Source organism: Sporosarcina siberiensis (assembly GCF_042681925.1).
Taxonomy (GTDB): Bacteria; Bacillota; Bacilli; order Bacillales_A; family Planococcaceae; genus Sporosarcina; species Sporosarcina siberiensis.
In genome coordinates this window covers 1-115,343 of the sequence record NZ_JBHUGI010000006.1, presented here as the reverse complement: position 1 = coordinate 115,343, position 115,343 = coordinate 1, and the positions used below count along the sequence as shown (strand labels likewise).

The following is a 115,343-nucleotide window of genomic DNA, read 5'->3' as shown; positions in this document are numbered from 1 at the left end:
TGCATTGATTGTTGTAAGACTCTCCAACGTTTGACTTGCAACCTGTCCTAAACTTTCTCCTGTAACAATTCCTAATGCATTTATTTCAGCTCGGACTTTGTCTGCAATTTGCAACATCATTCTTCGAGTTGTTGTCATTGAAGTGTTTTCAGGTATTTTATCAGCAATTGTTTGTTGAATTTGAGTAAACGGTATTACATGCAATCGCACTGTTGATCCAAAAAAACATAATTTCTCTGCAAGGTCAATAACCTTTTGTTTTGCCAATTCGCTTGTAAATGGCGGACTTTCAAAATGGATAGCATCTATAGACACTCCACGTTTCATCATAAGATAACCTGCCACTGGACTGTCAATACCTCCAGATAACATCAGCAACGTTTTCCCATTCGATCCGACTGGCATTCCACCTGCACCATAATGTATATTAGCAGTAAGGAATGCACCTTCATTTCTAATTTCGACTAATAACATAATATCGGGTTTTTTCATTTGGACAATGAGTCCCGGAAACTTTTGCAATACATGTGATCCAATTTTTCGCTGTAACTCGCCTGTGTCCAACGGAAATGTTTTGTCTGTTCGTTTTATTTCAACTTTAAATGTTTTTCCATTCGTTTCACCTGAACCAACTACTTCAATTGCTCTTGCATAAATTGCTTCCAATGTTGACTCACATTTCGCTACAGGACTAAATGATTGAATACCAAAAACAAACGGCAACCTTTCAATCGCTTGTTCCATGTCACGAGGGTCATCCGCAAGTAAAAACATGCGATCTCGTTCCGATTTTAGTACAACTGTTGGAAGGTCACTTAAGACGGCTGTAATATTCTTTTTTAATTTTCTAACGAAATAACTTCGATTCCGTCCTTTTAATGATAATTCTCCATAACGGATTAATAATTCATTCCATATCATTTGTTTTTCCCCTTCCAAGCAATTTCATGAACTTATTAAAAACGTTATTAAATTCAAGAATCTCTTCTTCAGTATTATTTTTTCCAAAACTAATTCGAATAACTCCTTGTTTAAAGTGCTCTGGTAATTGCACCTCTTCTATAACATGACTTGCACGTCCACTTTTCGATGAACAAGCACTGGAAGTTGATAATGTGATTCCGTTTTCTTGAAAGAAATTTACTGCGATTTCACCTTTTATTTTAGGGAAAGCAATTGCCAAAATATGAGGTGCACCCGCATCCTCTGCAAGTATTAGAACATCATCGAATTTTTTTATGTGATTAATAATAAGGTTTCGCCAATTTAAATAAGAATTCGTTTTATTTTCTGATGAAATTAATCTCATTGCTTTAGCAAAGACAGCCGCATTCGGCACGGATACAGTTCCATTACGATGGCCATTTTCTTGTCCGCCTCCAAAACTAACCGCATGAATGACGAGTCCTTTTCTTAGTGCAAGTAATCCCGAACCTTTCAAACCATTTATTTTATGAGCTGAAACTGTGATTGCATCGGGACCCATTCCCGCTAAAGAAATCGGTAACCTCCCGTAACTTTGTACCGCATCAGAATGAAAGACAGCTCTTGAGTTTTCTTTAATTATTTTCGCGAATTCCACAATTGGCTGGATCGTCCCAATTTCATTATTGACATGCATAATGCTCACGAGTATTGTGTTTTTTCTGATTTTCTCTTTTAATTCTAACGGCGAAATTAATCCTTGCTTATTACACGTCAAATAGTCAATTTCAAATCCCTTTTTTTCTAGATAGACCATTGCGTTTAGTACAGAAGGATGTTCTATACGAGTCGTAATGATATGACTGCCTTTTGCATGATTTGCATAAGCCAAACCGATAACGGCTAAATTATTTGCTTCTGTACCTCCTGAAGTGAATATTATTTCACACTCAGGCGCATCTAAAAGGGATGCTATTTGTTTTCTAGATCGCTCAAGTAGGTTCTCAGCATTTTTTCCAGCTAGATGTAAAGATGCTGGATTCGCATAATATTTTCTGTTCGCTTCTACAAATGCCGCTAACACTTCTTCACTAGGTACTGTCGTTGCTGAATTGTCTAAATAAATCATCCTTACAGATCCTTCCATAGTATATCCATAATAGGCGTAACAAAGCCACCTGCATTCATTCTGCCGGTGGCCATAGTTAACTCAATTAATTAATGAACGCTCTCTTTTACAAGTTCTTCAATACGCTTCATTGCACCCGGCTCCACATGCTCTACTGCAGTTGCAGCTTCCTCCAATGCTTTAGCATACCGGAACTGTCTAAATGATTCCTCTGCTTCAAGCAATCGAACATGCATTTCCGGATTCGAGGCGCGGTAACGATTACCATATTGAATAATCCATTCGATTAGCATGACGTTATCAAGTAATTCTTCAACTTTTTCTGCCACTTCATCAACAGACTTCTCAGCATTATCTAAATAGGAGTTTGCCAAATTCATATTTAATGGAACTTCCTGTAAGCTTTGTGTCACAATATATATTTGTTCTTCAGCCTCTTCCAGCCTTGCATCCATATCGTCTGGAATTCCAGGAATATTTCCCTTATGAAGCATCCGATCTGTATTTTGCAGTTTACGAGATAATTCACCTAATTTTGTACGTACGCTATTTTCATCTATACGTAAATTTTCAATTCGATGTGCAAAGCTTTCTCGTTCATCTGCAACATTTTCCATAATGGCAGCAATCTCTTGCAACTCAACTTGAAGACTCGAAAAAGCAGAGGCTTCTTCTTCAATTCTTGATGAAAGAACTTCAAATCTCTTATGGACTGCTTCAAGTTTCTTAAGTGCTTCTTGTGGAATTTGTGCTTCAGTTTCATTAAGTCTATAACTTTGTTGAACAAATGCAGCTTCATCGGAGGTTTCTCGAGTTATACGTATTAATTGCGACAGCTCTTCTCCGTAATACTCGTAATTTGCATCTACATAACGTTTTGCATTCACTTCATTTTCAAGGGCATCATAAAAAGAATCAATTCGATCATTTATTTCATTCGTGTTTTGTTGGTAAGATTTGATTTCGAGTTCAGCCATTTTATATAGCATATCCTGAATCTCATTTTCAATTTCATCCAGTTTTTTTTCTAACTCCAGATGTTTTAAGTAGTACGATTGTTCTTCCATTTCTCGAATACCATTTCTGAGTTCACGGATTGAAGAAGGTATCTTATTTTGCAATTCGGATAGTAGTGATGGTATTTCATGAATAAGCGAAAAAACATGTTCTCCATTTTCGGTTAATGAAATCACAATTTCACGAGCTAATAAGTAATTCCCATTTTCGGTAAGTTCATCGTATTCCTTAAACTTTGGATTGAATGATTCCAATTCTCTTTCCAATGGACCCACAGTAATTCCAAAAGAATGTTGGTGAGCAAGTATAGTTTTACGCGCTGCACGATATTGTTCTTGAAGCTTTTCCATTTCTATACGATTTTTCTCTTCACTACCCACAAGCTCATCTAGTTCCGTTAATATTGATGTCATTCTCTCATCACAAAAACGGATCTTTGCTTGAATATCTTTCTCGATTTCCGATGCCTTCTTAAAACGGAAACGATCTACTGTATCTTCAGCATCAAAGAGAAGAGTATCAATTTTCGGCATATGTTCATCCATAATCTCAGTCCATTGATTTCTCCACCGCTCAAATTTCTCTTCCGTTTCCCCTGTCATATTCAACTGTTTTATTTTCGTCATTTCTTCAAGTATTGGTTTGTGTTGGATTTGCGATTTTTCTTTTTCTAATCTATTAATTTCTCTTATATGTTTACGCCTGAATAAAAAGGCAATTATCGTTAAGATTATGAGTGCAATAACTGCAAAAATTATGTATTTCATCGTGGTCCCCCTATTCAAGTGTCGAAGCATCAATATACTAACCTTTATAATACCACGTTCAGATAAATTTAGTTACGAAAAAGAAAGTTTTTTAGGGAATCCTGCGTATAATCATCAATTCATTCTCAATTCATTGATTCTCCTTCATCTGAACTGTATACTTTAGACATATATTATAGATGAAGAGGTGTTGTATTTGTTTACAAAATTAGATTACGCTAAAGATATCACAGAGCAATATAGTCAGCTTACCAGCCAGCTCGACGCACTTCTTACTGGTGAAAAGAACATGTATGCAAACTTAAGCAATACTTCAGCTTTATTAAATCAATTCTTCGACCGAATCAATTGGGTCGGATTTTACCTAATGGATAATGATGAACTTGTCCTTGGACCTTTTCAAGGTTTACCAGCTTGCATTCGAATCCCGCTCGGTAAAGGGGTTTGCGGAACTGCAGCTCAGACGAAAGAATCCATCATTGTACCTGACGTAAACGCATTTCCAGGACATATTGCATGTGATGCAGCTTCTCAATCCGAAATAGTGATTCCTATAGTTAAGAATGGAACAACTATTGGCGTTCTAGATATTGACAGTCCTGAATTGGATCGTTTTAATGAAGATGATCGTATTGGACTTGAAAAGATTATTGACGTGCTTATTAAGCACATATAATAGAAGAAGATACTAAAAAAGCTTCGACAATCTAAATTAATGATTGTCGAAGCTTTTTTTATTTTGAAGTGTTTTCTGCGAGTACTTTTTCTGTCGCTTTAAATGCAGAGTCCAAATCATCAATTAAATCCTGTGCATGTTCCAGTCCAACGGATAAACGTAACAAGGAGTCAGTAATGCCCATTGATAAACGATCCACTTCAGGAACACTTGCATGTGTCATAGTTGATGGGTGTTGAATAAGCGTTTCTGCATCGCCAAGACTAACAGCAATCTTAATCAACCCTAGATTATCCATAAACTTCTGTGCTCCTGATTTGCCGCCTTTAATCGTAAAGGAAATGAGTCCTCCCCCTGCTTTCATCTGACGTTTCGCAATTTCAAATTGAGGATTATCTGGATCAAACGGATAAAAGACTTCCTCTACGAGCTGCTGACCTTTTAAATAGCTAATTACTTTTTCTGCATTGGACGTATGGCGCTCCATACGAACAGACAATGTTTTTAAACCACGAATTAGAAGCCACGCATCGAATGGAGACATAATTCCCCCATAATCTTTATGAATGGACCCCCTAACCAGGTCCATCTCTTCTTTATCTTTCCCTACTAACAAGCCTGCGATAACGTCGCCATGGCCATTAATATACTTAGTTGCACTGTGAAGCACAAAATCTGCTCCAAAATCAAGTGGGTTTTGTAAATAAGGTGACGAGAATGTATTGTCTACTACAACTTTTATACCATGTTTTTTCGCTACATTTACGACTGCTTGTAGGTCCACAAGTTCCATCGTAGGATTAATAGGCGTTTCGACATAAATGCAAACTGTTTCAGGCTTAATGGCTTGTTCAATTTCTTCTTCAGTTCCCATCTTTACTAAATCATGTGTAATATTGTATTTTTCATTCATAATACCAAGGAGACCGAATGTACAGCCATAAATCCCTCTAGAACACAAAATATGATCTCCGGATTTTGTCAAATGTACGAGTATGGAACTAACAGCAGCCATTCCTGAACCAAAAGTTAACGTACTTGCACCATTTTCAAGTGCTGTCATCCTTTCTTCAAGCACGCGTACTGTCGGGCTGCCAATTCTTGAATAAACATAACCATCTTCCTTACCAGAAAAACGGTTTTCCCCTTGAATCGCAGACTCGAATGCATAAGTAGAAGTTTGGTATAAAGGAACCGCTAAACTTCCTTTATGTTCTTTGTCATCGTACCCCTCATGTATAACAGTCGTATCTTTGTGAAATTGTTTTTTACCCATTTGAAGCCACCCCTGTCTATTCTTAATTATTAATCTCTTCTATATTTATATTACACTCTATTCTGACAAATAAAAAGAGGCACGTCTTGCATTTTATATGCTAGACTATGCCTTATTTATTATCACTTGATTTTTACCAGTTTCCTTAGCAGTATATAATGCTTTATCCGTATATTGAAACAGGTCTTTAAATGTTGCTTCTGGATTCGACATACATCCATTTACACCACAAGATAGCGTAACAGAAGGATTTGTTCGGAGTGGAATCTCACGTACAAATTTTTCCGCAAGATAACTACCTTCATGTAAGTCAATTCCGGGTAAGTAAACGGCAAACTCTTCTCCTCCCCATCTTGCAGCAATTCCTTTACCCGCTATTTCTAAGAGAACGTAGGAAGAGATTTGTTTTAGTACTTCGTCACCAATCCCATGTCCATAGTTATCGTTCACGAGTTTAAAATCATCTATATCTATTAGGATTAAAACGCCGCCTTCTTCTAACTCAATTGATTTCTCCACGAACTTATCAAAATATCTTCTAGCATATAGTTTTGTTAAATAGTCTTTATCAGCAAGTTCCTGCAACTGTTCACGTAACATAGAATTGGCTAAAGCCAATGATGAGTGGCCAATAAGGGATTGCATTAACTTAAAGTTCTCAAAAGAAAAATAATATTCGTCTTCATGCAAGGCTAAAACAAATCCAACAACTTGTTCATGATTTGTAATTGGAATTGCAATGACTGATTCATAAAGGACTTCCTCTTTTAGAGTGCTACTAAAACTCGGATCGAATACGGATTCTTTCCCTGCTATAAGTTGCTGGGATGTATAATCAATATAGTGTTTACCGTTTGCAGTAAGTAAAAATTCCGATGTCATATTTGTAATTTTACAGATTTCCAGATCATTGTAAAAGACAAATGCGATTTCAGAAGGACGAAATGCTGTGAGTAATTGCTGTTTTAAATAAGCAATCATTTCTCCGAAATACATATTGCTATTCAATTTTCTTGATACTTCATTCACCAAACGTAAATCTTCATTAATTCTATGAGCTTGATCATAAAGACTTGCATTTTCAAGTGCACTTCCAGCCGTATTTGCAAGCATATTTATAAAGTTTCGTTGTGAACTAGAAAAAATATAATCTAAAGGAAGCATTATTTGTAAAATCCCGTATATCCCTTGTCTTCCTTTAATAGGTACATTAATAATTTTTTCAGATAAATCCACGGCATCTTCGATGGTCATTTCACCTGAGACAAATGCATCCACGGCTGATGGTCGCTCACTTTTATAATTAAACAACTTATACGTTTTTGTTAATTCTCTATAATCTTGTGATAACAATAATTCCGTATCAAACGAAGGATAGAAATCAGCTATCGTATGAATGATTCCATCAAGAATAACTTGACTGTCCATTGTTGAATTGAAAAGTTCAGTAGTATTAAATAATTGCCTGAAATTATTTTCCCTACTAATAAGAAGTCCCATTCTTCTCACCATCTGTATTAAATGACTAACTGTTTTCTCTAGGTCTATATAAGAAGAGGTTTTCGAAAAGTTACGCCATTTCTCTGTTGATTCAATAAGAAAAATACCGAGTATTTCATCTTCATCATTGACAAATATAATAATTTCATCGATTTTTTCATAACCTTTTTCTCTAAATAAATTAATGTAGAGGTCTTTATTCTTTATTGAGCCTTCCTTTATATTCTCAAATTGTTTAAGCATAATTTTTTTTGAATTCGAATTTTCCTCTCCAAGCGGCATGAATTCACCATTTTTGTAAGAAAGGTAATCTGTGTTCTCGACTCCAAAGTTTTTATGAAAGGTTACTTTTAATGCCTCAAACCAAAGAGTATTAGATTGAAAAGCTGTATCTTTAGACCATAGATCGATTAAGTCTTTTTTAATTTCATATAAAGTCGCTTGATGATTCGTCACTAAATCACCCCTAATTCGAATTTAAACTAATCTTCTTCACTATCATAATACATTAGAACTATAAAATCCATCTTTTTCAATTAGTTCTTTGAAACCATTCTTCTTCTATAGTTCTTGCTTGACACTAGGCGCACAGATTGTTATGATAAAAGTTGTGTAAAATATTTGCAGCAGTTGTGTGTTTCGTTTATCTAGTCTATTCCTTTTTATAAGGTGCACCGCGTAACTTCCTGGCTGCGGAGGCGAAGATGCAAGATAATAGAATGGCTTACGGATTGAACGCATCTGGTTCTTATTTTACAACAAAATAAAACCAAATTAGAGGAGGAGACATTCATGTCTCGTTATACAGGTCCAGCATGGAAACTATCCCGTCGTCTTGGTATTTCACTAAGCGGCACAGGTAAAGAAATTGAAAAACGTCCTTACGCACCAGGACAACACGGTCCTAACCAACGTAAAAAACTTTCCGAGTACGGAATGCAATTACAAGAAAAACAAAAACTTCGTTTCATGTTCGGAGTAAACGAACGTCAATTTAAAACAACGTTTGACCAAGCAGGTAAAATGCCTGGTAAACACGGTGTTAACTTCATGATTCTTCTTGAAACACGCCTTGATAACATTGTTTACCGTATGGGTCTTGCTCGTACACGTCGTGCATCTCGCCAACTTGTAAACCACGGTCACATTTTGGTTGATGGCAAACGCGTTGACATTCCATCATTTAAAGTTAAACCAGGTCAAGAAATTTCTCTTCGTGAGAAATCTCTAAACCTTGACATCGTAAATGAATCACTTGAAGTGAGCAACTTTGTTCCTGAATACGTAACATTCAATGTGGATACTAAAGTTGGTCAATTCGTTCGTCTACCTGAGCGTAGCGAACTTGCAGCAGAAATCAATGAAGCACTTATTGTTGAGTTCTACTCACGTTAATCGTGATATTCTGCAAAGAGTAGAGTTGAAAGCCCTAAAAAACTTGTTAAATCAAGGTTTTAGGGCTTTTTTCTATTGGGCTGACCTTTTACAGGTTCATACATTAAACAGCAGATATTCGATGCTAACCGGGACTACTAAAAATCAATGAGGGCTGTTTATAAAAATAAATGAAATGAGTATTTTGTTGAAGCTTATAAACAGATTGATTGAATATCTTGAAAGCAAGGTATATTATTAATGATGTTGATTAATAATTATAGAGGAGTTTTGGATATGTCGATTAAAGTAAAAGCAATAATCGGAAGTACAAGTTCTACATCATACAACTTGAAGTTGGTTGAACATATGAGAAAGCGTTATGCAGGGAAATTAGAAATTACACCTGTCTTTGTTAACGATCTCGAAATGTTTTCAATTGATATAGAAAGCAATCCACCAGCAAACGTTCAAGATTTTAAAGATAATGTTAAAGATTCGGATGCTGTACTATTTGCAGTTCCTGAATATAACTTCTCAATTCCAGGCGCTTTGAAAAACGCAATTGACTGGTTATCACGTGGTGGGGATTTCACACTTCAGAACAAGCCGGCATTCATTGTAGGATCTTCTATGGGGCAATTCGGAAGTATCCGTGCGCAACTTCACTTAAGAGAAATTCTTTCAAACCCAGCATTAGCACCTACTGTACTTCCAGGTAACGAAGTATATGTTGGTTCAGTTCATGAAAAATTAAATGAAGTTGGCGAACTTACGGACCAGGCCACAATCGATTTCTTAGATTTGGTTGTTCATAACTTTATCGAGTTCTACAATAATACAAAAGTTACTGTTAAGGCTTAATTGGTCAAACAATCATAAAAACCGACACTCTCGAGGAGTGTCGGTTTTTTATATGCACAAATAAAAAGAAGTAAAATTCAATTTCTGCACATTACTTAAGCCGCCATTTTTCGGCATGCTTCAGCACATTTCCTACAAGATTCAGCACAGCGTTGACAATGATCATAATCATGTTTGGCACATTCTTCCGCGCAGCGTTCACAAATCTCTGCACAAAGTTCTATAATCTGTTTAGTAAATGGACTATTGCGGGTAATTGCTTGTGCTGCATATGCACATATATCTGCACATTCACGGTCCAAGCGAATGCACTCGGCCATCATTTTCACATCTTCCTCTTTTAAACAGGCGTCAAAACAGGTATTACATGCCTCTAAACATTCTAAACACGCTTTTAAGACTTCTTCATATTTAGTATTCATGGACTTACCTCCTGTTATTTTGTAATCTGTATTATTTTTCCCTGAAAAATAATTTTAAAACTCAAAATTAATAAATCCTTAAAAAGTCCTTATTTCTCTTCATTTGTGGACTTTCTATTAAACCGATTACTTTTCTCTATGCCAATAATAATCACTCAGTACATCCGCTAATGCTTCTGTAGTCCGTTTAAGTTCTTCAAGTGTATTATCGACTCCACCAATTTCTACAATAACCGCATTTGGAGACATATCTTGGTTATAAACACCGTTTCCTTGAGTGCTGTCCTTCGTAATTATTCCTTTTGACAAACCCGGATACTGCGTAGATAACAGTTTATCTAATCCTTCAGTGAATTGAAGATTTTTCGTATAATTTTCGTGCCCAGTACCTATAACAAATAAGAGACGTGCAAAATTATCTCCATTTATTTCTTTAGTAGTAGATTTTCTTCGAAGTGAATCTCTATGTATATCCAAGAAAATTTCCAAGTCTTTATTTTCAGTGCTTGCAGATTTCACCCTTTCTCCTGATATCTTATATGAACTATTAAAACCTAGCCCTCTAAAACTAAGTTCTTGAACAATATCAGCTGAGTCTACTTCAGTACCTATGCCCCTTCTTCCCAAAGCTTTCCCAAGCATTTTTCCTACTATCGTAATATTTGCTTTTGAGTGGTAAGCATCCTCTGGCTTTTTAGTGTCTTTAAAATAGGGCAAAAAAGATTCCCTGCTATGGGAATGATATATATATACGACCTCTTTACCAAAAGTAGAGTGTAAAGGATCTCTAGGAGGTATTTGGGGAGTTTTCATATTTTCAAAAATCGCGTCAAATCTCTTTTTGTCAAAGTTTCTATTTTTCAACAGATTTTTCATCGCCGGATTAAATTCATCTCTATCTAGTTGCTCCAATTGGATTTCTTGCTTATTAGTCTCTTCAACCTCTCCCTTTGATAAGCTTTCTGTTTTATGTAAGGCCTCCGCTTTTAAATCAGCTATGCCTTCTAATTTATCCAGTACATATCTCTCTTCATTTTCATCACTTTGAATATAGAACATTAGATATAAAAGAGCTAATAACCAAATCACAAATAAAGCAGTTGCTAAGTAAAGTAAAATTTTAAGTAGTCTTTTTCCATCTTTTTTTGGGGGGGTTTCTTCTGTCTGACTCAATATGTACCACATCTCACTTCAAACAAATTTTAAAACAGCCCGCGTGACTTTATGCACTCGGGCTGTTTTAATATTAATCACTTTCTATTTTACTTCTATTTGCCCCATCATACCATTGTCCTCATGTTCAAGAATATGACAATGGAACATATACACACCTTTATGATTGAATTGGATAGCTATTTTTACTCGTTCCCCTGGATGAACGGCGATACTGTCTTTCCAACCTTGTTCATTTTCCGCTGGTTCTTCCCCATCTCTTGAGATTATTTTAAACTGTGTTCCGTGAATGTGAAATGGATGTATCATGCCGCCCATCATATCTTTTTTATTGTAAATTTCCCAAACCTCTGTGACCCCTTGCTCTTGTGTGAAATCAATTCTTTCAGGATCAAATTTCTTGCCATTTATTGTTACCATCTCCATCATTCCAAAAAGTTCTATCTCCTTAGTGACTGGTAAACTTTTCTCTTCAGATGTTAATGCAAAATCATTAAGCTCTTTTTGAATTTCTTCAGTCTCCCCATTTTGACCCGAGACATCAAACGGTAAAAGGATAGATCCATCCTCATTTATTAATGCCAGATCATTTGCAGTATTAAGCTCTGCAAAATCAACAACAATTTCCGCTCGTTCTGAAGGTGTCAGTGTAATTTCGTTAAGTGTCACCGGCGCATTCAAAAATCCGCCATCCGTTGCAATTTGAACAAAGGAGTTCCCTGTATTCAATTTAAATGTGAAATTCCTCGCATTCGAACCATTTAATAAACGGAGACGTACTTTCTCTTTATTTACAGTCAACTTGGGATTAAGTGTTCCATTGATTAATAACGTATCCCCGATTGTTCCGTCATCATTCATTGCGGCTCTGTAATTCAATTGTTTTTTATCGTCAAATGTTTTATCTTGAAAAATCAACGGTATATCGTTTTTCCCATAATCAGTTGGTAATCCAAGACTTTTCGAGTTGTCATCTTCGATATAAATCAAACCTGCAAGACCGTTATATACCTGTTCAGAGGTTTTCCCTTCTGGATGGGGATGGAACCAAAGTGTTGCGGCTTCTTGCTCCACTTTAAATTCAATAATCTTTTCTTCTCCCGGTTTAATCACATCATGGGGCCCACCATCTGCATCTGCCGCTACTTCCAGTCCATGCCAATGAAATGTTGTATTCTCATCGAGCTCATTTATCGCTTTGATTTTCACTGTGTCACCTTTATCCAAACGAAGCATCGGTCCTAAAAATGTCCCATTGTAGCCATACGTATTTGTTTCAATACCATCAAATATTTCAGTCTTGCCTATTTGCGCTCTAACAGTGTATGCGACTTCTTCCTCGTTATCACGTTCAAGCATAGAAGGGATTTTCAATTCATTCTCCCCTGTTGAGTCATTTAAACTTACAACCTCATTATGACTCATATGTCCATTTCCCATCATATTTCCACCCATATTCCTCATTGAATCATCCATTTCTTCATTATCCATCATGGGATGATTTGGTTGTGAATTCGCATTACTACAACCACTAATAACCAATATACTAATCGCTAACAAAGTAATTTTCATTTTTATTCCCATTACTTATTTCCCCTTTTCTTTCGATTATTTCATTTGTAGTGTAACAAAATAATATGAAAAAATTATGCAGGTGAAAGATGTGTATGAAAACCGTCATAATAAATGCATACATTCTGCATATTTTATTGGAACTCTAAAAGGTAGATTAATCCTTTAGATGCTTCTATTCGTTGTATTTAAGGTCCTTTTCTTCATCTATGCACTATTGATTAAAGAAAAGTTTACTCCTCAGTAATACTCGTTCATAATTTCGTCTTATCCTCTCCATAGAAATTGGATATATGACGGCTATCATTATGTATAAGAGGGATACAAAGAAATCAATCCCCAAACATATAGGAGGTATTCATTTTGAGAAAATGGTTATTATCAGCGATTTTTTTAAGTACTTTGTTCGTTCTTGCCGCTTGTGGCGGGAAGGATACGAGTAATGATACTGGGCAGGTAGAAGACACTGGTTCATCGGATGAAGCAAGCGTTAGCAATGAATTCAATATTTCAGCAATCAACTTTGAATTTGATCAGGCAGAATACACTGTAAATGCTGGTGAAGAGGTGAAAATCTCTTTTGCAAACGAAGAAGGGATGCACGGGATTGCTATCGATGGTCTTGATGTAGACATTAAAGGCGATGGAGAGGCAACTTTCACACCTACAGAGCCAGGCGAGTATACAATCTATTGTAATATTCCTTGCGGGACAGGACATGACGATATGAAGTCAACACTGATTGTCAAATAGCCTGAAAACTCCCAAGTAATCTAAGAAGGGGTTCTATGATTGTCGTTAAACAATTTTAAAATGAAAAAGAGTAGGATTAGGAATAAATTCCCAATCCCACTCTTTTTTTAAATTTCCCTTGGACACAATCCGATAAATCATTACTTCAAATTAACTTTTTGCAAACGCAAAGCATTCAATACAACCGACACCGAACTAAATGCCATTGCTGCTCCTGCAACCCAAGGGGCTAATAAACCAATTGCAGCGATGGGAATTCCAACCGTATTGTAGAAGAAAGCGAAAAACAAGTTTTGTTTAATATTTCGCATTGTTTTTCTACTCATAATAATCGCATCTGCCACACTGTTTAAGTCACCGCGCATAAGCGTGATATCTGCCGCCTCTATCGCAATGTCTGTACCGGTTCCCACTGCCATACCAATGTCCGCCATTGCAAGTGCTGGCGCATCATTGATTCCGTCCCCGACCATTGCAACTTTCTTGCCCTGATCTTGCAGCTTTTTAATTTCATCACTTTTTTGTGCCGGCAATACTTCCGCAATGACGTGGGTTAGACCAACTTGGCTAGCAATTGCCTCTGCTGTACGTTGGTTGTCACCAGTGAGCATAATAACATCCAGACCCAATTCGCGCATTCTAGCAATCGCTTCTTTGGACGTATCTTTCACCGTGTCCGCTACTGCTACGACACCTGCAAGTTTGTTATCAATAGCAATCAACATGGCTGTTTTTCCGTCACTCTCAAGTTTTTCCATTGAAACTTCCGAATCTAATATCTCTATTTCACGTTCGTTCATTAACCTTCTTGTACCGACTAAAACGGCTTTACCACTGACATTCGCCTGAATCCCATAACCCGGTAATGCTTCGAAATCAGTTATTTCTAGTAAGGATAAGCCCTTTTCTGTTGCACCTTTAACAATTGCTTGTGCTAAAGGATGTTCCGATTGATTTTCGGCTGTAGCAACCAATTGCAGAACTTCATCTTCCGTAAAGCCTGCCGACACTGTAATATCTGTTAAAGCAGGTTGACCTTTAGTTACTGTTCCTGTTTTGTCCAAGACAACTGTGTCGATAGAGCGCGTGTTTTCCAGGTGTTCCCCACCTTTAAACAGTAAACCCATTTCAGCAGCTCTACCTGAGCCAGCCATTATTGACGTCGGCGTTGCTAATCCTAAAGCACATGGACAAGCAATAACCAAAATCGAAATCGTCGGAATCAAAGCCGAACGAAAATCGCCCGGTGTTACTAAGAAAAACCAGACTAAGAATGTCACAACCGCAATCCCAACGACAACCGGCACAAAGACTCCTGAAATTCTGTCTGCTAAACGCTGAATATCTGCTTTCGAGCCTTGCGCTTCTTCAACTACTTTTACAATTTGTGCTAATGCCGTATCTTTCCCTACGTTTGTCGCCATAATTTGTAAGGAACCATTTCGATTGATCGTCGCACCAATGACTGCATCTCCCGCAACTTTATCAATCGGAAGGCTTTCACCCGTAATCATTGACTCATCAATTGCGGAACGTCCTTCAATAATCTTTCCGTCCACTGGAATCTTTTCACCAGGTTTCACAACAATCGTATCCCCTGTGATAACTTGTTCGATCGGTAGTTCTACTTCAACACCATCTCTTAACACTCTTGCTGTTTTAGCCTGTAAATCAAGTAATTTATGAATTGCTTGGCTTGTTTTTCCTGTTGCACGTGCTTCAAATAATTTACCAAGAACAATTAACGTAATAATGACAGCTGCCGCTTCATAATACAGTTCGGGGCTTCCAATACTCCCCGCATTCATCCATTCAAATGATAAATAGAGACTGTAGAAATATGCTGCACTCGTACCCAATGCGACCAATACATCCATGTTCGCACTTTTATTTCGAAGCGAATTAAATGCCCCTTTGTAAAATTGAGCACCAACGATAAATTGAACAGGTGTTGCAAATGCAAGTTGGAGCCAAGGATTCATAAGTATTTCGGGCATATAGATAAATGATAAAAACTCAAAATGCGCAACCATCGTCCAAAACAACGGAATCGTTAATATTAATGAAAAGATGAATTTTCTTGTTTGACTTTTAATTTCTTGTTCTTTATGATCCATCTTATCTTTATTATCTTGTTTGGGAATCAATTCAAAACCCATCTTTTTGGTTGCAGTAATCATGTCAGTAGCTTGAATTTGTTTACTGTCATATTCTACGGCAAGTGTTTCCATTGCAAAGTTTACGTTCGCTTTCGAAACACCATCCATTTTATTAATGCGTTTTTCAATTCTCGCCGCGCACGCTGAGCATGTCATACCCGTAATATCGAACGTTTCCTTCTCTTGTATGATATGATAACCAAGTTTTTCGACCCGTTCAGTGAATTCATTTATATTTGTTTTCGTTGGATCAAAAGTGATTGTGGTACTTTCCATGGCAAAGTTGACATTCGCTTTCTCTACACCATCTATTTTCGATAATCCTTTTTCAATGGTGTTTGCACATGCTGAACAAGTCATGCCCTGAATTTGCAAGGTCTTTTCTGTTGTTGCCATTTGCCTCTCCTCCAATACTTGCCGGGGGTATATTATTATTAAAAAGAAGGATTATACCCAAAAGTATAATCACATACACCGCTTTATACCCAATACGGTGTAAATTAAAATGAAGTTAAACTAAATCAAAGCCTTGATCTTCAATTGTTTCCTTAATTTGAGCCAATGTAGATTCGTTGTCGAACTCTACCGCAACTTCGTTATCTCCCAAATTTACTTTAACCGCAGAAACACCGCTAAGTTTCCCTACACTCGTTTCGATTGAATTCACACAGTGATTACAAGACATGCCTTCTACTTTTAACGTTTCTTTCATAATAAATTCCTCCTCTTTTAATGTTATTAACTTCAAGCTAAGATATCTTTTAGAAATAAATAAAAATTATTTCGTCATTGTCTTCATAACGTCCATTAATTCCTTAATCGCAGCATCACCATCTTGGCCTTTAATTGCCTTCACTACACAGTGATGTGTATGATCTTCCAGTAAAGCTAAGGATACTTTGTTCATGGCTGATTGAATCGCACTGATCTGATGTAGAATATCCACACAGTAACGGTCATTCTCGACCATCTGATGTATACCCCTCACTTGCCCTTCGACACGCTTTAAACGGTTGAGAAGTTGTTGTTTATTTGGTTGGATAGTTTTTTTAGTTGTTTCTGCCACGATGTTCCCTCCTCACCAATTACATATACCCCGTACCCCTATAATAGCGTATTTCCTTAGAGTAGTCAAATAATATCTTGAAGGTCAATTCATTTCATCTATCTGAATTAATGATTTATTTTACAGAATAAAATAGACACCCATTCTTTTTTTCAAAAGAGGGATGCCCATTTCACGTTAATGAATTTAGTTTTTCGAAATCGCAGTAAAAATAGCCGCTGAAAACTCTGCTCGTGATGCTTCATTTCCAGGATTAAAGTTTGTTGTTTGGAATACCTTTGTTTGGTCGAGTGTCTTTAATGCATGAATCGCTTCAGAAGCCCAATGACTTGAAGGTACGTCTTTATATGTCTGTGCGGCTTGTTGTTCATTCTTATCCATTTCTTCTTGAAGACCAAATGCGCGATCAACAACGACCGCTAGTTGTGATAGAGTAAGTTTGTCATTCACACCAAATTCCTCAGTTGCATATCCCTGAAGAATTCCCGCTTCATTCAGCGCTACAATATCATCCAAGAATGCATAATCCGGTGAAACATCTTTGAATGTCACTTTAGTCGTTGCTTCTAGTTTAAGCACTCGATTTAACATCGCAGCCGCATGTCCACGTGTAATCGGTATTTCGGGCTTAAATGTTGCGTCAGTGTACCCGTTGATAACACTCATTTCATTTAGAGTAATGATAGCGTTATATGCAGGATGTTCCAACGATAAATCTTTGAACTTATCACTCATAGATTGTGCAGCCTCCTCAGTTTCAGGATTATGAGCTACGCTGACATTTGCAACACGTTTAGCTCCCGCGTACTTAGGTGCCCAATATGGATTTGTCTTCAGGTTCGCTTTCAAGACCCCACCGCTTTTTGCCGATATAAACTCATCATTCCCTAAATAAACACCGGTATGGGAAATACCTTTTTTGTATGTGTTTGCAAAGAACACCAAATCTCCTGGTTGTAGCTTGTCCTTGCTAATCGCAGTTCCCACCCTGAACTGATCTACTGAAGTTCTTGGAAGGCTAATGTTAGCATTATTAAAGACATATCTGATATATCCCGAACAGTCAAATCCTGCAGGGGTCGTACCGCCGAACTTATAAGGTGTACCGTAAAACTTTTTCGCATAAGTTGCAATTTCATCCGAAGTCGATGCACTAACTTTATTTGACGATATAAATGGTATTATACTAAAAAGAAACACTACGACTAGTATTTGAATGAATCGATTTTTCATTTTACACCCCTATTGTTTTTTTATTGTCTCTTTTTTCCGACATCCTTATTTATCACTTCCTGTATAACTTTAGCATAATAACTATCAATATCATTTTACAAATCCAATACATTCACATTACAAAAATAAGGATTAATTAAGGAGAATCAATGCACTACTTTAGCAATTCGTCGTGTATCTTCGATATGCTAAGCAGGAAAAATCGTCTAGATTTATAATCTAGACGATTTTTTTCAGACCCATTATTTTCATTGTTGGAACTTGCCACAAAATGTATCTTCATAGTCTACTAAGCAAACGGATAAAGAATAGTACAACAGCGTAGAGTGTGGCTTCAGTTAATCAAGATTATCAACAAGTTCTTTTATTGTTTTTTCGTCCATTGGACCAATAAACTTTTGCTCGATTGTCCCATCTGTGCTAATCATATACGTCGTAGGAATTGACATAATCTTATACATCCCCATAACTTCCCCATCACTATCAAGTGGTATCGGAAATGTTAGCCCGTATGCATCAACAAATTTCTTGACGCTCTCAGGCCCTCGCTCTTCTTTCGTCATATTTACGGCAATGATTTCTACGCTCGCGGAATCTTTATGTTTTTTATAGTAATTTTGCATATGCGGCATTTCTGCCTTGCATGGGCCGCACCAAGATGCCCAAAAGTTAAGTATAACTTTTTTCCCTTTATAGTCCGACAGCTTTATTATGTCGCCTGAAAGCGTAAAAAGCTCAAAATCAGGAGGTGTATTTCCTTTTTCAAGCCCAGACTCATACTCAATCGTTGTACTATCTACCCCAGTAACAATTGTTTCGATTGGCTCCGCTGTTTCTAGGTTTGATTTAACCATCAGGACAATCAACGTACCGATAATTAAAGCTGTTATAACTATACCTACAGTCCGCTTATTCACAATTGTGCCTCCGTTTCATTTTTTGTCACTACCCTGAAATAATGGTTTTCCTAAAAAAAGTCGATGAAAAACATCTAGACGATAGCCGTCCCTTTAAGTCCCATCTCTTTAAAAAGAATGCGAGTAATTGTACAATTATTGATAGCAGTAAAGAGCTATTTAACTCCACTCAATGTAAAAATGCTCCATTTAGCTCATACAATTCCTTGTTATACTTTTAAAAATTTTCGAACGGCCACGAAACTACCACATAGCCCAATAAAGACACCCATAAAAAAGATTAGCCCATTTAGTTGATAAAGTAAGGGAGTCATATTCAGCAATTGGAAAAACTCTCCTTCTAGTCTTGGAGCCAAATAGTTATGTAGATTCACATAGAAAACTGTCATAATACTCATTGGTAGGATTGCCCCTAATATGCCAAGCCAAATACCCTCAAGAAGAAACGGAATACGAACGAAATTATTCGTTGCCCCGACAAGTTTCATAATCCCAATTTCTTCTTTTCTCGCACCAATGGTTATCCGAATTGTATTCGAAATTAGGAACACGGCCGTGAAGAGAAGTCCAAGATTTAGCGCAAGACCAACGTTACGACTCGAATTCACCACTTTAAAAAGTTTCTCGACCTTTCTTTTCCCATAAACAACTTCATAAACATACTCATATACTTTAATTTTTTCCGCGACAATGGCAATTTGTCGAGGGTCTATTGTCTTTATATAAAACGCATGACGAAGCGGATTATCTTGTTTATATAACCCTAATTCATCGCCATAGTTTTTAATCATTTTTTCCAACTCTTCTTCTTTCGATGAATATCTTACATCAAGAACGCCATCCGTGACACGAACTTTTTCTTCGAATTCGGTAATTGCTTTTTCATCTGCTTTAAAATCTACAATCACTTTTATTTCAACATCGTTTTCAATATGATCCGCCATTTTATTCAAATTCATCATGATGATCATAGAAATCCCTACTAGAAGAAGTGTAACGGTTACAGCACCAATCGAAGCAAATGTCATCCAACCATTTCGACCGATGCTTTTAAATCTTTCAAAAATATGTCTCTTTAGTGTTTTAACTTTCATAGGCTATAATTGCCTCCGTACTCGTCACGTGTAACAATACCACTGTCAATTGCAATGACGCGATGTCTGATCTTATTCACGATATCTTTGTTATGTGTTGCCATAATGATTGTCGTTCCATGTGCATTTATTTGTTCGAAAATCTGCATAATCTCCCATGCAGTATCCGGATCCAGGTTTCCTGTTGGTTCATCTGCGATGACAATCTCGGGAGCGTTTACAATAGAACGCGCGATTGAGACCCGTTGCTGTTCGCCACCTGAAAGCTCGTTTGGAAACATACGCGCCTTCTGTGTAAGTCCTACAAGTGCAAGAACATCATTCACTTTGCTCCTTATTTGAACTGGCGAATCTTCAATGACTTCTAACGCATACGCCACATTTTCATACACGGTTAATTTCGACAAAAGTTTAAAGTCTTGAAATACTACCCCAATCTTTCTTCGTAAGTATGGAATTCGCTTTCTACGTAGAGTTGCAAAATTAATGCCATTTACAATAATATCACCGCTTGTTGGAATGTCTTCACGGTACATCATTTTAATAAATGTTGATTTTCCAGCCCCGCTCGGACCAACAACATATACGAATTCACCACGGTCAATTTCTATATCAATACCGTTTACTGCAACTACGCCGTTTTTATATTTTTTGTAAACATTTTTCATTGTAATCATCATAAACCTACCTTCAATTAAAAATACTTGAATAGATTCATCCTTCAGATAATGCCCATATGCCCAAATTGAATTATTAAAGTGTAAAGGCATTAGATCAATAGTCGGATTCATCATCCCCCTGCTGCACTTGTGTACAGCCATTTACTGCTTTATTAATATTCTCCTCCTTCAAATCCGAGTATACTTATTATTTATGCATTTTTAATGAAGATGGTAAAACAAGTGGCAAAGAACCGTTCTGATGAAACTAATAAAGCCCTTAGAAACTCCATAGCGAGTTTCTAAGGGCTTTATTAGTTTTCGGGTATTTTTCCGCTCAATAATGTCTGTGAAACGGCTTTTGCAAGTACAGCCGATGTCCTGTTTAGTTCCGCTTCATTATTTCCAATCCCACCCATTTCAACCAGAACAAGACGTTTATGAAGATCCTGATTGTATTTTCCATCCACACCATGACCTGATTTGAACACGATATTCTTTGTTATATTTGGCACTATCCGTTCCATACCCGCCATCAACTCTTTTGCCAATTCTTGATTTAATTTGAAGTTTGGATGATCCCCACCGATAACAAAAACGACTTGCGCAAACTCCTCACCTTTGTAAGTGACTGTCGTTCTATCTGCTTTAAGGGAGTCGCGGTGAATGTCGAGGATGATATCATAATCCGCATCGTTCAACGCTTTCTGTACATATGGCCTAGTAACATTATACGATTTATGAAACGGAATCCCCGCTTTTTTCATTTCCGCAGTAATATCGACATCAATAATATCTGTCCCTACCCCATTGAACTCTAGTTGAGATTTAATTGTTTTACTTAGTTTCATAATATTCGCTTCCGGATGGTAAACTGCAATTTTCCCGTCATGCTTAAGCGTGATTGGTTCAAACGCTTCTTGTGAATGTGTAGCGTATAAAAGCGCACGTATTCCTGCTTGGACTTCTGGTTCTAGTTCGATGATATTTGCTGCGTAAACTAATTTCCCCATATCCGGTGAAGTTACTGTTACTTTTTCCGGTATTTCACTTGGAATCTGTTCCAAAACAATTGGAAACAAGAAAAGGAAGAAGATAAGCGCACTCCAGATTTTCAACGATTTTTTCATGGACAACCCTCCGTAAACCAATATATGCATCGTACGTATGTTAAAGTATTTAACTTACAATAAATCGTCCAATCATCCCTAATTCCTTATGTCCTGGAATCGTACAATAAAATTCATAAACACCAGATTTAGTGAGGGTAAATGTTAGCATCTCCATATTTTCAGGTGCAGCATGGAGATGTAACATATTTTTATCTGCTCCATGATTATGTTCGGACTTCTTTATCCTATTAAAGAAAGAAGTCCGAATTTCAATGTCATGATCAATCTTATCCAAATTTGTGAGAGTTAATGTAATTGGTTTATCTTTCTCAACAACAATTTTAGTTTTTGAGTACTTCATTTCAGTAGTTTCTATAGCAATAAATTGGCTGTTCTTATTAAAACCTTCTGTATTATTAATTGTCGACGAATGACCACTATGTTGTAACTCCGAATTCTTTAGTTCCCCATTCTTTTCCGCCAATGAATTTCCCGCTATTATATATACTGCTATAAAAACTGAAAGTAAAACGGGCTTTAAAAACCATCTTTTATTTTCTATTTTAGTTTCTTTCGAACTTTTTAAAATGATAATAACAAAAATTGTACTGATTGATAAAAATAAAAAGATTTGTATCAAATTAATAGACTGGTTTACAATAATCATTTCACCTAGCATTGCCCCCATCATGCCACCCATCAAGCCGGCCATTACTCCTTCTAGCACGGAGAGTATTCCGAAACAAAACCCGCATAAAGCACCTGCAAGAAAACCTATAGCCATTGATAGAATTGTTGAGAAATATAAATTCCCTTGATAGGTTACACCGAATAGGACACCAGCAGTCAAACCTACGTTCATACCAAAAAACATTGAGATCATCATTCCATGCATCGTTCGAAACTTTTTTCTCCAAACTATCGCCAATGTAACAACGATTAATGTTAACAAGCAAAGTGAACCTAATATAAATAATTCATAGTTCCCCATCAATCCCCCACCTTTTCAAACTAAAATATATTTATGCTTCCATATTTCAACGAAAGTTTATATACCTTATAAGGGTATGTAATATATGTGAACTACATGACTGGCATCTGGGGGTAATCACACCTTTCTGAATATAAAAAGAACATAAATCTCGCAAAGCCTCTGCATAGTTCCTGCATATTTGCTAGGTATACTTAAGATATACTTATAACTGGATAAATGAGGGAGGAGTAAATTCTATGTCAAATCATTCACACGACCATCATAATGAAAATGATGAACATCTTACTCACGAAATTTCGCAGTCTCATGAAGGTCACCACAATCACCATGATCATCACGCACATATGGTAGAAGATTTTAAAAAGCGATTTTTTATATCATTGATTGTGACCGTTCCTATTTTGATTCTGTCACCCATGATTCAAATGTTTCTTAGTGTTGACTGGCGTTTCACAGGAGACATGTACATTTTATTCGCACTATCAACATTTATATTCTTTTATGGGGGATGGCCGTTCCTTGTAGGTGCAAAAGATGAGCTAAAGGATAAAATCCCTGCCATGATGACACTGATTTCATTGGCTATTATCGTGGCTTATGTATACAGCACAGCTGCTGTGTTCGGTTTTGCAGAAAACGATTTCTTTTGGGAACTGGCTACACTTCTTAATATTATGCTACTCGGTCACTGGATTGAAATGCGTTCTGTAATGGGTGCGTCTAAAGCTTTGGAAGAGCTAGCAAAGTTGATGCCCTCGGAAGCACATCTGATGGATGATGACGGGAATATAACAGAAGTTGATGTAACCGAGTTGATAAAAGGAAATCGTGTACTTGTCAAGCCTGGCGAAAAAGTGCCCGTAGATGGAATGATACACGAAGGCAAATCAACAATTGATGAATCGATGCTAACAGGTGAATCGGTCCCAGTCGAAAAAGAAGCTGGATTGGAGGCTATCGGAGGGTCAATTAACGGTGAAGGTGCACTTGTTATTACTGTCATGAAGACAGGGAATGAAACCTACCTCTCGCAAGTCATTACTTTGGTGAGGGAAGCACAAGAATCGAAATCACGGGCACAAGATCTTGCCAATAGAGCCGCGAAGTGGTTATTCTACGGTGCGCTGGCTGCAGGTCTTCTTACTTTTGTTGTATGGATTTCACTTGGATATCCCGTATCATTCGCGATGGAAAGAATGGTAACCGTGCTAATTATTGCCTGTCCGCATGCTTTAGGTCTGGCAGCTCCACTAGTAGTCGCCGTCTCAACATCTATAGCAGCCAAAAATGGACTTCTTATACGAAATCGAGCAGCTTTTGAAGGCGCCCGAAATATTGAAGCCGTTGTTTTCGATAAAACAGGAACACTTACAAAAGGTGAATTTGGTGTAACAAACATCTACACATCTAATGATTTCAGTGAAGAGGATGTTATTTCCTATTCGGCTGCAGTCGAGGCTCAATCCCAACACCCTCTCGCAAAAGGAGTAACGAGGAAAGCCGAAGAAATGGGCCTCCCTCTTAAACGAGTGGAGAACTTCCAATCATTGACCGGTAAAGGTCTGGAAGGGACGGTAGATGGCAAACAAGTCTTAGTCGTCAGTCCTGGCCATGTAAAAGAGTTAAATCTTGAATTTGATAACGTTCAATTTGACAAGTGGTCATTGGAAGGAAAAACTGTCGTATTCACGTTGATTGACAACAAACTTGCCGGTATGATCGCCCTTGCAGATATTGTCCGCGAAACGGCAATAGATGCTATCAACAAACTAAAAGAAATGAATATTAAATCTATCATGCTAACAGGTGATAATTTACAAGTGGCACATTATATAGGTGAACAACTCGGAATGGAAGAAATCTTTGCTGAAGTACTTCCACACGAGAAATCCGAAAAGATTGAGCATATCCAAGAAGTTGAGGGTCTTCGAACTGCTATGACTGGGGACGGAGTAAACGATGCCCCCGCTCTTGCAAAAGCCCATCTAGGTATTGCTGTAGGTGCTGGAACTGACGTGGCCATCGAAACAGCGGATGTCGTTCTTGTCAAAAGCAATCCGCTTGATGTTGTAAATGTGATAAAGCTATCAAAGGCAACCTATCGCAAAATGAAGCAAAATTTATGGTGGGCAGCTGGATATAATATTCTTGCAATCCCGCTAGCTGCTGGCGTTCTCTATAACTACGGAATTGTTCTAAGTCCGGCAGTCGGTGCTATCTTAATGTCTCTAAGTACCGTTATCGTAGCAATTAATGCACGTTTGTTGAAAATTTGATGGTGTAATCACAATTTCCGAAACAAAAACTCCACGGGAAGGTTCTCCATGGAGTTTTTGTTTGCTATTTATTCAATTGTGTAATTACATGTAATAATATAACCTGTTCCCCATTGAAGCAAGCCTAATTTCAAAAGTTCATTTCTATTTATCGTAGTAATTCACATTCGTTTTCTGGATATAACGTCTGATAATAAAAATGGCAATCGCAACTACAATAGTCATAACGGACACAAGCTGTGCCGCCCGGAGTTCACCGGCGACATATAAGCTATCCGTCCGCATTCCTTCGATGAAGAAACGTCCGATAGAATACCAAACGAGGTAAAACAAGAACACTTCGTGTAAATATACGTCGTAATAAAAGCACCAATCAGAGCACCATGGATAGCGATACCGCCCTCCTAAATCTGGATGATTTGCCCCGGGTTTTCTTTAAAGTAATCCCAAGTGAAAATGACATAATAAATCCGCGCGCTGATAATTGAAACCGGGACTGCCCATATGAGCAAATCAGACAAGAAATCTGCATGCATACCGCGTTTCACCATTTCCTTCTGTACGACTATGAATGCAAGGACAATGCCAAGCGCAATTAGAATTCCGTACCAACGGAATTCAATCGACCCTAGAGAAAATGCAACAGGATTTACTGCTAGTAGATTAAGCATGTATCAGCCTCTTCCTCTTGATGATTTGTAGTAGGTGTTACTTCTTACGCGTATGAATGCAAGCCTGCAATAATCAAGTTCACCGCAATTAAATTGAACATAATGATGACGAACCCTATGACCGCCAGCCATGCCGATTTCTTGCCTTCCCATCCACGGGATAAACGTAGATGAAGATAGGCTGCATAGAATAGCCATGTAATAAGTGCCCACACTTCTTTCGGATCCCATCCCCAAAATCTGGACCACGCTTCATGTGCCCAAATCATTGCGAAAATTAGTGCCCCCAGTGTGAATACTGGGAACCCAATTAAGACGGATCGGTAACCGATTTCATCCATGACCTGAGAATTCGCTTTTTTCGCAAATGGTTGGAACAATGTTGCAACTGGACGACGTAAAATAAGTCTAAGCAACAAATAAAGCACAATCCCCGTTGCAACTGACCAAACAAGCGTTGTTAATGTCTTCCCGTTGATGATTGCAGGCATTTCCGCAAGTGGTGTCATTTTAGCCGGCGTAAGCGATTCGTACTCATTCATACCGAACAACGGAGGGTAATTATATACAATTTGAGCTTGTGTTTCATTTTGAGTAATATAGGTAAATTCTGCTTCATATCCCATAATGGCAAACGTAGAAGAAGACAAAATGAAACCCACAACCAGGACTAGTGTGAACATAACCGATTCCAACCAAAAACGTTGTTTCGATTTTTTCGTCAAATCGACATTTTTCAATAGAAATACCACACCAGCAACAGCACTGATTGCAAGAATTGCCTCACCAATTGCAGCTGTAATAACGTGAACTGTCAACCAGTAGCTTTGTAACGCCGGGATAAGCGGTGAAAGCTCCCTTGGAAACATGCTTGCATATCCAATAATAATGACTGCAAGTGGCAAAGCAAATAAGCCGAGTGATGGTGTTCTGTAAAGAAAAAACAATAAGATGAATGCCCCTACAATCATCATCCCAAATGCAGTTGTAAATTCAAACATATTACTTACTGGAACATGTCCAGATGCAATCCAACGTATAACAAAATACCCCAAATGCGAAACGAATCCGATGATTGTAATAACAATCGCAATATTTCCCCACCGACTATTATTATACGTAGCTTCCGATTTTGAACCTTTTACCGCCCCGCCGAAGAACATCGTCGCAACGAGATAAGCGACAAACGAGACAAGAAGTAAATTAGCACTTAAAGACGCAAGTTCCATTATGAGTTGTCCCCTTTCGCTTCATCCAAACTAGACTCAGAATCTTGCCTATCTTCGTAAAGCGGCAAGTTTGCAAATTCTTTCACTTTATCAAGATCCTTTTTTAAGCCGAACCAGTTTTTATTTGTATGCCCTGCGAGGTATAGCTCACTGCCTTCGCCTTTTTGAATCCATATCCTTCTATGATTCCAATAGGACCCCTGAGCGACACCAATCATAAAAATAATTCCCCCGAGAAGCAAGATATACAATGTCTTGTCTTTCCGAATTACAAGTCCGGTGACATTACGTGTTTCAGCACTGACAAACGTTGCTTTGTAATCATTCATTTCCGTTTCAACTGTTTCGCGTATCGCTACAAAACTCATTTCACCGTCTGGTTTGGCTGGTGTCACCATTTTGAAAATGAATGCAGGATTGTTCGGTATTGGTGACTTTGATGACGGTTTACCATCTTCAAGACCATCATAATCTGGATAAAAATCCTTCAACTCCACATATGTACTCTCTCCCAGTCGATAGATTGGCTTGGGATTGATAAGATCAACAGTGAATTCACCAAGTGATGTATCCGATGATTTTTCCGTTAATTGGAAAGTCATCGACTTCAGTTCATCAAGACGATAATCCATTTGAAACACATTAAATCCATCAAAATTAAGCGGCTTGTTGACAATAATTGAATAATCTTTGACAAATTCCAGCTGATCGGATTGACCTGGAAGTCCACCTTCCACTTCTGTATACAACGTGACGTCTGATTGGTAATTTTTCACGATTGTTCCGACACGGTCTATTGCCTGACCAAACACCTCATCTTCTTCTTTGGAATAAGTCTCAATAATGAATTCATTATTCTTTAAATAGTAGCCTGGTGCACCAGGAAGTGAACGCGTCTCCCCTTCACGTAGCCAAAGTGGTTCATCGACGTAAAAACCTGGTAGACCTCGCAGGAGAACACCAAAGAGAAAGATGATCAGCCCAATATGGTTGATATATGGACCCCACCTTGAAAACCGACCTTTTTCTGCTAAAGTTGCTCCATCTTCCGACTTCACATTGTAACGTAGCTCTTTAAGCTTCTCCTTTGCTTTAGCCATTGACCTATCCGCATCTTCAACTGTACCTAAACCATAGATTCGTTGTCTTCTCATGAATGAGACATGACGCTTCGTGCGTTGTTTTTTCAAGGATTTGTATAAAGGCACTACCCTATCAACGCTAGCAATGATGATGGAAATGCCGAGCATTCCAATTAGCGTTATAAACCACCAGCTATTGTACATATCATAAAATCCAAGCTTATAATATAGAACGCCGGCAGTGCCATAATACTTTTCATAATAGGCCGCTATATCCACTTCCCTTACAGCAGGAACAAATAATTTTTGCGGAAACAAAGTTCCAATTGCTGAAGTAGCAAGAACTGCAATAATAATACTAACACCTATTTTAACACTAGAGAAAAAGTTCCAAACTTTATCAATCATAGATCTTTTATATGTTTGCGATCTTCTAGCAGATCCTTCGTATCTCATATCGATAAGTTTACTATTTTTCGCTTCTTCAGTTTGTGGTCTTCCACACCGTTCACAAAGTACTGTACCAAATGGGTTGTCGTGACCACATTGGCATGTAATTTTGCTCATCTTGAATTAACTCCTCCATCATTTAAAATATTTATGGCTAAAAGCATATAGCACTATATCAAGACTCCATAAATTCTCCTATATTTAATTGTACTAAGTAAATATGCAGTATTAATGGAATCCATAAGACAAGTATGTGAATGATTCAATTAATGCGTTTGTCTTTAAAGTATTTTCCTTTTGCAATTCTAAATAATTCCATAGAAAAAGCCCGCACAATACTGCGGACTTGTTTTATGGAATCAGAATGATTGACCACATTCTTTTTTTGCGTTCATCTTTGGGCAATGATTCTTATGCGATTAGTGAATCAAAGAAGTCTTTGGCCCTTTTACAACACCTTTAGAATCCCATAAATCCTCCAAAAAATGGACTGATCCATATAATAATGTATGTTAAACCATCGAAGAAAAGGAGTATACCCAGTGCAATCATTAGGTAGCCTCCAACCTTCGTTATTGTTCGGTTGTATTTTTGGATCCACTTAACACGGGTAATAAACATGGAGAGTAGGAAAAATGGAATTGCAAAACCTAGGACATAAACAAGCATATACCACATTCCAGAACCCGGATTTGATGCAGCCATCATAAAAACAGCCCCCGTGATTGGTCCTGTACACGGGGTCCATCCTGCCGCAAATGCTAGTCCTATAAGGAATGTTCCTAAATAACCGGCCGGTCGATTTTTAAATTGTAGTTTCTTCTCTTTCATAAGAAACTTAGGTGTAAAGAAACCTAGAATCATCAAACCGAAGATGACAATAAATATCGCACCTATTTGACGGAGTAAATCCTGGTACTGATAAAAAAACGTACCGACAAGCGACGAGCTATATCCTAGAAAGATGAAGATAACCGAAAAACCGATTAGGAACGCTATCGTATGAAGGATTCCACTTCTTCGAAACTTCCTTTTATCCGTGTTCATTTCATCAAGCGACATTCCCGTTATATAGGATATAAAAGCTGGATATAACGGCAGTGTGCAAGGTGAAATAAAGTTTAAAAAACCAGCACCAAACGCAAGAAACAAGTTCAAATCCGCAAACATCTATATAAACTCCTTTTTTGTAAAGTTCCAAAGAGCAATTTAAACAATCTACTTTTCTTTTAAAATTCAAATTCCCCAATAAGTGATTGTATCAATGATTCCTATGAAAATTAGAATCGCTCCCGCCAAACGTTGCACAATTCTTCCTATCTTCATGCTCGTTTTCATAATGAGTCGCTTCGCATCAAAGAACCATATTAGAAAAAAAAGGATGAGAAGAGGGATAGATGTTGCTATACCAAAGACAACGGGCAATATCAAACCATATGAAGTAGTTGCAACAAGTGGCATTAACCATAGGAAGAAAAGAACGAACATCGTCGGACAAAAAGCTAACGAGAAACTAGCACCTAATAAGAAAGACCCAAGCTTTCCATTTTGTAATCGCATCGGAATATAATTTGTTAACTTTTGAAGCAAGCCGAGCTTTAGAACACCTAGTAAAACAAGTCCCGTTAAGATCACGAGCGGACCTATTATTTTACGAAATACAGGAAAGAAGTCTATCAATGCAAATTCGAATGATTCACCTAGGAACCAAACGAATAATCCAAGACCACTAAATACAACAACTTTCCCAGCTATAAAGGCAATAATTTCACCCGTATTATGCTTCTTTTGCATTGTTCGATTTCCGTATAAAGTAATTGCACTCATATTCCCTGTGAGTTGGCATGGAGCAACAGCCCCCATTAAACCCAAAAGTAGCGCAACTACAAGAGGATATTGTTCAAATGAACTGATTAGAATATTAACCGGATTCGTAATTATCTCACTCATTCTAGACATCAATCCATACATAATTGTAAGCACCTACTTTATATTAGTTCTCCAGTTCGCCATTCACTGCTAGTTCATCCCAATTAAGACCTTCATCCTTCGTTAAATAAATATCGTTATTATGCGTTGCGATAACAATCTCTTTATCATCGTCTGGATTTACTGCAATGAAAACGATCGGATTTATTTCTTCGTTCGGCAATTGAATGGAATTCTCCTGATCATTGTCGAATGTGAATGTTTTAAGTTCCGTCTTGTCATTCTCATAGCTCGCATAATATCCGCCATTTTCAGTCAGTGCAACAAATATAACCATTTTGGTATCATTTAATCGTTCGAACTTTTCACCAAAATCTTTTGAAATAAATATGCCGTCTTTACTCCCTATTACAATCGTCTCTTTCTCTGATGGATGGGCAGCTAAATTCGAGATGAATTCTGAATTGAATTCATTCATAGAAGCCTTTTCCCAGGTTGCCCCTTCATCTAACGTATAATGAAGCCCATCTGACATCTCTTTGGTCGGCATTTCATTTATCACATAAATTGCATTAGAGTCATATCCTGCCGCAAGATAATGGAAATCAATTTCACCGTAGAACGCTAACTTTTCAAAACTTGCACCGCGGTCTGTACTTTTCACTAGACCAAATGGATTCATATAATCGGAACCAGATTCAGGATGACCACTCGAGAAAAAACCATCACGTATAGCTTGAAAACCCATATAATCATGCTTTTCACTATTTGCTTCTTTCCATCCGCCATTAGCGTATTCGTAGAGTCCATCATGCGTTGAAATCACAATGTCTGGTCCTCCATTTATATATCCTAGACCATGTAAATGTTCAAATTCACTATTTTTAACTTCTTCAAATAAATAGGATTCACTTTCCTTATTACATGCCGCCATAACAACAACCATCAATAGTAATGCTACAAGTAACTTAAATTTTTTCATATTCATCTTTCTCCTTTAAATCCATTTGTACCCAATTCCCCACACCGTCTTCAAAAATTCTTCATTAGGAAATCCAGCATTTTTTAGTTTATCTCTTAAATTTCGTATATGGGAATCTACAGTTCGAATGTCTGTGTAGGTGTTATATTCCCATGCCGCATGCATTAACTGATCCCTCGTAAAAGTTCTCTTCGGCTGCGTAATTAGAGCTTCGATAATGTAAAATTCTTTTAAAGTCAGCTGTGCCTGCCTTTTTTTATAGTGCAATGAATAGGAATCTCTGTTCAATATAAAATCTCCATATACTGCATTTCCAGACTTTTCCTCTTCTAAAGGATAACGACGTAGTATTGCATTTACTCTAGCCGTCAGCTCCCCTTCATCGAATGGTTTAGTTATATAATCATCTGCACCATTATCTAAACCTTTTACTAAATCCCTTTTATCTGTCCGCGCTGTAAGCATAATTACTGGGACATCAGAAAGTTTGCGTATTTCTCGACAAACTTCCCAACCATCCATGTTTGGCATCATAACATCCAACAAAACAAGTTGAATTTGTTCTCTCTTTAATAGGTCCAATCCATCTTTTCCATTATCTGCTTTTATACATCTGAAACCATGGGGTACTAAAAACAACTCAATTAAATCAAGCATCCTCTGCTCGTCATCTATAAGTAAAATCGTCCGCATCTTCATGACTCCTTATTTGTTTAGATTTTAACTGTGAATGTACTTCCTCCACCTACTACACTTTTCACATCAATCGTTCCGTCATGCGCCTCTACAAGTTCCTTCACAATCGCAAGTCCAAGGCCTGATCCACCGAAAGTTCTAGAACGAGACTTTTCAATTCTATATAACTTCTCAAAAATCAATTCCATTTCATTAAGTGGAATGCCGATCCCTTCATCCGTGACCGATATCACTGTACATTGTTTCTCTTTAGATACTTCTAGCGTTACTGTAGTAAGCTCATCTGAGTACTTTAAAGCATTGTCTAAAAGGTTTAATGCAATCTGTTCTAACCTTAATGGATCCGCATGAATTTTAAAATCCTCTTTACATATTAGCTTGAGCTCAATTTTCTTCAGTTTAAATGATGGATAAACGAGTTGATGAATATCCTCCATAAACTGTTTGGCTGAAAAATCACTTTTAGTTACAGTAAACGTCATTTCATCCATTTTTGCTAAATCCATTAAGTTTTTCACAAGATCTTTCATACGATTGGATTCTTCTGCAATAATTTGTAAATAATGATTTCTTTCTAGTTCTGTCAGGTCTTCTCTCATTGCTACTTTCAAATAGCCTATTAAATAAGTCAAAGGGGTACCAAGTTCATGAGAGACCGATGCAAGAAACTCATTACGTTCTTTCTTTATCCTGTCTAAATCCGTTGCCAATTTCATGATTGCAATCGATAATTCTCCTAATTCATCATTTCCCATTGCTGGAAGACTTACATTGAACTTCCCCTCACTTAATTTCTCCGTTGCTTCTTTCATTCGAATCAAAGGTCGAGTTAGAAACTTAGATAGGATGGTATAGATGATAAATAGGATAACAATGCTTGCTCCACCTGCCAATCCGAAGTGTTGGTTTAGTTTACTAACTAGTCGCTCAATCGGCTGACTACTTTGAAACATTACAACATATCCAGATTGCCCTCCTTCTACTTCATATGGATGCGCACTTACAATATACGGGGAATCTTTCCATTCAGGTATAAGGATTTGATCATTTTGAATATCTGAACTTCGAATTAAGCTAAGGTAAGCGGAATAGGTTTCAACATCTTCATCTGAACTGCGGATAATCTCATTGTTCAATCCAGTAATAATAACTTCCCGATCTTTTCCAGCTTCCATTAAGACAATATGAGTAATCGTTTCATCTGAATAATGGTCTTCTAGAACATTTCTATGATTAGATCCGCTCGCCAATAGACGGGAATATTCTTCATCTACTCTTGCGTGAATGATATTTTGATGTAAATAAACCATAAGAACTATTTCCAGTACAAGGAAGGCAGTTATAAAATAAGCAGCTAACTTTGTCGAAATTTTATGCATATGAACCACCTCTTGTAATTAGTATAGAAAAAGATTGTGGAAAAGATATGCAGACACGTTTCCGATTTGGAAATCCTTATGTATTCATGACGTCTTTGTGTCTGCACACTTTTTTGATACCTCATTAGTATAATCAAAACAAAACAACATTTCGGGTATGTATTAGACGCCGAAGAATATTAATAGGGGGGTTCAATAGTTGAAAAATAAAAAGAATCGTTTAATCATGAGAGCAGTCGTACTAGCAGTTTTAGCAGCAGCTATTGTCTTTACAATATACACAAGTTGGGCAAAAGAGAAATATGAGGTTTTACAAGTTGGGGATATCGCCCCGGACTTTGCACTTATTGATTTGGATGGGGAAAGTCATCAGTTATCAAAATATAAAGGGCAAGGGGTCTTCTTAAACTTTTGGGGAACTTGGTGTGCACCTTGTAAAAAGGAAATGCCTGCGATGGGTCTACAATACCAAGTTTATAAAGATCAAGGAGTTCAAATATTAGCGGTGAACATCGCGGAATCTGACTTGAAAGTTCGAGCATTCGCTGAACAATACGGAATGGTTTTCCCTACCTTAATTGATACTTCAAAAAGTGTAATGCAAACGTATAATGTAAAACCGCTGCCTACCACTCTTCTTATTAATCCAGACGGCAAGATTGTAAAGATTATAACAGGAGAAATGTCTGAAAACGATATTAAAGGTTATATGGAACAGATTAAACCCTGAAACAAAATTTAAAGATTCTATTCGAAAAAGGATGTTGCTTAGAGATCAATACATTCTTTCGCAAACATAATTTAATCTATCGAAAATAATGAAGAGGCAGTCCAACGGTTTTTACTTGGGACTGCCTCTTCTAAAATTCATTATGCCTATCCTCATTCATCATCCGGTGAAGACTACGTTTAATAGCCTTTAGTTTTCAATATAATACAGCGAAAAAGGAATATCGATAGAACAACAAACTAGAGTCCGCTATATTTGGAATTACTCTTTCTTATTAATATACTAATAATGATAATAGATGAAATTCCTAAGATCACTTTGCCCTGCCCATTCCAATAAAGGATTTGCTGAGTAGAGTATGCCTCTATAACAAGTGCAGGTATTTTTCCAAGTGTACTGGCCATCGAAAAGTTCAACATTCCAACGCTACTTCCTGCACTTGCCAAAGTAACTAAACCAGATGGTACAAACGGGAATACCCTGGTTGCAAAAATCAGTAAGAAAGCTTCCTTTCCTCTAGTTTGCTGTAGTCTACTTAAATACTTATTGTTAATAGAAATCTTAGTTTTTACTTTGTTTATACCTTTTCGATATAGGTAAAAGCTTATCATTGCTCCCAATGCCTCTCCTAGAATTGATAGAATTAACCCTTTTCCAAATCCGAAGAAACCGATATTTGCCGCCGTTATAAATATGCTCGGTATAAAACCCAAAATACTAATACTAATATTTAAAATGATACTTATCCCAGCAGCGATTAAACTATTATTTTCAAAACATTGCAGAATCTCTTCAACCTTAAACACCACCGGATTCCATAAATTGTGATAACCGTTTACTTACTGCATTCCAATTGTTTATTGAAGTTCGGGGTCATCCTTGTTAAGGATAAACCGCTTAGTGTCCCTAATATTATATCTTTAATTTATGCAAAAGCTTTGCATAAATTATAGTGGCCATTCGATTCATTTTTTAGTTGTAAAATGGTTGCTTTTCTTATATGATAAAAAATGTTAATGATACAAACCGTAATGATTACTATTTGAGAAAGGGTGGTTTTTATTTAATGAATAAAAAACTAGTTATCATTGTTTCATTATTCACAATGGTACTGCTTGCAGCTTGTAACAATATTGGGAATGAGAAAAAGAGCGAGGATCAACTAACCGTTTACACAACCGTATACCCACTCCAATACTTTACAGAACGAATTGGCGGCAATTATGTAGATGTGAAATCTATCTATCCAACAGGGGCAGAGGAACATACTTTCGAGCCTACACAAAAAGAAATGATGACTCTTGCCGACTCGGATTTATTCTTTTATATTGGACTTGGTCTTGAAGGATTTGTAGAAAATGCTGAGAATACACTGAAAAATGAACGTGTTAAAATGGTTGCCACATCTGATGCAATTACGGAAGAAATGCTTGGTGGGGAGCATCTTGATGAAGGTCACGAACACGATAACGACGACTTCGATCCACATGTATGGATGTCCCCCATTTTGAGTGATGCACTTGCTTATTCAATTAAAGATGCACTAATTGAACTGGCTCCTGATAAAAAAGATTATTTCGAGAAAAATTTTGAAGAATTACGGGATGATCTACTTAAACTTGATCGGGATTTTATAGATATGGCATCCAATGCACCAATAAAAACTTTTTTCGTTTCACACGCTGCATTTGGCTATATAGCCACAACGTATGGCCTTGAGCAAATTGCAATTGCTGGCTTGAATTCACAAAGCGAGCCTTCTCAAAAAGAATTGACATCCCTTGTCGAGTACGCGAGAGAACAAAATGTGAAGTATGTTCTCTTCGAACAAAACGTGTCCTCAAAGCTAACTGAAGTAATACGCAAAGAAATCGGAGCCGAATCACTTATGCTTCATAATCTCGGAGTATTGACGGTTGATGACGTGGAAAATAAAGAAGACTACTTTTCGTTAATGAACTACAATATTCGAACGCTCGAGAAAGCACTAAGCGATAAATAAGTTAAAAATGGCTGTCCTACATTATGGTATTAATTATTCGTATAGGACAGACCTTAACTTTTTTTGAAATTGAGCTGTATAGTATTCTAACTACATGAATTGTGTTAGAACTATTGTACTCTTATCTGAAATGGGATGAATATAAATTAATTTTTTATAAGGTTTCTGTTACAAAAAGCATTGTATCAAGCCCTATTAAAAGTGGTCATGCAAGTGAACCAGTTGGGTAATTCCATTCCCAATTGTACCTGCTCCAACTACAGATGTTCTTAATTGATGCCCTTCCTTCGTTTTTGATGTTTCTGGTACACCAAATGATTTCATCAGAAATTTCACTTCTTTTTAATCATTCGCGATCACAATTGCGATTCCTTGCCCACCACCGATACATAAACTTGCAACTGCATATTTTGCATTACGGCGCTTCAATTCATATGCGGCAGAGAGTATTATTCTTGCACCACTTGCTCCGACCGGATGTCCAAGAGCAATTGCCCCACCATTTACATTTGTTTTAGAACGATCCAAGCCTAATTCTTTTTCAACAGATAAGTATTGAGCTGCAAATGCTTCATTTATTTCAACGATATCCATATCTTCAATTGTCAAATTCGCCCGTTCTAATGCTTGTCTAATTGCAGGTACGGGTCCAATCCCCATAACTGTAGGATCTACACCAACAATCCCCCATGAAACAATGCGCGCGATTGGTTGTAGTCCGTGTTCCTTTACTGCTTTTTCACTTGCAACGACAAGGGATGCCGCCCCATCATTAATACCTGAAGCATTTCCAGCAGTAACCGACCCATCTTTTTTAAAAGCCGGGCGAAGTTTTGCCATTACTTCCTTTTTAATATCTGCTTTAATATGCTCATCTTTTTCAACAAGTACTGTACCTTTACGCGTCTTCACTTCTACTGCTACAATCTCTTTCGCAAAAAAACCACTTTCAACCGCTTGCGACGCTCGTTGGTTCGATTCGATTGCAAAAGCATCTTGTTCTTCTCTTGAAATTGAATATTGATCTGCCAGTTTTTCAGCTGTCATACCCATTCCACTTCCGGTATACTGATCGACCAATGTCGCTTGCAACATATCTTCAAATTGAAGGTTCCCCAACTTCGATCCACTGAACCTTTGTTCGAAATTAGAATACGGTGATTGCGACATGTTTTCAGCACCACCTGCTAGAACAATATTTGCTTCATCTAGCATGATTGATTGAGCAGCAGTTACAACAGCTTGCATACCAGAACCACATAAACGATTCAATGTGAGTGCTGGAACTTCTTGCGGAACGCCTGCATTTAGACCAATATGTCGAGATAGATAGGATGCATTCTTTCCTGTATGAATGACATTCCCATAAATTACATGATCTACTTGTTCAGGTTGTACATTCGAACGCTTCAGTGCTTCGATAGCAGTTGCTGTTCCAAGAGTCGTTGCATCAACTTTTGCAAAAGATCCTCCAAATTCAGTGAAAGCTGTTCGTGCTCCATCGATAATATATACATTTCTCATAAGCCTATTTCCCCTTCCTTTACTTCTATTTCTGAATAATAACTACTCTTCTTTCACCAATACTTTCCGCTCGAAGAGATTCATATTCTTCAATCCTCTAAAATCTTTTTGGCTATAATGCCTTTCATAATTTCAGTAGTTCCTGCATAAATGGATGTGACAGCAATATCTCTATATCTACGTGCAATTTCATATTCCTCAATGTATCCATATCCTCCATGAAGCTGTAGACATTCAGATGCAACTCGCTTAGCCATTTCACTGATCCACCACTTCGCCATAGATACTTCTTTTACAATATCGTCCCCTAGAATATGTTTCCCTGTTAATGTATTCACGTACGTACGCCCAATATCAATTTCAGTTGCCATTTCTGCTATTTTAAATTGTGTGTTTTGGAAGTCTGCAATTCGACTACCAAATGCTTCCCTCTCTTTTACGTAATCAATTGTAATTCTTAGCATTTCCTCAGCTTCTACTTGAACTTGAAGTGCTACCACTAAACGCTCTTGTTGCAGTTGTTCCATCAAATAATAAAAACCTTTTCCTTCTTCCCCCAGAAGATTTTCAACAGGAACTTTTGCATCTTCAAATATGAGCTCGCATGTATCGCTAGAATGCATGCCAATTTTATCAAGTTTTTTTCCTCGTCTGAAGCCTGGTGTGCCTTCTTCAACAACAAGTAAGGAAATACCACGATATGCTGGTACCGCCTTCGTATCAGTCTTGCAAACGACAACGACATAATCTGCATTCAATCCATTTGTAATGAATGTTTTTTCACCATTTAAAATGTAGAAATCTCCTTCTTTACGTGCGGTCGTTCGAATCCCAGCTAAATCCGATCCTGCACCTGGCTCTGTCATGGCAACCGCAGAAATAAATTCTCCTGTTACACTTTTGGGCAACCATTTTAGTTTTTGCTTCTCAGTTCCAAGTGCATGGATATATGGACTTACAATATCGGAGTGAAGACAAACCCCACTTGCCAAACCTACTCCAACCTTCTCCAACTCTTCGGTTAGAATCATAGAGTAGGAAAAGTCGAGCTCCAATCCACCATATTTTTCTTCCACCCACGGCAATAAGAAACCGCTTTCACCAAGTTTCAACCAAAACTCTCTAGGGATTTCTTTTTGCTTTTCCCATGTTTCATAGTGAGGATATGCTTCCTTATCTAACATTCGCCGTAATGCTTCACGAAACATGTCATGTTCGTCTGTAAGAAACGATGCTTTCATACTAACTCCTCCTATTTGAATGCCGTTTGGTTACCTGATAATTAGTTTCTAACATTACTTTAACAATCAGTATTCTAATTTGCGAGTTTATTGGAGTTTTTTTCAAATTTGAATTGTATTAAAATCAATAAAATATATGTGCACATTAACTTAAATACACAGCCAACTTTCTTTGGAAACAAAATAATCATGAATTTCATTACGACTATAAGAAGCTTTATATTTCCGACAATACATAAAGGCGGTCAACCTTTTTAGGGTTAACCGCCTTTTATGTATATTTTTCATGAATATATTGTTTAAATAAATTTAATCATTTTATAACTTTTCTTACCTCTACGTACAATTGTAAATGCGTCTTCAAGTCGGTCAGCACTACCTACTTCATATGCCGTGTCCGTCACTCGTTCCCCATTTAATGAAATCGCACCATTTGTCACATCTTCACGAGCTTGTCGTTTCGATGATGACACACCTGATTCCACAATAAAATCAACAATATTTTTATTTTCTTTATTCATTTCAAATGTGGGTACATCCTTAAATGCATCTTTCATTTCATTCACAGATAATGCTTTCAAATCACCACTAAACAGCGCTTTTGAAATCCTAATCGCTTGATCAAGTGCGTCTTGTCCATGAATAAGTCTAGTCATTTCATCAGCAAGAGCAATCTGTCCCTTACGTAAATGAGGTTCTCCTTGAACTGTCACTTCGTAAGCCTCAATGACTTCACGATCTAAAAACGTAAATATTTTCATGTATTTAATGACGTCTGCATCGGCAGTATTAATCCAAAATTGGTAAAACTCATATGGAGATGTTTTTGCAGCATCAAGCCATATTGCTCCACCAGCACTTTTACCAAACTTCGTACCGTCTGCTTTTGTGACAAGTGGAATCGTTATTCCGAAAGCTTTCGTTTCTTCATCATGCATTTTCCGTATAACTTCTAGTCCCGTGGTAATATTTCCCCACTGATCTGAACCACCGATTTGTACACGGCAATTGTAGTTGTCGTACAGATGGTTAAAGTCAATTGCTTGAATTAGCATATAAGAAAACTCAGTAAATGAAATTCCACCCTCTAGACGTGATGCAACGTTATCCTTTGCGAGCATGTAGTTTACACTTAATAGCTTTCCGTAATCCCTTAAATATTCAATGATGCTCATAGATCCAATCCAGTCGTTATTATTGACCATCTTGGCACCATTTTCAGAATTAAAATCAAAGATTTGTTCCATTTGCTTTTTGATTCCCAAAACGTTTTGATCTATTTGTTCAGTTGTTTGAAGTTGTCTTTCTTCAGATCGGCCAGACGGATCACCAATCATTCCAGTTGCTCCTCCAACCAACAATATTGGTTGATGGCCATGTTGTTGGAATCTTCGCAATGTAAGAAGTGGAACAATATGACCGATGTGCATACTATCCGCTGTAGGATCTACTCCACAATACAAAGATATTTTCTTTTCATTTAATTGTTTTTTAAGACCTTCCTCATCTGTCTGTTGGTACAATAAACCTCTCCATTTTAAATCTTCTAATAATACGTTTTCCATTCCAATTCCTCCTCAAATAAAATCAAAAAAGTCCCTACACGATTTTTTAAAAAAATCATGCAGGGACGCTAATTAATATATTAACGCGGTACCACCCAGCTTGAGAATACAATTCTCCGCTCAAACGCTTTATCGCAGCGCATACGTCACATTCAATAGCTGTAATTCATGTTAGATATCCCGAACAGTTTCCACCAACCACTGTCTCTCTATAACGGCACTATCTACACTACTTCGACTACTTCATCATGTAAAAACTTTATGTATATGGACAATTATATACAGTAATTTGAAGTTGTCAATCAAAATGAGTAGATAAACTATTTAACATTGAACTAATCATACGAAAAGAAAGCAAATTCGGAGGTCTACAACGTTTTCTTGAAACTTCGCAACGTTTATGAAAAACTACGCAACGCAAATCACAGGTGTCGAATTCTGAAAACCACACATACCAATAGAGTCCGTTACATCCTAAGTTACAAGTAACATATACTTGATTTTAACCATCAATGTTTAATGATTCTCTATGAAAGAATATGCTATAATGGGATAGATTTAAGGAGGTCATGTGACTTGAGTGAACAGAACAAAAAACCTATTAAACTTATAGAAGAGAAAATTGATGCATTAGCACAAACGAAGTGGGCTAAAGGCTTACGTATTACATCCGGTGTTATTTGGAATTTATTTTTACTCTTTATTATTATTGGTGTTACAGTATTTATCTTCGCAGGCTCTATTGGTGCGGGGTATTTTGCATCACTAGTAGCAAAAGAACCCTTGCGTTCAGAACAAGAAATGCGCAACACGATTCTATCCTATGAAGAAACCTCAGAACTTTATTTAGCTGATGGTGTCTATCTCGGTAAAGTCAATTCAGACATAGAGCGAAAAGAAGTGAAACTGAAAGATGTTTCACAACATGTTATCGATGCAGTCTTAGCGACAGAGGACGAGTATTTCGAATCGCATACAGGAATTGTTCCTAAGGCAATATTCCGAGGTCTATTACAAGACGTCACGAACTCTGACACTCAAACTGGCGGTTCGACACTGACTCAACAACTTATTAAAATTCAGATATTGACGAACGAAGTTTCTTACGAACGAAAAGCTAAAGAAATACTTCTTGCTATGCGTCTTGAAAAGTTTATGAAAAAAGAGGAAATCTTAGAAGCTTATCTGAATATTATTCCTTATGGTAGGAACTCTGTAGGGCAAAATATAGCAGGTATCGAAACGGCCGCTGAAGGCATATTCAATGTAAAGGCAAAGGATTTAACTTTACCTCAAGCCGCCTACATTGCAGGTATCCCACAAGCTCCTTTCGCTTATACGCCTTTTTATAGTAGCAATCTCGGTCAAAAAGAACCTGAAAACTTAAAACCAGGCATCAATCGAATGATGACCGTTCTTTTTAGAATGAAAGAAACAGGTTATATTTCGGAGCAACAATATAACGAGGCCATTGCATATGACATCACACAAGATTTTCGAGAACCAACACAACGTGCAAATGAACGTTATCCATTTCTAACTCAAGAAATTCAAAATCGTACAATTGAAATACTCGCAAAGGTTCTTGCTGAAAAAGACGGTGTTGATCCAAACAGATTTGAAGAGGAAAAGAAAATCGAGGAGAAATATACTATCTTGGCTCAACGATCGATGAGAGTAGATGGCTATAGGATTCATTCTACTATCAATAAAGAAATGTATGACGAATTCCAAAAGATTAGCAATGAATTTAAAAACTACGGCCATACATTCGTTGCAATTGAAAAAGATCCTGATACTGGCGAAGACAAAGAAGTATTAAATCCAGTACAAGTTGGGAGCGTTGCAATCGAAAACAGCACTGGAAAGATTTTGGCATTTATTGGTGGACGAGACTATGAAATCGAGAACTTGAACCATTCTACACAAGCTTTTCGTCCGAATGGTTCCTCTATGAAGCCACTACTCGTCTATGCGCCAGCAATCGAGTATGGTGAAGTCAGTGCAGGTAGCCCTATTGCTGACGTTTGGTATGAAACAACTAAATATGGCGGGGTAAAATATTCTCCGAAAAATTTCATCACAAATGAACAAATGGGTCTGATTTCAGCACGTCAAGCACTTGCTTCATCTCAAAACGTTGCTGCAACACGACTTTATGAAAAAATAATTGATAGGAAGCCCGTCGATTTTTTAAAGAAGATGGGATTTTCTCAAGTAACGCCTGCTCATTATGGATCACTAGCAGTTGCTTTAGGTACAATAGATGCATCCGTTGAAGAGAATACAAATGCATTTTCCACATTGGCAAATGATGGACAGTTCATTGATTCATATATGATTGAAAAGATTGAAGACATGAATGGTAACATCATTTTTGAACATAAGGTAGAGCCTGTTGATGTTTTCAGTCCTGAAACAGCCTACATAGTAACCGACATGTTACATGATGTGCTTACAGGACCTCGTGGAACTGGACAATTAATGAAGAAAAACTTGAATTTCAATATTGACCTAGCTGCAAAAACAGGTACTACTCAAGGATTTGGTGATGTATGGCTTGTCGGATATAATCCAAATATTTCTCTTGGGGTATGGCTTGGTTATAAGTCTCGGCTAACAACCCTCGACACCGCATCAAACCGATACGGTCAGCCTAGTACCAGAGTGAATTTATTATTTGCCGAGCTGATGAACGGAATGAATAGATCGTCACCAGAAATTGTTAAGGCCGAATCCAAATTTCAAAAACCAGATGGCGTTGTAAGCCGATCATTTTGTGGAATCTCTGGTCTTGCACCATCGCTTGCATGTACAAATGCCGGCCTAATAAGAACAGATCTATTTAATTCTAAAGTGTTTTTACCAACTCAAGAAGATGATAGTCTAATATCTTCATCATATGTGTTAATGAACGGCGTAAAATACAGTGCACTTGCAGAAACACCTTCTGCATTCATCAGAGCTGGTGGAATTGGACTGAACCAAAAGTTTATTGACCGTATTTTCTCACCATTTGGTGGGGATCCAGCATATTTATTCCCCAATAATTCAGGGTTTGCTAATAATGTAGTTGCGGGAAAATCTTTTGTTCCAGACGATGCTGCTCCTGCTGCAGTTTCAGCTTCCTTAAATAATACAACGATGACATGGGGAAATTCTGCCTCCAGTGATGTTATTGGGTATTATGTGTATAGAGTAGATAATGGATCAAGCTCATTAGTTTCAACGATTACTGACAGCGATTCTAATTCATACAACATTGGTGCCGGCTCTTATTTTGTACGCGCAGTTGATATAACCGGACGACAATCTGCACCCTCTAATATTGTTCAAATCAAGATAGAAGAAGAAGTTATAGAAGTAACTCCTCCAGAAACCGAGGAACCAGTCAATCCTCCAGTTGAGGAAATAGTACCTCCACCTTCTTCTGAAGAAGAGGTAAACCCTACGCCACCTGAAGAAGAGGTCGACGAGGAGTAATTTAATAGCCTATCCAAATACTTACTAACGTTTTTGGATAGGCTATTTCTATTTCCAATAAAGGATTTGTTGTATACTGACAATATGAGCATCTACTAGTGAGGCGGTGGAAATTATGGACCATGTAAAAACATATAATGCGATGGAAATCAAACATAAGAATGGGAATATTATTGTTGAAGGCCCCATTTCACAAGACGAAATGGCAAAACTTGAATTTCATGAACATTTAACTGCATTTAGAATTCCAAACCAACAGCATAAAGCACTTGTCAAAATTGCTGGACTGCCAGAGGGCCGAATCATTATTGCAAGAAATGGAAATGAGATTGTGGGTTACGCCACATACATATATCCAGATCCACTAGAACGATGGTCTGAAGGCAACATGGAAAACCTTATTGAACTTGGAGCTATTGAAGTCATTCCCAAATTCCGTGGAGGCGGAGTCGGAAAGGCCATTTTAAAAGTATCTATGATGGACGATGCCATGGAAGACTATATTATTTTAACAACCGAATATTACTGGCATTGGGATTTAAAAGGAACACAGTTAAATGTATGGGAATATCGAAAAGTAATGGAGAAAATGATGAATGCTGGGGGACTTGAATATTTCGCTACCGACGACCCGGAAATAAGTTCTCATCCAGCCAACTGTCTCATGGCTAGAATTGGTAATAGAGTCTCACAAGATTCAGTCCAACAATTCGATCGTTTACGTTTTATGAACCGTTATATATATTGAACTAAATAATGGAGGTTTTTATAATGTTAATCGAAGAAATTATGAACAGGTCCGTTGTTACACTTTCACCTGAAAATACTATTAAAGATGCACTGAGCATTATGAGTGAAAAAAAGGTTCGCCACCTCCCCATTGTTTCTAGTGAAGGTAAAGTAGTTGGTATATTAACTGATCGCGACTTAAAGGAAGCGGTTCCATCCGTATTCTCCGAAAATAAAGAACTCGACATATTTAAACTATTATTGGGTGATATAATGACCAAAAACCCAATAATTGGACACCCTATGGATTTTGTAGAGGAATCGGCAGTGATATTTTATGAAAATAAGATCGGCGCGTTGCCAATTGTGTCTAATAACAAACTTGTTGGAATTATAACTGAAACTGATTTGCTTTATAAATATATTGAACTGACAGGCGCTCATCAGCCTGGCTCACAAATAGAAGTACGAGTCCCTGATATTCCTGGTATTCTTTTTGAAGTATCCAAAGTTTTACATGACCAGAAACTGAATGTACTAAGTGTGCTTGTTTATCCTGATAAAGAAAATCCGAAAAATAAAATTCTAGTGATACGAATTAAAACAATGAATCCTCTAAGCGTAATTGACGCACTTAGATCGGAAGGCTTTGAAGTTTTATGGCCAAATGTTCCAGGAATTGACATATGAAAAAAGATGCTGTTTTTATTTATTCAAAAGAGCAACTCGATTATTCTTTTTCGGAGTCCCACCCTTTTAATCAAAAAAGAATTACATTAACACTGGATTTATTAACTAAACTAGGTGCAATTAAAGAGAGTGATATTCTTCCTCCAAGAATGGCAACGGATGAAGAACTACTGTTAGCGCATGACTCAAAGTTCATACAAATAGTTAAACAAGCTGGAAAAGGTCATATAAATAAGGAAGTCAGTGAAATCTACGGCATTGGGACAGAGGATACACCTATCTTCCCAAATATGCATGAGGCAAGTGCAATGTTAGTCGGAGGTACATTAACGGCAGTAGATGAAGTGATGCAAGGCCATTCAAAATACGCTGTTAATCTTGGAGGCGGTCTTCACCACGGATTTAAAGGTAAGGCTTCTGGTTTTTGCGTTTACAATGATAGTTCTGTTGCCATTAAATATTTGCAAAAGAAGTACGGGGCCAGAGTACTTTATATAGACACAGACGCGCATCACGGGGACGGCGTGCAATGGAGTTTTTACGATGATCCCACAGTTTGTACATTATCGATTCATGAAACAGGTCGGTATTTATTCCCTGGAACTGGAAAAATTACCGAACGTGGTAACGGGCCAGGTTATGGTACCTCTTTTAATTTCCCAATCGATGCTTTTACTGAAGATGAATCTTTTCTCCATATTTATATAACTGCTATAGAAGAAATAGCTGAGCATTTTAAACCCGATGTAATCCTGACTCAAAATGGTGCAGATGCACATTATTTTGACCCGTTGACTCATTTATATGGAACAATGAATATTTTCGAACAAATTCCTCGAATTGCTCGTGATATCGCAGACAAATATTGCAATGGACGCTGGATTGCTGTTGGGGGTGGCGGGTATGACATTTGGCGTGTGGTCCCTCGCGCTTGGGCACATATTTGGTTAGCAATGAAAGGTCAGGAAGCCCCTTCTGGTTTACTACCGGAAGAATGGCTAACTAAGTGGCAAGAACAGTCTCCTGTACCTCTAATTCAAACGTGGGAAGATCCTAGCCCATTGTATGAGCCTATTCCGAGAAAAGCAGAAATAACTGAGAAAAATGAACAAATGCTGGGCCAAAGTCTACGCATCATACGAAACGAAACTAGTGTATAAAAACAAACGGGACTTGCCCCCATTTAAAGGGGCAAGTCCCGTTTGTTTATTCCATCATTACACCCATTTACTTTACTGAATCGCGTTTTTCAAATCTAAATGGAAGGATAACCTTATGCTCTTCAACTTCCTCATCGCTCATTAATTTAGTAAGGAGTCTCATTGCAACTGCACCCAAGTCATACAAGGGTACCGCAACGGTTGTAAGTTGAGGACGAACAATTCTTGTAATATTAGAATGCTCAAAGCAAATGATTTCGAAATCATCAGGCACTAAAAGTCCATCATCTCGTATACCATTTAACAAACCGACGGCAATATCGTCATTACCCGCAAATATTGCAGTTGGCCTGTCTGAAAACGTACGAATCTGTTTCCAGCTTTCGTAGGCACTATCGTATGTGTTGTCAATTTCAAAAACCAACTCATCATCTAATTCTATGCCTGCATCCTTTAAAGCCCGTTCATATCCTACTTTTTTACATTCTCTGTTAATATCTTTCGTAAGAGTCCCTGTAACAAATATAATTCGCTTATGACCATTTGACGCAAGAAGTTTTACAGCTTCATAAGCAGCTTCCTCATAGTCAATATTCACCGTGGCAAATTGACTTTGTTGGTCTAACGTTCCTGCTAATACTACCGGAACCGAAGCTATTGACATTTCTTTCCGAGCCTCTTCCGAAATGGAATCACTCATAAAAATCAGGCCGTCTACTTGTTTACCGAAATGATCTACAAGTAACTCAACTTCCCTGTCGGCTCTTTTATCAGAGTTTGATAGAATTATGTTGTATTCGTACATTGTTGCTACATCAGCAATACCTCGAGAAAGTTCCGCGTAAAAACTGTTCGATATATCAGGAACTATAACCCCGATTGTCGTAGTTTTTTTACTAGCCAATCCCCTCGCAACTGCGTTCGGTCTATAACCAAGTCGCTCGATACATTCAAGGACTTTTTTCCTTGTTGAAGGTTTGACATTCTGATTATCATTAACAACTCGAGATACTGTAGCCATTGAAACGTTCGCTTCTCTTGCAACATCATAGATTGTGACAGCCAAAATCTTCTCCTCCTACCCTTGTAAATAAACTCGTATTTCGAAACAAAACGCCGGAACCATTACCAGGTCCGGCGTCAGCTCAATATTATGAACCGTGAGTATTCATGAACTTTTGAATCTCAGCGTAAAATTCATCGAACTGCGGAATATCCATTTGTTGTGCCGCATCTGATAAAGCAACTGCTGGATCAGGATGCACTTCTGCCATAACACCATCTGCGCCAACTGCAATTGCAGCTTTAGCTGTTGGTAATAGTATATCTTTTCGACCTGTTGAGTGAGTTACGTCAACATAAACAGGTAAATGCGTTTCTTGTTTTAGTATTGGAACAGCAGAAATATCAAGTGTGTTTCGTGTTGCCCGCTCATATGTACGAATACCACGTTCACATAAGATAATCTGACTGTTTCCTTTAGATACAATATATTCTGCTGCATGAATGAATTCATCAAGTGTTGCTGCTAGTCCACGTTTCAGTAGCACTGGCTTATTGAATGAACCCGCTTCTTTTAATAATTCAAAGTTTTGCATATTACGTGCACCAATTTGTACTACATCTATATATTCAAGTGCTTCTTCGAGATGGGAAGGTGTAATTATTTCTGCAACTACTGACAATCCTGTTTCATCAGCTACTCTTTTCAATATTTTAAGACCCTCAAGTCCAAGGCCTTGGAAATCATAAGGTGATGTACGTGGTTTATAAGCTCCACCTCTTAACATTGTTAAACCTTTTGACTTAATTGACTCAGCTACTGCCAATACCTGCTCGTAAGATTCAACAGCACAAGGGCCGAATATAAATGATGGAGTACCGTTACCAATTTCTAATCCATTTACATTTACAATTGTATCTTCAGCTTTTCTTTTACGGGAAACGAGCAATGCGTTTTTGATATCGTCTTCTTGTATTTCAAGAGCTGACATGAAAATCCCTTTAAAAATCTGTTCTAAAACACCGTTAGGAACAGGACCATTATTAGATTCTACTAAAGCATTAAGCATTTCACGTTCACGAATCGGGTCGTATCTATTAACACCTTGCTTCTCTTTTACTTTACCAATTTCTTGTACAAGTGATGTTCTTTCATTAATTAACTCCAAAACCTTCACGTTCAATTCGTCTACACGTCCACGTAAATTATCAAGATCATGCTTTTTCATTGTTCGTCTCCTCTCTCGCCCATAACATTCTCTTTCAGAAGATTAGAATGTATGGTACATTTTTAGTTAATAGACCTATTATAGTGATAGCAATTTGAAAAGTCACGCATTATCTCGCTATTTATTTAATCGGTCAATTGGTAATGACAGAAAGGGTGATTATTATGACTACTTCTTTATTTGCACTTGATATCGGAACTCGGTCTGTCGTAGGTATTATTCTGAATGAAGATAACGGAAACTATCACGTTGAAGACTTAATTACAATTGAACACAAAGAACGTTCAATGATTGATGGTCAAATACATAATGTGCTCAGTGTTGCTAACGTAATTACCGAAATAAAAAATATGCTTGAAAAAAAGCACGGACCACTTAAACGCGTAAGTGTTGCAGCTGCAGGGCGAGCCTTAAAAACAGTTGAGGGATCCATGTTAATTGATATATCGGAGGGCTCTCTTATTTCAATTGAGGACATTAATCGACTTGAACTTGCCGCTGTCCAAAAAGCACAACAACAATTATTATCTTCAAATCCTTCTGGTAAAGAAGATCATTATTACTGTGTTGGTTATTCTGTTCTCCATCACTGGCTTGATGGCGAAGTAATAGGCAGCCTAATTGACCAAACAGGCCGCTCAGCGTCTGTTAAAGTAATCGCTACCTTCTTACCCCAAGTAGTCGTAGAATCACTCCTGGCAGCTCTAAAGCGTGCCGAGTTAGAAATGGAAGCATTGACTCTTGAACCTATTGCCGCGATAAATGTTCTGATACCACCATCTATGCGAAAACTCAATGTTGCACTTGTCGATATTGGTGCTGGAACGTCGGATATAGCAATAACAGCCGACAGCACCGTTATTGCATATGGAATGGTTCCCATTGCAGGGGATGAGATCACCGAAGCCCTTAGCAATCATTACTTACTTGACTTTCCACTTGCTGAAATTGCCAAGCGAACCCTTTCGAATAGTGAAGAAGTAGTAATTACAGATATTCTAGGTTTCGAACAAATCATTCCCTCTGCTGAAATAATAAACATTATCAAACCATCAATTGAGCGTCTTGGTAAATCCATATCCGACGAAATCATTAAACTAAATAATGGTAAACCACCACAAGCCGTTATGATGGTTGGTGGCGGTAGTCTCACACCACTGATAACAAAGGAAATTAGTAGATACTTAGAATTACCGGAAACACGAGTCGGCATTAGAGGTTTAGAGGCTTTAACAGGCGTCACAATTGCTGAAGACATCGGATCCTCACCGGATTTGGTTACTCCAATAGGTATTGCAATTGCAGCTAGACGGGCACCTATCCATTATATGTCCGTTATGGTAAACAACAAATCAATCAGACTTTTTGAATTAAAAGAAATGACTGTTGGAGATGCATTGCTCTCTGCAAACATAAAAGCACGACAACTTTATGGAAAACCAGGCCTCGGCATGACAATAACAATAAATAACAATGATATTATTATTCCTGGAGAACATGGAACACCGTCTACAATATTGTTAAATGGAACATCTGCTAGTACAAAGGATTTAGTTTCCAATGAGGATGTCATTGAATTAGTACTCGGTGAAAATGGCAAGGACGCGTCTGCAATTGTTTCTGATTTATTTGATGATTTGACCGCTCTTGAAGTAACTATTGATAACACTATAGTAAGTTTGCAACCTATCATACACATAAATGGTAAACCCAAACATTTGGAGACAATCGTTCAGGATCGTGATAAGATCACTCTTTTTCAACCGAGAACGCTTTCAGCTGCATTAGAAATAATTAAGAGCTCACATTTATTGAATACAAATAAATTCACAGTTAAAGTCAATGATAAATCGGTACTATTGAAAAACCGCTCTGTCCAATTCTCAATTCAAGGAACAACAATCAGTCACGCCCATTTGTTGAAAGATGGTGATGTGGTAGAAATACACAGGCCTCATTTACCAACTATTGAGGAAGTAGCACTTGAAACTGGAAATAGAGTAGTTGAAACAATTACCGTTACTTTTAATAACATTAATCTTACTATAAAGAAAAACAAACTAACTTTCGTCTTGAACGGCGAAACTGTCCCTGGAGATACCTTTGTAAAAAACAATGATCGACTAGAATTCACGACTATAAATGAAATGCCTATTGTGTTTGGTGATGTATTCTTATATACGGATTATACTTTGCCTGAAAATACTAATGGCAACTACAAACTACTAAGAAATGGATTGCCAATTGGATTTAATGATGAAATTTTTGGAGGCGACATCTTAGAAATAACATTTCAAAAAGACATAAAAAATCTCACCGACTAAGTTTCTAGTTGGTGAGATTTTTCATTGAACTTTATTTTTTTCCAGTGACAGCTTCTTTAAGTGCTTCTGCTGTAGCTGTTAAATCTTCTTTTGATATTTCTGCAGCTACCTCAACGTAGTCCACAGCCTCTTCACCTTCAGAAGATGCTGTTCCGTCATCCATTGGAGCTGAAACCTTAGACTTCATCGATTTCACCTTATCTACAAGATGTTCAGATTGCTCCTGAATTGTTTTAGTAACTCCCTCAGTCTTCTCTTTAGCAACAGTAGTGAATTCGTTTGCTTTTTCTTTCGCTACTGTTGAAAATTCTGAAGCCTTATCTTTTGCAACGGCAGTGTATTCTGAAGCTTTGTCTTTTGCAACGCTAGTGTATTCCGAAGCTTTGTCTTTTGCAACCGTACTAATCTCTATGCTTTTATCTTTAAGATGTGTTGCTTGCGTAGAAAAGTCCTCACGCATTTCCTTACCTGTTTTCGGAGCAAGGAATAGAGCCGCAGCTGCACCAATTACACCACCAACAATTGCTCCTACTAGGAAACTACTTGCATTGGAACTCTCATATTCATCGTAAAACGAATCTGTATATCCTCTTTGGTAATCGTAACTGTGTGGTAAATAAGTTTGTTGTCCATATGAATTTTCATACTCTCTATCACCAGTAGTATTCTTTTGATTCTGAGAATCATTGTAGTTCGTTTTCAAGTTGTTTTCTTCATTCATAATAAATTCCTCCTATTTTGTAATTACTAATTATACACGAATTCAAAAAGCACATCATTTAGGTTGTGGAAGGCTTTTTTGCCCAGGTACTGGACGATAAACTGTCCAACCCTTACTTACAGATTTACGTTCTTTTAACTTATCAAAGATTTCAAATGCAACATTCCCCCACTGAATTGCTTGAGCAACTTTTTCGCTATTTCGCTCAGCTTCAGTAGCAATTGAATTGGTAACTCTATGCACGGATGTACTTAAGCCACCCATAGAATCTCCGACATCTTTAATGGAGTCCACAACCGAATTAAGTTTCTCAGACTTTTTTTGAATATCTTCGGCTAAGCTGTTTGTCTTTTTGAGAAGCTCAGTGGTTTCAGTTGTTACACCTTCAAGCTGAATTGTTAAACCGTCCATTGTTTCCGACACCGTTTGCAATGTCTTTTTAACTGAGAATAGCGTCATAGCTAAACTAATACATAATATTAAAAAAGCAATTGCAGCGACTATTGCCGCTATGTATAGCAAGTTCTCCAATACAGATCCTCCTTTTACAACTGTCCATAATTATTGTTTACCTTTTCTACAGTAAATTAAACATCATGTCTATATATTATCTTCGACACTAACCAAGTTTATCCTTTAATAAATTTAAAAACAGCCTAAGTATTACATTAGGCTGTTTCATGTTTATTTAATAAGGACTTAAATGCATTTAAATACTTCTGTATGTCTCCAGCACCCATAAATAAATAAACTGCATTACCATGCTGTTCTAGAAGTTCAATATTATCTAATGAAAGATATTTTGCATTTTCTACTTTTTCTACAAGTTTTTCGATTGTTAAATCTCCAGTCTTCTCGCGTGCCGAGCTAAAAATATCACATAAATAGACATGATCCGCGGGAGAAAGACTTTCGGCGAACTCATTTAACAAAGCAGCTGTCCGTGTAAAAGTATGGGGCTGAAATATTACGACAATTTCACGATCCGGATACTTTTGTTTAGCAGTTTGTAATGTTGCTTTGATTTCGGTTGGATGATGTGCGTAATCATCTACAATAATACGATTATTCATTTCTATCGCTGTGAATCTTCTTTTCACACCAGTAAATGTCAATAATCTGTTCTGGATAATTGAAACCTGTAGTCCTTCATATTGACAAAGAGCAATTACACCTAATGCATTTAGTATTGCATGATCCCCTGCCAATGGAATTGTAAACGTGTTGTAAAATTCATTGCGAACAAATACGTCAAATGTCGAACCTGCTGAATTCTTGACAATGTTCTTAGCAGCAAAATCATTAGAATCGTCAAATCCATAAAATACGACCGGAACATTCGCTTGAATTTTTTGTAAGTTAGCGTCATCACCACATGCAATGATTGCCTTGTTTACCTGAAGCGACATTTCTCCAAAAGCACTTAATACATCTTCCAAATCCTTGAAATAATCAGGATGATCGAAATCTGCATTCGTAATTATTAAGTAATCTGGTTCATATGCAAGAAAATGGCGTTTGTATTCACAAGCTTCAAAAACAAAATACTTTGCATCTTCAACACCTTTTCCAGTTCCATCACCTATTAAATAAGAGATTGGAGCGTATCCCGAAAGAACGTGCGCGAGTAAACCTGTAGTAGATGTTTTTCCGTGCGTTCCGGTGACTCCAACAGAAACATAGTCTTGCATATAGCTTCCAAGAAATTCATGATATCTAATTACTTCTAATCCTAGTTCTTGTGCTTTCTCTAATTCAGGATGGCTATCGGAAAAAGCATTACCCGCAATTACCGTCATACCTGGTTTAATATTTTCCTCACCAAAAGGAACTACTTTAATTCCTCTTTCATGTAAAGGGTCCTCAGTAAAGAAATACTTCTCTACATCTGAACCTTGCACCTCGTGTGAAGAGTCATGCAATATCTGTGCAAGAGAACTCATACCAGATCCTTTAATACCCGTAAAATGAAACAACGTCATATTGAAACCTCCCGGGACCATTTTGGTTCCCAATCTACAATTCTAAATTATCTATTCCCCATTATATCATTTAATATGCATTTCCGAGTACAGTCGAAAAATACAGAATTAATGGAATGTTGGTTATTATTTCTGCAGCTCTACCATTTGACTCAGATCTTTTTCAGTTAAAAAAACATCGCGTGCTTTACTCCCTCTTTGACCTGAAATAAAACCTTTTTTCTCCATTCGATCCATTAATTTCGCAGCTCGATTATACCCAATACTGAAGTTACGCTGCAGCAATGAAGTAGATGCACTTTCATGTTCATAAATGAATAGACATGCTTCTTCAAAAAGCGGATCTGACTCCTCTTCTTCTATAGCACTCGCAAGTAAATCATCTTGACCAAATAAATAATTAGGCTCTGCTTCACATCGGACGTGTTCTATTATACGCTCTATTTCATCGTCCGTGACAAATGTTCCTTGAAGTCGAACTGCTGACGATTGCCCATTGCCTATATAAAGCATATCACCCTTACCAAGAAGTCGTTCTGCCCCTTGTGTATCAAGGATTGTTCTCGAATCTATCTGTGAAGATACAGAGAATGCAATTCTTGTTGGGATATTTGCTTTAATAGTACCTGTAATCACATCCACAGATGGTCTTTGCGTTGCTATTATTAAATGAATTCCACAAGCCCGTGCTTTCTGAGCAATTCTACTGATTGATACTTCAACATCTGCAGGAGCCACCATCATTAAATCAGCAAGTTCATCTATTACAATTAAAAGGTATGGCATTTTCAATGAAAAACGTCTGCTGTCTTGCACTACTTTGTTATATCTTTCGATGTCTCTAACACCCATATGAGCCAGTAGTTCATAACGACGCTCCATTTCCGCAACTGCCCATTTTAAGGCAGCTGTTGCAGCTTTCACATCAGTAATAACTGGACTAATCAGATGCGGAATACCGTTAAACGGAGCAAGTTCTACCATTTTCGGATCAATGAGCATCATTTTTAAATCTGTCGGATCGGCTTTGTATAAAAGGCTAATTAAAATAGAGTTAATGCATACAGATTTCCCAGACCCTGTAGCCCCTGCAATCATTCCATGTGGCATTTTCCGAAGGTCTAAAGTGACTGGTTTTCCTGTGAGACTTAGTCCAAGAACCGCTTCCAAAGGCGATGTAGAGTTTTGGAATTCGCTTGTAGAAAGAACTTCTGAAATCCGCACAGGTCTTGTTGTTCGATTTGGAATTTCAATTCCAATAGAACTTTTACCTGGAATCGGTGCTTGAATTCTAATATCCTCAGCTGCCAATGCAAGTTTTAAATCATCTGTTAAATTCCTGATTTTACTTACTTTTGTTCCTTGCCCAACGGTTAATTCAAATCGGGTAACTGTCGGGCCTTGTACCGCCTCAATGACATTTGCAATAACAGCAAAATGCGATAGTGCTTCTACAAGTTTCATCGACTGAGATTCTAACCATTCTGTATCCTCTATTTGTGTTTCAGGTGGAATTAAAAAACTAAGTGAAGGAAACGCATAGTTTGAAAGTGGTTCTTCTTCAACATCCTCATGTATTTCCTCAATAACTTCAGCTTTTATATATTCTCTTTTTTGTTTTAAGGGTTCTAATATTGGTTCTAATATCGGTTCTAATATCGGTTCTAATATCGGTTCTAATATCGGTTCTAATTCTGGCTCTACTAGTACTAGCTCTTCTTGTTTTGCTTCTTGCTCCAACTTACGTGTCAACATTTTTTCTTTATCGGATTTCAACATTAACACATTAAAGGGCACAGTTCGTTCTTTTTTCTCTATAGCCTTTTCCACATCAGCTTCAACAACAACATCAACATCAACATCAACTTCGGCTTCAACTTCAACTTCATCTTCAACTTCAACACTTTGAATAGTAGGTATCAATTCTAACTTCTCGTCATTATTGACTTCATCAACATAATCTTCCTGTGTAGTGATTTGAACAACGTCCTCCTCAAATACAAGAGGCTTTTCTGGAACTTCAATTTCTTGAATGGTCGTTGTTATTATTTCGATATCATCCGTTACTGTTTCGTCTATTGGTGGAACTATACTTTTTATACTATCAGTATTTTTTTCTGGTTTTAAGAACCCATATACAGGTGACGGAACCAGTGTTGGAGCAAATGCTCTATTTGAACGTTTTACTGAATCTGGTGTACTTTCAGGTTCAGGCTGATACACTTCTTTTTCTGTTCTTTTTTCAGTCCTAAAGTGATCAATTCGATTGCTCGAATCCATTTCGTATTTTGGTTTGTCACCGGCTCTAAAAATCTTTCCACTCGTTTGTTCTCCCGGCCATCTGTCATTTTCATATAAAGGAGTTGGCTCGTATATATCTTCTTGATTGTCTAAATCATCCAAGTATTTTTCTTTGTGTTTTTCTTCCTGTTCGCCTTTTGTTTCAATATCGTCCCAACCGTATATTTCAGCATCCGTAATGATTGGAAAACGAAAAGCCGGTTTAGTATTTAAAGGATGCTGATTTTCCGAATCCTCATTATTTTGTTTTTCATTGTCGCGATTCAATTCATCATTTGTATCATCTTTAGCATTAAACAATTTGTTCATTACTCTTTTATACCAACTCAAAGGAATCACTCTTTCTTGTGTCAATCACACCATTTTAGCATTAAAAAGTATATGAAATCAAATGATTATCCACAATAAAAAAATGTACCCTAGTAAGGATGCTGATAAGAAGAACATCATATGTCTTTTTAACTCCCATAATTGAGCTAAACGTACGTAGGATTCTTCTTTTCCAACAACCTTCTATTGGCACATATGACAACCGTAAAAAGCAGTTATATTAGTTGCTTACAATAAATGCTTCACCTATTACTGAACTCTCTTCTAAAACTAGAATACCTTGGCCTTTTTCCGCGTTTGGTATATTGAGTTCTGTCGCTGAACAGATCATTCCACTTGAAGCCACACCACGGAGTTCAGCGTCACGAATCACTGTCCCTGAAGCCATTACAGCGCCCACTTTTGCTACAACTACCTTTTGACCTTCGGCTATGTTGGAAGCGCCACAAACGATTTGTAAGGTCTCATCACCGACATCAACAGTACAAACTTTTAGTTTATCCGCATTTGGATGACTTTCCGTTTTCTCTACAAGACCAATCACGAATTTCGGCGTAAAATCTACATCTAATTGAACGTCAACGCCATTTTTAACTAAGGATTGTTTTAACTCTAGGGCAATACTTTCTGTTAACTCAACTTGCCCTTCTTCTTTTAACTCCATGTACGAGGAAGCATTAAACAGATTAAGTCCAACAAGTTCATTCTTTGAATCATCGTAAATAAGCGTTACGTCTGCCTTTGATTCAATTCTAATATCCCTAGGCCGAGACGATGTAAATTGAACAAGTAATACATTTCCTACACCATTTAAATTATAAAATAAATTCATTTTTATTTCTTTTCCCTTCTTGCTACACGATTTTTTGCCATTATGAATATAGGTTCAAGTTTATCATTTTCATAAATAAAGGATAGTGATGTTACAGGTACTACACCTTGTGTGAAGTAATGCATAGTCATTTGTGCAAGAACATCATATCCAGTATCGTTTCTAATGTCGCCAATAATCAATACATCCTGATGAGGTACAGAAACTGTCATATGACCTTCGATTTTAGATTCCATCTCTTTTAAAAAGGCCGTATTTAAGATTCTACTTGCATCGTACCCGTCATTATTATTTACAAAGTAATAAATGTTACCAGCTACTGCATCTTCTTTCATTGATGTTGGGAGTGATCTCACACGAAAAAGTGCTGACTCCATTATCTCAGTTGCAGTTAACCCAATTTCCTCAAGCATACTTTCGTCAATAAGTCGATATGTCGTATCCAAATCTAGTGCATAATAAATACGTGTTTCAACGGTGTGATCCTTCATAATAAAACGCTGTCCGCTAGACGTTTCTTCTGTAAACGATGTTGATCGAATGACTGGATAAATATTATTTTTGCCTTTGAAGCCTTCTGTTAACTCTAGCTCCATTGCTTTAAAAGTTTCATCGATTGTATATGCGACATCTTCAATTGCCGCATCCTTTTTCAATTCATATTTAGCGATTATTTCAGGAAGTGAAACATCCATTCCTTTTTTCAATAATGCATGCTCAAGTCGAAGAATATTTGTCTTGTTATCAAAATCCCAACTAAAATGCTCAGATGGGAGTCGTTTTTTTAATATTTCTATTAACTTTGTAGTGTTCATCTAATACGTCTCCTCCATTCACATAATAACTTGTTGAATATTTATTTTAACGATCTTACTACTTCCATCATCTCTCTTACTTCTTTTTCAAGTTTCTTTTTCTTTGTAATTGTAGTCATTTTTGCCCCACCGACACTTACTACAAGTTCAGCGCTTTCATCATCTTTTTTAATGATCGCTACAAATCCGAAATTACCGTCGTCCGAGAAGGTTTCTTCCGCTATTATTTCTTTACCTTTATCCGCTAACAGTAAATCGTAAAATAAACGACTGTCTTCTTTTTCATTTGGATTAATGAATAAAAGAAATGTTTCATTTCCTTTTTTAAAAATGATATTATAGGCATCTGACTTTTCACTTATGGTAAATCCTGCTGGCTTATATAGTTTTATTCCTTCGATTTCTTCAGTCTGACCTTTATTATTTGCAAAAAAAGCTTCTTTGGCTGCGATGACACCACTGGCTGATCTATCCTCTAAGGAGCTTGCACACCCCGCTAGCAATAAAACAAACAGTGTTAATAGGAATAGGAATTTCCAAGTACGGAACATTCGATTTCCTCCAATCCTTATTTTCAAACACTCTTCATTTTAATGCTATTGGGATGTAGTTGCAACCATATGGCACTCATCGATTCGATTGGGAATAGTTCATTTCACTTTATGGGACATTCCAATCATATAAACCAACTACATTCGATTCTTTCTACACAAAAAAACCGTCCCAAACACCACATCGGAGCTTGGACGGTTTAAAATTAGACGTTACTTTTAATCGTTTCAACAGTCGTTTTATCACAAGCTTTTATAAGCTTCACTAAAAGTTCTTTCGCAGCTGCGTAATCATCTGTATGAATGATTGACCCCGCTGTGTGTATATAACGTGAACAAATCCCGATTACCGCACTTGGAACTCCTTCATTGGACATATGAACTCTACCAGCGTCAGTACCGCCTTGTGAGATGAAATACTGATACGGTATTTTATGAGTTTCCGCTGTATCTAATATGAATTCACGCAATCCACGATGCGTTACCATTGAGCGATCTAAAATACGAAGTAATGTACCGCCACCGAGCTGACCAAATTCATTCTTATCTCCGGATGCGTCATTTGCAGGACTTGCATCAAGTGCGAAGAACAAATCAGGATTAATCATAGTTGCAGCTGCTTGGGCACCACGTAAACCAACTTCTTCAAGTACGTTTGCACCAGAATATAGAGTGTTCGGTAATTTTTCACCGTGTACCTCTTTTAATAACTCAATTGCAAGTCCACAACCATATCGATTATCCCAAGCTTTGGCCAAAATCTTCTTTTTGTTTGCCATTGGTGTAAACGGGCAAATTGGAACGATTTGTTGTCCCGGTCGAATCCCAATTTTCAATGCATCTTCTTTATTATCCGCACCAATATCAATGAGCATATTTTTTATATCCATAGGTTTATTTCGAACTTCATCGCTTAATAAATGGGGAGGTATGGATCCAATAATTCCGATTACTGTTCCAGTGTCTGTTGTAATTTCAACACGCTGTGCAAGGAGAACTTGGCTCCACCATCCGCCTAGCGGTTGAAAACGAATCATACCGTTATCTGTAATCGCACTTACCATGAACCCAACTTCATCCATGTGACCTGCGACCATTATTCGAGGCCCATCTTCAGGACCTTTTCTAATGCCAAAAATTCCACCGAGATTATCTTGAACGATTTCATCTGAATACTTTTCCAGTTCCCCGCGCATATAAGCACGAACCGCATGCTCATTTCCTGGAACCCCTGGAAGTTCTGTTAACGTTTTAAACATAGACAGCGTCTCTTTATTCAAATTAGTTCCCCCTAATTATGTACTATCCTCAATAGTTTAATTCATTCAGTAGAAACTTTCCATCTATTCATTTCGAGAACCGAATTAGATACATCATAAAGTTCATCAATTCAGTTTTTTATTCCCATGTGATACACTAATCTTAACGTCAAATTTGGAGGTAGATTTCTAATGAAATTAAAAGAATTTCTTGTAGGTGTTCTTACCGGTGTCGCAGCAGGTATCGTTGTTAATGAGGCGATTCATAGAATCGATAAAAATGTTGCTGCCGATTCAGTATTGAGCAATGTGAAAGATGCATTTAAAAAAGAAGGTCCAATTGACGGATCTTGGATTGTTATGAAAACTGAGCCCTTTTCAAACGATGTCATTACAATGGACGTTTATCGTGGTGGTATTTCACGTATTAAAAACGGAGAAGTTGAGCAATTTGAGTTTGCTGCCGACGCAGCTACTGGCACAGTTGTCGAACTTTCTAAAGCGTAATATAAAGCCAACTCGCAACCTATTATTTTTAAGGTTGTGAGTTGGCTTTTTTAATTCTCAGATATTGTCTAAGCGTTTGACACCATCAAGAATTTCCTTGCCCGTAGAGTCCCATTTCACTATCCTATAAACGGCATCGTGGTAAAAACTAAACCAATAGCCTCCAGCAAGTGCTTCTTTCATGAGTCTCTCTTTTGCATAAATCGATGTCATTGGATAATCGTCGTAAGCCAGTACCCAAAGTGGGTTGCTGTGCGCATGAGTCGGCATAATATCTCCCATGTGAAGAAGTGTTTCATTATTTTGGACTAGTTTAATAACGGAATGCCCATCACTATGTCCTCCAGTATGAATCATTTCGATGCCTGGAAGTACTTCATAACTATCTTCAAAGGTTACTATTTGATTCTGAATGGGTTCCCAATTTTCTTTCCAATATGTATTTTTCGAACGAATATTTGGAGTACGCATTTCATCCCATTCGACTTTGGATACATATATTTTCGCATTTGGAAAGACGGAAACAAGCTTGTCGCCTTGTTTTTCTGTCAGACCTGCGGCATGATCGTTATGCAAATGCGTCATAAGAATAATGTTAATATCCTTTGTCGTTAATCCTACTTCTGCAAGACTTTCCTCTACTTTTGTTTCTTCAGTAACACCAAGATTACGTTTCATTTTGGCATCTAGTTTACCTTTACCAATACCAGAATCGATCAATATATTGTTTCCAGCGTATTTGATTAATATAGGGTCTGTCGGAAGCTCAATTAAATTATTTTCATCAACAGCATATTTTCGTGACCAAAGTGCCTTTGGAACCACTCCAAACATTGTACCCCCGTCCAGAAAATTTATACCTCCTCTTAACCAAGTGAGATTCATTTCATGAAATTTAAAAGTGTCCAAAATACATTCCCCCTCTCTACTTCAACTTACTTACCTTTGAATGTTGCTTCAAGTCTAAAAATGGGTTGTCCCTTTAATGAAAACTTCTCTTCATATTCTGTCATAATATTATCTTCAATGTTCTCAGCGTGTAAATCCAGTGATACGTAGCCAAGCTTCATGCCATATTGAGACATAGAAACAAGAGAAAACTCGAAAAGCACTCGATTATCTGTTTTAAAGTGAATTTCACCACAAGTTCTTAGAACAGACTCGTATAATTCAAGAAAGGTTTCATGTGTTAATCTACGCTTTTCGTGTCTCGTTTTTGGCCACGGATCAGAAAAGTTTAAATAAACTCGATCGATTTCATTCGATTGAAAAATATTCAAAAGATCTGCACCATTTGCACGGAATAATTTTAGATTTTTTGGTTTATTTGCAGCAATGGCTTTTTCAAGCGCAACAACAATTACATTATCAAAATGTTCAATTCCAATATAATTCACTTCAGGATTTGCAAGAGCCATCCCAATTATAAACTGACCCATTCCAGTTCCGACTTCAATGTGAATAGGGTTTTTGTTTCCAAAAAGGCTACTCCAACCATCGTTCATCTTTTCAGGTTCCGCCACTAGGATATCCGAATGCTCTGCCATGAAATCTCGTGCCCATGGTTTATTTCGTAAACGCATTTATACACACTCTTTTCGATTCAATTTTATTTATTTTATCAAACTTCTTCTTCATTTTCAAAAAGACGACTCATTGCCGTCGTTTGACCGAGATCCAATACGGCCTGTGCTGCTTTAAATTGGTTGGATTTCATTGGAGTAGATGACTTCTGAAGCTTTGCAAACCATTCTTTATATGAACGTCTATCTACGCATTGTGTATTAAATGAAGTTTCAGGATAATCGATATATCCGTTTCGAGAGATTAGGTACTTACGAACAGGAAAATCGATTTCTTTACTATTGAAAATACTCGAAACCACTTTTTCCATCCGATCTAAACCAATAAGTGGATTTAAAAGTTTAGTTTCGGATTCACCAACTTTTTTCAACCAAAAACGTTCTCCACTCCCAATAAATGCGGCAATATCTTCATCCTCAATAACTGAAATACACATACATTCTACAGGAGTGAAAATTAGGATTTCAAGATCTATACTTGCACTTTTCAAACGAATAATTGGATAGTAAAACAATAAATAATTATCCGGTAAATTCAGCGCAAAACTTCGTAAAAGTGAATCTCGAATAAATTTAGGATCTACCCGTGACTTATCCATTAACGTTGAACTAGCCCATTTTATTTGAAAATGAAACAACTGATCTAAGTAGAGTTTACGAAGTTGGGCGACCGAAGTTGGGTTGTAAATAATATTAGGTTCAAAACCAAAATTCTCATCGTCTTCCTTTGTATCAATTAGTTCTTCTAACTCTTTTACCGAATTTTTTCGACGAAAGATTTTCAACATACCGGCAAACTTATTTTCTTCCTCCGGCTCAATTTCTTCCGGTCTCTGTTGCCAAGCAGAATGATCCAAACCACTTTCCCACTGAATTTTCATTCGATCCCATTGATACTTTTTCAATCTGATGAATTGAGTGGGATAGCGCGTTAAATCATTTTCATAACGAGATATATAATCAAGAAGTTTGACAAGCTGAGCCATTATTTTACACTCCTATCACATTTTACAAACTTCGATTCATCGCTGTTATTTCATTTTACTTACTGGTATTTGAAGATTAAATGCTTCTGTTAATCTCTTCGTCTGCAGACCCGGTTGACCATTTCCAATCGGTTGACCATCCAGTTTAGTAATCGGCATTATTTCTGAAGTTGTTGAAGTTAGAAACAATTCATCCATATTGAATGCTTCTTCCAATGTGAACTCTTTTTCAACACATGGAATCGCTAGCTCGTTACACAAACGAAGAACAACTTGACGAGTAATCCCATTCAATACTAAGTTTGTAGCAGGATGTGTGTAAACGACACCCTCTTTAACTCCAAATATATTCGTAGAAGATCCCTCTGTAACAAATCCATCTCGATGTAAAAGTGCTTCAAAACAATTAGCTTCTTTTGCTTCTTGTTTGGCTAATACACTTCCAAGTAAATTCAAACTTTTGATATCACATAGAAGCCAGCGAACATCTATAACAGACTTTACAGATACTCCTTTTTCTATAGCGTCCAAAGGCCTTTTAGTTTCTAGAGCATAAGCGGTTAACATAGGCAATACTTCTTGTGATGGGAAATTATGTTGTCTTGGCGCAACTCCTCGTGTCACTTGCATATAAACTTGACCATTTGAAATTTTATTTCTTGTCAGTAATTCTTTTGCGACTTGTAACAGTTCTGATTCTGTAAATGAAATGTCAATTTTTATTTTTTCTGCACTACTGAATAAACGGCTTAAATGCTCATGTGCAGTATATAATTCTCCATCGTACACTTTAATTACTTCATAAACACCATCACCAAAATAATATCCCCGATCATCTATTGATACACTTACATCGTCTTTGTTAATATATTCCCCATTAATAAAGTGAACCATCATTTTGCTTCCTCTTTTCTTAAGTATGTACTTGAACTTTTATTTATATTTATTTGAAAACAAATCTGATTTTCACATGTTGCACACATGAAACAAAGGGATTTTCATTTTAAATATAAAAATGTGCATAAAACACTTAAATACGGTATACTAAAGTTATCAGAATGTTTAATCTGATAATGACATTCTATGAAAGGAAGTGCAACGTCAGGAATAATTTCAACGTGCTAATGCCATTCAACACTCACATGCCCATAAATTCTTTGGAATATGATGATGAAGGAGTGATTCCACACTTGAAACCTGCTACTGATCGTATGCTCACCCGAATTAAAGCCATTTACATGTATATCCTTGAAAATGGGAGTGTCACTACAGAAAGTTTGACCGAAGAATTCGGCATTACTAACCGTACGATCCAAAGGGATTTAAATGTTTTGGAGTACAATGACTTAATAACAAGTCCAGTCCGAGGTAAATGGACTACGACAACCAAAAAAGTAAAAGTAACATCAAACGGCTGAATCGCCTTATGCGATTTCAGCTTTTTTATTTCTCGGATATATTAAAAAGTAAAGCTATCTCGGATTCGGTCAAATCTCGATATTCGCCAAGTTTCAATTCATCATCAAGTACAAGCGGCCCCATAGACAATCTTTTTAGATAGACAACCTTTTTTCCAACAGCTTCGAACATTCTTTTCACTTGATGGTATTTCCCTTCTGTAATCGTTAATTCAATTTCAGACAGCTCTGCCGATTTAATAATTCGGAGTATACCCGGTTTTGTTACATATCCGTCGTCCAGCATTACTCCTCTTTCAAATTCAACAACATCTTCCTCAGTTACTACGCCAGAAACATGAGCGAAATAAACTTTCGGAACACCTTTCTTAGGTGACAACAAATTATGTGCTAGCTTCCCGTCATTGGTAAGAAGTAAAAACCCTTCAGTGTCTTTATCTAACCTACCTACAGGAAATGGCTTAAAGTGTTGGTCTTCCTCTTCCAGGATATCCACAACTGTTTCATCCCTTGAATCCTCTGTAGCGGAAAGAATTCCTTGTGGCTTATTCATCATTAAATAAACAAATTCTTTATAAATAACTTGCTCACCAAGAATTGTTATATAGTCTTTTTCTGTATCCACTTGTAAAGATGAAGATTTCACCGTTTCTTCATTTACTTTAACAGCACCTTTCTTAAGAAGTTTACCAACTTCTTTTCGAGAACCAAATCCCATATTCGATAACAACTTATCTAACCTCATTGGAATCCTCCTAGAAACCTAATTTCCTTGTAATTCTTGTTAAGCGTTCTCCAAATAATTTCTGAGCCAAGCCGGTTTTTAATGATAAGTAACCGTAAATCACTACTCCGACAAATGCACAAATCAATATATATAACAATGCATGCATTTTACCATCTACAATTTTAATTGCAGTTAGTCCTTTAAGAGTGGCTATGACGCCAATAAACATTACCAAATTTAAAATACCAATCAGTATAATTCTTCTGACAACCATTTTCGACTTGTAATGAAGTGTTCTTGAAATTATAACCATATTAATAGCAATCGCAACTGAATATCCAATCGCTGTTGCTAAAATCGCACCATTTGTTTCAAAAAGTTTAATGAGAGGAATATTTAGAGCCAACTTCAACATGAGACCAAATAAAGAAGTGAAAACGATCCACTTATGACGATCGATTCCTTGAAGTATTGCGGCAGTGACAGTGTACAAACCGAATAAGATTGCAACAGGCGCATAGCTAAATAATATACTTGAGCCCATTGCATCCTTTTCATACAAGAATGTATATAATTCATTAGATAAAACCATTAACCCTATTACCATAGGCACAGTTAAATAAATCATTATTTGATAGGTCTGATTGAGTGAGCGTGTAATTCCCTCTTGGTCTTTTTTTGCATAATAGCCCGTAATTACAGGAATTAAAGCCATTGAAAAACCTGTAGCAACCATCACGGGGATCATTACAAACTTGTGCGTAAGAAGGTTTAACATACCCAAGTAGTTATCCGATACTGTCGATAGCCCAATCGATACCATCGCATTGTTAAACGTAATCATGTCGACAAATTGGTAAAGTGGGTTTATTACTCCTACCAGTATGAATGGCAAGAGATACCCAAACAACTCCTTGTACATATCTTTAATGGATATATCAGCTGCAGGCAAGCTATTTGCAAGAAGATGATCAAATTCCGGTTTATACTTAACCCAATACCTATATAGAACGACAAGACCCGCAAGAGCTCCAATGAAGGCAGCGAATACAGCGAGATTTATTGCCGTTACCGGAGAACCATTTAAAAACCGAACTACAATGTAAGCACCAGAAAGCACAAAGATGATTCGAACAATCTGTTCTATTAATTGAGAGACAGATGTTGGTTCAAATTTTTGATATCCTTGCAGAAATCCTCTAGATATACTCATCAAAGGGACCGCTAACAAAGCATAACTTACAGATTTAATAACCGTAGCAATCTGATCCACAGTAAAAATTTGCTCATTACTGCTGATTACTAATTTAGCGATTGATTCGGCTAAAAAATTGAGAGTTAGAAACGAGATTATTCCAGTAAACACCATTAATATCATTCCGGATTTCATAAGTTTTCTTCCGGTTGCATAATCTCCTAAGGCATTGTATTTGGATACAAATTTAGAAATTGCAAGAGGTGCTCCTGATATAGCGATCGATAATGCGATATTATATGGAATGTACGCATATTGGTATAAAACCATACTTTCCTTACCAACGATTGCGTAGAGCGGGATTAGATATAACAAACCAAGTGCTTTTGATAGAAAAAGACCAATCGTTAAAATAGCTGTACCTTTAATTAAATTTGACGACATTTTTATCCTTCCAATCTTCCTAAATCTACTTAATAGTTTACCCCCAGATGACACTTTTCACAATGTATAACAGCAAATTGTGTATAATGGAGAAAAACCGAAAGTGTGGTTCCTTATATGTATGACGTCATCATCATCGGCGGGGGTCCATCTGGATTGATGGCTTCAATTGCTGCTGCAGAAAATGGTAAGAAAGTTCTCCTACTTGAAAAAGGTAAAAAACTTGGTACGAAACTTGCTATATCTGGCGGGGGCCGATGCAACGTTACAAACCGTTTGCCTCAAGAGGAAATTGTAAAAAACATACCTGGAAACGGGAGATTTCTATATGGCCCTTTTTCCGTTTTTAATAATGAAGACATCATTGCTTTTTTCGAAAATCTAGGTGTCCCCTTAAAAGAAGAAGATCATGGAAGAATGTTCCCGGTTTCAAATAAGGCAAAAGACGTTGTGAATGCAATGCTCGCTGAAATGGAACGACTTCAAATAGAAATACGACTTGAAACACGTGTTAAACGATTATTAATGAATGATGAAAAAATTCTTGGCGTCCAATTAGAATCTGGGGATGAAATTCAGGCGAGTGCTCTTGTCGTAGCCGTGGGAGGAAAAGCTGTCCCACAAACTGGGTCCACAGGCGATGGATATCCTTGGGCAAAGAAAGCTGGTCACACAGTAACTGAACTGTACCCGACAGAGGTTCCCCTATTATCAAATGAGCAATTTATTCTATCGAAAGAATTGCAAGGACTCGCACTGCGTGATGCAGCAGTTTCTGTACTCAATGCAAAAGGTAAAGTACTTGTTACTCATCATATGGACATGCTCTTTACCCATTTTGGCTTGAGTGGGCCTGCAATATTACGCTGCAGCCAGTACGTCGTCAAAGAACAAATGAAAAATGGCAATTTACCTGTAGAAATGCGGATTGATTCCCTTTACGAAATGAAAGAGGAAGAAGCTTTTCAAATGTTGTTTAAAATGGTCAAAGAGGATCCCAAAAAAGCAGTAAAAAATGTACTTAAAGGAATTGCCCCAGAAAGATGGTTACTCTTTCTCTTTACTAAAGCTGGAATCGACCCAAGTGAGACAGGTGCTTCTATGCAAACAGAGAAAATACGAACACTTGCAAAATTATTGAAGGCATTCCCGATGACAGTAAATGGATCTCAGCCAATCGAAAAGGCTTTTGTCACTGGTGGTGGTGTTTCGATTAAAGAAATCATCCCGAAAACGATGGCTTCTCGAAAGAAAGAAGGACTTTTCTTCTGTGGTGAGATTTTAGACATCCACGGCTATACTGGCGGGTACAACATCACATCAGCTTTAGTGACTGGAAGAATAGCGGGTATGAGTGCTGATGAATTTTCAACTGGTGCTTCGGAAGTCTAACCATTGGTATATGTTTTTTTGTCAAATGAGATAGGTTATGATTTCCAACCTTCTAAAATCGATCTATTCATTTCCTACAAGACTGTCCAGAAAGTCAGTGAACATGACTTTCTGGACAGTCTTTTTTATATAGTATTGAAGTAACATATTGATTTCCGTTACAGACGGTCGCGTTCTACTAACAAAGAATAAAAACCATTCATAGCCCGAAAAAGTTTAAGATTATTATCTGTTATTATTAATTTTTTCCACACTCACTCCTATGAAAAAATCCGTTAATAAAGGTAATTTAGAAACAATAACCCCGTCCTCATCCGCGTAAACATATTCTCCTGGCCTCCAATCGACTTCGCCAACTATACGATGGAAAAAAAGCAATAAAAGCTGTTGCTTCGCAAGTTAAAATTCATCCTTCCGTTTATCAAAGAGCGATTGAATTGGAAGTACGCAAAACTATCCGTTCAAAAAAAAGTTTTTGGGGTATGTTAAATAGTATAACTTTATTTCATTTGAAGAGCTTTTTTTACAATGTCAGATAAAAGGTATGGAGATTAGCATTCCAGAGCAAGGAGGATAAAAATGCATAACATTTTCACTATTTTCAAACGAGATTTACGTAATATTTCAACAAACTGGGTTGCTGCTATCTTAATTGGCGGCTTGATTTTCTTACCTTCTTTGTATGCATGGCTCAACATTTACGCTTCATCAGATCCTTATGGTAGGACCGATAAATTACCCGTTGCTGTTGTAAACGAGGATAAAGCAGTCAATGTGCAAGATAAAAAAATTGATACGGGTGCACAAATCGTCTCGACATTGAAGGATAACCCAACGATGGAATGGCATTTTGTGTCTCGAAAAGAAGCAATGGAAGGTGTTGAGTATGGTGATTATTTTGCCGTCATGGTACTTCCCGTTAATTTGTCGGAAAAACTTGCTTCTGTTGTGTCTGGCAAACCTGAAAAAGCTGAAATTGAATACTACGTGAACGAAAAAATAAACTCCATTGCACCGAAAATTACTGAAAAAGGGGCAACGGTCATTGTCGAGAAAGTGAGTAGCCAATTCATTTCCACTGTAAATGGTGTCATTTTTGATTTACTGAATACACTTGGTCTTGAGTTAGAAACAAACTTACCTGATATTAAAAAATTCGAGAATTACATATTTGATGCGGAAAAAAATTTACCCGAAATTTCCAATTTATTGAATCGTGGATTGAACGAGGTGACAGATGCTCAAGCAGTCGTTAAGCAAGCTGAAGGGAAATTACCCGAAGTAAAAAAAATTACAGAAGACGGACTTGGCCAAATTCATACCACTATTGGTTATCTAACAACTGCCGAAGAAAAACTAGACGAACTTTCTCCAAAAATCAAAGCTGACTTAAAAAAAGTCAGTGAAATTTCAAAGGAAGCAAATAACTTTTTGACACAATTACAAGGCATTAAGTTAGATTACACAGAACTTGACAATGCAAAAAAAGTACTTGATGGTCGAATGACCGAAAGTATTGAAAAGGTAGACGGCATCAAGACAGACCTTATTCAATTACAAGAATTAGTGCAACATCAACCCATAACTAGTGAAAATTCATCAAATGACGCGGGGGAAGAACCAGGAAGTTCAATTGAATCACCACCTTCACTACCTGTTCTTAGCTTAGATGATAAACTGGACAGCGCAATCACTCGAACAAATAATTTGAAGAATCTATTACAAGAAGCACAAACTAATGCACGCACAGTAAACGATGTCGTTAAAAAAAAAACAGACGAACTAAATCAAGCGATTAACGATCTACAAAATATCGCTGCCAATACATCCATTGAAATAGATCGATTTATGAAGGAGTATGTCAATACAATTGAACCAACCGTCAAGACAGGAATCACGAATGCTAAAGGAACAATTGGACAAGCCAAAATACTACTGGTAGAAATTCAATCTACATTACCAAAAGTGCAAAATATTCTTGGCAACTCCAACCGGGATTTAACAGAAGCGAAAGCAACAATTCAAAAAGCGATTGTAGAGTATCCTTATATATTTGAAAAAGTGAGTCAATTAGCAGAAAATATTCGAAAGATACAGGGAGAAACTGATATTAATGAAATCATTCAGTTATTGTTAAATGATCCAAATGCCGAAAAAAGCTTCTTTGAAGAACCGATTCAATTAAAGGAAAACCGCTTATTCCCCATTGATAATTACGGGACAGGTATGACCCCTTTTTATACTGTACTTTCTATATGGGTCGGCTGTCTTTTACTCATTTCATTACTCGCGACCGATTTGCATGCGAATGAATATACAGATCGGCAGGTCTATTTCGGTAGGTTGTTAACATTCGGCTTCATCGGCCTCTTACAAACACTTATCGTTGTAGGTGGCGATCTACTGTTACTCGACATTCATATACGAGAACCTTTTCACTTCATCATTTTTGGGTTGTTCATTAGCGTTGTGTTTATGTCCATTGTGTACACGCTCGTTTCTGTCTTTGGAGATGTTGGAAAAGCGATGGCGATTGTCATGCTTGTCTTGCAAATCGCGGGTTCTGGTGGAACGTATCCGGTTATGCTACTCCCCGACTTTTTTGGAGCTATCAATCCATTCTTACCATTCACGTATGCAATTGATTTAATGCGTGAAGCAACTGGAGGAATCGTTTGGGAGCGCGTAGCTAAAGATCTTTCATTTCTCGCGTTTTGTGCAATTATTTTCATCACGTTCGGAGCATTACTAAAAGAACGTATAAACAAACGTACTGATCAACTACTAAAAAAAATCAAAAGAAGCGGACATTTTTCATTGAAAAGTGTCTATGTAACAAACAAGAAATCTGTCTGCTACAAAATAAAAGGTACCTATGTCACAAACAATCGTGATAGTTTGTGACACAGGTACTTCAAATAAAAGAAAAAGAAGCAACAAAAGATGTTGCTTCGCAAGTTAAAATTCACCCGTCCACTTATCAAAGAGTGATTGAAGTGGAGGTACTCTTTTAACTGAGATTGATAGATAACTGCTCCAGCTTCTTCAAGATTCCTGGTCTTTTTGTCTTCCGATAATTCCATATCCATTTTAGAAAACCAAAGTCAAGCCTCTCCTTACAACCTTCCCCCATATCTGGTCTAATTTTGTTTCTGGACTGCACCAATCTCATAAAAGCACGATACACACAAATTGTTCTATGGACGTCAAGAAAAATTATCGTATCTGCTGATTCAAGCCTTATATCTATCGTTGCACCATAATTCCCATCAATAATCCATTCTTCTTTTTCCACTAATTCTTTTTGTACTTCCCTTTGTTCATTCCTTGGAACACTTACCCAATTCGGCTTCCAAAATAGTGGATCTAAGTGATATACATTTAATTTAAGCTTGTCGCTTAATTGTCTAGCCAATGTTGATTTACCCGATCCACCTGAACCAATTAAGACGATTATTTTCATAAAGACACGCCCTTCTCCGAAAAACTGGCACTTGTTAACGGTAAAAAATTCAGGCTACAATCGACGTCCGTTTCGGGTATGGTGATCTATTTGAGGAACCATTTACCGATTTCTCTTTGTGAAAATCGAGGAATTAGAAAACGTCAAAACGAGCACTATACTAAGACCAATTAAAAACCAACGTAGTATTATCGGTTCAATAAATAAAGTTATAACAGTAAATAAAGTACCCATAAGTACAAAAGCCATAAGGAGCCTAACTCCGAAACTCATCATATCGTTGCATCCTTTCCCCTAATTATCTGATTGAAATACAACACGTATAATGTTATCGCACCCATTTGCGTCATTATATTAGGGGATATTCCAAAATAAATACATGACTAGGAAGAAAATTAAATAAATGGATGCAATTATTGGGAAAGCGTAAAGTGATACTCTTCCGAATTTATCTTTTCTGCTGAACAAGGATAAAACGAATGAGAGTGTTAGAAGGATATATCCGAGTGTCATTGTAATGAAAAAATTACCTGTAAAAATAAAAACAGAAAGAAAAACAAGTCCTACAATCAGACTGATAAATGAAAGCATTCCTAAACTACGTTTACTTTGCAAGAGTGTGACCTCCTAAATTCGACATATGTAATGCACCAAAAGCATCCCTTTAACAGCATGTTTTTTATTAAACAACTGTCCCGTTTTGTAAAAGTTCAATCTCGTTCCTTAACATATTTATAAGTAAGACTTGCTACCAGTACTAACACACCAATAAGTACAGCAAGAAGCAAGTCATTGTCTACATTTAATGCAATTAGAAATGCTACAATCACAACTATTAAAAAAACGATAGTAAGTCTCACGAAACAATTCCTCCTCCCATTGTTCTATTTCATAAAGTCATCCGATTGTCTCATTGGTATAGCTCTATTATTGATACGTCGACATGGGGTGAAAGGTTTCACTTTTCCGAAGGTTGTGAAATCAATTGAATAGAGTATTTATTCTCCAACGTTTTAAATTGTTAAACCAACAAACCAAAAAAATCCACGGAAAGGTTTTTCAACCTCTTCCATGGATTATTTTTGTTATCCAATTGCTACAATATTTACAAGTCTTCCCGGTATTCCGATGACTTTTTTAATTTCTTTACCTTCAAGAAACTCTTTTACTTTCTCGTCTTCGATTGCTGTTTTTTCAAGCTCTTCTTTTGTAGCATCTTTAGCCACAACAATCTTCGTACGAACTTTACCGTTTATTTGAACAGCAATTTCAACTGTGTCATCAACAAGTTTTGTCTCATCGTAAGTTGGCCATTCTTCATACGTAATTGTATCGTTATGACCAAGCAACTCCCACAGTTCTTCTGCAAAGTGTGGTGTAATTGGCGAAATCATTTTGACAAATCCTTCGACATATTCTTTTGGAATCGAATCGACTTTATACCCTTCGTTGATAAACACCATCAGCTGAGAAATCGCTGTATTGTTGCGCATTGCTTCAAAGTCTTCAGTCACTTTTTTCACGGTTTGGTGATACACCTTTTCCATTGCTCCACCAGGTTCTCCGCTCACTTTCGAACTCAACGTTCCGTCTTCTTCGTTCACAAACAAACGCCATGCACGGTCTAGGAACCTACGTGCGCCGTCAAGACCGTTTGTTGACCAAGCTTTAGAAGCATCTAAAGGACCCATGAACATTTCATAAATACGCAAAGTATCTGCACCATGTGAATGAACAATATCATCAGGATTAATAACATTACCTAACGACTTCGACATCTTCACATTGCCTTCTCCTAAAATCATTCCTTGGTTAAACAACTTTTGGAACGGTTCTTTCGTATGGACAACTCCGATGTCATATAAAACTTTATGCCAAAATCTTGCGTATAGTAAATGAAGTACCGCATGTTCTGCACCACCAACATAAATATCTACCGGCAACCAGCGTTTTGCTAGTTCTGGATCAATAATCATGTCTTCATTATCCGGATCAATGTAACGCAAATAATACCAGCAACTTCCAGCCCATTGCGGCATCGTGTTCGTTTCACGACGACCTTTCATTCCTGTTTTAGGATCTGTTACGTTTACCCATTCAGTAATATTCGCAAGTGGGGATTCACCCGTTCCGCTTGGTTTGATATTATCTGTAATCGGCAATTCCAGTGGTAAGTCCGCTTCATCGACAGTTGTCATCGTGCCATCTTCCCAGTGGATAATAGGAATCGGCTCTCCCCAATAGCGTTGTCTCGAAAACAGCCAATCACGAAGTCTGAACGTGATTTTCTTTTCACCTTTACCGTTTTCCACAAACCATGCAATTGATTTCTCGATCGCTTCGTTTTTATCAAGACCGTCCAAGAAACCAGAGTTCACATGCTTTCCGTCACCTACATATGCTTCTTTCGTAATGTCCCCACCCGAAACAACTTCGATAATTGGCAAATCAAATTCCTTAGCGAATTCATAGTCCCGCTCGTCATGAGCCGGTACCGCCATGATTGCTCCAGTACCATATGTAGCAAGTACATAATCGGCTATCCAAATCGGCATTTTATCGCCACTTGCAGGATTTATTGCATAAGCTCCCGTAAATACGCCTGTTTTCTCTTTCGCAAGATCTGTTCGCTCGAGATCACTCTTCGAATTTATTTCTGTACGGTATTTTTCTACCGCGTCTTTTTGTTCGCTCGTCGTAATCTTTTCAACCAATTTATGCTCAGGCGCAAGTACTGCATATGTAGCTCCGAAAATCGTATCCGGACGTGTCGTAAACCCTTCAAATGATAAATCAGAACCAGCTACATCAAATTTAAGCTGAGCACCTTCTGAACGCCCTATCCAGTTTCGTTGCATATCTTTCAAACTTTCAGGCCAATCGAGGTCATCTAAATCTTCCAGTAAACGATCAGCATAATTCGTAATACGAAGAACCCACTGGCGCATTAGACGGCGTTCTACAGGGTGTCCACCACGCTCTGACATACCATCGATTACTTCTTCATTCGCTAATACTGTTCCAAGTGCTGGGCACCAGTTAACCGGCATTTCATCGACATAAGCCAAGCCTTTATTAAACAATTGAATGAAAATCCATTGAGTCCATTTATAATACGAAGGGTCGGTTGTATTGATTTCACGATCCCAGTCATACGAAAATCCAAGATCATTCATTTGACGTTTGAATGTTGCAATGTTTTTAGCCGTGAATTCTGCTGGATCATTTCCAGTATCAATTGCATACTGCTCTGCAGGTAAACCAAATGCGTCCCATCCCATTGGGTGTAGGACGTTATATCCCTGTTTACGTTTAAATGAACTTAAAATATCTGTTCCGATATATCCAAGTGGATGTCCAACATGCAATCCAGCTCCTGAAGGGTATGGAAACATATCAAGTGCATAAAATGCTGGTTTTGATGGATCGTTCACTGTCTTAAACGTTTTGTTTTCTTTCCAAAACTCTCTCCATTTTTTTTCGATTACTAAATGATTGTAACTCATTGCTATTCCTCCTCTATGTATGAAAAAAACATCTAATCGTAAAAAGCTTCACTTCAGAATCAAAAAAATCCCGTCCCCTAATAAATAAGGGACGAGAATGTCTAAATTTCCCGCGGTACCACCCAAATTGACAGTAACCTGCCCAACTTGACTCCTTAACGCGGAAAACGGTACAGATTACTAGTTAGTTCATCCGTACAGGCTCTAAGACGAGTTCATCGAATTACACTACCGACTTTCACCATCCGTCGGCTCTCTACAAGTGAAATTTAAGATTACTAATTCTTTTCAATGCCGAAGCTATTTTTTACAGTCTACCCGAAATACACTATTTTAACAACTATTACTTGACACCTTCAATAACATTTTCCACAATCAAATGTGCTTCTGTAGAGTCAATGACTTCCTGTATCGTAAATCCTTCAAAGACTTCTTTTAACTCTAGTCCTTCAGGTGTAACTTCAATGAGCGCACGTTCTGTAATAATTTTGTGCACAACATTTTTTCCTGTTAGAGGAAGCGAACATTCTTTTTTAATCTTAGCAGAACCGTCTTTTGCTACGTGATCCATAATTACGATGATTTTTCGAGCACCATGAACAAGATCCATCGCGCCTCCCATACCTTTAATCATCTTTCCAGGAATCATCCAGTTCGCAAGATCCCCTTTTTCGGAAACTTCCATAGCACCTAGAATTGCTACATCGACATGTCCACCACGAATCATTGCAAACGATTCAGCACTCGTAAAATAAGCAGAGCCTGGAATAGACGTGACTGTTTCCTTTCCGGCATTGATAAGGTCAGGATCTACCTCTTCTTCTGTTGGATAAGGCCCAATCCCAAGAAGTCCATTTTCAGATTGCAGTACGACTGTTTTATCGTCTGAAATATAGTTTGCAACGAGAGTTGGCATTCCAATTCCAAGGTTTACATAATTGCCGTCCTCAATTTCCTGTTCTGCACGTCTCGCGATTCTTTCTCTATAATTCACTTTTGTCATCTAAAAATTTCCCCTTTCCCTTAAATTAACTTGTTGTTAAGCGCTCAATTCGTTTTTCTTGTTTTGCTTGTAAAAGTCCTTGAACATAAATGCTTGGTGTATGGATCATCTGTGGATCCAAATCTCCTGTTTCAACGATTTCTTCTACTTCAGCAATTGTAACTTTCCCAGCCGCAGCCATCATAGGATTGAAGTTCTGTGCTGTCTTGTTGTATATTAAATTTCCGAATTTATCCGCTTTTGCTGCACGAATAAGAGAGAAGTCTGCATGAAGCGCTTCTTCAAGAACGTATTCCTTACCATTAAAGACACGAATTTCTTTGCCTTCTGCAACGGTAGTACCAACACCAGCCGGCGTATAGAATGCTGGAATACCGGCGCCCCCTGCACGGATTTTCTCAGCAAGTGTCCCTTGAGGCGTAAGTTCAACCTCAATTTCTCCTGAAAGCACTTGACGTTCAAACTCTTTGTTTTCCCCCACATATGAACCAATCATTTTTTTTATTTGTTTATCTTTTAATAAAAGGCCAAGTCCCCATTCATCAACACCGCAGTTATTTGAAATTACGGTTAAGTCTTTCACACCTTTTTCAACAAGAGCCAAAATTAATTGTTCTGGAATCCCGACAAGCCCGAAACCCCCTACCATAATTGTTGCACCATCTTGAATATCTGCGATTGCTTCTATTGCAGATGAATAAATTGGTTTCATGTAATTTCCTCCTAATAAATTTGTGAGATTAGCCTATTAATTTGCTTTTGAAACAATCTGTAGTTTATAAGTCATATTTTTTTATCTTCTCATATAATGTACTTCTACTAAGCCCTAAAATGTTAGCCACATCGCGTTTATCCGGATGATGCAGTAATGTTTCATGGAGAATATTCCGCTCGACCTCCTCCAAAGATTCCGAAAGCGTTCTAGAACCAATGGTGTAAAACGTCCGTTCCATCTTTATTTGCAGTGGCAAGGCACTGGGCTCAATTACTTCACCATTAGTTAGATAGACAGCTGCCTGAACAACGTTTTGCAACTCCCGAACGTTTCCAGGCCAATGGTATGCTTGTAAATATTCCATGGTATCCGTGGCGAATATAAGATTTCTTTTACCTGCCCGCATAAGCGATTTATGAAATAAATAGTTTGTAATTTCAATGAAATCATCCATCCTTTCACGTAAAGGTGGAAGTTGTAATGTAATTGCTTGAATTCGATAATATAAGTCCTCTCGAAACTTCCCAGACTCAATCAAACTTTTTAAAGGTTGATTTGAAGCCGCAATTACTCGGACATTCACTTTTTCTGATTGAACTGAACCTATTGACTCAATTAACCCCTCTTGCATCACTCGCAATAATTTTACTTGTACCGATAAAGGCATATTCCCAACATCATCCAAAAACAAAGTTCCACCATCGGCCAAATGGAATCTCCCTTCGGTTTCAGCACGACCAAATAATTCTGATTCTAATAACTCGGGTGGGATTGCGGCACAATTCAATTTAATAAACGGCTTATCAGATCGATCAGATAGCTGATGAATACTGTGGGCAAACAACTCTTTACCCGTACCGCTTTCACCTTGTATAAGCACTGGAAGATCACTAGGTGCAATCATTTGGATTGTTTCTTTTATTGAACGAATCACCTTCGAAGATCCAATAATATTTTCGAGAAGGTAATGGGAACCTTCATTGGTAGGTTTTCCAAAATTAATTTTTTCCATTTGAATTTTGACATTAGAACTCAGGTTATGCCAATCATTGAGATCCCTAAATATAACACTACCGAATGCACCGACTACTTCACCGTCTACCTTCAAAGGTACTCTATTCGCCAACATATATGTACCTTTAATAAATTGTGCAGAAGCAATATGCGCTTTACCTGTAGCAATCACCTCATGCATTCGGCTATTTTCAATGACCTCGTATACCGGTTTACCAATCGCCTCTTCACGATTAATCTCTAGAAATTTACAATAGTCTTCATTAATATAAATAATTTCCGAGTCTTTATTCACGACAACAAACCATTGAAATGCATTTTCAAGTATTTGTGTTAGGACCGATTCTGGTAAATGTTCAGCTAAAGGCTTCATACCATTCCTCCACAGTTTTTACATTCAACAAAACGAGTATAAAGACCTTTTCTACACCATCTTCTCAAATTCTAAATAGCCACGCAAATAAAAGAGTTTAATAATTTAGAAACCTTTCTAATAGTGGTGCTAAAAATAGTTGAATTACTTTAGCTGAAACTTCACCATTAGCTTGCTTAACTCGTCAGCCATATCGGATAAAAAGGATGTTAGCGTAAATAGTTCCGTCCATAATATCTCGTTTGAACTTTCATTAAAGTCTTAAATATAAGAACTGGCCATCCCAACCCAATCCCAAATCTCGTCCAATTTATTATACATTACTTTTTACCAATTCGGTCAGGCTCATTCGGGGAAATTCCAGAATACGTTGTAAACCCTCCACCAGGCTTATTTTTCCTGCTTCAAATTCCTTATTTAGTGCATCTATCGTTTGCATTGCCATTGAAACCACTTTTTGTATCGTGGTTTTACAAGTCACATTTAAACCGTTTATCTAAACAAAAAACTCTTGTCCCTCAATAATAGGGGCGAGAGCTCTATATTGTTCTGCAATGTCACGTAATTGTTAGGGACCTAACGATTGTGATGTCGCAGGAAATGGTATAACAAGTTATTAAAATGTCGAGCAATTATTGGACCGTATAGCCACCATCAAGTACTACCGCCTGCCCAGTCATTCCTCTTGCGGCATCGCTTGCCAAAAATAACGCTAGATCAACAACTTCCTTTACATCAAGGAGACGTTTTTGTGGAACTAATGGGAAAATTACTTCTTCAAGCACTGACTCAAAGGGAACATTTTTAGTTTTCGCCAAATCATGGAACTGATTACGTACAAGTGAAGTATCTACGTAACCAGGACAAATTGCATTTACTGTAATTCCATCAGTTGCCGTTTCCAATGCTGCCACCTTTGTCAAGCCTATGACGCCATGCTTTGCAGAGTTATAGGCAGCTTTACCTGCAAATCCTATCATGCCATTAATTGAAGCCATATTAAGGATGCGCCCAAATCCGTTCTTCCTCATATGTGGTAGTACGAGCTTCGTTGCAATAAATGGCGCTGTAAGCATTACTTTTATTAATAACTCAAATTTTTCAGTGGGGTAGTCTTCAAGTAAATCTATATGTTGCATCCCTGCATTATTTATTAATATATCGATTCGTCCAAACTGCTCAATTGTTTTTTGAATTGCTAGTTGCAAGTCTTGTTCTAACGTGACATCACACTTAATTCCGATAGCCCCATTTCCAATCGTTGAGGCTGCCCCTATAACTTTTTCTTCATTAATATCTGTAAGCGCTACTAGTGCTCCAACATTCGCAAACTCACGTGCAATTTCAAAACCAATGCTCTGAGCTGCACCAGTAATGAAAAGAACCTTTCCCTTTACCATGACGACTGACTCCTCCTATATAATAGCAACCCCTAGCAAGTAGCTATTCAAGCGTTAAATTCCAAATCCTCATGTAAACAGATGATTGTAATAATGACACCAAGCGTTAGCGTCACAACGGTTGTAGCAGCAACTACCCAGTAAACAGCACGATGCGTTTCTACGCAATTTGATTGAATTGTCGTCACGACGTATCCATTATGCGGAAGTGAATCAAGAGTACCTTAAGTTAAGATCGCATATGCGAGTACAATTACAAAAAACCGAAATACATTACAATGTATTTTACACATCCGTTAGTTCGCTGAAGTTGAACCTAAATACGTTTTTATCAGAACATCATCCCTTAATAAATCTCGTGATTGTCCATGTAACTTCACCTCACCTACTTGTAAAACGTATGCTCGGTCAGATATAGCTAAAGCAGCCATGGCTAATTGCTCGACAACCATAACCGTCTTGCCCGATTTCTTCAGCTCTAACAGAGTGTCAAATATCTGTTTTACAAATATAGGTGATAAACCCATGGATGGCTCATCAAGAATTACAAAATCAGGATCTGACATAAGTGCCCTGGAAACAGCAAGCATCTGTTGCTCTCCACCGCTTAATGTACCAGCTTGCTGCTTTCTTCTTTCCTTTAATCTTGGAAACCTTTCGTATTCTCTTTCTATAAGCTCTTGAATTTTTTGTTTCTCTTTTTTAATCGTAAACGCACCTAGAATTAGATTATCCTCTACCGACTGATCACCAAAAACCTGTCGACCTTGAGGGACATGAGATATACCACGCCCTAAAATATTATGAGCCGGGATACCTGTAATCACATTATCCTTATATAGGACAGTCCCCCCCTTCACCTTTATCAGCCCCGTAATCGCTTTTAGGAGTGTAGTTTTTCCAGCACCATTGGGACCAATAACAGCAACAATTTCACCTTCATTTACTTCCATTGACATATTGTTTAAAGCGGATGCTTTTCCATAACTAACTGAAAGATTTTGTACCTGCAACAAGCTGATTCACCTCTTCTCCCCCAAGATAGGCATCGATTACACTTGGATTTTTTTGAATAGTTTCAGGAGTTCCTTCACATATTTTCTTACCGAAATCTAATACTGTAATATAATCACAAACATTCATAACTATGTCCATATGATGTTCAACCAAAATAATAGACAATCCTGCACTTTTCAGACGTTGGATCACATCCATGATTTTTTCAATTTCTTTTGGACTAGCCCCTGCTGCTGGTTCATCTAGAATAAGTAAATCAGGTTTCAAAGCTAATCCCCTAGCTATTTCAACTAATCGCTGTTCACCATATGGCAAATCAGACGCTTTTTCATGGACTCTTTCTTCTAAGCCAACAATTCGTAATAGATCATAAGCTTTTTGTGCATAGTATCGCTCTTCTTTAGATACTTGACCTAGATATATTAGGTTTTTCAGGAATCCTGTTTTGAAGTGACGATGAAAACCAACCATGACGTTTTGTAAAACGCTCATGTCCTCAAATAACTGTAGGTTTTGGAATGTTCTGGTGATTCCTTCTCGAGCTATACCATGAGGAGCATATTTTGTAATGTTCTTCCCTTTCCAAAGAAGATTTCCGCCCGTCGGCATATATACACCACTTAGGACGTTTACTGTGGTACTTTTCCCTGAACCGTTTGGACCAATAACCCCGTGAACAGTTCCACCTAAAACCTCAATATCAACATCGTCGATAGCCCTTAACCCACCAAAATGCATAGAAATATTTTTAAGTTCTAAAAGCTTACCATTAATCCCTTCAGGTAAATCTATTTTGGCTTCCCGATCATCATGTAAGATTCCTAATTCCGTATTGACTTTTTCACTAGAAAACTTTTTAAAGTATGATAGTTTGGCGAACGCACCCACGATTCCATCGGGTAAAAGAATAAGTGCGATTAATAATATTCCACCAAAGATCATTAAATGATAATCTACAAAGTTATGAAGGAATTGCGGTAATCCAACGATCACCACTGTACCTATAATAGGACCTATCTTTGTTCCCGATCCTCCGATAATAACCGCAATAAGGAACATAATAGAAAGATTCAATTCAAAAGTTGTACTACTTATAAACTGATTTTGAAAAGCAAACAATCCTCCACCTACACCTGCTAAAAAAGCTGAGACAGAAAAGGCTAATATCTTCCAGTTTCGAACGTTAATCCCTAGCACCTCTGAAGCAACTTCACTATTTCCAAAAGCAGTAAAGGTCCTTCCAAAACGACCTCTAAAGATATTCGTTGCGCCTGCTGTAAATATTATAGCCAAAAGACCAATAAACCACATATATTGAATTGGCCCAAGTTCAAGACCGAATAAGGATGGTACCGAAGTTTTGATTCCTGCAGGACCGCCCGTGACATTTACCCAGCGGTTGGCTATAATACTAACCAATTCTCCAAATGCAATTGTTACCATTGCCAGATAAGGACCTTTCGCTCTTAAGGACAAAAGAGCTACAACCGCTCCAAACACAGCAGCTATTAAGCCAGAGATCATAATACTTACGAAGAAATTCAATCCTAATGTCATGGTAAGTATTGCAGAAAAATATGCTCCTATCGCATAAAATCCTACATGCCCCAAGGAAAGCTGATTAGAGAGTCCCACAAGTAGATTTAACCCTAAGATGACAATGTAGGTAATTAAAAATGTCTGGGCTACATGAATGGTATGAGCATTGTTAAAAATCCAGGGAAATGCATATAAGATGGCGAGCGGAATACCTATTTGATAAATCCACCATTTTGCTTTTATCATATTAGAATTTCTCCTTTACTCGTTTTCCAAATAACCCCTGAGGAAAGACTGCCAAAACGACAAGAATTAAAAAGAACGCAGCAGCTTCTTTCATGGATGTACTAACTAAAGTAAAGAGGTTTTCTAATACACCTAGTAAAAGTCCTCCGATAAAAATGCCTCGTGGATTCTCGATACCGCCAATAATTGCAACCGCAAATGCCTTTAATCCCAGGAAAAGACCAATAAATGCACCTGGATGTACCATAGGCCCGACTAAAACCCCACCTACTCCCGCTAGGACTCCTGCAATTATAAAAGCAATGGAAGCCATTAATCGAGGATTGATTCCCATTAATGAAGCAGCATCTTTATTAAAGGCAACCGCTTCAAGCGCCTTTCCAAATAATGATTTCTTTAAAAAGGCATATAAAAGTAACATAATAACTGCAGCACTAATTAGTACAAATATATCATGATAGCGGATTTTCAATATACCCAAATCTAAAATAGCGCGTCCAAATGGAGATGGGGCCATTAAAACATCTCTTCCCCATATAAGCATAGCTACGTTTCTTACAATCATAGAAACGGCCACAGTACTTAAAATCCAACCAATGGAATGCCAACTTTTTAACGGACGAATCGCGACTTGTTCCAATCCCCATCCACAAATACCCAGTATGACTATAACCAATAGTAGTGATCCTATAAAGGCAAGCCAAACACCTCCACCTAAAGTAGTTATTGTAATAAAGGTGGATAATCCTATAAGTGAACCAAGCATAACGAAGTCACCTTGACCAAAGTTCAATGTTTTTGTCGTAATAAAAGTAATATAGTAGCCCTGGGCAATAATCGCATAAACGCTCCCATATACTAACCCATTAATAAGGGCTTTTAATATATCTGTTAGTTCCATAGCAAAGGCCTCCTTCTGTTATTTTGCTACAAAAAACAAGCACTCGTGAAAAGGGAAATCCCATATAGACTTACCCTTTTCACCAGTTAAAAGTTTTATATAAGGACTCTATTACTCTGCTGCGACAATTTGTAAATCATCGTTATATGTTGCAATGAATACTTCGTCAATACCAAATGCTTCATGGTTATCCTTGGTGAAAGGTACTGATTTAATTGCTGTTACACCTTCAAAATCCGTGAAGGATTCAATTTGATCACGAATTTTCTCACTACTTAAACCAACCCTTTTTATAGCGTCTAAGATAAGTTTTGCACTGTCATATCCTTGTGCCGTGGCAATTGGGAATATGTCTTCACCATACATATCCATTACTTTTTCATGGAACTTTTTTGCTACTTCATTTTGATCAATCGTAAATGACTGTACAAAGAATAAATCCTCTTTCACAAGATCTCCAACTAGGTTTAAAACAGTAGGGTCACCTGTAGCCCAAGTCGCGTAAATAGGAGAATCCAACCCTTCATTGAAACGAGCTTCAAGTAACTTTGCTGACTGTGGTGCAAGTCCGTAGAAGATAACTGCTTCCACCCCTGCATTATTCATTGCTCGAATAGAAGGCTCTAAATTCAATTCCTTTGGGTCAAAAGCCGAAATAACAGTCGGATCCATATTGTAGTTTTCCTTCATTTGCTTAACAATATCTTCTTTTCCACCTTGCCCGTACCCTTCCGTATCATGGATGACACCAAGTTTCGTAAGTCCTTGTTTATCGATAAGCTCTTTTAAAATAGCGGACACTTGAACCCCATCAAGAGGAGCCACACGGAAAATATAGTTTTTATCAGCATCTTTATACTCTTTTGTGATTTGTGTACCTGTAGCTACTGGTACAACTTCAGGAATTTTTGCCTCCTGAGTAAATTGAATGTGAGCCATGGCATTCCCAGAGTTAGCTGGTCCAACTAAGGCTACAATTTTATCTTGATTAATTAATTTCTGAACAATCTCGACAGACTTTTCTGGTTTAGCTTCGTCATCATATAGGACTAGATTTGCATTTTGTCCTTCAAAGCCGCCAGCATCGTTAAACTCTTTAACAGCTAGGTCCACACCTCTTTTTACTCCTTCACCAAATAGAGCTGTTCCACCCGACATTGAAATAGCTAAACCTATGTTAAAGGGCTTCTTTTCTGAAGAATCCTCTTTATCACTAGTAGCTACAGGCTTTGTTTCTTCTACCTTAGGACTACATCCAACCAAAAATGTAAATAATAGCATAAAACCCACTAAAAAGATTACACCTGATTTTTTCAAAATAATTGCCTCCTCTTTTTAATAAACCCAAAGTTAATCTATTGATAAAACTAGCGGAATTAAAGAGATATACCATTTACTACTACTCTTTCTTATTGGACATGTGCCACCATCAACAACAATCACCTTTCCAGTAACACCTTTTTCCTTTTGATTTGTTTATTTTTAAGTAATCGTAAGACTTTTTAACCCCCTTTCGATGTACAGCATATTTCATACCGAGTTTATCTACAGCCCATTTGGCAACCGCGTCTGCAGCACCACTATCTTCCATTACTTTGCCGAAAACAGATCCCAGAATAAACATTAAGTACCATTTCAAGATAAAACCAGTAAACCCTGCCATATAGCTTGTGACAAAGACCAGCCTCTCCTGCAGAAGTTAAACCGGTTTGTTAATTTCAATTCGACATTAATAAAGCGCTTTCATTCATTCAAACAGATTTATATTTATAATGCAAACCCTATTTTACCACGTTTTATCAACATCTATTTAATAATAATCCGACACTTCGGACTATTCAAATAATATTCAACACGACCTTTTAAATACAATAAATACACCGTCCGATTAACTGGAATCAAATCCGACAAAACGGAATATAGGTCTTAAGTAATTATTTTATTTTATCGAATATTAATGCTAGAATCGGCTGCCAAACTCATATTAATGATTGCACTCGATTTTTCCCAACTAAAAAAATCCAGATAACTACCCAAATCATACGACTTCCTTGAAACGTGATACAATACTCATTTAGAGGAGTGATTCAAAGTGGACAAACAAACATTTCCATTCCCGACTGAAGGGAAACGATATCATACATGGTCACGTCATTTGAAAGATGAATTTGGTTTTAAAGTGTTCAAAGTAGCATTAGACGCAGGATTTGATTGTCCAAATCGTGATGGTACTGTCGCATTCGGAGGCTGTACATTTTGCAGCGTTGCGGGTTCAGGTGATTTCGCAGGAGACCGCGTGGATCCTATTGAAGTTCAGTTTGCCGAAATTAAAGAAAAGATGCATAAGAAGTGGAAAGACGGTAAGCCAATGGCCTATTTTCAAGCGTACACAAATACACACGCCCCTCTTGCAAAATTAAAAGAAAAGTTTGAAGCAGCACTTGCACAAGAAGGTGTTATGGGTATTTCAATTGCAACTCGTCCCGATTGTTTGCCCGAAGACGTTGTAGAGTATTTAGCTGAGTTAAATGAACGAACCTACTTATGGGTTGAACTTGGTCTTCAAACGGTTCACGAGAAAACGGCAAATTTAGTGAACCGGGCACACGACTTTCCTTCTTATGTAGAGGGCGTGGAAAAACTACGCAAACACGGCATTCGAGTTTGCACACATATTATTAATGGTTTACCTATGGAAGACTATGACATGATGATGGAAACGGCACGTGAAGTTGCGAAGTTAGATGTCCAAGGCATTAAAATCCATTTACTTCATTTATTAAAAGGGACTCCTATGGTAAAACAATATGAAAAAGGTGTGCTCAGATTTCTAGAGAAGGATGAATACATTAGTATAGTCGTTGACCAACTTGAAATTTTACCTCCTGAAATGATTGTCCACCGCATTACCGGTGACGGACCGATTGAACTGATGATTGGACCGATGTGGAGTGTGACGAAATGGGAAGTTTTAAACGGCATTGATAAGGAGCTTGAACGTCGCGGCAGTTGGCAAGGAAAGTTTTATAAAAAAGAAGTCGATGTTTTATGAAACTACATCGTGTTCTTCCCTATGCAAAAGAATTGCTACTTCAAACTGTTGAACCTGGCGAAACCGTAATCGATGCGACAGCTGGAAACGGAAATGATACGGAATTTCTGGCTGAACATGTGGGAGAGAATGGACATGTCTTCGCATTCGATATTCAACAACAGGCTCTGGACACTACTTATACTAGACTCAGTTCATTAAATGAAAGAGTGACGTTGGTTTTGGATAGTCACGCAAACGTTCAAGAATATGTAACTGGTGAAATTGGTGGTGCAATGTTCAATCTTGGGTATTTGCCATATGGCGAAGACTTAACGATTATCACAGAACCCGATTCCACTATAAAAGCGGTAGAACGTATTCTTGGTTTGTTGAAAGTTGGAGGTATTGTGACCATTACTGTTTATGATGGACATAAAGGCGGGGATATTGAACGTGATGCCTTACTCAGCTATGTAAAGCATTTACATCAACGCGATGTTCACGTCATTCGATATGAACTCATAAACCAACGTAAAAATCCCCCTTTCCTCATTGCCATTGAAAAGATGAGAAGCTTTACAACACCAAGACAAGTCGAATAACCCTTACTACTTGTATATCAATATAAAAAGGTGTCTTACTTAGAGTTCATAACCCGTTCAGTTCACTGGTACAAAACGCAATTAAACAACCAAAAAGATACCTAATTCGCATATGAATTAGGTATCTTTGTTTTGTCCAAACATTAACTTTTGTTAAAAAGAAACAGTTTTAGGTAGTTAATTTATACGTTAAAGCCTCTTCAAATCTATTATTCCACAATCGCAACCAAGTGGAGATTTCTTCACACGTTGATTTCCGTTCCAGCCGTGCGCTTTCCGGAGGGCGTGGCTTGAGCCGCTTCCTTCGCTTCGCTCCGTCCAGGGTCTCAAGGCACACGCTTATTCCTCCCGGAGTCGACGGCTTGCACTTCAATCAACTAAGTGTATGATACTTCACAATCGCGCCCAATTTGTAGAAAAAAATAGCCACATTTAACTACGGAAGTATTTTATAAAGATATATTACAACTCCACTTTATCTAAATTCAAATTTTCTTTATCTTAAATTCATAATCATTTGCATCTTCAAAGCTCTCTCCGGCCAGTTCAAGTACTTCTGCTCCTGTCATAAAATTATTAACAGCTTCGTCTAAAGCATATTCGGCATCTTTTTTACTGTGATATATTTCATCATCAACTTCTTCTAGACTACCATCAAATTTGTTTTTCATAAATATCTTATAAGCCATGTTACCCCTCCTTGTTTGAAAAGTAGTTCGATAGTTATAGAAATAAATTAATATTTATTTTTTCTTTAAAATAAATATTTCTCTAATAAAGGCTCCTATTACTCCAGATACAAAGATCGTAGTAATTAAGTTCACAACTCTTACAAATGTATGGGGCGAGCTAATAACTAGAAAAGCTTGAATAGTTACAAATAAACCAAAAATAATGGACATCACTACTAAAAACTTAGGCGTAGCTTCTCTTCGCTTATTCATTATTATCACCCCTGTCATATTCCAATTATATACCATATCTCTTTATATGATTTTTCTTTTTCTTTAACAAAATGGCCTGATTGAGTCGCAGCGGTTGTTCAGTTAACGCGCCCATTTGTTGAACAGTGTAAGTTTAATTTTTGAATTTGCTAGGATCTTCAATCCTTGTTGAAATTACTTCTCCACAACTTAGACAGAAGGTATATATCTTGTCAGAACCCATTGACATCTTCTTTCCCAAGGGTCTAACTCGCATAAAATCAGTGCCTTCTCCAAATTGAGTACTGTTACATTTTGGACATTCATTTTTACTCATTCGTAACATCTCCCTTATATTTAAATATACAATTGAACTCATTTATCCATTCCAGAATGCAGTTCCTCTTCAAGAACTAGAACCCGAGTATGGCTAATGTGAATTTTATTTTTAATTAATTGCTCAGTCATTTACAGAAGATATTTTAAGCACTCAAATTTTGAAAATTGTTTACTTAGCTTATTATTCTTGTATTTAGAATTTGAAGTTAAAATAAAAAACCGAAACAGCCCATCCAGTTAAATGGATTAACAAGAGTATTCCCAATAACTGGCCAGCAGCCATCTCAACATCAAAAATTAATAATGCAAATAGAATATACATTGAAACTAAAGTTATCTTCCAGGCACTTGCAAAAGATTTAATGGTAATGCTCGCATGCCTTTCATCAAGCCCTCTATTTTTCGCTGCCTTCTTACGCCCCCACCAAAGCCCGAAAAGCCCTCCTGAAGCTCCAAGCAGTAAACCAAAAATACCCCAAAATTGATTAAACTCCATATTTACTCACTTCCTTTCTCAAAAATAAACACCTCTTCAATACTAAGTTGAAATAACTTTGCTATTTTATATGCAAGTTCCAATGAGGGTTTATATCGCCCATTTTCAAGCGAAATTATTGTTTGTCTTGAAACACCCAATTTTTGAGACAGCTGTTCTTGTGTAAAACAAAATGATGTTCTGAGCTCTTTTATACGATGTTCCATGTTCTGTATCTCACCCCTCACATGTAAAGCCCGCTTTACGTAAAGCATACTTTACTTATCGTGTTTTGTAAAGCTCACTTTACAAGAGTTTGTGAGTATTAGAAAACAAGTTTGTCCAATCCCTTTATATGATTCAGTCTTTACTTTTAAAAATCCTTAAAATCGAGTAGAGTGAACGAATCAGCGTTTTGATTCGTTCGACCCTCTCACACCACCGTACGTATGGATCCGTATACGGCGGTTCAATGATTTGAGTGTACGAACTGGTACTTCTTCGCTATATCCATATAGCCAAGTTGTGCCAGTTTTTCATCTGTTAAAGACCTATGAAGGATAAAGCTTGAAGAGATTCTCCAATATCCCTTTCGGTTATTTGACCATTCATAAGCTTTATGTTTATCAATCCCGAGTTGAATCAAATTCCTACATTTTGTGCGTGGATTTTTCCACTGCTTCCAAATATATTGCCTGATTCTCCGTTTCAACCAACCATTTAAGTTCATCATGAAGCTTTTCATTAAACTAACGCCATAGTAGTTTATCCATCCATCCATTCATTAATTGCTTGATTTGCTTGAAAAGGACTTCAATACTTCTTCCTCTGTTTCGCTTTGTGATTTTCTTCAATTTCTGCTTCACTGTAGATTTCGCCTTTTGATGTGGTCGAATTTTGACACCGTCTTTAGTTGGCAGTATACAGAACCCTAGAAACTTTCGTTTCACCGGACTTCCTACCGCACTTTTCTCACGATTTACGGTTAATTTTAGTTCATCTTCAAGGAAGTTGATTGAACTCCCCATTACTCGATAACCTGAACCTCTACTTTTGACGTAAATATTTAGGTCATCAGCGTAACGGACGAATTTATGTCCACGTGCTGTGAGTAATTTATCAAACTCATTCAAATAAATATTACTGAGTAAAGGCGATAAATTACCACCTTGTGGTGTTCCCTCGTCTGGGATTTTAACTAAACCATCTATCAGAATACCACTCTTGAGATATTGACGAATCAGACGTAAAATACGTTTATCCTGTACCTTCTTCTCAATGTAGTACATAAGTTTATCATGATTTACGGTGTCAAAATAAGCTTTCATATCTAAATCTACAACGTATTTGTACCCTTGTTCGTAGTACGACTTCGCTCGCATGATTGCTTGATGTGCACTACGCTTTGGACGAAACCCAAAGCTATTATCGGAGAACATCGGGTCAAAGATTGGTTGTAAAACTTGATTGATTGCTTGTTGAATCATTCGGTCGATAACAGTTGGAATACCTAACTTTCTTACACCACCATCAGGTTTTGGAATTTCAACCCGCAACACGGGTTGTGGACTTTCACCACCGAGCATTCACCCATACAGGGCACACCAAAAAAAAGTTCGTAAAAGTAAACTTTTACGAACTAGTGAAGCAATAGAACAAAATATAACAATAGACATTTATTTGGCCCGATTCTTGAATACGTGCTTTATAATAACTACACTCCGTTGCTTGAAGTGCAGGCGTCGACTCCGAGAGGATCAGCGAAAGTCGTTACGAAGAACGGCTTTTGCGAGATAAAGCGTTAGCTTTTCGAGCATATCTTTGCACTCGCCTTGAGACCCTGGACGGAGCGCAGCGAAGGAAGCGGCTCAAGCTACGCCCTCCGGAAAGCGTACGCCGGAACGCAAAGCAACAGTTTTTCTACATTCGATTTTGGCCCGATTCTTGAATACGTTCTTTATAACAACTACACTCCGTTGCTTGGAGTGTAGACGTCGACTCCGAGAGGATCAGCGTGAGCCTTGAGACCCTGGACGGAGCGAAGGAAGATCAAAGCTGCCTTAATTTCTGCAAAACCACAGAAATACGGCAAAGCGAACACTTCGCTGTTCACTTGGCTCAAGCCACGCCCAAAGAAGAATGGTTTTTATTCTTCTCCCGCGGAAAGCGTACGCCGGAACGCAAAGCAACAGTTTATCTACATTGGATTTTGCCCCGTTTGTTGAACCATAATCCTAAACATACTTATAATTAGCATAACATAATCATTCCAATATTCTGTTTAAACACCAAAATGGCATCGTTAATTCCAATGCCATTTGATGTTCTAATTCGATGTTAGTTCGCTTGTTGTTTCAGCTTTTGTACCACTCAACTGAATAGGTTATTAGACTTCAATAAGACACTTTTTATAGTTAAAAATCACGAATATTTACAATGGGCCCTTCTACTTTAAAATCTATATTTTCTATGAACCCAATTATTTTCTGTGCGGTTTGTTCAGCACTGCTCAGTATTCCCTGCTCTTTATAAGCAATGAATTTGCCAAGAAGTGGAAATGCACCATCATCACTTGCCCGAATTGTTTCTTGCATGCCGGTATCAATAATTCCAGGTGCGATTGAAACGATATCTACTGGGTAGTCTGCATTCGCCTGTTCAAGCCCAACAACCCTAGAGAAATGATCCAGTCCCGCTTTCGTAGCGCAATACGTCCCCCAACCTTCATATGCATTCCTACCAGCCCCAGAAGATATATTCACGATTCTCTTTGTTCCCGTGAAATTCTTTAATTCCGTAATAAATGCGTTGGATAAAATCATTGGAGCAGTCAAATTAACTGCAATACCTTCTTCAATTCCTACCGCTTCTACATCTCCAACCAAACCAATTGGATCGACCATTCCCGCATTATTAATAAGTGTAAATGAGGTCGCTTCTTCACTATATTTGCTGATCACATTCTCTATAAGTTCATGTAGCTTGCTCGTATCTTTAAGATTTACAGTTATAAAGTTCTCTACATCTTCAGGATTTGTTCGAGCGATTCCGATTACCATTTTATCTTTCGACTGTAGCTGTTTTGACAGTTCAAATCCAATTCCTTTTGAAGCACCCGTAATAATAAATACATCCATTTAACTTTCTCCCCCTACATATGCATTAAACCATTCGGTAAGTTGCTCATTGTTAATTATAGGTTGCTGCACTTTTTCTTCGAATATTTGTTCATCTATGAATGACGAAATGTCTTCACCAAACCAGTCATTCACACGTTTTCTTGTTACAGTAAACTTTTTGTCGGAAAAATGGAACTCTACAGTTTCCATGTTTTTTATGAGCGTAAAAACAGCTGTCGCATTATAAAGAATCGCCTTTTCTACTCTAGATGCTCCAATTTCGTCAATACCTTTTTCATAATTGATTGTAAATCGAAATGTCTCAGGATCTTGTGCGAAGGTTTTTGGAATGTCACTCATCGGTAAATCACCAATCAGGTTCAACGTGTTTCCAGCTGCCCCCATATAGGAATTCTCATATTTGAGTACCCAACTAAATTGATGAGTTTCAGGTTCAAGTTGTTCCAGTTGCTCCTGTTCAACAGCAGCGTCCATCTTAGGTAAATAAAAAAACTGAACCCAACCAAATAGTACTATACCTACTATAAGCAAGCCGATAATTAGTTTTCCTTTCATATTTTTTCACCCTCCTCATATTGTGTGATTGTTTTTTCCAGCCGATTGCTTAACAGTGGAACAATAATTGTAATCAAAGGGAGTGCATACAAGGCAAAGATATTCGCAAATTGATAAGGACCGCTAATGGTTATTGGGTTTGAATACCATATGTTGCTTGCAAAATGTAATCCAGTAATACCTCCCCAAGCAATCAATAGAAATAACCCCCAAATAATCCAAACCGTCTTCTTTACTTTAGCAACTTTAAACAAATCAATATGTGTTATGCCCTTTACTATCAAATCGCGCGTTATAACTAGAAGTCCATAAATGCCACTAACGATAATAATTGCGAAGAACAACAAGAATGAAACATTTCTAAAATTCCCTATGATGCTTAAAGGCATTGTAATAATCCATGTCACAAGTAAATATATTAGCATCCACTGAAGCATTCCAAACACTAGCTTATTTTTGTCAACACTCTTTGAACCCTCAATTACTTCAGCAAAATCTGGCATTTTTTCAATGCTTACATGAAATGCTTCTTCAAATGAAACTCCACTATTTTGCAAATCTTCAATTTCAGCTTCCAAATTCCCTATCACTTCTTCTTTTAAATCCAACGTTTCATTTGTTTTCGGATATTTGCTGAATACCTTATCGATGTGTTTTCTAATTTTATTCATCCTCTTCACCCCTTTCATTTACTAAAAGATCAATAATCAATTTTGCTTTGTTCCAAGCTTTCACATTCTCATAATAAATCGTAACCCCTTCATCCGTAAGCGTATAATATTTTCGTCGGCCACCTTGAGTTTGATTTCCCCAGTATCCTTTTATATAGCCTGCTTTTTCCAATCTTTTCAAACTGCTATATAAAGTAGGCTCTTTTAATATATACTCTCCAGAACTCCCTTCAGAAATGGCTTTCATAATTTCATAACCATAATTATCCTCATTTTTTAAAACACGTAAGATAATCGTATCTATATTTCCACGAATCAGATCCGCGCTGACTCCATTATCAATCATTTCATTCACCTCTAAATAAATTATAATACCTATTACTATGTCTGTCAAAGTACTCTGTGTCAAGTATATAAAAATGAGGAAAAACCAACTATCAATAAGTTGGTTTTCAATCGCCTATATTTAAATTTCCCGCCCCATGCTTTATTGTTTATACTTAACTTAGAAGATCAGTAGTACTTTACCGAAGCGTTACAAAATATGCTTATCTCGTACCAATCTAATGGAGTGATATATTTGGATGAAGTAATGATTCGACAAGCTACACATAAAGACGCTCAGGCTGTTTCCGATTTATTAATAGTCAGTCAATGGTTTACGTACGAAAATTTATTCTCAAAAAACTACATTCAAAAATTGATTGATCAATATTATAATGTTCAACGTATTCGGAAGGAAATTAACTCAATAAGTGTGGATTGGCATGGTTATTATGTAGCCGAACAATCTGGAACGATTGTAGGTGTGATTGGTGGAGGTATGACCAACCAAACAACAGGGGAAATTTATGTCTTTTACTTGGATCCTTCAATGCGAGGAAAAGGGATTGGTACCAGACTTCTTACCCATTACACAAAAATACAGAAACACATTTATGGTGCTACAGAACAATGGGTAGCTGTTGCAAAAGGAAATGATTACGGCATTCCTTTCTATGAAGCACGCGGGTTTATATTTCAATTCGAAGAACTATCATACGGTGCTTTGGAAGCTGAGTTGGATGTCTCTTTAAAATATAAGAGAGAACTATAACTTTATTTACATAGTTTTATTAATGCTCTTTTCAAATAAAGTGTGAATAATGTAATATATTGTATATCATTAGAAATCATTTACCTATATACTTTAACTAACGACTTAAATAGGATGGTGAAATTCATTGCCAATACCCGTTAATCACGTCAACCCTAAACGACAATCAGCCAAAGAAAATGCATTCGATCAACTTCAACAATGGATAATTGATGGAACGCTACAACCAGGGGAAAAATTGGTGGATGTTGAACTTGCTAATGCCCTAGGTGTTAGTAGAACGCCTATCCGGGAATCTCTGCAACTTTTAGAAGTACAAGGATTTGTAAAAATGTATCCGGGTAAAGCAACTCAAGTTACCAAAGTACATAAAGAGACGATTAAAGATCTTCTTCCACCTTTAGCTGCTTTGCAAGCATTAGCTGCAGAACTGGCGATTCCACATCAAAATAAGAAAATGCTTCAGGAACTGGAAAGCTTGAATGAACAATTTGCAAATGCCGTGAATTCAAAAGATTATTTTACAGCTCTGAAACTAGATGAGGAATTTCATCAAGTTATTGTAAATGCTGCTAATAATCCATATATCCACCGGATGGTTGCTTCTTTACAAGCTCACGTTCGTCGGTTGTTCTTTCATAACTCCATTGTTTTAACAGTGGGATCTATTGAAGAACATAATGAAATCATTCGATTAATAAAAGAACAAAAGAGCACTGATGTTTCCACCGTAATGCGGGAAAACTGGCTACGTGCAATTGAAGAATTTAAAAACTTATAAATCTCAAAAAATCCGACACCCTAAAAATAAAGGATGTCGGATTTTTTAATTATACAGTTTTAGGGCGGTACATGATTCGTGCGAATAGACCTGTGATTAACATTATAGCAAGTACTGGAAGAAGCCAACCAAGCCCTTGGTGGTAAAACGGTAAATTTTGTTGATAAAAAGTAATAATCGGTTGCAACCAATTAAAATATGGAATCTTTAATGAATCGCATAATGTTTGAAATCCATCAATGATACTGATTGCAAATGCAACTGCTGTTGCAGAAACATACACCACACGAGCATGATAAAAGAGTGGAGATGTAAATGTTAGCAACATAAGGACAATAGCTAAAGGATATAAGAACATTAACACTGGGATTGAGTACGTAATGATATTTGATAATCCAAAGTTAGCTACAACGAAACAAAAAAGAGTGAAAAACGTTACGAAGTATTTATAACTGATTTTAGGTAGGATTGTATGGAAGTATTCCCCACACGCAATCATTAGACCGATACTTGTAGTTAAACAAGCAAGGGTAATAATCACCGCTAACATAATCGAACCAATCATACCAAAATAATAGGATGAGGCACTACTAAGTACAGGGCCACCTGTCTCAAACAAACCGAAAGCTTCTGTACTCGTTGCCCCTAGATAAGCAATGCCGACGTAAAGGATTCCTAAAAAGCTTGTAGCCACTGCTCCAGACTTTATACTGGCAACTAATATTCCCCGTTTACTCGTTACACCCATTGACCGAATGACATTAATAACGATTATCCCAAATACTAAAGATGCAAGTGCATCCATTGTGTTATAGCCTTCTGTAAATCCTTTCATAAATGCACCGTTCATATAGGCTTCTTGCGGAGGCATAATTTCACCCATCGGTTTTATAATTACCATAATGAGCAATATAAAAAGAAGAATGATAATACCAGGCGATAAAATCTTTCCAATACGATCAACAATTTTAGCTGGATTTAAAGACAGCCATAAAGTTAAACCGAAAAAGAGGAGTGTAAAGATGATCAATCCGAGTTGCATAGAACTCTCAGGAATAAATGGAGCAATTCCTACATCAAATGCGACTGCACCTGTTCGAGGCGCTGCAAAAAATGGCCCAATCGTCAAATACAGTAACGATGTAAAAATTAGTGCGTAGACTGGGTGTATGCGGCTGGCAAGTTCTTGTAAGTTTCGACTCCCCGAAACACCCATAGCTAAGATTCCAAGGAAAGGCAGCCCGACACCTGTTATTAAGAATCCAATAATTGCCGGCACTAAGTTTGTTCCCGCATATTGACCAAGTTCTGCAGGAAAAATTAAATTCCCAGCTCCAAAAAATAAAGCGAATAGCATTGTACCAATTACTAAATATGATGAAAATGACAATTTCTTTTCCATATGTCTTGTTCCCCCTGAGGTGTTTAAAGCTTTTCAACGTAATGAATAGGTTCAATAGCTATATGTAATATATTGCTGAAATAATAATGTTAACTCCGTTTCATTGAAAATGCAATTTAGTATTAGTTTCGAATAGTAAAAATGCCCATTCCTCTTCTTAAAGAGGTTTGGGCATTTCATTGTTTATTTAATTATAAACTGAGTATGACTATGACCTGCTTTTGATTTTCTTACCTCAAGTATCGCAGGTAAAGCAGATTTTAATTCCTCAACGTGAGAAATAACACCAATCATGCGACCCGACTTTTGAAGATCAATTAACGTGTCGATTGCTTTGTTTAGAGACTCCTCATCGAGAGAACCAAATCCTTCATCGATAAACATCGTATCGATGATTACAGACCCTTGGAAGCTTTGAATGACGTCAGCCATGCCGAGTGCAAGACATAGTGAAGCATTGAACTTCTCCCCACCCGATAACGTCTTCACATCACGGTCCGCTCCTGTATATGCGTCATACACGTCTAAACCTAATCCACTTTGTTTGCCGTGCGTTTCCTTTCGATCACTGCGAACCAATTCAAATTGACCATTGGATATTTCTTTCAAGCGCTCGTTAGCCGATTGGATAATTCGCTCCAAATATTCAATTTGTATATAGCGTTCAAATGATAATTTTAAACCGTTCTGTCCTCTAACAATATCATAAAGTTCTGTGATTCTACCATAGACACGTTCCAGTTCAACTAGTTTTCCACTAGTCGCTATAATGTTTTCTTTCAATACCATTGTAGATTTTTCATATTCCGAAGATGCATTGTAATTGGCTAGCGATTCTTCATATTCTTTTTTGAGAAAGTCTAATTGTATTTCAAGGGCACTTAAATCCGTTCTTTCCTTACCTTCAAGAAGTCTTTCTAGCTCAGTTAGTGATTCTTTTAATGCATAGAGTTGCTGCTTGAAATTAAAAACCTGAGCCTTTAAAGCTCTTCGATCATCCTCCATCATTTTAGCATTCAGATAGGCTTCTTCTGACTTAAATTCTGATTTCAGCAATGCTTCTTTGAATCTGGACTCGGCTTTCCTACTTTTCTCTTCTGCTTCAACAAACGATAATTGACTATGTGCTTTAGAGGATTTTGAATGACTAAGCTGTTCCCGAGTCTCCTCCATTTCTTTCTGAATGGTTGCCCATGCAAGATCTAAATCAGCTTTTTTATTTTCAGTAGCTTTAATACGTTCTTTTAGAACAGTGAGGATACGAACATCCTCAGGTATTCCCTTCACCATTAATTCCATAACAATTAATTCATTATCATATGATGATTTCTGCATATACAAAGAGCGCTCAAGTTCTGATTTTTTACTGACTAGATTATTCACCACAACCGATAATGCTTTTAAATTTTCTTTTAAAACAATTAATGATTGGCGATCTTCTCGAAGCCCGGCAACTTGAACTTCCAATTTCTTGTTCGTTTCATATACCTCTTCGCTCTCAATATCAATCTTAAGTTCGTTTACTTCAGATATTTTTTCAGTCAATTGCTCAGCAGCACTTTGAAGATTAGCTACGGAAGAACGGTAATCGCTCTCAACATCCGAAAGTATTTTCTTCTCACTCGTTAGCTGGGCCCTCGTTATTGTGGTTTCCATAGTACTACTTGATTTTTCGGGATGATCTAGACTTCCACAAACCGGACACGCTTGTCCTTCATGAAGGGACTCAGCTAACATTGACGCTTGGTTATTCAACCAACTTCTTTCTAATTCACTGTATTCATTTTTGTGTGTATTATATAGAATTTCCTTGATTTCCATTACTGATTCTAATTTTGCTACTTGCTTGTGACGACTTTTCAGTTCATCTAAAACCTTACATTTATGAGTTGTTTCACTTAATAATTGTACGTAATCATCAAATGGAATCATCTTCTCGTCAAGTGCATCAATCTTCAGAAGTAAGGCATCTAATTTACTTTCTTCTGTAATTGCATGTTCTGACAGTACTTGATATTCTGCTTCCATTTTATGAATGTTGTCCTTCATTAATTGAATCTGTTCTTTCTTTGTTGCGAGTTCGGATACAGTCGGCAAATAATCCTTTAAACGAATTAACGTTTCCGTCACTTGATCACGTTCTGTTTTCTTACTTTCCTCCGCTAGATAACGAAGTTCCGTTTGCTTCATTTTTTCAGTAGTAATTTCCTCGGATTTTATCGCTTTATCCAGGAGTTCGGATTTGGATTTCACTTCAATTTTTAGTTCATTAAATTGCTTTTCAATTTCTTCTATGGAGGCCGCCCGTTCCGCTTCAGTTAACTGAAGTTCTTTTTGTTCTATTATCGGAATCTCTTTCGACAGCTCATTGAACAGTAATTCTTTTTGATCCTTCTCCAAAAAACGTTCATTTAAACTTTTCGAAGAATGATAGATCGAAAGTTTGTCAGCATGAATTTTTACATTTAAATCATAATTCATTTTATCAGCGACTATTTTTTCGGAGTAGTACTGATACTCCTCTTCCAAACCATGTAGGACTTGATGGACATTATAATGTTCGTTAGAAAGTGTTTCAAATATCGACGATTCCCGCTTCGGCAATACAGCAGTAATTTGATGAATAAATCCGTCTTGCGTTCGCATTTCACTAGTGAGTTTTTCTTGTGCTTTAATCCTTTTTTCTTTCAACTTTTCTGCAATTTCACGATATGGTTCTGTTTTAAAAATTTTCCTCATAATCGTCTCTTTGTTTTCAGTATTCGATGTAAGGAACTTTCTGAATTCTCCTTGAGGAAGCATAACAATTTGACTGAATTGGGCTTGAGTAAATCCTATGAGCGATTCTGCCTTCTTGTTAATTTCTGAAATGATTTGTCTATCCACAAGAGGTATTTCACCATTTTCCGTTTGCTCATAAAACTCGCATAATGCGATTGTTTCGCTTTTGTTTCCTTCTTTAGTGTATGGAATTTGTCGCATGATTCGATACGTTCGATTGTGGATTTGGAAAACCAATTCTACGGTAGTTTGCACACTGTCATCCGCAAAGTCGCTCCGCATTGCACGTATGTCTGTACGATCTTCTCCACTTGCTTGTCCATATAAAGCAAAACAGATTCCGTCAAATATCGTTGTTTTACCAGCTCCTGTTGCTCCAGAAATAACGAATAATCGATTGTCTTTTAACTCCGTAAAGTCTACTATTTCTGTATCTTTATAAGGACCAAAAGCGGTCATTGAAAGTCGTAGTGGTTTCAAATCTCGGTCTCCCCCTTATTCATCACCTCTTGAAGGACTTCAGCGAAAAGTGTTTGTGTTTCTGTGTCAGCTTCTTCGCCTATCATCTCTTCGTAGAAGGATTTAAACAATGTTAAATCATCCTTTTTCTCTTGTTTAATTTCCTTTGTTTTTTTATCATTCGAAGTGGTCATCTGTATTTCCCGTTCGATATGCATTGCATTCGGAAATACGGAACGAACTTTTTCCATCGGAAATAAAACCGGTGTTTCATCCAGTAATTTAACAAAAATATAATCTTCACTAATGGGTTCTTGTAATATGGATTCCATTGTTCCTCTAACTGTTCTCATATCATGTTTCGATTGTAGTTCTCTTTTTTCAACAGTGACATGGCCTTCACCGTCCATTTCAATGATGAAGAACCCTTTGTTATGATGTTCTTCTGAAATAGAGTATTTCATCGGCGATCCGGCATATCGAATTGTTTCATTCAGAACATTATGCGCTTGGTGTAAATGTCCAAGTGCTGTGTAATGGAAGGACTCAAAAAGATGTGCCGACACATACTCTGCACCACCAATTGCAATTGGTCGTTCTGAATCGCTTGTATTTTCTTCACTTTCTCCATGTTTCGTCACAAATGCATGACCTACAAATACATGACGTGCATCCTTATCTAGTGTTTCTTGAATACTGTCCGTCACTTTTTTCATTGCATCATTATGATTTGAAATTGTTTCATCTTCATGAAGATGTTTAACAACAGAAGGGTCTGCAAAGGGCACTAGATGAAAATGTACCTCACCAAATGCATCGTTTAGTATAACCGGTTTTATTTCCTTAGTCATCTGTCCCACAATATAACATCCGTTCGCTTCCATTAATCCCCTAGCGAAATTTAGACGACCTGGACTGTCGTGATTGCCTCCGATTGCAAGTACTGGGATTTTTAAATTGAGAACTATTTCTTCAAGTACTTCATCAAGCAAAGCGACCGCCTCTGTTGGCGGAACAGCCCGATCATATAAATCACCTGCGATTATAATTGCATCGGGACGTTCTTCCTTCACGATTTCAATAAATTGATTTAAAATAAAGCGTTGTCCTTCTGTCATATATATACCTTGAACGAGTTTCCCTAAATGCCAATCGGCTGTATGAAAAATCTTCAATTTCGTACTCCTCCTTTTCAAGACTCTTTCCTACCACTCTACAGGAAATTCGACTTAAAATGAATAAAAACTAAGGAACCAAATTTGGCTTCCTTAGCTTCGTAACCTCTCTTTATTCAAATATCCTGTAAAAACACAATTTCTCCCGTTAATGCATCGACACCTTCCGCAGCATCTAGCAAACCATATAATATGTACTTCTCTTTTTCTAAATCATAGACATACGTTGGTTCCAATGTAATGTACGGAAGCATTTTTTCGTATGCATCATCATGTGTGATAACTGCAGTTTTTGCAGGTTCGAATGAGTCGAAAATTTCAAACATGGCACCATTATCTATATAATTAAGCAAGCCAAAAGTTTGTGGTTCTATAAATACAACAAACTTCCGATTAAATAGAATATCGTCTTCTTCATTCATCCTACAAACTGCTTCAATGTAATTTTCTTTTCGTTCGATTGTTGCGACTTTCCACTTACCAGATTCCAATGGAAACTCTGTACGTAATACATCTCGCACGACTTGAGTGGACAATTCTATGTCTTCATTGGATAAAAACAATTTTGCCTCATCGCTAATTTTCTTAAACGCTTCGTCCACCGTTATTTCAGATGCGAGAAAGATATCTTGTCGATTCAGTTCCCTTACCAAAGGTGCCTCCCAAACAATAATTTCATCTAGTATAATTTCCGATCTTTCATGTTCAAGATACGGTACTAATTTTGAACCATCCATTGAAATAAAAACTTCTTCCATTGCATACACAGGCACAAAACACTTTTTACTTTCTGATGGAATCTTAACAAGCTGTAATTGCTTTTTAACAAGGGGTTCAATATTTTCAAGTGTTAACGTAAATATAGATTCAATAATTTCTTCTTGCGATGGGATTGTGCCATGTATATTAAAATTGATTAGTTTACCATTCGTATCAAACTCAACATTCATTACTCCAGAAGGCGTGAGTTTAATGCCATCGATATCAGATTCGTATGTATATTCATTTTCATTACTACCAGATAGTTTAAAATCTACTCCATAAATTAATCCCGTTTCACTTTCAATCCATTTTCCAACTTCTTGAGATGTTTTTTCATTAAAGTGAGTGATTGTTGAGTTCGATATTCCTCCAACAAATACAACACTAGCGAAAGAGCTTACTGAAATATTATATTCAACAACTGCCGTTCCATCTGGATTTGAATCCTCATCAACAGGTTGTTCTTCATGTGCAGGAAACCATTCCATATTAAAGGTGTACTGAATTTTACCGATAGGATCTCTTTTTTTATAAATAGAAGTCCGTTCAAGTATGTAGTTATCCAATCCAAATTTCATTTTTGTCTCTTCAATAATTTTTTGTAAGCGTAAGTCCATTTAATCACCTCTTCAATTTAATTAACAAAAAAGCCGATTGCCATTGGCAGTCAGCTTTTTGCTTTTATTCGAAAAATACTTTGTCTACGTTATACTTAGCACGTTCCGCATTAATAATATACGTTTCATAAATTTCACGTTCCATTGCATCTTCTACAATGATTACGGAAATTTTATTCACTTCATCGCGGTGGTTTTTGATTGGTGAAACACTGTCTTCGAAATGTTTTTTTACACGTTGACGTACTTTACGTGCTTTACCAACAAATAAAAGTTCGTTTTTCTTGTTGTAAAACAAGATTATTCCGCCTTTATCTCTAGGTATTTCATGCAAATCTACAAAACCGAAAAACGGCTTAATGGGTGCTTCAGTTGCACTCATTTTTTGTTCACGTTGTTCAATTGTTATATCGGGTTGTGGTATTTTAATTGTTATCATATCAACTTCACGTCCTCTTCTATACTAAAGATAAATATTACCACAAAAGTCCGGGAAAAGCGAAGAACTATATATATTTATGGCCTATAAAATCGGTAAGCATCTAATTATCACTTTTATACAAATCCATCAACAGACAAATTAGCTTATCAGAATATTCTTGTGAAAAATTGACTAATCAAAAAATATCGTGTAAATTATTTGCATCTGTATATAAAGGTGAGAACAATTTGTTGGTCTACTAATTGACTTAAACTTCAGTTTTTATAAATTGCAGATAAAAGGAGTTCGGTTTTTATGACAAATGGATTATTAGTTTTTCAATCTGATTTTGGAAACAGCGATGGTGCAGTGAGTGCGATGCACGGAGTAGCCAATTCAGTTCAATTAGGGATTCCAATTTTTGAGATTACACATCAAATCCCACAATACAATATTCGAGAAGCCTCTTACCGTTTACTACAAACAGTTGACTATTGGCCAAGTGGAACTGTCTTTGTCTCTATTGTGGATCCAGGGGTCGGTTCAGATAGAAGAAGCGTTGTAGCAAAAACAATTAATAATCACTACATCATTACCCCAGATAATGGGACACTTACACATATCAAAGAATTTGTCGAAATTACAGATGTACGAATCATCGATGAGACAATAAATCGGCTGCCAAAATCGGGCGAATCTCATACGTTTCATGGTCGAGATATTTTTGCATATACAGGAGCACGGCTTGCGAGCGGGTTAATTGAATTTGAAGCTATTGGCCCTACTGTCCACCCGAGTACACTTATCAATCTTCCATTAAAAAGCGCATCCTTAATCAACGAAGTAATAACCGGTATTATAGACATTATTGATAAACCGTTTGGCAATCTTTGGACAAATATTAGCCGAGAACAATTCATGAAAATCGCTAAGGATTTCGGAGATTCTTTTGAAGTTTCAATTATAAGAGACGGAAGAATAATTTACAAAAGCATTTTGAAATACGGCCGATCGTTTGCAGATTCACATATTGGAGAACCCTTATTATACGTAAACTCACTGGATAATATGGGAATCGCTATTAATCAAGGATCATTCTCTGACGCTTACCGTGTCCGCACTGGAACCAGTTGGGAAGTCGTAATCTGTAAGATGCCTGAAGTCGACAAAAATCTTACCCGAAAAAGAATTTGATTGAAAAAAGACCATTAATTCATCTAATTACACAAAAGTGTAGATGGATTAATGGTCTCTATTCATGAAACCGATTTATATGTTCATTTGATGTCTTCACCGAGTAGTTTTGTGACCTTTTGCGATGCTTTGTTTTTAATAGAGTCATCAATATGTGAAACTACTTTAAATACTGCTGCCGCAACAACAGTCGCGTCATCTGCAAGACCAATGACGGGTATAAAATCTGGAATTAGATCTATCGGGAATATTAAGTAGCTCAGTGCCCCAACAATAATCAGTTTTGTAGATTTTGGCACACCCGGACTTTTCGCAGTATAAAAGAGTAATAAACTATAATAAGCTGTCTTTCTCCCCGCTCTTTTTCCATAATCCCTCATCTTGTTCCAAAACTTTTTATCGTTCACAACGATTTCATTGTCTACCGTCATAGGATCCCTCCTTCAGTTTACTTCATAATTAAATAATACATGGAACGACATTTCATGTCACTAAATAACCTTGACGCAAAATGAAAACAGGAATTTGTATGTGCCCTGTTACATACAATTAACTACGACCCAAACTGAAAGGAAGTAATGAATGGATCTTCCGGTTTCAATTCGAACCCATATGTTCATATATAAAACGCCAAATGTAAAAGTATATTACCCCACAGTTATTAATTTAAAAAATCGAGCCGTAGAACAAAAAGTCAATGAACAAATTATATCTACTTTTAATAAAATGCTCATTGAGCAATACTTTTTCGATCCAATATTAATAGAATTGATTGCATATTTTGAGATAAAAACAAATCTACGAGGAATTTTAAGTTTAAATCTTATTGTCTATTCATTTACAGGCGGAGCACATGGAATGACGATTATTAAATCCCTTACATTTGATGTTCATACTGGAAAAGATTATTCTTTGAATGAATTGTTTAAACCAGGTAGTGATTACGAGAAAACCCTTTCAGGCATCATTCGTCAGAAAATTAAAGTTTGGGATATCCAGTTAATAGTGGATTTTGAAGGAGTTCGAAGTGGCCAAGATTTCTACATTGCAGATTCTGTACTTGTTATTTATTTTCAACTCTATGAAATAACCCCCTACGCAGTAGGGTTTCCATATTTCCCTATTCCGATTATGGATATAGCAGACAGTATTAACCCCGATGGCCCACTAAATCGAATGATGTCCTTTACTTAATAACATTTACAGAAAAACCTTCAACTATGATAAATGTTGAAGGTTTTTTCTTATTACTTTCATATTTCCACTACATAAGCTTTTCATTTATTTCAATTAATAGGTCGCCTATTTTCCGATCATTAATCACAAGATCAGCGTAGCTATCAAATTCTGTAGGTTCTAAATTTACGATAACAAGTTTCGCACCGTGATCCTTCGCTAAAAGTGGAAACTGATTAGCTGGCGTAACGGTCAATGAAGATCCTAACACTATAAACAAATCTGCTTTTTCGGACTCCTCTATTGCCTTCATAAAAGGTTCTTCAGGAAGTCCTTCACCAAATAGAACTACAGATGGCCTAAGTTTACCACCACATGTACAGTAAAAATGATTCGTTTCATACTTTTCACTACTAAATTCCAAACCACATTGTTGACAATGAACCGTTTGCAACGTACCGTGCAATTCCATTACATTTTTCGATCCAGCTCTGTAATGAAATCCATCCACATTTTGTGTGATGATGCTGTCAACAAGACCTGCCTTTTCCCACTCCACTAATAATTCATGCCCTTTATGTGGTAAACAATCTTTTACACCCAATACTCTTTCACGATAAAATTGAAAAAACCGTTCGACGTCACGATTCATCGAGTCCACGCTAGCAATAAGTGTAGGGTCTACATTCTCCCAAAGTCCTGTGTTCTTAGATCGAAAATCTGGCAAGCCGCTTTCCGTAGACATACCTGCACCTGTAAATACAACGGTATAATTCGAATTTCTTAATAACTCTGCAATCAACAACATCTCTTCCCTTCTAAGTTATATAGGAATAATAAGTGATTTCTCATTATTTTTCGGAGAATTCACCTCGCTAGAAACCGCATAAGCCTCCATCTGATTCTCATCAAATGGCCTTAGTATATTGCCCAGGAAATCCGTATCCTTAATTGATGGATTTAACCAATCCGCCTCATCTTCAGGACGAAGCATAACCGGCATACGATTATGAACTTTTTCAACTAAGGGATTGGGCTTCGTCGTAATTACCGTACATGTATTTAGTACGTTCCCATCCTTAGATGTCCACGACTCCCATAAACCTGCTATACCAAAGAGTTCATTCGATTTCAACTTAAACCGCATTGCAACTTTTTCTGAGCCAACCTTTTGCCATTCGTAAAATGAATCCGCAGGAATAATGCATCTCTTCTTTTTATAGGCATTTTGAAAACTAGGTTTTTCATCTAAAGTCTCTGATCGAGCGTTAATCATTTTATAACCTATCTTAGGGTCCTTTGCCCAAGGTGGTATTAAACCCCAACGCAAATAACCAAGTCTGTTCTTCGTACCATCATTTATAAGTGCCACTACTTGTTGTGAAGGTGCAATATTGTAACTCGGAATATAATCTTGTTCTTCAAAAGCAGTTTCAATATCAAAACGCTCAATAATATCAAAATATGGGGCAAACAAAGTAAATCGACCACACATCCGAATTCCTCCCTTACTTTACAGGTGCTATTACAATAACCTTACCATGATTTTTATTTTCAGTCTTTAAAGCAGATGCCAAAATGAACAACCTTACCTTAATTGACAAGTAAAAGTCTAAAAATGATTCTGACTTAAACAGGATGTTATTATTGTTCAGACTACTATTTTATAGGCCTGCAACCAATCTAGTTGGGTGTGCAACCATTTACTAGTAGAAATCCCACCCCACCACTCCCCAATAATCACACATAAATGGTATACTCTAATAAACTTACAAAGGACAGTGAAGACATTGAAAGAAAAACTTTATCAAGAACTGATACCAGGACGTATATTTATTGGTGGCATTGACGCTATCGATGACCTTCTATCTAATGAGAACATAGATGTTATTTATGATCTACGTGCTGAAGTAAATCATCCACTTTCAACCGAAATAAGCGTGCATCAGCCGATTTTAGACGTAGGTGAACAGCAAGACAATTCTATAACCTCAACTACAAAAACAATTGCTGAAGCGTATCGCTCGGGAAAAAACATCTACTTCCACTGCAATACCGGCCGAGGCCGTGCAGGAACCATCGCAGCTGCGACATTATTGGAATTAGGTCTTGCAAATACCGTTAACGACGCCGAACAAAAAGCCTTAGAAATACGACCACAAATCAATATAAAACCACAATTTAAAGAAGCACTTACCCGGATTTATGAAGATCAGACCAAATAAAAAAAGCACCAATTTCCTGTTGTAAAAAGGGAATTGGTGTTTTTTTTATGGTACAAAATATACTACGATTCTACATTTAACTTCAAAAATCCACAACTGCTTACTGTACTGCTACTATTTTCTGATCGCGTGGTAAACCCAAACATGTTAGGCCTATAAGCGGGATAAAAGAAACAATCAGCATTGTTTGATACACTCCAACGCTATCCATTAGGATCCCTATAGCAACTGCTCCGATTGCTCCCATCCCGAATGCAAGCCCCACTGTTAGTCCTGCCATTGTCCCTATTTTACTTGGAACAAGTTCCTGGGCATATACCACCGTTACAGAAAAGCTCAACATGATGAAGAAACCAATGAGCCCTAATAATACGATTGCAACGCCAAGAGGCACATGTGGTAATAGAATACAAAGTGGAATAGGAACAACTTGCGAAATGACAATAACATTTTTCCTTCCTATTTTATCAGCTATGGGTCCTCCAAAAAATGTTCCCGCAGCTCCCAGAACTAAAAATAGAAATATAAACAATTGTCCCGTTGTTATCTCAACACTATACTTTTCAATTATATAAAAAATATAAAAACCGGTTATATTTGCAACATAAAACGATCTAGCAAAGATGACTGTTAGCAATAAGGTGAGTGCTATACCAACCTGCTTCTTCGTTAAGTTTTCCATTGTAGATAAAATGACCCGTTTTCTTTTGTTCAATTTCTCCTGAACTAACTCTTCTTTATACCAAGCAGATATTCTAAGTAACATAAATATTGCTAAAGCCGCTACCAATATAAATATAGCCGCTCCCTTTTGTCCAAGTGGCCATAATATGTAAGCACTAATCAGTGGCGCAAGAGCTTGCCCCGTATTCCCTCCTACTTGGTAAATCGATTGAGATAATCCTCTTTTAGTTCCAGCCGCCATATAAGAAACTCGTGAACCTTCTGGGTGAAAGATTGCTGAACCTAATCCCAGCAACATAACTGATAGTATAATGAGCCAATAAGCCGGGGCAAATGCAAGCCCTGCTATACCAATTAATGAAAAGGTCATACCAATAGGAAGCGTATAAGGTCTCGGCTTTCGATCACTTAAGTAACCAACTACTGGTTGTAGTACCGATGCAACCATGTTGAGAGCAAAAGCGATTAATCCCAATTGCGTAAAAGTTAAGCCCAAATCCCTTTCAAGAATTGGGAACATCGCAGGAATTACCGATTGAAGAGAGTCATTCAGCAGATGGACTCCTCCGATTGCAAACATTACAGGATATACTGGGTTGCCGAGTGTTAGTTTATTCGTTGTCATTTAACAATCCCTCACACTTTCTATATTCAAAATACTTGATTACCTTAGTATAACTTGAATCCTTTCTAAATTGGCATGATATACTAAAATAAGTAGTCTAGAATATATTTCATGAAAAGGGGTTGTTTTGATGAATATACACGAAGCAATACAAACGAGAAGAAGTATACCACTCGTTACAGAAGATCCTGTACCAACAGATATGATTGAAAAAATTCTCGAATCAGGCACTTATGCACCCAATCATTACCGAACAGAACCATGGCGTTTTTTCGTTTTAAGAGGTGAAGGTAGAGTAAAATTAGGAGAAGTTTTTGCGGACGTTGCACGTTCCAAGGAGGGTGTTACCGAAGCCGATAATGAAATAAGAATTTCAAGAAGTATAAAGAACCCTTTACGTGCACCTGTAATTATTGCTGTTGGTGTTGAGCCTGGTAATGCAAGAAATGTACTGATTAAAGAAGAGTACGCGGCGGTAAACTCTGCGGTACAAAATATGCTTTTAACTGCACATGCACTCGGTCTTGGGGCGATTTGGAGAACAGGATCTGTCTGTTATGAAGATAAAGTTAGAGACTTCTTTGGCCTATCCAAACAAGGAGAAGTTATTGCTTTTATTTACATCGGATATCCCGATATGGAACCAAAAGATATGAAGAAAACGAATTATAAAGAACTAACAACATGGATTGATTAAAACAACTTTTTATATACGCTTGAGTTACAAATTGCAAATTCCTTTGTGTCTTTTAAGACTAAAGTGATTTAGAAACAGGTATTTGCTAGCACTATTAACGATGAAATAACATCCAAAAAGGTCGTAAACTGGAGCTCCCCCTTCCAAGTTTACGACCTTTTAACTTATATCATAATTTACAAGAGTAAAAGACTTATATAATTCCCTTCAGCCGTTCCTCTGTAAATAGTTATGCTAAACATTCAATACGATAAAACAATTTTCCTAACTTACCTTCTCGTACTGAAGCTTTTTTTGCTTTTTTGGTATCGAAATAATAAAGCTTGTGGAGATACCCACTAATAGAACCGTTGTATACGATAATAGTAAATGTGACGAGGTAATGAGCAAACATCCTATTGAAACAATTACAACATCAAAACATAAAATCACAATACCTGGATTGAGCTTTAATTTTCTAGCAAACATTTGTGCAAGTAAATCTACTCCACCCACACTTATGTCTAACCTGAACATGATGCCGACTCCCGATCCAATCAATATTCCTCCCAGCGCTGCACTAATTAGAGGATTAATTATGAAATACTTTCCAATCTCCGACAGTGGATATAGTAAATCGATAATAACAGAAGATAGTAACATTCCATGAATTCCATTATAAAAAAAGGTTCGATAATAATTCCAGGCGATAATAAAAATCGGAATGCTAATGAGTAGAAATGTTAAGCCCACTTTTGCATCCATTAGATAATGAAAAATCAAACTTATGCCAAGTGCACCGCCTTCTAATAATTTATGTGGCACTAGAAATAGATTTATACCAATCGCGATTAGAACGCTTCCAAATACAATTGTTAGTGCCTTTTGCATAAACAAATAATACCCCACCCATTCGTTAGACATAATAGATGTATATGCTCAAAACATTCAAGTCTTCACTTGAATTCGTGTTAAACTTAATATAAGGAGTTGATATAAATGGTTCAATCTATTAAGACCAATGAATTGCTAATGGAAGCAACACACTTTATTAATCTATGTTACGACGAACTCGGCATATCTAAAGAAAATCAATTGAAACGAATCGAAGAAATCAATACTGAAATACATACTACTGGAACATATTCTCACAAAACAATTGAATTAACACACGGAGCAAAAATGGCTTGGCGTAATAGCAATCGTTGCATCGGTCGATTACTTTGGAATACGCTACATATTATTGATGCACGTGATGTACATACAACAGATGATGCCTATGAAAAACTAGTTAATCATATTGATTATGCTACAAACGGTGGAAAAATCCGTTCCACTATTACGATTTTCCCACCTCGAAAAAATGGAATAGATCCTATTCGAATTTGGAACCATCAATTACTGCGGTATGCCGGATACGAAGAGGGCAATGAAGTAGTTGGTGATTCATCATCCATCAAATTGACAAAAATGTGTGAAAGAATGGGATGGAAAGGGGCTAACACCCAATTCGATATTCTTCCTTTAGTCCTTCAGGAAGCAGGAAAAAAACCTGAATTATTTACAATTCCAACTAAAATTATTAAGGAAGTACCGATAACTCACCCGCAGCTCGATGGTATTAGCAAGCTCGGTGCTAAATGGTATGCCGTACCAATCGTTTCAAACATGCGCTTAGAGATAGGTGGAATTGTTTATCCGATGGCTCCATTTAATGGTTGGTATATGGGCACCGAAATTGGAGCGAGAAATTTAGCTGATCAAGATCGATATAATTTATTACCAAAAGTTGCTGAAATAATGGAGTTAGATACGAAGTCAAGTAGTTCACTTTGGATTGACAAAGCATTAATCGAATTAAACATCGCCGTATTACATTCTTACCAAGAAGCACATGTAACGATAGTCGACCATCATACAGCAGCAAAACAATTCAAGGTTTTTGAAGCAAATGAAATCAGAAACGATCGACCAATCACAGGTAATTGGGCATGGCTTATTCCACCAATATCAGCTGCAACAACTCATATATACCATAAACCATATAAAAATGATGTTTTAACTCCCAATTACTTTTTTCAACCGGACCCTCTAGAAAACTAAACGGACAGTTCTAAATGTCTATGTTGTTTTACGATTTGCTTTACACTTAGTATTGTCGGTACTCTAAGCTTTTTTGGATTTCTTATTCAGGTTATTATGAAGAGATCAATGAAATTGGTCTCTTTTTTCGTTGATTCACTTTATCGATAGACGCCCCCTGGAAAAACCCTGAATTCCACTCGTTCGATGCTCCATTTTCAACTATATTTTTTAATTGCTTTTCCACTTGAAAATAGTCAATCCGAACAAAATGTACGACTTAATGTAAAGGTTATGTAAATGTTCGCTTTTGCATTGTAAATAATCAAAAAATACCATATACTTCCGATATCGGGAATCGATATTTAAATTCAATATCAATAGTTAGAGGTGATATTTTGGAAGATAAAGTATTAAGGAAATTATTTCTTGGGTTTATTCACATTCACATACTTCACCATGCAAAAGAGCATCCCTTATACGGGGTATGGATGTTAGAAGAACTCAGAGAACACGGTTACAGTATCGGTTCCGGAACTCTTTACCCCATCCTGCATTCAATGGAATCTGACGGACTTCTAATTCGGGAAGATAAAAACGTGGATGGCAAAATCAGGAAGTATTATACGACAACTGAAAAAGGAGATCTAGTACTCATAGAAGCTCGAAAAAAGGCATATGAACTTTTTAAAGAAATCAAAGATTAACAAAAAGGAGATTATAATGAATCATTCTAAACCTGCTAATAGAATTAAATCACTTGTGGAGATTTTTTTAGTTTCAATACGACTTGGGTTTACATCTTTCGGTGGACCGACAGCTCATTTAGGTTATTTTCATGAGGAATATGTACGAAGAAGAAAGTGGATGGATGAAAAAAGTTATGCGGATTTAGTTGCTTTATCTCAGTTCTTACCGGGTCCAGCTAGTAGCCAAGTGGGTATTGGTATTGGTGTTATGCGTGCAGGTGTATTAGGTGGAATTACATCCTTTATTGGTTTTACATTACCTTCTGTTATTGCACTTATCCTATTTGCTTTACTGCTCACTGGTACGGATATTGGAGATGCTGGATGGATACACGGATTAAAGATTGTTGCAGTAGCCGTAGTTGCACATGCCATTATCGGAATGGCCAAAAACTTAACGCCTGATTTAAAAAGAAAAGCCTTCGCCCTATTTGCACTACTAGGTACACTTCTTTGGCAATCCGCTTTTACACAAGTAGGCGTCATTTTAATTGCAGCATTCTTTGGATTTCTTTTATTTAAAAAACAGGATGTAGTTGAAGAAACAAAATCGAGTTTTCCTATTACCAAAAGAGTTTCAGTGATCTGTCTCACTTTATTTTTCGCTTTGTTATTTCTATTACCGGTTCTAAGAGAAATAACTGGATCTTATTGGGTAGCAATGTTTGATAGTTTTTATCGTTCAGGTTCCCTAGTCTTCGGTGGAGGTCATGTCGTTTTACCGTTATTAGAACAGGAACTTGTTCCAGCGGGTTGGATAAGCGAAGAGGCTTTCTTAGCAGGTTATGGTGCGACGCAAGCAGTACCTGGACCGCTGTTTACATTTGCAGCGTATTTAGGAACTGTAATGAAAGGTTGGCAAGGTGGTTTAGTCGCAACGTTTGCAGTGTTCTTACCCGCTTTCCTTTTGATTCTTGGTGCGTTACCGTTTTGGGATAGTTTACGTAAAAACCCTAAAATTAAAGGTGCAATAATGGGTGTAAATGCAGCAGTAATCGGGATTTTAATCTCTGCTTTTTATTTCCCAATTTGGACAAGCTCCATTTTAGCACCTGTTGATTTTGCTTTAGCTGCAATTTTATTTAGTATGCTCGCCTACTGGAAACTTCCACCTTGGGTTATTGTAGTTTCCGGAGCTATAGGTGGATCTCTTATGACGTTTATTTAAATGAGTATATATAAACTAAAAAGACTAACGAATTGTTAGTCTTTTTTCATTATCAATCCGTCAGACAAAGATCTGCTCATAATGCTTCGCTTTTAGCCGTGGGCCCACACGAGTTTGGTCATGCAAGTCGTTACGAAGGTTGTCGTGGCTTTTGACTGTCATGCACTCCAATCAACTAAGTGTCTATAAAAAGTTCTTGGTCCACGTATACACCCGGATTGTTTAAGGGGGTTTCATTTTTCAAAACGAACTACTGTTTTTTCAGGTAATTCAATTTCATCAACGTCAAAATATCCAATTAAAAGGCTCGTTTGAATCGCAGCCCTTATGCTGATATCGCATCCTTTAGTTGAGTTATCAAAATAAACCTGACAAAACTAAAATGAATGCTCCTGCACTACATATAGATGCAAGAATGGTATAAATCATAAAATTATGCTTATGTTTCTCATCAATAATTGCTCGTATTGCAAAAATAGTAAAGAAAATCATGAAAAATCCAAGTAATGAATATATAAATAGCATTTCTATTCCCCCTAATATGGCTTTTTCTCTTATCTTTTAAATATTTTGGCTCAAATTTAGAATATGCTGAATTTCCTTGTTGGTATTAGTCATCAACAACTTCGATTAAATCAGTATGAATGCTAATAAAGTATGTTTCCAATAAATTGTCTAACTTGCGATTCAACTTGTGGAATTCTTTATCCGCTTTTTCAATGACAGTAAAAAATTCATCCTCATTAATATCTTCTTTTTCTAAAGCAACATACAACCTCCACATTTCTTTACCATACTTCTTCTCAATGATTGCATAATCATGAGCACCTATTTTTTCGAGGACAGCTATTAATTCATTTATATAATGGTCTATGCCAACCTTTTTAATATAGAATTCAGACCAATTAAGTAAACTTTCATGACCCCCACTTTCAAGCTCACTGTAGTATTGGAATACAATAAATGCTTCTTTTAAAATTGTATCTTTCGTTGATGGATCACACTCACTTACGACTTTTATTACAGCATTCCATATATCATTCTTATCCAATAAATCTTTTTTGTTCATTTTAGGTTTCATAATTTTCCCCCTACCTCTTTTTGTGGCTGTCTCAAGCGAACTTGCTTTCTGAAAAGCCTCTAGACTCATTTCATAGAAAAACTATTTTTTAAATCTGTTTCCTGTATTCATATATATAAGCATAAAAACTATTATAGCCAAAAATAAAACTAGACCAAAGTAGAACAACCCGTTCATATCGTAAGCTTCACTGAGGACCCAAAAAACCATACTAAATGATAAAGCAAACATCATTTTCCCCATAAATTTACAAAGTTCGATCGTATCATACTTTTCTTTTTCTTCTGGAGGCAGTGTGTTAAAACCTGCGATTAAAAAAGATCCTTTGCCCCTCATGAATACAATTCCTAATCCTAGGAACAATCCAATACCTAAGAGCATAATAATCATTTTTTATCCTCCCTCCTTAATATTAAATACAACGTGACCATTTCGTTTATAAGAACTGATTTATTAAGTGCCGTTTGGATTCCCGCACAATAACCTGATGTAAAGAATCTCGAGTGATGTTATTTATGTTATCCCCGTACAAAAAGTCATCAATCATCTCACTTATTTCATACCATCCTGCTTGCTCTTCATCATGGGTATCTTCATAACCAATTGTATAAATTTCATATGCATTTTCAATTGCTTTACTCTCATTTTTAATTATTTGACTCAGTAAATAATAGACATAGTGTTTGACACTCTCTTCGTAAGTAGGTTCCGCAATTGCAAGCTCATTTAAAGCCCTATTGAAATATTCTTCTACTTCAAAAATATTCAGAGGTTCTGTTAAAGAAACAAGTACATTTAGAGAAGGTGCAGACATTCCTTTATGCACCATACAAATAGCCCATTCTAGATAATCAGAAACCAGTACTTTTCTTTCAAACTTCTTATAATACAAAACTCCAGTATCCATATACATACTCCTCGCGTTGCAGAAGATTTAGCAATCATAAGCTGTGGTCTTTTATTGTTCTGAAAGGATTCGTTGAATTTGCAAGCCAACAAATCACTTACAAGGCTGTTCTATTATATTTAATGAATAGGAATAGTAACTATTGATGCTCCAAAATAAACCACTAGGGAGTGTCAATATTTATGTGTAAATGACAATCCAACCTTTTCATTGTGAATATCACTTATTTCTTTTTTATAGCTTATGAATAGAGCTTATTTGCTCTAGAT

110 protein-coding genes, 2 pseudogenes and 2 other annotated features (1 of these 114 running past the window's edge) are annotated in these 115,343 nt (G+C 37.1%); of the genes and pseudogenes, 27 read left to right on the top strand and 85 right to left on the bottom strand.

Annotated features, from left to right (window positions below):
• The 3 genes from thiI to ezrA form a co-directional block, all read right to left on the bottom strand.
• Positions 1–921: the 5' portion of a tRNA uracil 4-sulfurtransferase ThiI gene (thiI, locus tag ACFSFY_RS03520; protein WP_381535784.1), read on the bottom strand. Its footprint begins 282 nt before the window's first position; the window shows 921 of its 1,203 coding nt (coding positions 1–921); it begins with the start codon at positions 919–921; the stop codon falls past the left edge of the window.
• Positions 908–2,053, bottom strand: a complete 1,146-nt coding sequence (locus ACFSFY_RS03515; protein WP_381535783.1) for a cysteine desulfurase family protein — start codon at positions 2,051–2,053, stop codon at positions 908–910. Before ACFSFY_RS03515 ends, thiI begins: the two co-directional genes overlap by 14 nt.
• An 89-nt stretch (positions 2,054–2,142) precedes the next feature.
• Positions 2,143–3,837, bottom strand: coding sequence for a septation ring formation regulator EzrA (ezrA, locus tag ACFSFY_RS03510; protein ID WP_381535782.1), 1,695 nt, complete (start codon positions 3,835–3,837; stop codon positions 2,143–2,145).
• A gap of 196 nt (positions 3,838–4,033) precedes the next feature.
• Between ezrA and ACFSFY_RS03505 the strand changes: the two genes are divergently transcribed.
• The gene (locus ACFSFY_RS03505) at positions 4,034–4,513 is read left to right on the top strand and encodes a GAF domain-containing protein (protein ID WP_381535781.1); all 480 of its coding nucleotides are present in this window, start codon (positions 4,034–4,036) and stop codon (positions 4,511–4,513) included.
• 58 nt (positions 4,514–4,571) lie between these two features.
• On the opposite strand, the gene megL is transcribed toward ACFSFY_RS03505, so the two are convergent.
• Together megL and ACFSFY_RS03495 are read right to left on the bottom strand one after the other, a co-directional pair.
• Positions 4,572–5,789 (bottom strand): methionine gamma-lyase, encoded by a 1,218-nt coding sequence (gene megL / locus ACFSFY_RS03500; RefSeq protein ID WP_381535780.1) that lies wholly within the window; start codon positions 5,787–5,789, stop codon positions 4,572–4,574.
• A gap of 105 nt (positions 5,790–5,894) precedes the next feature.
• Entirely contained in the window at positions 5,895–7,745 is a 1,851-nt protein-coding gene (locus ACFSFY_RS03495; RefSeq protein WP_381535779.1) for a sensor domain-containing diguanylate cyclase, read from the bottom strand.
• Between the two features lie 336 nt (positions 7,746–8,081).
• On the opposite strand from ACFSFY_RS03495, the gene rpsD reads away from it, so the two are divergent.
• Positions 8,082–8,684: a 30S ribosomal protein S4 gene (rpsD, locus tag ACFSFY_RS03490; protein ID WP_381535778.1), complete on the top strand. Its 603-nt coding sequence runs from the start codon at positions 8,082–8,084 to the stop codon at positions 8,682–8,684.
• Between the two features lie 276 nt (positions 8,685–8,960).
• Complete coding sequence (locus ACFSFY_RS03485) at positions 8,961–9,527, top strand: NADPH-dependent FMN reductase (protein ID WP_381535777.1); 567 nt, start codon at positions 8,961–8,963, stop codon at positions 9,525–9,527.
• Positions 9,528–9,622: 95 nt separating this feature from the next.
• On the opposite strand, the gene ACFSFY_RS03480 is transcribed toward ACFSFY_RS03485, so the two are convergent.
• From ACFSFY_RS03480 to ACFSFY_RS03470, 3 genes are all read right to left on the bottom strand, one after another.
• Positions 9,623–9,949 carry a four-helix bundle copper-binding protein gene (locus ACFSFY_RS03480; protein WP_381535776.1) on the bottom strand — a complete coding sequence of 109 codons (327 nt, stop codon included), beginning with the start codon at positions 9,947–9,949 and terminating at the stop codon, positions 9,623–9,625.
• Between the two features lie 126 nt (positions 9,950–10,075).
• Positions 10,076–11,122 carry a stage II sporulation protein P gene (locus ACFSFY_RS03475; protein WP_381535775.1) on the bottom strand — a complete coding sequence of 349 codons (1,047 nt, stop codon included), beginning with the start codon at positions 11,120–11,122 and terminating at the stop codon, positions 10,076–10,078.
• Between the two features lie 84 nt (positions 11,123–11,206).
• On the bottom strand, positions 11,207–12,706 hold the full coding sequence (locus ACFSFY_RS03470) for a multicopper oxidase family protein (RefSeq protein WP_381535774.1): 1,500 nt from the start codon (positions 12,704–12,706) through the stop codon (positions 11,207–11,209).
• A gap of 351 nt (positions 12,707–13,057) precedes the next feature.
• On the opposite strand from ACFSFY_RS03470, the gene ACFSFY_RS03465 reads away from it, so the two are divergent.
• The gene (locus ACFSFY_RS03465; RefSeq protein WP_381535773.1) at positions 13,058–13,447 is read left to right on the top strand and encodes a cytochrome C oxidase subunit II; all 390 of its coding nucleotides are present in this window, start codon (positions 13,058–13,060) and stop codon (positions 13,445–13,447) included.
• Between the two features lie 140 nt (positions 13,448–13,587).
• Here the strand turns inward: ACFSFY_RS03465 and ACFSFY_RS03460 are convergent, their stop codons facing one another.
• The 9 genes from ACFSFY_RS03460 to ACFSFY_RS03420 form a co-directional block, all read right to left on the bottom strand.
• Positions 13,588–16,002, bottom strand: coding sequence for a heavy metal translocating P-type ATPase (locus tag ACFSFY_RS03460; RefSeq protein ID WP_381535772.1), 2,415 nt, complete (start codon positions 16,000–16,002; stop codon positions 13,588–13,590).
• 115 nt (positions 16,003–16,117) lie between these two features.
• Entirely contained in the window at positions 16,118–16,318 is a 201-nt protein-coding gene (gene copZ, locus ACFSFY_RS03455) for a copper chaperone CopZ (protein ID WP_381535771.1), read from the bottom strand.
• Between the two features lie 66 nt (positions 16,319–16,384).
• Positions 16,385–16,672, bottom strand: a complete 288-nt coding sequence (locus ACFSFY_RS03450) for a metal-sensitive transcriptional regulator (protein ID WP_381535770.1) — start codon at positions 16,670–16,672, stop codon at positions 16,385–16,387.
• 186 nt (positions 16,673–16,858) lie between these two features.
• The gene (locus tag ACFSFY_RS03445) at positions 16,859–17,905 is read right to left on the bottom strand and encodes a C40 family peptidase (RefSeq protein WP_381535769.1); all 1,047 of its coding nucleotides are present in this window, start codon (positions 17,903–17,905) and stop codon (positions 16,859–16,861) included.
• 338 nt (positions 17,906–18,243) lie between these two features.
• Entirely contained in the window at positions 18,244–18,822 is a 579-nt protein-coding gene (locus ACFSFY_RS03440) for a redoxin domain-containing protein (protein ID WP_381535768.1), read from the bottom strand.
• 209 nt (positions 18,823–19,031) lie between these two features.
• On the bottom strand, positions 19,032–19,916 hold the full coding sequence (gene ftsX, locus ACFSFY_RS03435) for a permease-like cell division protein FtsX (RefSeq protein WP_381535767.1): 885 nt from the start codon (positions 19,914–19,916) through the stop codon (positions 19,032–19,034).
• Positions 19,913–20,593, bottom strand: coding sequence for a cell division ATP-binding protein FtsE (gene ftsE, locus ACFSFY_RS03430; protein ID WP_381536041.1), 681 nt, complete (start codon positions 20,591–20,593; stop codon positions 19,913–19,915). The genes ftsX and ftsE overlap by 4 nt, the downstream gene beginning before the upstream one ends.
• Before the next feature lie 296 nt (positions 20,594–20,889).
• A complete protein-coding gene (gene spoIIP / locus ACFSFY_RS03425) occupies positions 20,890–21,705 on the bottom strand; it encodes a stage II sporulation protein P (RefSeq protein ID WP_381535766.1) in 816 nt (271 codons plus the stop codon).
• Between the two features lie 49 nt (positions 21,706–21,754).
• Positions 21,755–22,678, bottom strand: coding sequence for a plastocyanin/azurin family copper-binding protein (locus ACFSFY_RS03420; RefSeq protein WP_381535765.1), 924 nt, complete (start codon positions 22,676–22,678; stop codon positions 21,755–21,757).
• A gap of 239 nt (positions 22,679–22,917) precedes the next feature.
• On the opposite strand from ACFSFY_RS03420, the gene ACFSFY_RS03415 reads away from it, so the two are divergent.
• Positions 22,918–24,957 (top strand): copper-translocating P-type ATPase, encoded by a 2,040-nt coding sequence (locus ACFSFY_RS03415; protein ID WP_381535764.1) that lies wholly within the window; start codon positions 22,918–22,920, stop codon positions 24,955–24,957.
• 144 nt (positions 24,958–25,101) lie between these two features.
• Here the strand turns inward: ACFSFY_RS03415 and ACFSFY_RS03410 are convergent.
• From ACFSFY_RS03410 to ACFSFY_RS03375, 8 genes and pseudogenes are all read right to left on the bottom strand, one after another.
• Positions 25,102–25,628 (bottom strand): annotated as a pseudogene (locus ACFSFY_RS03410) (prolipoprotein diacylglyceryl transferase family protein).
• Positions 25,629–25,672: 44 nt separating this feature from the next.
• Complete coding sequence (ccsB, locus tag ACFSFY_RS03405) at positions 25,673–26,857, bottom strand: c-type cytochrome biogenesis protein CcsB (RefSeq protein ID WP_381535763.1); 1,185 nt, start codon at positions 26,855–26,857, stop codon at positions 25,673–25,675.
• Positions 26,857–28,506 (bottom strand): cytochrome c biogenesis protein ResB, encoded by a 1,650-nt coding sequence (gene resB / locus ACFSFY_RS03400; RefSeq protein ID WP_381535762.1) that lies wholly within the window; start codon positions 28,504–28,506, stop codon positions 26,857–26,859. The genes ccsB and resB overlap by 1 nt, the downstream gene beginning before the upstream one ends.
• A 342-nt stretch (positions 28,507–28,848) precedes the next feature.
• Positions 28,849–29,559 carry a cytochrome c biogenesis CcdA family protein gene (locus tag ACFSFY_RS03395; protein ID WP_381535761.1) on the bottom strand — a complete coding sequence of 237 codons (711 nt, stop codon included), beginning with the start codon at positions 29,557–29,559 and terminating at the stop codon, positions 28,849–28,851.
• A gap of 66 nt (positions 29,560–29,625) precedes the next feature.
• Positions 29,626–30,360 carry an urease accessory protein UreH domain-containing protein gene (locus tag ACFSFY_RS03390; RefSeq protein WP_381535760.1) on the bottom strand — a complete coding sequence of 245 codons (735 nt, stop codon included), beginning with the start codon at positions 30,358–30,360 and terminating at the stop codon, positions 29,626–29,628.
• Between the two features lie 22 nt (positions 30,361–30,382).
• Entirely contained in the window at positions 30,383–31,300 is a 918-nt protein-coding gene (locus ACFSFY_RS03385; protein ID WP_381535759.1) for a F510_1955 family glycosylhydrolase, read from the bottom strand.
• A gap of 15 nt (positions 31,301–31,315) precedes the next feature.
• Positions 31,316–31,993, bottom strand: a complete 678-nt coding sequence (locus ACFSFY_RS03380; protein ID WP_381535758.1) for a response regulator transcription factor — start codon at positions 31,991–31,993, stop codon at positions 31,316–31,318.
• Between the two features lie 20 nt (positions 31,994–32,013).
• Positions 32,014–33,375: a HAMP domain-containing sensor histidine kinase gene (locus tag ACFSFY_RS03375; protein WP_381535757.1), complete on the bottom strand. Its 1,362-nt coding sequence runs from the start codon at positions 33,373–33,375 to the stop codon at positions 32,014–32,016.
• A 199-nt stretch (positions 33,376–33,574) separates the two neighbouring features.
• Between ACFSFY_RS03375 and resA the strand changes: the two genes are divergently transcribed.
• Positions 33,575–34,105, top strand: coding sequence for a thiol-disulfide oxidoreductase ResA (gene resA, locus ACFSFY_RS03370; protein WP_381535756.1), 531 nt, complete (start codon positions 33,575–33,577; stop codon positions 34,103–34,105).
• A gap of 239 nt (positions 34,106–34,344) precedes the next feature.
• Here resA and ACFSFY_RS03365 read toward each other — a convergent pair whose 3' ends face one another.
• Entirely contained in the window at positions 34,345–34,911 is a 567-nt protein-coding gene (locus ACFSFY_RS03365) for a TVP38/TMEM64 family protein (RefSeq protein WP_381535755.1), read from the bottom strand.
• 260 nt (positions 34,912–35,171) lie between these two features.
• Between ACFSFY_RS03365 and ACFSFY_RS03360 the strand changes: the two genes are divergently transcribed.
• Complete coding sequence (locus tag ACFSFY_RS03360; protein WP_381535754.1) at positions 35,172–36,107, top strand: metal ABC transporter solute-binding protein, Zn/Mn family; 936 nt, start codon at positions 35,172–35,174, stop codon at positions 36,105–36,107.
• Between the two features lie 195 nt (positions 36,108–36,302).
• Here ACFSFY_RS03360 and ACFSFY_RS03355 read toward each other — a convergent pair whose 3' ends face one another.
• From ACFSFY_RS03355 to tyrS, 4 genes are all read right to left on the bottom strand, one after another.
• Positions 36,303–36,431: a hypothetical protein gene (locus ACFSFY_RS03355; RefSeq protein WP_381535753.1), complete on the bottom strand. Its 129-nt coding sequence runs from the start codon at positions 36,429–36,431 to the stop codon at positions 36,303–36,305.
• An 18-nt stretch (positions 36,432–36,449) separates the two neighbouring features.
• Positions 36,450–37,631 carry an acetyl-CoA C-acetyltransferase gene (locus ACFSFY_RS03350; protein WP_381535752.1) on the bottom strand — a complete coding sequence of 394 codons (1,182 nt, stop codon included), beginning with the start codon at positions 37,629–37,631 and terminating at the stop codon, positions 36,450–36,452.
• A gap of 89 nt (positions 37,632–37,720) precedes the next feature.
• Positions 37,721–38,872 (bottom strand): acyl-CoA dehydrogenase family protein, encoded by a 1,152-nt coding sequence (locus tag ACFSFY_RS03345; RefSeq protein ID WP_381535751.1) that lies wholly within the window; start codon positions 38,870–38,872, stop codon positions 37,721–37,723.
• 299 nt (positions 38,873–39,171) lie between these two features.
• Positions 39,172–40,437, bottom strand: a complete 1,266-nt coding sequence (gene tyrS / locus ACFSFY_RS03340) for a tyrosine--tRNA ligase (protein WP_381535750.1) — start codon at positions 40,435–40,437, stop codon at positions 39,172–39,174.
• Between the two features lie 58 nt (positions 40,438–40,495).
• Positions 40,496–40,693: a binding site (T-box leader), on the bottom strand.
• A 320-nt stretch (positions 40,694–41,013) separates the two neighbouring features.
• On the opposite strand from tyrS, the gene ACFSFY_RS03335 reads away from it, so the two are divergent.
• The 4 genes from ACFSFY_RS03335 (at position 41,014) to ACFSFY_RS03320 (ending at position 46,499) form a co-directional block, all read left to right on the top strand.
• Positions 41,014–43,920 (top strand): transglycosylase domain-containing protein, encoded by a 2,907-nt coding sequence (locus tag ACFSFY_RS03335; RefSeq protein WP_381535749.1) that lies wholly within the window; start codon positions 41,014–41,016, stop codon positions 43,918–43,920.
• A 115-nt stretch (positions 43,921–44,035) separates the two neighbouring features.
• A complete protein-coding gene (locus ACFSFY_RS03330; RefSeq protein ID WP_381535748.1) occupies positions 44,036–44,668 on the top strand; it encodes a GNAT family N-acetyltransferase in 633 nt (210 codons plus the stop codon).
• A gap of 23 nt (positions 44,669–44,691) precedes the next feature.
• Positions 44,692–45,339 carry an acetoin utilization AcuB family protein gene (locus ACFSFY_RS03325; RefSeq protein WP_381535747.1) on the top strand — a complete coding sequence of 216 codons (648 nt, stop codon included), beginning with the start codon at positions 44,692–44,694 and terminating at the stop codon, positions 45,337–45,339.
• Entirely contained in the window at positions 45,336–46,499 is a 1,164-nt protein-coding gene (locus ACFSFY_RS03320) for an acetoin utilization protein AcuC (protein WP_381535746.1), read from the top strand. Before ACFSFY_RS03325 ends, ACFSFY_RS03320 begins: the two co-directional genes overlap by 4 nt.
• Before the next feature lie 67 nt (positions 46,500–46,566).
• Here ACFSFY_RS03320 and ccpA read toward each other — a convergent pair whose 3' ends face one another.
• Together ccpA and ACFSFY_RS03310 are read right to left on the bottom strand one after the other, a co-directional pair.
• Positions 46,567–47,565 carry a catabolite control protein A gene (gene ccpA, locus ACFSFY_RS03315; RefSeq protein WP_381535745.1) on the bottom strand — a complete coding sequence of 333 codons (999 nt, stop codon included), beginning with the start codon at positions 47,563–47,565 and terminating at the stop codon, positions 46,567–46,569.
• Positions 47,566–47,650: 85 nt separating this feature from the next.
• Positions 47,651–48,730 carry a bifunctional 3-deoxy-7-phosphoheptulonate synthase/chorismate mutase gene (locus ACFSFY_RS03310; RefSeq protein WP_381535744.1) on the bottom strand — a complete coding sequence of 360 codons (1,080 nt, stop codon included), beginning with the start codon at positions 48,728–48,730 and terminating at the stop codon, positions 47,651–47,653.
• A gap of 164 nt (positions 48,731–48,894) precedes the next feature.
• Between ACFSFY_RS03310 and ACFSFY_RS03305 the strand changes: the two genes are divergently transcribed.
• Positions 48,895–51,054 carry a cell division protein FtsA gene (locus tag ACFSFY_RS03305; protein ID WP_381535743.1) on the top strand — a complete coding sequence of 720 codons (2,160 nt, stop codon included), beginning with the start codon at positions 48,895–48,897 and terminating at the stop codon, positions 51,052–51,054.
• A gap of 31 nt (positions 51,055–51,085) precedes the next feature.
• Here the strand turns inward: ACFSFY_RS03305 and ACFSFY_RS03300 are convergent, their stop codons facing one another.
• The 8 genes from ACFSFY_RS03300 to ACFSFY_RS03265 all read right to left on the bottom strand — a co-directional run bounded on the left by ACFSFY_RS03300 (position 51,086) and on the right by ACFSFY_RS03265 (position 59,866).
• Positions 51,086–51,775, bottom strand: a complete 690-nt coding sequence (locus ACFSFY_RS03300; protein ID WP_381535742.1) for a YtxH domain-containing protein — start codon at positions 51,773–51,775, stop codon at positions 51,086–51,088.
• A gap of 54 nt (positions 51,776–51,829) precedes the next feature.
• Positions 51,830–52,306: a DUF948 domain-containing protein gene (locus ACFSFY_RS03295; protein ID WP_381535741.1), complete on the bottom strand. Its 477-nt coding sequence runs from the start codon at positions 52,304–52,306 to the stop codon at positions 51,830–51,832.
• A gap of 137 nt (positions 52,307–52,443) precedes the next feature.
• The gene (gene murC / locus ACFSFY_RS03290; RefSeq protein ID WP_381535740.1) at positions 52,444–53,757 is read right to left on the bottom strand and encodes a UDP-N-acetylmuramate--L-alanine ligase; all 1,314 of its coding nucleotides are present in this window, start codon (positions 53,755–53,757) and stop codon (positions 52,444–52,446) included.
• A 126-nt stretch (positions 53,758–53,883) separates the two neighbouring features.
• Positions 53,884–56,388 (bottom strand): DNA translocase FtsK, encoded by a 2,505-nt coding sequence (locus ACFSFY_RS03285; protein ID WP_381535739.1) that lies wholly within the window; start codon positions 56,386–56,388, stop codon positions 53,884–53,886.
• Positions 56,389–56,608: 220 nt separating this feature from the next.
• Positions 56,609–57,220 carry a YtpR family tRNA-binding protein gene (gene ytpR, locus ACFSFY_RS03280; RefSeq protein ID WP_381535738.1) on the bottom strand — a complete coding sequence of 204 codons (612 nt, stop codon included), beginning with the start codon at positions 57,218–57,220 and terminating at the stop codon, positions 56,609–56,611.
• Positions 57,221–57,222: 2 nt separating this feature from the next.
• Positions 57,223–58,035: a DUF1444 family protein gene (locus tag ACFSFY_RS03275; RefSeq protein ID WP_381535737.1), complete on the bottom strand. Its 813-nt coding sequence runs from the start codon at positions 58,033–58,035 to the stop codon at positions 57,223–57,225.
• Between the two features lie 41 nt (positions 58,036–58,076).
• Entirely contained in the window at positions 58,077–58,586 is a 510-nt protein-coding gene (locus tag ACFSFY_RS03270) for a hypothetical protein (protein ID WP_381535736.1), read from the bottom strand.
• A 206-nt stretch (positions 58,587–58,792) separates the two neighbouring features.
• Positions 58,793–59,866 carry a M42 family metallopeptidase gene (locus ACFSFY_RS03265; protein ID WP_381535735.1) on the bottom strand — a complete coding sequence of 358 codons (1,074 nt, stop codon included), beginning with the start codon at positions 59,864–59,866 and terminating at the stop codon, positions 58,793–58,795.
• Positions 59,867–60,037: 171 nt separating this feature from the next.
• Here ACFSFY_RS03265 and ACFSFY_RS03260 point away from each other — a divergent pair, with 171 nt between their 5' ends.
• The gene (locus ACFSFY_RS03260; protein WP_381535734.1) at positions 60,038–60,352 is read left to right on the top strand and encodes a hypothetical protein; all 315 of its coding nucleotides are present in this window, start codon (positions 60,038–60,040) and stop codon (positions 60,350–60,352) included.
• 57 nt (positions 60,353–60,409) lie between these two features.
• Here ACFSFY_RS03260 and ACFSFY_RS03255 read toward each other — a convergent pair whose 3' ends face one another.
• Genes ACFSFY_RS03255 through dat form a run of 4 tightly spaced genes read right to left on the bottom strand, consistent with a single transcriptional unit; the run spans position 60,410 to position 63,815 of the window.
• Complete coding sequence (locus ACFSFY_RS03255) at positions 60,410–61,261, bottom strand: YtnP family quorum-quenching lactonase (protein WP_381535733.1); 852 nt, start codon at positions 61,259–61,261, stop codon at positions 60,410–60,412.
• 26 nt (positions 61,262–61,287) lie between these two features.
• Positions 61,288–61,935, bottom strand: a complete 648-nt coding sequence (gene trmB, locus ACFSFY_RS03250) for a tRNA (guanosine(46)-N7)-methyltransferase TrmB (protein WP_381535732.1) — start codon at positions 61,933–61,935, stop codon at positions 61,288–61,290.
• 38 nt (positions 61,936–61,973) lie between these two features.
• Positions 61,974–62,921, bottom strand: coding sequence for an NERD domain-containing protein (locus tag ACFSFY_RS03245; RefSeq protein ID WP_381535731.1), 948 nt, complete (start codon positions 62,919–62,921; stop codon positions 61,974–61,976).
• Positions 62,922–62,966: 45 nt separating this feature from the next.
• Positions 62,967–63,815 carry a D-amino-acid transaminase gene (gene dat / locus ACFSFY_RS03240; RefSeq protein WP_381535730.1) on the bottom strand — a complete coding sequence of 283 codons (849 nt, stop codon included), beginning with the start codon at positions 63,813–63,815 and terminating at the stop codon, positions 62,967–62,969.
• A gap of 296 nt (positions 63,816–64,111) precedes the next feature.
• Between dat and ACFSFY_RS03235 the strand changes: the two genes are divergently transcribed.
• A complete protein-coding gene (locus ACFSFY_RS03235; RefSeq protein WP_381535729.1) occupies positions 64,112–64,339 on the top strand; it encodes a DeoR family transcriptional regulator in 228 nt (75 codons plus the stop codon).
• 25 nt (positions 64,340–64,364) lie between these two features.
• On the opposite strand, the gene ACFSFY_RS03230 is transcribed toward ACFSFY_RS03235, so the two are convergent.
• On the bottom strand, positions 64,365–65,084 hold the full coding sequence (locus ACFSFY_RS03230) for a pseudouridine synthase (protein WP_381535728.1): 720 nt from the start codon (positions 65,082–65,084) through the stop codon (positions 64,365–64,367).
• 10 nt (positions 65,085–65,094) lie between these two features.
• Positions 65,095–66,705, bottom strand: a complete 1,611-nt coding sequence (locus ACFSFY_RS03225; protein WP_381535727.1) for a putative polysaccharide biosynthesis protein — start codon at positions 66,703–66,705, stop codon at positions 65,095–65,097.
• Positions 66,706–66,822: 117 nt separating this feature from the next.
• Here ACFSFY_RS03225 and ACFSFY_RS03220 point away from each other — a divergent pair, with 117 nt between their 5' ends.
• Positions 66,823–68,097 carry a BaiN/RdsA family NAD(P)/FAD-dependent oxidoreductase gene (locus ACFSFY_RS03220; RefSeq protein ID WP_381536040.1) on the top strand — a complete coding sequence of 425 codons (1,275 nt, stop codon included), beginning with the start codon at positions 66,823–66,825 and terminating at the stop codon, positions 68,095–68,097.
• 579 nt (positions 68,098–68,676) lie between these two features.
• Positions 68,677–71,001, top strand: coding sequence for a YhgE/Pip family protein (locus ACFSFY_RS03215; protein ID WP_381535726.1), 2,325 nt, complete (start codon positions 68,677–68,679; stop codon positions 70,999–71,001).
• Positions 71,002–71,107: 106 nt separating this feature from the next.
• Here ACFSFY_RS03215 and ACFSFY_RS03210 read toward each other — a convergent pair whose 3' ends face one another.
• The 14 genes and pseudogenes from ACFSFY_RS03210 to ACFSFY_RS03145 all read right to left on the bottom strand — a co-directional run.
• On the bottom strand, positions 71,108–71,560 hold the full coding sequence (locus tag ACFSFY_RS03210) for a DNA topology modulation protein (protein ID WP_381535725.1): 453 nt from the start codon (positions 71,558–71,560) through the stop codon (positions 71,108–71,110).
• A gap of 354 nt (positions 71,561–71,914) precedes the next feature.
• Positions 71,915–72,175 (bottom strand): hypothetical protein, encoded by a 261-nt coding sequence (locus tag ACFSFY_RS03205; RefSeq protein WP_381535724.1) that lies wholly within the window; start codon positions 72,173–72,175, stop codon positions 71,915–71,917.
• A gap of 95 nt (positions 72,176–72,270) precedes the next feature.
• The gene (locus ACFSFY_RS03200; RefSeq protein ID WP_381535723.1) at positions 72,271–72,420 is read right to left on the bottom strand and encodes a hypothetical protein; all 150 of its coding nucleotides are present in this window, start codon (positions 72,418–72,420) and stop codon (positions 72,271–72,273) included.
• Positions 72,421–72,645: 225 nt separating this feature from the next.
• Entirely contained in the window at positions 72,646–75,066 is a 2,421-nt protein-coding gene (gene leuS / locus ACFSFY_RS03195) for a leucine--tRNA ligase (RefSeq protein ID WP_381535722.1), read from the bottom strand.
• An 84-nt stretch (positions 75,067–75,150) separates the two neighbouring features.
• Positions 75,151–75,367: a binding site (T-box leader), on the bottom strand.
• 42 nt (positions 75,368–75,409) lie between these two features.
• On the bottom strand, positions 75,410–76,069 hold the full coding sequence (locus ACFSFY_RS03190) for a 3-oxoacid CoA-transferase subunit B (RefSeq protein ID WP_381535721.1): 660 nt from the start codon (positions 76,067–76,069) through the stop codon (positions 75,410–75,412).
• 25 nt (positions 76,070–76,094) lie between these two features.
• Positions 76,095–76,781 (bottom strand): CoA transferase subunit A, encoded by a 687-nt coding sequence (locus ACFSFY_RS03185; RefSeq protein ID WP_381535720.1) that lies wholly within the window; start codon positions 76,779–76,781, stop codon positions 76,095–76,097.
• A 64-nt stretch (positions 76,782–76,845) separates the two neighbouring features.
• Positions 76,846–78,171: a sigma-54 interaction domain-containing protein gene (locus tag ACFSFY_RS03180; RefSeq protein ID WP_381535719.1), complete on the bottom strand. Its 1,326-nt coding sequence runs from the start codon at positions 78,169–78,171 to the stop codon at positions 76,846–76,848.
• Between the two features lie 632 nt (positions 78,172–78,803).
• Positions 78,804–79,571 (bottom strand): 3-hydroxybutyrate dehydrogenase, encoded by a 768-nt coding sequence (locus tag ACFSFY_RS03175; protein ID WP_381535718.1) that lies wholly within the window; start codon positions 79,569–79,571, stop codon positions 78,804–78,806.
• A gap of 47 nt (positions 79,572–79,618) precedes the next feature.
• The gene (locus ACFSFY_RS03170; RefSeq protein WP_381535717.1) at positions 79,619–79,759 is read right to left on the bottom strand and encodes a hypothetical protein; all 141 of its coding nucleotides are present in this window, start codon (positions 79,757–79,759) and stop codon (positions 79,619–79,621) included.
• 108 nt (positions 79,760–79,867) lie between these two features.
• A complete protein-coding gene (locus ACFSFY_RS03165; protein WP_465270267.1) occupies positions 79,868–80,587 on the bottom strand; it encodes an ABC transporter ATP-binding protein in 720 nt (239 codons plus the stop codon).
• Positions 80,559–82,373 carry a branched-chain amino acid ABC transporter ATP-binding protein/permease gene (locus ACFSFY_RS03160; protein ID WP_381535716.1) on the bottom strand — a complete coding sequence of 605 codons (1,815 nt, stop codon included), beginning with the start codon at positions 82,371–82,373 and terminating at the stop codon, positions 80,559–80,561. Before ACFSFY_RS03160 ends, ACFSFY_RS03165 begins: the two co-directional genes overlap by 29 nt.
• A 1-nt stretch (position 82,374) precedes the next feature.
• Positions 82,375–83,274, bottom strand: coding sequence for a branched-chain amino acid ABC transporter permease (locus ACFSFY_RS03155; RefSeq protein WP_381535715.1), 900 nt, complete (start codon positions 83,272–83,274; stop codon positions 82,375–82,377).
• A 111-nt stretch (positions 83,275–83,385) separates the two neighbouring features.
• Positions 83,386–84,591 (bottom strand): ABC transporter substrate-binding protein, encoded by a 1,206-nt coding sequence (locus tag ACFSFY_RS03150; protein WP_381535714.1) that lies wholly within the window; start codon positions 84,589–84,591, stop codon positions 83,386–83,388.
• Positions 84,592–84,793: 202 nt separating this feature from the next.
• Positions 84,794–84,952 (bottom strand): annotated as a pseudogene (locus tag ACFSFY_RS03145) (GntT/GntP/DsdX family permease); the annotation flags it as partial.
• 414 nt (positions 84,953–85,366) lie between these two features.
• On the opposite strand from ACFSFY_RS03145, the gene mnmL reads away from it, so the two are divergent.
• Positions 85,367–86,326 (top strand): tRNA modification radical SAM protein MnmL/YtqA, encoded by a 960-nt coding sequence (gene mnmL / locus ACFSFY_RS03140; protein WP_381535713.1) that lies wholly within the window; start codon positions 85,367–85,369, stop codon positions 86,324–86,326.
• Positions 86,323–86,910, top strand: a complete 588-nt coding sequence (mnmM, locus tag ACFSFY_RS03135; protein ID WP_381535712.1) for a tRNA 5-(aminomethyl)-2-thiouridylate-methyltransferase MnmM — start codon at positions 86,323–86,325, stop codon at positions 86,908–86,910. The genes mnmL and mnmM overlap by 4 nt, the downstream gene beginning before the upstream one ends.
• 485 nt (positions 86,911–87,395) lie before the next feature.
• Here mnmM and ACFSFY_RS03130 read toward each other — a convergent pair whose 3' ends face one another.
• The 11 genes from ACFSFY_RS03130 to ACFSFY_RS03080 form a co-directional block, all read right to left on the bottom strand.
• Positions 87,396–87,599, bottom strand: a complete 204-nt coding sequence (locus ACFSFY_RS03130) for a hypothetical protein (RefSeq protein ID WP_381535711.1) — start codon at positions 87,597–87,599, stop codon at positions 87,396–87,398.
• A 54-nt stretch (positions 87,600–87,653) separates the two neighbouring features.
• Complete coding sequence (locus ACFSFY_RS03125) at positions 87,654–87,854, bottom strand: hypothetical protein (protein WP_381535710.1); 201 nt, start codon at positions 87,852–87,854, stop codon at positions 87,654–87,656.
• A gap of 133 nt (positions 87,855–87,987) precedes the next feature.
• Positions 87,988–88,170, bottom strand: a complete 183-nt coding sequence (locus ACFSFY_RS03120) for a hypothetical protein (protein ID WP_381535709.1) — start codon at positions 88,168–88,170, stop codon at positions 87,988–87,990.
• A gap of 195 nt (positions 88,171–88,365) precedes the next feature.
• Positions 88,366–88,668 carry a hypothetical protein gene (locus ACFSFY_RS03115; protein WP_381535708.1) on the bottom strand — a complete coding sequence of 101 codons (303 nt, stop codon included), beginning with the start codon at positions 88,666–88,668 and terminating at the stop codon, positions 88,366–88,368.
• Positions 88,669–88,670: 2 nt separating this feature from the next.
• Entirely contained in the window at positions 88,671–88,874 is a 204-nt protein-coding gene (locus ACFSFY_RS03110) for a helix-turn-helix transcriptional regulator (RefSeq protein WP_381535707.1), read from the bottom strand.
• Positions 88,875–89,116: 242 nt separating this feature from the next.
• Positions 89,117–89,377 carry a maturase gene (locus tag ACFSFY_RS03105; protein WP_381536038.1) on the bottom strand — a complete coding sequence of 87 codons (261 nt, stop codon included), beginning with the start codon at positions 89,375–89,377 and terminating at the stop codon, positions 89,117–89,119.
• A 19-nt stretch (positions 89,378–89,396) separates the two neighbouring features.
• Positions 89,397–90,233, bottom strand: coding sequence for a group II intron reverse transcriptase/maturase (gene ltrA / locus ACFSFY_RS03100; protein ID WP_381535706.1), 837 nt, complete (start codon positions 90,231–90,233; stop codon positions 89,397–89,399).
• Positions 90,234–91,061: 828 nt separating this feature from the next.
• The gene (locus ACFSFY_RS03095; protein ID WP_381535705.1) at positions 91,062–91,784 is read right to left on the bottom strand and encodes an SDR family NAD(P)-dependent oxidoreductase; all 723 of its coding nucleotides are present in this window, start codon (positions 91,782–91,784) and stop codon (positions 91,062–91,064) included.
• Complete coding sequence (locus tag ACFSFY_RS03090; protein ID WP_381535704.1) at positions 91,785–92,342, bottom strand: DUF4825 domain-containing protein; 558 nt, start codon at positions 92,340–92,342, stop codon at positions 91,785–91,787.
• Positions 92,339–93,013, bottom strand: coding sequence for a permease prefix domain 1-containing protein (locus ACFSFY_RS03085; protein WP_381535703.1), 675 nt, complete (start codon positions 93,011–93,013; stop codon positions 92,339–92,341). Before ACFSFY_RS03085 ends, ACFSFY_RS03090 begins: the two co-directional genes overlap by 4 nt.
• The gene (locus ACFSFY_RS03080; RefSeq protein WP_381535702.1) at positions 93,006–93,359 is read right to left on the bottom strand and encodes a PadR family transcriptional regulator; all 354 of its coding nucleotides are present in this window, start codon (positions 93,357–93,359) and stop codon (positions 93,006–93,008) included. Before ACFSFY_RS03080 ends, ACFSFY_RS03085 begins: the two co-directional genes overlap by 8 nt.
• Before the next feature lie 234 nt (positions 93,360–93,593).
• Between ACFSFY_RS03080 and ACFSFY_RS03075 the strand changes: the two genes are divergently transcribed.
• On the top strand, positions 93,594–94,109 hold the full coding sequence (locus tag ACFSFY_RS03075; RefSeq protein ID WP_381535701.1) for a GNAT family N-acetyltransferase: 516 nt from the start codon (positions 93,594–93,596) through the stop codon (positions 94,107–94,109).
• A 127-nt stretch (positions 94,110–94,236) separates the two neighbouring features.
• Positions 94,237–94,890, top strand: a complete 654-nt coding sequence (locus tag ACFSFY_RS03070; protein ID WP_381535700.1) for a GntR family transcriptional regulator — start codon at positions 94,237–94,239, stop codon at positions 94,888–94,890.
• Between the two features lie 49 nt (positions 94,891–94,939).
• Here the strand turns inward: ACFSFY_RS03070 and brnQ are convergent, their stop codons facing one another.
• The 5 genes from brnQ to ACFSFY_RS03045 form a co-directional block, all read right to left on the bottom strand.
• Positions 94,940–96,292, bottom strand: a complete 1,353-nt coding sequence (gene brnQ, locus ACFSFY_RS03065; protein WP_381535699.1) for a branched-chain amino acid transport system II carrier protein — start codon at positions 96,290–96,292, stop codon at positions 94,940–94,942.
• Between the two features lie 183 nt (positions 96,293–96,475).
• Entirely contained in the window at positions 96,476–99,553 is a 3,078-nt protein-coding gene (locus ACFSFY_RS03060) for an AAA family ATPase (RefSeq protein WP_381535698.1), read from the bottom strand.
• The gene (locus ACFSFY_RS03055) at positions 99,550–100,707 is read right to left on the bottom strand and encodes an exonuclease SbcCD subunit D (RefSeq protein ID WP_381535697.1); all 1,158 of its coding nucleotides are present in this window, start codon (positions 100,705–100,707) and stop codon (positions 99,550–99,552) included. The genes ACFSFY_RS03060 and ACFSFY_RS03055 overlap by 4 nt, the downstream gene beginning before the upstream one ends.
• Before the next feature lie 116 nt (positions 100,708–100,823).
• Positions 100,824–102,086, bottom strand: coding sequence for a hypothetical protein (locus ACFSFY_RS03050; protein ID WP_381535696.1), 1,263 nt, complete (start codon positions 102,084–102,086; stop codon positions 100,824–100,826).
• A gap of 64 nt (positions 102,087–102,150) precedes the next feature.
• A complete protein-coding gene (locus ACFSFY_RS03045; protein WP_381535695.1) occupies positions 102,151–102,525 on the bottom strand; it encodes a nucleotide excision repair endonuclease in 375 nt (124 codons plus the stop codon).
• Between the two features lie 297 nt (positions 102,526–102,822).
• On the opposite strand from ACFSFY_RS03045, the gene ACFSFY_RS03040 reads away from it, so the two are divergent.
• On the top strand, positions 102,823–103,701 hold the full coding sequence (locus ACFSFY_RS03040; RefSeq protein ID WP_381535694.1) for an SAM hydrolase/SAM-dependent halogenase family protein: 879 nt from the start codon (positions 102,823–102,825) through the stop codon (positions 103,699–103,701).
• A gap of 83 nt (positions 103,702–103,784) precedes the next feature.
• Here the strand turns inward: ACFSFY_RS03040 and ACFSFY_RS03035 are convergent, their stop codons facing one another.
• On the bottom strand, positions 103,785–104,132 hold the full coding sequence (locus ACFSFY_RS03035; RefSeq protein ID WP_381535693.1) for a YkvA family protein: 348 nt from the start codon (positions 104,130–104,132) through the stop codon (positions 103,785–103,787).
• 151 nt (positions 104,133–104,283) lie between these two features.
• On the opposite strand from ACFSFY_RS03035, the gene ACFSFY_RS03030 reads away from it, so the two are divergent.
• Positions 104,284–104,895: a DUF3298 and DUF4163 domain-containing protein gene (locus ACFSFY_RS03030; protein ID WP_381535692.1), complete on the top strand. Its 612-nt coding sequence runs from the start codon at positions 104,284–104,286 to the stop codon at positions 104,893–104,895.
• A gap of 70 nt (positions 104,896–104,965) precedes the next feature.
• On the opposite strand, the gene ACFSFY_RS03025 is transcribed toward ACFSFY_RS03030, so the two are convergent.
• Complete coding sequence (locus ACFSFY_RS03025) at positions 104,966–105,679, bottom strand: NAD-dependent deacylase (protein WP_381536037.1); 714 nt, start codon at positions 105,677–105,679, stop codon at positions 104,966–104,968.
• Positions 105,680–105,700: 21 nt separating this feature from the next.
• Positions 105,701–106,372 (bottom strand): SOS response-associated peptidase, encoded by a 672-nt coding sequence (locus ACFSFY_RS03020; protein ID WP_381535691.1) that lies wholly within the window; start codon positions 106,370–106,372, stop codon positions 105,701–105,703.
• Positions 106,373–106,658: 286 nt separating this feature from the next.
• Here ACFSFY_RS03020 and ACFSFY_RS03015 point away from each other — a divergent pair, with 286 nt between their 5' ends.
• Entirely contained in the window at positions 106,659–107,102 is a 444-nt protein-coding gene (locus tag ACFSFY_RS03015; protein ID WP_381535690.1) for a protein-tyrosine phosphatase family protein, read from the top strand.
• 100 nt (positions 107,103–107,202) lie between these two features.
• Here ACFSFY_RS03015 and ACFSFY_RS03010 read toward each other — a convergent pair whose 3' ends face one another.
• Complete coding sequence (locus ACFSFY_RS03010) at positions 107,203–108,411, bottom strand: MFS transporter (protein WP_381535689.1); 1,209 nt, start codon at positions 108,409–108,411, stop codon at positions 107,203–107,205.
• A gap of 130 nt (positions 108,412–108,541) precedes the next feature.
• Here ACFSFY_RS03010 and ACFSFY_RS03005 point away from each other — a divergent pair, with 130 nt between their 5' ends.
• Positions 108,542–109,108 carry a nitroreductase family protein gene (locus ACFSFY_RS03005; protein WP_381535688.1) on the top strand — a complete coding sequence of 189 codons (567 nt, stop codon included), beginning with the start codon at positions 108,542–108,544 and terminating at the stop codon, positions 109,106–109,108.
• Between the two features lie 264 nt (positions 109,109–109,372).
• Here ACFSFY_RS03005 and ACFSFY_RS03000 read toward each other — a convergent pair whose 3' ends face one another.
• Complete coding sequence (locus ACFSFY_RS03000; RefSeq protein ID WP_381536036.1) at positions 109,373–109,978, bottom strand: YitT family protein; 606 nt, start codon at positions 109,976–109,978, stop codon at positions 109,373–109,375.
• A 108-nt stretch (positions 109,979–110,086) separates the two neighbouring features.
• On the opposite strand from ACFSFY_RS03000, the gene ACFSFY_RS02995 reads away from it, so the two are divergent.
• The 3 genes from ACFSFY_RS02995 (at position 110,087) to chrA (ending at position 113,086) form a co-directional block, all read left to right on the top strand.
• Positions 110,087–111,190: a nitric oxide synthase oxygenase gene (locus ACFSFY_RS02995; protein ID WP_381535687.1), complete on the top strand. Its 1,104-nt coding sequence runs from the start codon at positions 110,087–110,089 to the stop codon at positions 111,188–111,190.
• Positions 111,191–111,567: 377 nt separating this feature from the next.
• Positions 111,568–111,876 (top strand): PadR family transcriptional regulator, encoded by a 309-nt coding sequence (locus tag ACFSFY_RS02990; protein ID WP_381535686.1) that lies wholly within the window; start codon positions 111,568–111,570, stop codon positions 111,874–111,876.
• 16 nt (positions 111,877–111,892) lie between these two features.
• Complete coding sequence (gene chrA / locus ACFSFY_RS02985; RefSeq protein ID WP_381535685.1) at positions 111,893–113,086, top strand: chromate efflux transporter; 1,194 nt, start codon at positions 111,893–111,895, stop codon at positions 113,084–113,086.
• Positions 113,087–113,443: 357 nt separating this feature from the next.
• On the opposite strand, the gene ACFSFY_RS02980 is transcribed toward chrA, so the two are convergent.
• From ACFSFY_RS02980 to ACFSFY_RS02965, 4 genes are all read right to left on the bottom strand, one after another.
• Entirely contained in the window at positions 113,444–113,611 is a 168-nt protein-coding gene (locus tag ACFSFY_RS02980) for a hypothetical protein (RefSeq protein WP_381535684.1), read from the bottom strand.
• Between the two features lie 85 nt (positions 113,612–113,696).
• On the bottom strand, positions 113,697–114,167 hold the full coding sequence (locus ACFSFY_RS02975; protein WP_381535683.1) for a DMP19 family protein: 471 nt from the start codon (positions 114,165–114,167) through the stop codon (positions 113,697–113,699).
• An 81-nt stretch (positions 114,168–114,248) separates the two neighbouring features.
• Positions 114,249–114,557, bottom strand: coding sequence for a DUF3784 domain-containing protein (locus ACFSFY_RS02970; RefSeq protein WP_381535682.1), 309 nt, complete (start codon positions 114,555–114,557; stop codon positions 114,249–114,251).
• A gap of 46 nt (positions 114,558–114,603) precedes the next feature.
• Positions 114,604–115,074, bottom strand: a complete 471-nt coding sequence (locus tag ACFSFY_RS02965) for a hypothetical protein (RefSeq protein WP_381535681.1) — start codon at positions 115,072–115,074, stop codon at positions 114,604–114,606.
• Between the last annotated feature and the right edge of the window lie 269 nt (positions 115,075–115,343).

What these genes read in the sequence shown, in the direction of transcription:
- ACFSFY_RS03420 (WP_381535765.1), bottom strand. Translation starts at nt 22,678, where the DNA reads ATGGGGAACTATGAATTATTTATATTAGGTTCACTTTGCTTGTTAACA.
- ACFSFY_RS03470 (WP_381535774.1), bottom strand. Translation starts at nt 12,706, where the DNA reads ATGGGAATAAAAATGAAAATTACTTTGTTAGCGATTAGTATATTGGTT.
- ACFSFY_RS03120 (WP_381535709.1), bottom strand. Translation starts at nt 88,170, where the DNA reads ATGAGTAAAAATGAATGTCCAAAATGTAACAGTACTCAATTTGGAGAA.
- ftsE (WP_381536041.1), bottom strand. Translation starts at nt 20,593, where the DNA reads ATGATTACAATGAAAAATGTTTACAAAAAATATAAAAACGGCGTAGTT.
- ACFSFY_RS03105 (WP_381536038.1), bottom strand. Translation starts at nt 89,377, where the DNA reads ATGAACTTAAATGGTTGGTTGAAACGGAGAATCAGGCAATATATTTGG.
- ACFSFY_RS02970 (WP_381535682.1), bottom strand. Translation starts at nt 114,557, where the DNA reads ATGATTATTATGCTCTTAGGTATTGGATTGTTCCTAGGATTAGGAATT.
- ACFSFY_RS03345 (WP_381535751.1), bottom strand. Translation starts at nt 38,872, where the DNA reads ATGAAAGCATCGTTTCTTACAGACGAACATGACATGTTTCGTGAAGCA.
- ltrA (WP_381535706.1), bottom strand. Translation starts at nt 90,233, where the DNA reads ATGCTCGGTGGTGAAAGTCCACAACCCGTGTTGCGGGTTGAAATTCCA.
- ACFSFY_RS03300 (WP_381535742.1), bottom strand. Translation starts at nt 51,775, where the DNA reads ATGAATGAAGAAAACAACTTGAAAACGAACTACAATGATTCTCAGAAT.
- ACFSFY_RS03385 (WP_381535759.1), bottom strand. Translation starts at nt 31,300, where the DNA reads ATGAAAAAATTTAAGTTACTTGTAGCATTACTATTGATGGTTGTTGTT.
- copZ (WP_381535771.1), bottom strand. Translation starts at nt 16,318, where the DNA reads ATGAAAGAAACGTTAAAAGTAGAAGGCATGTCTTGTAATCACTGTGTG.
- ACFSFY_RS03035 (WP_381535693.1), bottom strand. Translation starts at nt 104,132, where the DNA reads ATGACGGTAGACAATGAAATCGTTGTGAACGATAAAAAGTTTTGGAAC.
- ACFSFY_RS03360 (WP_381535754.1), top strand. Translation starts at nt 35,172, where the DNA reads ATGAATAAAAAACTAGTTATCATTGTTTCATTATTCACAATGGTACTG.
- ccsB (WP_381535763.1), bottom strand. Translation starts at nt 26,857, where the DNA reads ATGGAACTTGCGTCTTTAAGTGCTAATTTACTTCTTGTCTCGTTTGTC.
- ACFSFY_RS02975 (WP_381535683.1), bottom strand. Translation starts at nt 114,167, where the DNA reads ATGAAACCTAAAATGAACAAAAAAGATTTATTGGATAAGAATGATATA.
- ACFSFY_RS03325 (WP_381535747.1), top strand. Translation starts at nt 44,692, where the DNA reads ATGTTAATCGAAGAAATTATGAACAGGTCCGTTGTTACACTTTCACCT.
- spoIIP (WP_381535766.1), bottom strand. Translation starts at nt 21,705, where the DNA reads ATGAAAAAATCGTTGAAAATCTGGAGTGCGCTTATCTTCTTCCTTTTC.
- ACFSFY_RS03030 (WP_381535692.1), top strand. Translation starts at nt 104,284, where the DNA reads ATGGATCTTCCGGTTTCAATTCGAACCCATATGTTCATATATAAAACG.
- ACFSFY_RS03210 (WP_381535725.1), bottom strand. Translation starts at nt 71,560, where the DNA reads ATGAAAATAATCGTCTTAATTGGTTCAGGTGGATCGGGTAAATCAACA.
- ezrA (WP_381535782.1), bottom strand. Translation starts at nt 3,837, where the DNA reads ATGAAATACATAATTTTTGCAGTTATTGCACTCATAATCTTAACGATA.
- resB (WP_381535762.1), bottom strand. Translation starts at nt 28,506, where the DNA reads ATGAGCAAAATTACATGCCAATGTGGTCACGACAACCCATTTGGTACA.
- ACFSFY_RS03375 (WP_381535757.1), bottom strand. Translation starts at nt 33,375, where the DNA reads ATGCATAAAATTTCGACAAAGTTAGCTGCTTATTTTATAACTGCCTTC.
- ACFSFY_RS03275 (WP_381535737.1), bottom strand. Translation starts at nt 58,035, where the DNA reads ATGAACACTACAAAGTTAATAGAAATATTAAAAAAACGACTCCCATCT.
- ACFSFY_RS03160 (WP_381535716.1), bottom strand. Translation starts at nt 82,373, where the DNA reads ATGATAAAAGCAAAATGGTGGATTTATCAAATAGGTATTCCGCTCGCC.
- ACFSFY_RS03515 (WP_381535783.1), bottom strand. Translation starts at nt 2,053, where the DNA reads ATGATTTATTTAGACAATTCAGCAACGACAGTACCTAGTGAAGAAGTG.
- ACFSFY_RS03480 (WP_381535776.1), bottom strand. Translation starts at nt 9,949, where the DNA reads ATGAATACTAAATATGAAGAAGTCTTAAAAGCGTGTTTAGAATGTTTA.
- ACFSFY_RS02965 (WP_381535681.1), bottom strand. Translation starts at nt 115,074, where the DNA reads ATGGATACTGGAGTTTTGTATTATAAGAAGTTTGAAAGAAAAGTACTG.
- ACFSFY_RS03415 (WP_381535764.1), top strand. Translation starts at nt 22,918, where the DNA reads ATGTCAAATCATTCACACGACCATCATAATGAAAATGATGAACATCTT.
- ACFSFY_RS03090 (WP_381535704.1), bottom strand. Translation starts at nt 92,342, where the DNA reads ATGAAAGGAAAACTAATTATCGGCTTGCTTATAGTAGGTATAGTACTA.
- ACFSFY_RS03485 (WP_381535777.1), top strand. Translation starts at nt 8,961, where the DNA reads ATGTCGATTAAAGTAAAAGCAATAATCGGAAGTACAAGTTCTACATCA.
- ACFSFY_RS02980 (WP_381535684.1), bottom strand. Translation starts at nt 113,611, where the DNA reads ATGCTATTTATATATTCATTACTTGGATTTTTCATGATTTTCTTTACT.
- ACFSFY_RS03110 (WP_381535707.1), bottom strand. Translation starts at nt 88,874, where the DNA reads ATGGAACATCGTATAAAAGAGCTCAGAACATCATTTTGTTTTACACAA.
- ftsX (WP_381535767.1), bottom strand. Translation starts at nt 19,916, where the DNA reads ATGAAAGTTAAAACACTAAAGAGACATATTTTTGAAAGATTTAAAAGC.
- ACFSFY_RS03095 (WP_381535705.1), bottom strand. Translation starts at nt 91,784, where the DNA reads ATGGATGTATTTATTATTACGGGTGCTTCAAAAGGAATTGGATTTGAA.
- ACFSFY_RS03270 (WP_381535736.1), bottom strand. Translation starts at nt 58,586, where the DNA reads ATGTTCCGTACTTGGAAATTCCTATTCCTATTAACACTGTTTGTTTTA.
- ACFSFY_RS03050 (WP_381535696.1), bottom strand. Translation starts at nt 102,086, where the DNA reads ATGGACTTACGCTTACAAAAAATTATTGAAGAGACAAAAATGAAATTT.
- chrA (WP_381535685.1), top strand. Translation starts at nt 111,893, where the DNA reads ATGAATCATTCTAAACCTGCTAATAGAATTAAATCACTTGTGGAGATT.
- ACFSFY_RS03190 (WP_381535721.1), bottom strand. Translation starts at nt 76,069, where the DNA reads ATGACAAAAGTGAATTATAGAGAAAGAATCGCGAGACGTGCAGAACAG.
- ACFSFY_RS03000 (WP_381536036.1), bottom strand. Translation starts at nt 109,978, where the DNA reads ATGCAAAAGGCACTAACAATTGTATTTGGAAGCGTTCTAATCGCGATT.
- ACFSFY_RS03395 (WP_381535761.1), bottom strand. Translation starts at nt 29,559, where the DNA reads ATGTTTGCGGATTTGAACTTGTTTCTTGCGTTTGGTGCTGGTTTTTTA.
- ACFSFY_RS03005 (WP_381535688.1), top strand. Translation starts at nt 108,542, where the DNA reads ATGAATATACACGAAGCAATACAAACGAGAAGAAGTATACCACTCGTT.
- ACFSFY_RS03125 (WP_381535710.1), bottom strand. Translation starts at nt 87,854, where the DNA reads ATGAATAAGCGAAGAGAAGCTACGCCTAAGTTTTTAGTAGTGATGTCC.
- ACFSFY_RS03355 (WP_381535753.1), bottom strand. Translation starts at nt 36,431, where the DNA reads ATGAAATCATTTGGTGTACCAGAAACATCAAAAACGAAGGAAGGGCAT.
- ACFSFY_RS03130 (WP_381535711.1), bottom strand. Translation starts at nt 87,599, where the DNA reads ATGGCTTATAAGATATTTATGAAAAACAAATTTGATGGTAGTCTAGAA.
- tyrS (WP_381535750.1), bottom strand. Translation starts at nt 40,437, where the DNA reads ATGGAAAACGTATTATTAGAAGATTTAAAATGGAGAGGTTTATTGTAC.
- murC (WP_381535740.1), bottom strand. Translation starts at nt 53,757, where the DNA reads ATGACGTTGTTTCATTTTACGGGTATTAAAGGATCTGGTATGAGTTCT.
- ACFSFY_RS03020 (WP_381535691.1), bottom strand. Translation starts at nt 106,372, where the DNA reads ATGTGTGGTCGATTTACTTTGTTTGCCCCATATTTTGATATTATTGAG.
- ytpR (WP_381535738.1), bottom strand. Translation starts at nt 57,220, where the DNA reads ATGAATTTATTTTATAATTTAAATGGTGTAGGAAATGTATTACTTGTT.
- mnmM (WP_381535712.1), top strand. Translation starts at nt 86,323, where the DNA reads ATGAAACTACATCGTGTTCTTCCCTATGCAAAAGAATTGCTACTTCAA.
- ACFSFY_RS03305 (WP_381535743.1), top strand. Translation starts at nt 48,895, where the DNA reads ATGACTACTTCTTTATTTGCACTTGATATCGGAACTCGGTCTGTCGTA.
- ACFSFY_RS03330 (WP_381535748.1), top strand. Translation starts at nt 44,036, where the DNA reads ATGGACCATGTAAAAACATATAATGCGATGGAAATCAAACATAAGAAT.
- dat (WP_381535730.1), bottom strand. Translation starts at nt 63,815, where the DNA reads ATGGTTCACTTTATTAATGGGGAATATATTAACAAAGACGATGTAAGT.
- ACFSFY_RS03245 (WP_381535731.1), bottom strand. Translation starts at nt 62,921, where the DNA reads ATGGCTCAGCTTGTCAAACTTCTTGATTATATATCTCGTTATGAAAAT.
- leuS (WP_381535722.1), bottom strand. Translation starts at nt 75,066, where the DNA reads ATGAGTTACAATCATTTAGTAATCGAAAAAAAATGGAGAGAGTTTTGG.
- ACFSFY_RS03310 (WP_381535744.1), bottom strand. Translation starts at nt 48,730, where the DNA reads ATGAAAAAGCATGATCTTGATAATTTACGTGGACGTGTAGACGAATTG.
- ACFSFY_RS03180 (WP_381535719.1), bottom strand. Translation starts at nt 78,171, where the DNA reads ATGAAGCCTTTAGCTGAACATTTACCAGAATCGGTCCTAACACAAATA.
- ACFSFY_RS03445 (WP_381535769.1), bottom strand. Translation starts at nt 17,905, where the DNA reads ATGAAAAATCGATTCATTCAAATACTAGTCGTAGTGTTTCTTTTTAGT.
- ACFSFY_RS03115 (WP_381535708.1), bottom strand. Translation starts at nt 88,668, where the DNA reads ATGGAGTTTAATCAATTTTGGGGTATTTTTGGTTTACTGCTTGGAGCT.
- rpsD (WP_381535778.1), top strand. Translation starts at nt 8,082, where the DNA reads ATGTCTCGTTATACAGGTCCAGCATGGAAACTATCCCGTCGTCTTGGT.
- ACFSFY_RS03380 (WP_381535758.1), bottom strand. Translation starts at nt 31,993, where the DNA reads ATGCGGACGATTTTACTTATAGATGACGAGCAGAGGATGCTTGATTTA.
- ACFSFY_RS03010 (WP_381535689.1), bottom strand. Translation starts at nt 108,411, where the DNA reads ATGACAACGAATAAACTAACACTCGGCAACCCAGTATATCCTGTAATG.
- ACFSFY_RS03350 (WP_381535752.1), bottom strand. Translation starts at nt 37,631, where the DNA reads ATGAGAAATGTATATATTATCGATGGAGCACGAACAGCTTTCACTGAA.
- ACFSFY_RS03175 (WP_381535718.1), bottom strand. Translation starts at nt 79,571, where the DNA reads ATGGTAAAGGGAAAGGTTCTTTTCATTACTGGTGCAGCTCAGAGCATT.
- ACFSFY_RS03230 (WP_381535728.1), bottom strand. Translation starts at nt 65,084, where the DNA reads ATGAGGTTAGATAAGTTGTTATCGAATATGGGATTTGGTTCTCGAAAA.
- ACFSFY_RS03080 (WP_381535702.1), bottom strand. Translation starts at nt 93,359, where the DNA reads ATGATTGATAATGGAGTCAGCGCGGATCTGATTCGTGGAAATATAGAT.
- ACFSFY_RS03045 (WP_381535695.1), bottom strand. Translation starts at nt 102,525, where the DNA reads ATGATAACAATTAAAATACCACAACCCGATATAACAATTGAACAACGT.
- ACFSFY_RS03220 (WP_381536040.1), top strand. Translation starts at nt 66,823, where the DNA reads ATGTATGACGTCATCATCATCGGCGGGGGTCCATCTGGATTGATGGCT.
- brnQ (WP_381535699.1), bottom strand. Translation starts at nt 96,292, where the DNA reads ATGGAAAAGAAATTGTCATTTTCATCATATTTAGTAATTGGTACAATG.
- ACFSFY_RS03390 (WP_381535760.1), bottom strand. Translation starts at nt 30,360, where the DNA reads ATGTATGGATTGATGTCTAGAATGAGTGAGATAATTACGAATCCGGTT.
- ACFSFY_RS03155 (WP_381535715.1), bottom strand. Translation starts at nt 83,274, where the DNA reads ATGGAACTAACAGATATATTAAAAGCCCTTATTAATGGGTTAGTATAT.
- ACFSFY_RS03225 (WP_381535727.1), bottom strand. Translation starts at nt 66,705, where the DNA reads ATGTCGTCAAATTTAATTAAAGGTACAGCTATTTTAACGATTGGTCTT.
- ACFSFY_RS03460 (WP_381535772.1), bottom strand. Translation starts at nt 16,002, where the DNA reads ATGGCAACAACAGAAAAGACCTTGCAAATTCAGGGCATGACTTGTTCA.
- megL (WP_381535780.1), bottom strand. Translation starts at nt 5,789, where the DNA reads ATGGGTAAAAAACAATTTCACAAAGATACGACTGTTATACATGAGGGG.
- ACFSFY_RS03260 (WP_381535734.1), top strand. Translation starts at nt 60,038, where the DNA reads ATGAAATTAAAAGAATTTCTTGTAGGTGTTCTTACCGGTGTCGCAGCA.
- ACFSFY_RS03320 (WP_381535746.1), top strand. Translation starts at nt 45,336, where the DNA reads ATGAAAAAAGATGCTGTTTTTATTTATTCAAAAGAGCAACTCGATTAT.
- ACFSFY_RS03215 (WP_381535726.1), top strand. Translation starts at nt 68,677, where the DNA reads ATGCATAACATTTTCACTATTTTCAAACGAGATTTACGTAATATTTCA.
- ACFSFY_RS03085 (WP_381535703.1), bottom strand. Translation starts at nt 93,013, where the DNA reads ATGAATAAAATTAGAAAACACATCGATAAGGTATTCAGCAAATATCCG.
- ACFSFY_RS03040 (WP_381535694.1), top strand. Translation starts at nt 102,823, where the DNA reads ATGACAAATGGATTATTAGTTTTTCAATCTGATTTTGGAAACAGCGAT.
- trmB (WP_381535732.1), bottom strand. Translation starts at nt 61,935, where the DNA reads ATGCGTTTACGAAATAAACCATGGGCACGAGATTTCATGGCAGAGCAT.
- ACFSFY_RS02995 (WP_381535687.1), top strand. Translation starts at nt 110,087, where the DNA reads ATGGTTCAATCTATTAAGACCAATGAATTGCTAATGGAAGCAACACAC.
- ACFSFY_RS03185 (WP_381535720.1), bottom strand. Translation starts at nt 76,781, where the DNA reads ATGAAACCAATTTATTCATCTGCAATAGAAGCAATCGCAGATATTCAA.